Origin of the sequence: Streptomyces sp. NPDC002054, from assembly GCF_040296685.1 — a bacterium.
In the GTDB taxonomy this organism is placed as follows: Bacteria; Actinomycetota; Actinomycetes; order Streptomycetales; family Streptomycetaceae; genus Streptomyces.
Genome location: NZ_JBEOXT010000001.1, coordinates 56,604 through 169,182 on the forward strand (window position 1 = coordinate 56,604; position 112,579 = coordinate 169,182).

The following is a 112,579-nucleotide window of genomic DNA, read 5'->3' on the forward strand; positions in this document are numbered from 1 at the left end:
GACCACCACACCGAGTCCCGGCGCTTCCTCACCCACCTGGAGCGGGAGGAGCGCAGGGGTCGTGAGGTGGGGGCCGACTGGTCCTGGATCGTGCCGCCGATCTCCGGCTCCGCGACCCCCGTCTTCCACCGGACCTACGAGGACCGGCAGCAGAGCCCGGCCTATGTCCATCACGAGGGCGCGGAGGACCGGGCCCGGGGGCGGGATTTGGTCTAGACCTTCTGTTACCGTCGGCTCCTGACATCCACCGGTGGAGAGGGGCGCAGGGTGACTGGACGGGAAGGTCGGGCCCGGGTGGGCCAGGTGCAGGAAGGCCGGGTCTACATCGGCTCGTTCACATCGGCGGGCGGTCGCGGGATCACCACCGCGGCCGTCGACGGCCGGACCGGGGCGCTCACCGTCCTCGGCAGCACCGATGCCCTGCCCGACCCCTCGTACCTGGCCCGCGGGCCGCACCGCCTCTACGCGGTGAGCGAAGCAGAGCACGGCCTTGTACAGGCCTTCGCCCTCGACGCGGCCGGGCTTCCGCACCCGGCCGGCCCGCCGGTCCCGGTGGCGGGCGCCGGCCCCACCCACCTCGGCCTGGCCGGGTCCTGGCTGCTGACCGCGAACTACACCTCCGGCAGCGTCAGCGCGCTCCCGGTCCGGCCGGACGGCACCCTCGGCGGACCCGCCGCGGTGCTCACCCACCGCGGCTCCGGGCCCGATCCGGAACGCCAGCAGAGCCCGCACGCCCACCAGGTGCTGGCCGACCCGTCCGGCCGCTGGGTGCTGAGCGTGGACCTCGGCACCGACTCGGTACGGATCTGCGCCCCGGTCGCCCCGGACCCGGGGGCCGGTGCGCCGAGCGTGCACGCGGAGGTGCGGCTGCCGCCGGGGAACGGCCCCCGGCACCTCGCCTTCCACGCCTCCGGCGCCCTGGTCTACGTCCTCAATGAGCTGAGGCCGCTGCTGACCGTCTGCCGCTGGGACGCGACTGCCGGGTTCCTGGAACCGGTCGGAGAGGTTCCGGTGGCTCCAGAGGGCGCTCCAGGGTCTGCACGGGCCTATCCCTCGGCGATCGTCGCCTCGCCGGACGGCCGGTTCCTCTGGGCGGCCGTCCGCGGCACCGACACGATCGCCGTGCTCGCCACGGCCGGGAACCCGGCGGAGCCGCAGCTCACGGCCACCGTGCCGGTCGGCGGCCGGTGGCCCCGCGACCTGGCCCTGGACCCGTCCGGGCAGCGGCTCTACGCGGCCAACGAACGCTCCGGAGACGTCACCTGGTTCGCGGTGGACCCGCAGACCGGGCTGCCGCACCGGGCCGGATCGGTGCCGGTGCCCGCCGCGAGCTGCGTGCTCTTCGGCTGAGCCGGCCCGCCGGCCCCACCGGCACCCCGTACGTACGAGGGCCCGCCTCCGGAATCCGGCGGCGGGCCCTCGCAGGTCTGCGGGCGGCGGGGTCAGTGCGCCCCGGAGCCCTGGGTGATGCCGAGCGCGGCGGAGTACTGGGCCACCGCCAGCTTGCCGAGCGCCGGGTAGGCGCCGAGCACCTCGGCGGTCGCGCAGTCGGCCTCCTTGCAGGCCGTGTCCAGCAGGCCCTCGGCGGCCTCGGGGCCGATCAGGTACGGGGCCAGCGCGAGCTGGGTCGAACCGGAACCGCGCAGCTGCTCGGCGACCGCGGCCACCGAGCCCTCCTGGTCCAGGGCAGCCGCGATGACCGGCACCGCGAGGCGGGCGGCCAGCAGCATGCCGGTGATCCCGGCGGCCTGCACGGCCTCCTCGCCGCCGGTGGTGGCCAGGATGATGCCGTCGGCGGCGGTCGCGACGGTGAACAGCCGGGCCCGGTCGGCGCGGGCCAGGTCGGCCTCGGACAGCCGGACGTGCAGGGCTTCGGCCAGCAGCGGGTGCGGGCCGAGGACGTCGGTCAGCTCGGCGGCGGCCGTGGAGTCCATCAGCGCCCGGCGGATCCGGCGCAGCAGGTCGCCGTCGGGGCCGGCCAGCAGCGGCACGACCACGGCGTCCGGGCCGGTGGGCGCGGGCACCTCCTGGCCGGTGGCGCGGGCGAACTCGGCGCGGGCGTTCCGCTCGTCCGCGACCGCGGTCAGCACGGCCGAGAGGGCCGGGAACTCCGGGGTGCCGTTCTCGTCGGGCAGGTCACCGTCGAGGTAGCCGATGCGGGCGTCCAGCCCGGGCAGCTCGGAGCGGCCGATGCTGAGGATCTCCTCGGCGAGGCTCCGCGAGGCGGCCGACGGGACACCGGGCACGGCGAGCACCAGCGCGGGCGCGTTCTCGGGCGCCACCGCGGGCTCGGGACGGCGGTGCCGTCCGCTCGGGCGGGGTCGCGGCATTCGTACGGGCAGGCCGTTCGCGGGGCCAGTGGGGGTGCTCATGGCGCCGCATGCTACTGGCTTTCCCGGATTGACTGTTCGGGCAGGGTTCATATGAGCGGCATCTGTCCGTATTTATCCGGTGAATATCACATACGGTCAAGAGTTCAACGGTCAACCGACGGGCGGCAGGCCCCAGTCCACCGGCTGGGCACCCTGACGGACCAGCAGGTCATTGGTCCGGCTGAACGGCCTCGACCCGAAGAAGCCGTAGTCGGCGGACTTGGGGGAGGGGTGCGAGGACTCGACCACCGGCAGCTCGCCGAGCAGTGGCCGCAGATTGCGGGCCGCCCGCCCCCAGAGGATGGAGACCAGCGGCTTCCCGCGGGCGGCCAGCGCCCGGATCGCCTGGTCCGTGACGGCCTCCCAGCCCTTGCCCTGATGGGCGTTGGACCGGCGCGGAGCGGTGGTCAGCGAACGGTTCAGCAGCAGCACGCCCTGCCGGGTCCACGGGGTCAGGTCGCCGTTGGCGGGCCGTCCGGTGCCGAGGTCCCGGTGCAGTTCCAGGAAGATGTTGTCCAGGCTCGGCGGCACCGGGCTGACCTCGGGGGCCACCGAGAAGGACAGTCCGACGGCATGGCCGGGGGTGGGATAGGGGTCCTGGCCGACGATGAGCACCTTCACCTCGTCGAAGGGCTGCTGGAAGGCGCGCAGGACGTTCGCGCCGGAGGGGACGTAGGTCCGGCCGGCCGCGATCTCGGCGCGCAGGAAGTCGCCCATCGCGGCGATCTGTCCGGCCACCGGTTCCAGGGCGCGTGCCCAGCCCGCTTCGACGATTTCGTTCAGAGGTCGTGGTGCCACGGACGATCACTCTAGTGGCCGATCACCGCTGCCCGCACACACAGGACGTCGGGCAGGTGCGAAGCGAGCAGCTGCCAGCTGTCCCCGTCGTCCGCGCTCGCGTACAGCTCGCCGTTGCGGTTGCCGAAGTAGATGCCCGCCGGGTCGGCGTCGTCGGTGCAGAGCGCGTCGCGCAGCACCGTGCCGTAGTGGTCCCCGGCCGGCAGCCCGGCGGTCAGCGGCTCCCAGGTGGCGCCCGCGTCCCGGGTGCGGAAGACCCGGCAGCGGTGCCCGGCCGGGACCCGGTCGGAGTCGGCGTTCAGCGGGAAGACGTACGCCGTGTCCGGGCGGTGCGGGTGGGCGGCGACCGCGAACCCGAAGTCAGAGGGGAGCCCCGCCCCGATGTCGGTCCACTTCAGGCCGCCGTCGTCGCTGCGGTAGACGCCCCAGTGGTTCTGCAGGTAGAGGCGCCGGGTGTCCCCGGCATCCTGGGCGATCTTGTGCACGCACTGCCCGTACTCGGGGTTCGGGTCGGGCAGGAACACCGCGGACACCCCGCGGTTGGACGGGGTCCAGCCGGCCCCGCCGTCGGTGGTCCGGAAGACCCCGGCGGCAGACACCGCGACGGTGACCGCGTCCGGGTCGGCGGGGTCGGTGATCACCGTGTGCAGGCCCTCACCGCCGCCGCCGGGCACCCAGTCCTTGCGGCTGGGGTGCTCCCACAGGGGCCGCACCAGCTCGAAGGACGCGCCCCGGTCGGTCGAACGGAACAGCGCAGCCGGCTCCGTCCCGGCGTACACCACGTCCGGGGCCTCCGGCCCGGCCGGGTGCAGCTGCCAGACCCGCTCCAGGGAGGCGCCGGTGTCCTGGGGGAACTTCACCGCCGGGGTCGACGGCTCCTGCCAGGTCGCGCCGAGGTCGTCGGAGGTGAACACGGAGGGGCCCCAGTGCGCACTGTCCCCGCTGGCCAGCAGCCGTGGCACCGGACCGCGCCGGTCCACGGCTACCGCGTAGACGGCCTGGGCGTTGAAGTGGGGGCCGTCGAACTCCCAGGGCCCGCCGTCCCTGCGGCGCCCGATGAAGAGTCCTTTGCGGGTCCCCGCGAGCAGCAGTACCTCGGTCATGGCCGGTACACCTCCGGACGTCCTCGCCCCCCCGGAACCCGGCCCAGCCTAGCCAGCCGACGCCGGGTCCGCCGCGTGGAGCAGGGTCGGCCAGTCGGGGATCTTGACCGAGCGGCGGCCCAGGGAGCTGCCCAGATCCGCCTCCGCCCGTTCGATCGCCAGCCAGCCCGGCCACTCCACCGGGTGCAGCCCGGCCGCGCGCAGGGCGGGCAGCGGGTCGGCCGGGAGCTCCCGGGCGGCCAGCGCCGGGGCGTCCTGGAGCAGCGAGGAGGCCGTCTCCTTCGCGCACGGGCGGTTGGTGCCGATCACCCCGGTCGGGCCGCGCTTGATCCAGCCCGCCACGTACTCGCCGACCGAGGCCCGGCCGTCCCGCAGCACCCGCCCCGCCGCGTGCGGCACCGTGCCGCGGCCCGCGTCGAACGGCAGGCCCGGCAGGGCCACGCCCTGGTACCCCACCGACCGCAGCACCAGCTGGGCCTCGATCTCCTCGTATGTGCCGGTGCCGGTCACCCCGCCGCGTCCGTCGGCGGCCGGCACGGTCCGCTCGAACCGCACGGCGCGGACCTGGCCGGATCCGTCGCCCAGCAGTTCCACCGGGCGGAGGAAGAACCGCAGCTCGATCCGCCGGTCCGCGTCACCGGGCGGGTCCTCCGCCCAGCCCCGCAGCACCTCCACATTGCGCCGGTTCACCGCGGGCAGCGCGGCGGCCGGGTCCGCGTACGCCGGATCGAGGGCCAGCTCGGCCGGGTCCACCCCGACCGCGACCCCCGGCAGGGTGCCCAGCTCGCGGAGCTCCTTGGTGGTGAACTTGCCCTGGGAGGGCCCGCGCCGGGCGACCATCCGGACCGCGCGCACCCCGCTGCCGGCCAGCGCCCCCAGGGCCGGCTGGGGCATGTCCGTGGGCAGCAGCTCCGCCTCGCCCCGGGCCAGGATGCGGGTCACGTCCACCGCGACGTTGCCCGCCCCGATCACCACCGCCGACCGCACCCCGGGCAGCCGGAAGTCCTCCCGCTCGGCATCGGGGTGCGCGCTGTACCAGTTGACGAACGCGGTGGCCGAATGCACCCCCGCCAGGTCCTCGCCGGGAATGCCGAGCAGTCGGTCCCGGGCCGCGCCCACGCAGTACACCACCGCGTGGTACAGCTCCAGCAGCCGCTCGGTGGGCAGCTGCTCCCCGCCGACCTCGACATTGCCGAGGAACCGGATCCGCTCGTCCTCCAGGACCCCGCGGAGATTGCCCTGAAGCGACTTGATCTTCTCGTGATCGGGGGCCACCCCGTACCTGACCAGGCCGTACGGGGCCGGCAGGCGGTCGAGTACGTCGACCCGCACGCCCGGCACCTCGCGCTGCTGGACCAGCGTCTGCGCGGCATAGACCCCGCTCGGGCCGGAACCGACGACGGCGACACGAAGCACGGCGGAGCTCCTTTTCGCAGGTGTCTCCCAGCATGACACCGCGGCCCCGGCGCGTCAGCCCGCCGGACCGGACCGGAGGCGACGGGTTCGGTCCGGTCAGGTCAGCCCATGCCCCGCATCCGGTGGATCTCCGCGCTCTGCTGGGCCACCACGTCGTTGGCCATCTCCTCCACGGCCACGTTGTTGCCGCCGGACAGCGCCTCGCCCGCCATCTTCAGCGCCCCCTCGTGGTGCGCGATCATCAGGCGCAGGAACAGCCGGTCGAAGGCCTCGCCCTTGGCCGCCCGGAGCTCCGCCAGCTGCGCCTCGGTCGCCATGCCTGGCATGCCCGCATGGTTGTGACCGCCAGCGCCGCCGCCGGGGGCCGGATGCTTCTGCAACCACCCTTCCATGGCCCCGATTTCGGGCTTCTGGGCCGCCGCGATCCGTTCCGCGAGCCGCTTGACCGGGTCCGCCGAGGCCCGCTCGGGCGCCAGCGCGCTCATGGTCAGCGCCTGCCGGTGGTGCTCGATCATGCCCTGCACATAGCCGAAGTCGGCGGCATTGGGGCTGTCGTCGGGGCGTTCCCGGGCGGCCTGTTCGGGGGAGAGGGTGCGGGACTTCTCACCGGGCTTGCCCGGGGCGATGACCGCAGGCCCGGAGGCGTCCTTGCGGTCCTCGTCCTGGCATGCAGTGAGCCCGAGCACGAACAACGCGGCAGCGACCGCACCTGTGAAACCCCGGAGAAACCCCTTTGCCATGTCCATGAAGGGGAAGATACTGCCGGGGTCCACGTTCCGTTCCCATGAAGAACGGATTGAAGGGACTCTTAGGGAGGGCACAGTGACCTCGACGCACCACACCCGTGTGCGACGCAGGAGGCTGGGGGTGGCCGCCTCGGCGGCCGGTCTGCTGGCCACGCTCCTGGCGGCCGGACCGGCGTCCGCGACTCCGGACCCCGGCGATGCACAGCGGTCCCCGGGTGCGCGGATCGCCGCCGGCGAGACGCCCGGCGTACCCGGCCAGGACGAGATCGTCCACAGCCGCAACATCAAGCACCTCGCGAACATCCCGAGCACCAACCCCGACGGCATCGAGACCGACATCGCCTTCCAGGGCGCGTACGCCTACGCGGGCAGCTACGACGGTTTCACCATCTACGACATCCGCAATCCGAAGACCCCCAAGACGGTCACCCAGGTGCTCTGCCCGGGCGGCCAGAACGACATCTCGGTCGCCGGGGACCTGCTCTTCCTCTCCACCGACTCCTCGCGCAGCGACGACTCCTGCAACAGCGTCTCGCAGCCCGCCACCGAGAAGTCCTCGTGGGAGGGCATCAAGATCTTCGACATCAGCGACAAGAAGAACCCCAAGTACATCAAGTCCGTCGAAACGGCCTGCGGTTCGCACACCCACACCCTGGTGCCGGACGGCCGCGACATCTACGTCTACGTCGCCTCGTACTCGCCCAACGACGCCTTCCCGGACTGCAAGCCCCCGCACGACGGCATCTCCGTGGTCAAGGTCCCGAAGAAGGCCCCGACCAAGGCCGCGGTCGTCGGCTTCCCCGTCCTCTTCCCGGACGGCGGCAACCCGGGCGCGCCCACCAACCCGGGCGTGTCGAAGACCACCGGCTGCCACGACATCACCGTGCTGCCCTCGAAGAACCTCGCGGCCGGCGCCTGCATGGGCGACGGCATCCTCTTCGACATCAGCAGGCCGGAACAGCCCCGGGTCATCGACCGGGTGCAGGACAACACGAACTTCGCCTTCTGGCACTCGGCCACCTTCAACGAGCGTGCCAACAAGGTGGTGTTCACCGATGAGCTCGGCGGCGGTGTCGGCGCCACCTGCAACGAGGCCACCGGCCCGAACCGGGGTGCGGACGGCATCTACGACATCACCGGCCGCGGGGACGCGCGCAAGCTCGTCTTCCGCAGCTACTTCAAGATCCCGCGGCACCAGGCCGACACCGAGAACTGCGTGGCCCACAACGGCTCGCTGATCCCGGTCGGCGGCGGTCGCGACATCATGGTCCAGGCCTGGTACCAGGGCGGCCTGTCGGTGTGGGACTTCACCGACTCGGCCCGGCCGAAGGAGATCGCCTTCTTCGAGCGCGGACCCGTCGACCCGAGCGCGCTCACCCTGGGCGGCTCCTGGTCGGCGTACTACTACAACGGGCACATCTACTCGAACGACATCGCCAAGGGCCTCGATGTGCTGAGGCTCGACGACTGGCGCACCGACAGCGCCAAGCGGGTGCGGCTGGACCGGCTCAACGTCCAGACGCAGCCCGACTACCGCTGGTAGCGCGGCCGGCCGACCCGGCCCGTTCCACCGGGAGCACGATCACCGGCGGAACGGGTCCGGGGAGGCCGCCGCCCCACCCTGAGGCAACGTTCCGTCAGGCGGGCAGCACCCGTCCGGCGGAACCCCCATCCCCCAGTCCAGCCCGTAGCGCTGGAACAGCTCCGCCCGCAACCGGGCCGCCTCCATCGCCGCCCCCGGCAGCAGGACCGCGAACACCGCGCCCATCAGCAGGGCGCGGAGCATCGGATAGTCCCGATCCGCGTCCGCCGAGCCGTGCCGGGCCACCGTGTCCCGCAGCAGCTCCGCCAGCCGCTGCTGCTCCGGGCACTGCACGAACCCCTCGGCCTGCAGGATCCCCGCCATGTGGGTGCGCATCAGCAGCGGCTGCGCCAGGGCCAGCCCCAGGATCGAGTCGATCGCCCGGGCCAGCCGCTCCCGCCCGCACTCCGACCGGGGCTCCCGCTCCAGGGCCGCATAGAGGGTCTGGTGCATCAGCCGGTGCACCGCCGACTGCAGCAGCTGCCGCTTGCCGGGGAAGTAGTACGAGACCAGGCCCCGGGCGGAGCCCGCCCGGTCGGCGATGTCCCCCAGGGTCGTGGCCTCGTACCCCCGTTCGGCGACGAGCTCGACCGTGGCCTGGAGCAACCGCTCCCGTGAGCGTCTCCGCAATTCTTCATTGACCGGTGCGCTGCGCGGGACCATGCTTACTCCTGCGTTGACTGGCTCCCAGCCAATATACTCAGCGCACCGGCCCATCGGTGCTCGGCGACGCGGGGGATCGCCGAGCACCGGTGCGTGCCGTTCCGGCCTGCCCCGACAGCGCCAGTGCTGCGATCGCCGCTCCCAGCAGCCAGCCGCCCAGCACATCGGACGCCCAGTGCACGCCGAGGAAGATCCGGGTGAACCCGACCCCGAGGACCGACAGCACCGCCGCCGCCCCGGCCGCCCACACCACCCAGGCACCGCCCCCGTCCGCCCGGGCCCGCGGCACCAGCCACAGCAGCAGTCCGCACACCATGGTCGCGGTCAGCGCATGCCCCGAGGGGTAGGCCGCATAGTCGGCCGAGTCCACCGGGTCCGGCCACACCGGCCGCTCCCGTGCCACCAGCAGCTTCACCCCCTGCTGCACCACCGCCGCCACCACCATGGCCAGCAGGAACCGCACCGCCAGGGCCCGTTCCCCGCGCCACCACAGCCAGCAGCAGGCCGTCAGCAGCACCGCCCGCATGGTCCACGGGTCCCAGACCCAGTCGGTCAGCACCCGGCTGGCCGAGACCAGCCCCGGATGCGCGACCGCCTGCGCATGCCAGGCCACCGCGATCCGCCCGTCGTACCGGACCAACGGCCGCCACTCCAGCGCCACCAGCAGCGTCAGCACGGCCGCCGCCACCGCCGCACACCACCCGGCCGCGGCCACGGTGCCGGCCCCGGCCCACCGCAGACCTCCGCCCCGCGTCCCAGGGAATCCCATGGGGCGGATCCTCGCACCGGCCGGCGACCGCACCCCTACGTCAGCGCCGACAGCCCCGGCACGAAAGCCACCAGCAGCGGCACCGCGGGCACCAGGGCCGCCGTGGCCGTCAGACCCAGCCGGCGGCTCGCCGTCAGCCGCGGGGCCGCCGACAGCAGCCGGCGCACCCGCTGCGGGACATGCGCCTCGGGAGTCCCGGAGGGCCCGAACACCCCCCGGTCCTCGTTCAGCCCGACCAGGGCCAGCGCCACGGTCAGCCGCCCGAACCGGCGCGAGGCCACGTCGTCGGCCGCCAGCTCCACCAGGTGGTGCATCCCGTCCCGGAACGCCGCGAACACCGGCACCTGGGGGAACGCCCCGGACAGGGCCCGTGAGCAGTGCAGCAGCCAGTCGTGCCGGGCGGCGGCATGCCCCTGCTCGTGCGCCAGTACGGCATCCAGCTGACGGCCCTTCAGCCGACGCAGCGCAGCCGTGGTCACCACCAGCTGCGGCGCCGCACCCGGCAGCCACCAGGCATCCGGCCGGTCGCCCTCCAGCAGCACCAGCCGTACCCCGTCCGGGTCCTCCCCGGGCAACAGCGGGGCCCGCAGCAGCAGTTCGGAGTGGCGGGCCCGGCGCCGGGCCCGGGCCCGCAGCACCTCACCGGTCAGCATCGCCGCCGTCCATGCCGCCCCGCCGGCCAGCACCAGTGCGGTGACGGCCGCCCACGGCCCGCCCGGATCCAGCGCATAGGCCTCGACCACCCCGTGCGGGGCGGAGGCGAACAGCCGCCCCCGCACCGCCTGCCAGGCGGCGGCAGCACTCAGCACCATCGACAGCCCCAGGCACAGCAGCACCGCGGCCACCACGCACTGCCACACCCACAACGCCACCACGGGTTCCCGCTCGGGCCAATCGGCCCGGGCCAGCAGGCGCGGAGCCAGCACAGCGGTCAGCAAGCCGAGCAACAGGAGAACGGCGGGGACCATCATGGCCGCCAGCCTACGAGCGCACGACTACCTCCCGGTACGGCACGGACGCATTGGTGACGCAGGACACGTTTGCCCCACCGGGCCTCCGGGCCGCGCCCCGGGCCGCCCCGCCGGGCCCCGTCCTCACAGCGTGAGCAGCATCGCGAACATCCCGATCCCCATGGCGAGCCGGCAGGCCCCGGTCAGCCCGGCAGGCCCGCCCGCCAGCCGGGAGCCGCCCCACAGCACATAGCCGGAGTAGTAGACCAGCAGCCCCCCGGTCAGCGGCGGCACCTCCGGCCACAGCGTCATGTGCACCATCGCCAGCGAACCCACCAGATGGTGCGCATGGTGCCGGCCGTGGCGCAGCTGCCACACCGCCTGTACCGAGGCCGCGCAGAACACCGCCCCCAGGGCCAGGTGGACCGCCCGCCCCGCGCCGCCCAGCGGCAGGGCCATCGCCGCCATCCCGAAGCCCATCACGGCATCCGCCCGGCCCTCGGCGCTGCGCCCGCGCAGCAGGCAGTACCCGCCGCTGACCGCGCACAGCAGTGCCAGCAGCCAGGACAGCACGGGGGCGACGGAGCCGACGGAATGGTGCACGGCAGAACCTCCCGGTTCGACGGTGACACCGGAAGAGATGCCCGCACGGCGTCGGCCGCACGCCGGGCCGGGTTAGGCTTCGGCGAGCCGGACCGCACGAACGGAGCCACCGATGACCACTCCCGCCGCCCTCACCTTCCGCAGCGCCGTCGACGCGGACGTATCGGCCCTGGTCGGGCTGGTGGAATCGGCGTACCGGGGCGAGGCCAGCCGGGGCGGCTGGACCACCGAGGCGGACTACCTGGACGGCCGGCGCACCGACGAGGCGGGGGTGCGCGAGGTCATCGAGAAGCCGGACTCCCAGCTCCTCGTGGTCGAGCGGGACGGCACGCTGGTGGCCTGCTGCCAGCTCGAACACCGCGGCGACCACGTCTACTTCGGCATGTTCGCGGTCCGCCCCGGACTCCAGGGCGCCGGCCTCGGCAAGGAGATCCTGGCCGAGGCCGAGCGGCGCGCCGGGGAGGACTGGGGCGCCAAGGAGATGCGGATGACCGTCATCAACGTCCGGGAGGAGCTCATCGCCTACTACGTGCGGCGCGGGTACCGCCGCACCGGCGAGCTGAGCCCCTTCCCGTACGGGGACGAGCGGTTCGGCCTCCCGCGCCGCGAGGACCTCGCCTTCGAGCTGCTGGTCAAGTCGCTCTAGACGCAGACGCAGACGCAGGCGGAGAGGCAGGCGGAGCGGCTCAGGCGGTGAAGCGGCCGGTCAGCCGGATCTCCGGGAAGTCGGTGGCCGCACCGTCCAGTTCGAGGGCCCGCACCAGCCGCAGCTGCTCCTGGGTGTTCACGGTCCACCCGGTCACCCGCAGGCCCGCCGTGTGCGCGGACTCCACCGTCTCCAGGGTCAGCCGCCGGATGTTGAGAGCGACGGTTTCCGCACCGGCGGCCAGCGCCCGGTCCACGATGTCCTCGCCGTACCGGCTCGCGGTCAGGGTGGTCCGTACGCCCGGCACCAGGCGGGCGATCTCGGCGATCGAGGCGTCCTGGACGGAGGAGACCTCCACCCGGGTGGTCAGGTCCCGGCGCAGCATCAGCGTGGCGAGGGCCCGGGCCGCGGTCCGGTCCGCGATCCCCACCTGAAGCGGGGCCCGCACCGCGTCGAGGACCTCCTCGAGCAGCGGGACCCGCTCACCGAGCCCGGCGTCGAGCTCCCGGAGCTCGGCGAGGGTCAGATCGGCGACGGCGCCCGAACCGTCCGTGGTGCGGTCCACCTCGGGATCGTGCAGGACGACCAGCGCGCCGTCCTTGCTGAGCTGCACATCCAGGGCGATGACGTCCATGCCGGAACGTTCCGCGCGAACGAAGGACCGCAGGGTGTTCTCCGGTTCGACACCCATGACCCCGCGGTGACCGATGGTGAGGAAAGTCAAGGTTCTCTCGCTTCCGTCGACGGCGGCTCCCGGGAGCGGGCCGGTGTCCCGACCGGTCCGCCCCATGGAGGAGGCATGCTAGTGCGCCCGGCAAGCGATGAGACCGTGCGTGCAGCGGCCCGACAGGGCCGTCCGGCCGGTTCCCGCCAAGGGCTTCCCGCCCTCGGCACGGCCCCGGAGCCGCCCCGGCGGCCCGACCGTGTCACCCGGCCGTGGGCGCGTCCCCACCGCCTTGACCCGGACCCGCGGAAGCCTCCAGCCCTGTGATGTCGGAGAGCAGTGCCTCCGCCAGTTCCAGCTCGGCCAGATGCTGCCGCTCGCTCCAGCGCAGCGCGAGCACCGGGAACGCCCATTCCTGTACATCGGCCGCCTGCTCCAGGGCCTCGCGTACGGCTGCCAGCTCGGCCAGCGTGCGCTCCCGGTGCTCCGCCACCATGGCCCGCAGCCGCTCCGGCTCGGCCAGGTGCCCCAGCCAGACCCGCAGCAGCAGCCCGTGCTTGAGCACCGGCGGGCCGGCCTCGGCGGTGTCCGCCGCCCAGCCGGCCAGCGCCTCGCGGCCCGCGTCGGTGACGGCGTAGCGGCGCTTGGCCCGGGCCTCCTCGGGGCCGGAGCGCTCGGAAGCGGCGTAGCCCAGCTCCTCCAGCCGGCGCAGTTCGGCGTAGATCTGGCTGATGGCCGGCGACCAGTAGAAGAAGCGGAGGGAGGAGTCGGCCCACTTCTTCAACTCGTACCCGGTCCGCGCGCCCGGGAAGGAGAGCAGGCCGAGAACGGCCCAGGCGGTCGGTGGAAGGTCTTGCTTCTTCGACTTCTGACTACTAGTCATATGACGAATTGAAGTAAGGCGGGACGTGGGACGCAACCCTGGAGGCACCGTTGAAATTCTCCGTCATCTTTGAGGCTCAGCTGGCCGACCCGACCGTCGAACGCGAGCACCAGGTCATCCGCGACTGCGTGGAGCAGGCCGTCCTCGCCGAACGCATGGGCTTCGACCGCATCTGGGCGGTCGAGCACCACTCGCTGAAGTGGTACTCACACTTGAGCGCTCCGGAGATCTTTTTGACCTGGGTCGCGGCCAGGACGCACACCATACGCATCGGCCATGGCGTGGTGTGCATGCCCTTCAACTTCAACCATCCCGCCCGGGTGGCCGAGCGGGCCGCCATGCTCGACCTCCTCTCCGGCGGCCGGCTCGACCTCGGAGCCGGCCGGGGCGGCACCGAACAGGAGACCTCCCTGTGCGGGGTCGACCGGAACCGCACCGCCCAGGAGGTCGAGGAAGCCCTGCGGATCATCGGCAAGGCCTGGCAGGAGGAGGAGCTGGAGTACCACGGCGAGCTGATCGACATCGGACCGCACCCGATCCTGCCGCGCCCCGCCCAGACCCCGCACCCGCCGCTCTTCCTGGCCTGCAGCCGCGAGGAGACGCTGGTGCAGGCCGCCGAGTTCGGCATCGGCGCCCTGGTCATGGGATTCGCGGGACCGGAATCGATCGCCGGGATGCGGGCCGTGTACGACCGGGCGATTGCCGGGCGGGACGGCAGCCGACAGGTCTCCACCGTGGTCAACGACCACTTCTCGGTGCTCTGCCCGACCATCGTCCTCGACGATCCGGCGGAGGCCCGCCGGATCGGCATCCGCGGCCAGCGCTTCTTCGCGCAGTCCATCGGTCACTGGTACGGGGGTGCCGGGATCCCCGACGAGGCGGTGGTCCCCGGCACCGACGAGGCGGCCGTCCTGCGGCAGGCCGCGGAACAGGTGGTGGCCCGGCTGCACGAACAGAACATCCCGGTCCGCCCCACCGCCACGGCCACCTTCCACGCCGACCACGCCTATGGCAGCGCCGAGGAGGCGATCGCCTATGTGGAGCGGCTGCGGGAGGCGGGCGCCGACGAGATCATGTGCCTGATCCAGATGGGCACGGTGCCGCAGGAAGCCTGCCTGGAGACCCTGCGGCAGTGGGGCGAGAAGGTCATCCCACACTTCCGCGAACCGGTCGCGACCACCCCCGGGAGCCGGGCATGAGTGGGCTCGGGCGTCCCGGCGGGGCCGATCCGGAAGGGGGTGCCGGAGGCGGCCGGCTGGATCCGGGGGCTCGGCCCTTTGTCGCGGCGCTCAGCGCCGTCTTCCCGGACGTGGGGGGAAGCGTCACCGACGCCGGCGAGGCCCGCCGGATTCTCGCCGCCGCGCCCCGGCTGCCCGGGCGCCCGCCCCAGGTGGGTGCTGTGGAGGACCGGACTGTGCCCGGGCCGCCCGGTGCCCCGCCGGTGCCGGTCCGGGTCTACCTGCCCGACCCCGACGAGTGGCCCGGTCCCCGCCCGACCGTGGTCTTCGCCCATGGCGGCGGCTTTGTCCTCTGCGACCTCGACACCCACGACGGCACCGCCCGCACCCTCAGCCGGGCGGCCGGCGCGGCCGTGGTCTCGGTGGACTACCGGCGCGCCCCCGAGCACCCCTTCCCGGCCCCCGTCGAGGACGTCCACGCCGCCCTCTGCTGGGCCGGGGCGCACCTCGGGGAGCTCGGCGGCGACCCGGACGCCCTGGTGGTCGCCGGGGACAGCGCCGGCGGCAACCTCGTCGTGGCCGCGCTGCTGCTCGCCGCCGAGCGCGGCGGACCGCCGGTCGCGCTCCAGGTGCTGATCTACCCGGCACTGGCCGCCGCCATGGATTCCGCTTCGTACGTCCGTAACGCCGTGGGCTACTACCTCACCACCGCCCACCTGCGCTGGTTCTGGCGGCAGTACCTCGGCCCGGCGGGCGACGGCCGGGACCCGCTGGCCTCCCCGCTGAACGCCGGGCCCGAGGCCGTCGTACGACTCCCTCCGGCGCATGTGGTGGTGGCCGGATGTGATCCACTCCAGGACGACGGGCAGGCCTGGCACCGACTGCTGCTCGCCGCCGGCGTTCCGTCGGCCCTTGACGCCCACCCCGGGATGTTCCACGGTTTCCTCGCGCTGCCCCGCGCCCTCCCGGCAGCCCGGGCCGCATGGGAAAGGCTGGGCGGAGCCATCGCTTCCACCGTGAAACACGGGAAGACTTCCGGTGGATCTGGGGGGTCAGCAGGATAATTTTCGGCTTCCCCCCTTGAGAAGGAGAGCCTCGCATGCATACGCTGTCTTGACGTGAGGTTCTCCTGTGGAGGAAGTGACATGACGGAAACTCTTGTGCCGGGATTCGGCGGGGCCGCGATAACCGCCGGTGCGCGCGTGGTGGACCACCCCGCGTGGCCCGCGCTCAAGGCCGCCGTGGAAGAGATTCGGCCTTGGCAGTCCAAGGACGGTTCGATCGACTTCGAGGCGGAGGGCGCCCCCGCCCTGTCCGTCGCCCAGGACGCCGTGATCCGCGTGATGGCCGCTGTCGAGGAGCTCTCCCCGCTGCTGCCGCACGCCACCGCGTACCACCAGGCCCTCGTCGCCGACCTGCGCAAGTGGGCCGAGGGCGGGTTCCGGGTGCCGGACTTCCTGGACTCCCTGCTGGCCTTCCACCCGGCCGCCGAGCGTGCCGACGGCCTGCAGCACCTCGTCGTGTTCCCCATGTACACGCAGAACGGCAACCCGGACCGCAACATGGAGGCCGTCGTCCTCAAGATGGTGTGGCCCGAGTGGCTCGCCGAGCTGGAGCGCACCCGGTACGACAACCCGCTCTTCCTCGGCATCACCTTCGAGGACTTCACCGCGGGCTACGACACCAACTCCGCCGTGCTGTTCCCGGAGACCATCGCCGTCCGCGAGGCCCCCGAGCGCTTCACCTGGGGCGGCATCTTCTGCGACCGCGAGGCCGCCCGCTTCCGCAAGGTCACCGAGGCCGCCGTGGACACCCTGGGCATCGAGCTGCCGGCCGACATCGCCGCGATGATCACCGACCAGGAGCGCTGCGAGAAGGCCTTCGTCCTGTGGGACATGGTCCACGACCGCACCCACAGCCACGGCGACCTGCCCTTCGACCCCTTCATGATCAAGCAGCGCCAGCCGTTCTGGATGTACGGCCTGGAGGAGCTGCGCTGCGACCTCACCGCCTTCAAGGAGGCCGTGAAGCTGCAGGCCGAGGGGAATGAGCACGGCCGCGACGTGCAGTACGCGGTGCTCTTCGACCGGATGTTCCGCTTCCCGCTCTCCGGCGACCGGGTCCGCAACTACGACGGCCTCGGCGGCCAGCTGCTCTTCGCCTACCTGCACAAGCACGACGTGGTCCGCTGGACGGACAACAAGCTGCGGATCGACTGGGAGCGCGCCCCGCAGATCACCAACCAGCTGTGCGGCGAGATCGAGGACCTCTACCGGGCCGGCATCGACCGCCCGAAGCTGGTGCACTGGTTCAAGGCGTACGAGCTGGTCTCCACCTACCTCGCCCCGCACCCGGGCTCCAAGTGGGCCAAGGGTCCCGACGCCCTCGACCTGACGCAGCCGCCCCGGAAGCTTGTGGACGACGTGCTTCCGGACGAGTTTCCGCTCAGCATGTTCTTTGAGGCGCTCGCCAAGAAGCTCAAGGGAGTGATCGCCTCCACGAAGGGCATCACTGCGCGCACCGACGAGAAGGCCGAGGCCGCCGCGTGAGCCCTCGCCCTCAGGAGGCTGACAGCATGAACGGCTCCGGCAACGGGAACGGGAAGCTCAGCGGCGCAGTGGTGGCGGTGGCCGGGGCCGGCGGGCCCGCGGGCCGCGCCGCCCTGATCCGGCTCGCCGAGGCGGGCGCCGTGGTCGTCGCGTCCGACGCGGACCCGGCCCGCCTGGCCGAGGCCGTGGACGCGGCCCGCTACGCCCACGGTGGCGCCACCGTCACCGGGGACACCGTGGACCTCCTCGACCTCGAGGCGACCAAGGAATGGGCGGCCCGTACCGAGAAGGAATTCGGGCGGATCGACGGCCTGGTCCACCTGGTCGGCGGCTGGCGGGGCAGCAACTCCTTCACCGAGACCGACCTCGGGGACTGGGACTTCCTGGAGAAGCTGCTGATCCGCACCGTCCAGCACACCTCGATCGCCTTCCACGACGGCCTGCTCCGCAGCGACCGTGGCCGCTACGTCCTGGTCAGCCAGTCCGGCGCGCACAAGCCGGTGGCGAACAATGCGGCGTACAACGCGGGCAAGGCGGCGGCCGAGGCGTGGACCCTGGCCATGGCGGACTCCTTCCGCAAGGCCGGGGGCGAGGACGGCCCGCGCGCCGCTGCTGCGATCCTGGTCATCAAGGCACTCGTGCACGACGCCATGCGCGCCGAGCGTCCGAATGCGAAGTTCGCGGGTTTCACCGACGTCAAGGAACTGGCCGAGGCCATTGCCGGCGTCTGGGAGCGGCCCGCCCCGGAAGTGAACGGACAGCGTCTGTGGCTCACCCCGCAACCCTGAAAACCGATGCCCGCCGGCACCACGACCCGGCGGTGCGCGGTTTCGCGAGCGACAACTACGCGGGAGTCCACCCCGAGGTCCTGGCGGCCATCGCCCTCGCCAACGACGGCCACCAGGTCGCCTACGGCGAGGACGAGTACACCGAGCACCTGCAGAAGATCATCCGCAGCCACTTCGGCCCGTACGCGGAGGCCTTCCCGGTCTTCAACGGCACCGGCGCGAACGTCACCGCCCTGCAGGCGATGACCGACCGCTGGGGTGCGGTGATCTGTGCCAAGACCGCCCACATCAACGTGGACGAGGGCGGCGCGCCCGAGCGGATGGCCGGCATCAAGCTGCTGGCCGTCCCCACCCCGGACGGCAAGCTCACCCCCGAGCTGATCGACCAGGAGGCCTGGGGCTTCGAGGACGAGCACCGGGCCATGCCGCAGGTCGTGTCGATCACCCAGAACACCGAACTGGGCACGGTCTACACCCCGGAGGAGATCCGGGCGATCTGCGAGCACGCGCACGCGCTGGGCATGAAGGTGCACCTCGACGGTGCCCGGATAGCCAACGCCGCGGCCTCCCTGGACGTGCCGATGCGCGCGTTCACCAACGCCGTGGGCGTCGACGTGCTGTCGTACGGCGGCACCAAGAACGGCATGATGTTCGGCGAGGCCGTGGTCGTGCTCAACCCGGACGCGGTCCGGCAGATGAAGCACATCCGCAAGATGTCGATGCAGCTGGCGTCCAAGATGCGCTTCGTCTCGGTGCAGCTGGAGGCGCTGCTCGCCAAGGACCTGTGGCTGCGCAACGCCCGGCACGCCAACGAGATGGCGCAGCGGCTGGCGGCCGGGGTGCGCGCGGTGGACGGGGTGGAGATCCTCTACCCGGTCCAGGCGAACGCGGTGTTCGCCAAGCTGCCGCACGAGGTGTCCCGGCGGCTGCAGCAGCGCTACCGCTTCTACTTCTGGGACGAGGCGGCGGGGCACGTCCGCTGGATGTGCGGCTTCGACACCCAGATCGAGGACGTGGACGGCTTCCTCCAGGCGCTGAAGGAAGAAATGGCTCGCTGAGCCATCGAAAAAGTTGTGCATAGGTATGCTCCTGGATCGTGGAACTGATCCAGGAGCATTCCCATGTGTCCGCCTACCTGGCAGCGGACGTGTGGCCTTCGAGTTCGTCCGCGACACCGTCCCGCACTCCGCCGATTCCGGGGACCTGAGGGTCAGCTGGCGCGGCTCCGAGGTCCTGGCCACCCGCAACGGCATCTGCCACGCCAAGGCCCATGCGCTCGCCGCCCTGCTGCGGGCCAAGCCCGGCGTGGACGCCCGGTTCGCCCTCGACCGGGAACAACTCGCCTTCCCGGTACGCCCGGAGCTCGGCGAGATCGACTACCCGGAGCTGTACGCGGCCCCGCACCCGGCCGTGCTCAGGGCGCTCCGGGAATCCGCCGACCGGCCGCAGCTGTGGCGGAACCTTCCGACGGGGCTGTAGCGGCACCCGAGGCGCGGATCGCCCCGGGCCGCACCGACACGTGCAGGACCGCGGCGGCCAGCTGGAGCGCGGCGACAACGAGCAGCAGCACCTGGGGCGGCGCTCCGGCGGCGAGCCCCGCCAGGGCCGCGCCGGCCGAGGCCGCGGTCACCTTCAGTCCCGCGCCGAGGGTGAACACCTGGGTCCGCACCGCCTCGGGGGCGTACGCGGCCCGGATCCGCAGCGTGGCCGTCAGCAGCGGCCCGTCGCACACCCCGGCCACGGCGAATGCCGCAGCGGCCACCGGCAGCGAGGGCGCGAACGCCGCCCCGGCCAGCGCGACCCCGGTTCCCGCCAGGGCCCAGCGGGCCAGCAGCCCGGGGGAGAAGGGAGCCCGGGCCGCGCTCAGCCGCGCGACGCCGAGCGAGCCGGTGAGGGCGCCGAGGGCGAAGGCCGTCATCAGGACCCCGCCGGCGCCGGGGCTGCCCAGCGCCGTCGCGAACAGCACCGATGTGGTGGTCAGTGCCCCGATCCCGACGAAGGCGAGGGTGGTCGCACCGGTGATCGCCCGCAGCTCCGGGACCCGCCACAGGGCCACCAGCCCGGCCCCGAGCCCGGGACCGCGTGGAGCCCGTTCGGGCATCGCGTACCGCAGGGTGGTGGCGCATACGGCGGCCAGCGCGCCCGCGCCCGCCAGCAGGCCCATCGCCGGCCCCGCCGAACCGGTGGCCGCGACCAGGCTCACCACCGCCGGGGCGGTCACCGCGGCTGCGTTGTAGGTGGAGGCGTCCCAGGCGTAGGCGCGGTCCCGCCCGGGTCCGGCCGGGACCAGCCCGGCCACCAGGCTGGACAGGCCACCGGTCACCATCGGGCCGCAGCACCCGCCGGCCACCGCCACGGCCAGCACCACCGGGGTGGGGGCCCGGCCCAGCAGGACGGCCAGCGTCGCCACCGCGGTGGTGAACCCGGCCAGCGCGCCGACGTAGAACAGCCGTGGCCGCCGCACCCGGGCCGCCGCCGCGCCCGCCAGCGGGGCGGCCAGGACGTGCGGTGCCAGCCAGGCGGTCAGCACGAAGGCGCCGTGCGCCGCGTCGCCCGTGCGCTCCAGGGCAAGCAGCACCAAGGCGATGCCGACCCCCTCCGAGGCGAACCGCGCGGCCAGGGCGGCTGCCAGATAGCGTCCGAATCCGGCGTCGGCGTCCCCGCCGCGTATGGATAACGTCTTCATGACGAACGACGTTACGGATCCGCAGGCCCCCCGGGAGTGCCGCTGATAGGAAACTTTCTTGTCGGATAACGTTGTCAGCTTGGCATGAGCATGAGTATCTTCGGGCCGCCGGAACCCCTCCTACCGGAAGGCCCCCCATGCGTTTCGGACTCCCGGCCGGGCTCGCCGCCCTGGCCCTCGGATTAGCGGCGACCCTGGTCCCCGCACCCACCCTCGCGGCCCCCACCGCCGCAGCCCCCGCCGCCCCCGCGCAGTTCACCCACCCCGGCGTTCTCAGCAGCCGGGCCCAACTGGACTTCGTACGCGGCAAGGTGCAGGCCGGGGAGCAGCCCTGGAAGGGCGCGTTCGACCAGATGCTCGGCAGTGAGTACGCCTCGCTCTCCCGTACGCCCAAACCGCGGGCGGTCGTCGAGTGCGGCTCCAGTTCCAATCCCAACCACGGCTGTACCGACGAGCGCCAGGACGCCGTCGCCGCCTACACCCAGGCCCTCGCCTGGTACATCACCCGCGACGCCAAGTACGCCAAGAAGTCCATCCAGCTGATGGACGCCTGGTCGGCGGTCATCAAGGACCACACCAACAGCAACGCCCCGCTGCAGAGCGGCTGGTCCGGCTCCACCTGGCCGCGCGCCGCCGAGCTCATCAGGCACACCTACACCGGCGGCTGGCCAAACCAGGCCCGCTTCGCCACGATGCTGCGGAACGTCTACCTCCCCGAGGTGATCAACGGGGCGCCGGGCAAGAACGGCAACTGGGAACTGATCATGATGGACGCGGCCGTCGGCATCTCCGTCCACCTCGACGACAAGGTGAGCTACGACAAGGCCATGGGCATCTACCTCGGCCGGCTCCCCGCCTACCTGCACCTGAAGACCGACGGTGCCCAGCCGAAGTACCCGCCGCGCTCCTCGATCGACACCAGGAGCGAGCTGATCACGTACTGGCACGGCCAGGACACCTTCGTCGACGGTCTCGCCCAGGAGACCTGCCGGGACTTCGGCCACACCGGATGGGGCATCGCTGCCGCCCTGCACGTTGCCGAGACCTCACGCATCCAGGGCCGCGACCTCTACCCCGAGCTCAAGGACCGGTTCCGGCACGCCCTCGGCTTCCACGCCCGCTACGCGCTCGGCGAGGCCGTGCCGTCCTGGCTGTGCGGCGGCACGGTCACCCGGAGCCTCGGCCCGACCACCGAGGTCGGCTACAACGCCCTCGGCAACCGGCTCGGCATCCCCATGGAGAAGACCCGGCAGCTCACCGAGAGCCGCCGCCCGGCCGGCGCCGACAACTACTTCGTGGCCTGGGAGACCCTCACCCACGCCAAGAACCCGCACTAGGGGCGGAGTCAGGACGCGCCCGCCTCCTTGACCTGCTGGGGGGTGGGCGCGGTGCCGCCCAGGTGGGCCGGCAGCCACCAGGAGTCCTCGGGGCCCTTGGGGCGGGCCGGGTAGGCGCGCTGGGCCGCGTCCAGCAGCTCCTGCACCCGCTCGCGCAGCCGCCGGGTGATGGCCCCGGCGTACTGGTCGGCCGGCGCCTCGATGGGCTCGCCGACCCGCAGCGTCACCGGGATGTGGCTGCGCTTGAGGTCCTTGGGCCGGCCCTTGGTCCACAGCCGCTGGGTGCCCCAGAGCGCCACCGGAATCAGCGGAACGCCCGCCTCCTGCGCCATCCGCGCCGCACCCGACTTGAAGCTCTTCAGGGTGAAGGACTGCGAGATCGTCGCCTCCGGGAACACCCCGATGATCTCCCCGCTGCGCAGGGCGGTGAGCGCCTGCTGGTAAGCGGCCTCGCCCTGCGAGCGGTCCACCGGGATGTGCTTCATCGCGCGCATCAGCGGACCGGACACCTTGTGCCGGAACACCGATTCCTTCGCCATGAAGCGGACCAGCCGCTTCGACGGCCGCGCCGTCAGCCCCGCGAAGATGAAGTCGAGGTAGCCGATGTGGTTGGAGACCAGGACCGCCCCGCCCTTGCGCGGGATGTTCTCCGTGCCCTTCATGTCGATCCGGACGTCCAGCGCCCTGAAGAGGGTGTGCGCGGCGCCGACAATCGGCGGGTAGACGAGTTCAGCCATCGTGGGGACATCCCGCTTTCTGCCTGGGGAGGTGGGAGGTGCTCCCAACAAGTTACGCAGACGTAGGTTACGTGCATGGGGATCGTGCCCCATACACGTCCGCCTGGCCAGTCCAGGCGTCGGTACCAGGGGAGATTCTTGTCACGCCGGGAATGCGGCGCGTGTCGGGAGCGCTCGGATCACCGTACGAGCAGACCGGCGGCAAAGAAGGGTGGCGGACGTGCGGACGCAGCGGGACGAACGGCGGCTGGGGGCCGGCGAGCTCGGCGCGGACCCGGGGGAGCGGGCCACCCTGGTCCAGTTCTCCAGCGCCTTCTGCCGGCCCTGTGTGGCCACCCGGCGGATCCTCGCCGAGGTCGCGGCCATGGTCGACGGCGTCGCCCACATCGAGATCGACGCCGAGGAGCGGCTCGCCCTCACCCGCGACCTCGGGATCGAGCAGACCCCCACCGTGCTGGTGCTCGACGCGGCCGGCCGGATCGTCCGCCGGGCCGTGGGCATGCCCCGCAAGGCCGATGTGATCGCCGCGCTCGGCGCCGCCGTGTGAATTCCGATGCGCGACCGCCGGTGCACGCGCCCGCGCCCCTAGTGACACGCCTGACATCTGCCAAGAGCCGCTTGACGACGCGTGTCGGTGATCGCCAGGCTGGCGGGACGCGGTACGAACAGAAGGAATTTCAGATGACGGCGCCGTCCGTGCTCGCCACCACCCAGCAGGGCTCGCCCGAGCTGCTCCGCTCGGTCTTCCGGCAGCATGCCGCCGGCGTTGCGGTGATCACGGCCGTCGATGCGGCCGGCCGGCCCGTCGGCTTCACCGCGACCTCCCTCAACTCGGTCTCGGCCGACCCTCCGCTGTTGTCCTTCTCCGTCGGCACCGGCTCCTCCAGCTGGCCCGCCCTGTCCGGGTCCGAGCACCTCGGCGTCCACATACTGGGTGAGCACCAGCGCGACCTGGCGCAGCTGTTCGCCCGTAGCGGAGCGGACCGGTTCGGTCCGGAGACCGCATGGCGGGCCGGACCGCACGGAGTGCCGCTGCTGGACGGGGTGTTGGCCTGGCTGGTGTGCCGGGTGGTGGCCCGGGTTCCGGCGGCGGAGCACCGGGTGGTCATCGCAGAGGCGGTTGCGGGCGATCCGCTGGGGGAAGGCCGAGGTCAGGGACGTCCGCTGCTCTACCACCAGGGTCGCTTCAACGCTCTGCGCGACTGAATCGTCCCGTTGCCCAGGTCACAGTCGATCGAGCTTGCAACCTGGCGAAACGCACGATGTACTGACGAGTAACATTTCGGTCGGAGCGTGGACCGCCCCGACCGGGAGACGGCCGACAAGGCGCCTATGCTGCCCCCACAAGGCAGCAGCCAGAAAAGACGATGCAGTAGGAGAGCCGGCGTGAGCTTGAGGATCGTTGTCTGTGTGAAGTACGTGCCCGACGCCACCGGCGACCGGCACTTCGCCGATGACCTGACCGTGGAACGCGACGACGTCGACGGCCTGCTGTCGGAGCTCGACGAGTACGCCGTCGAGCAGGCGCTGCAGATCGCGGAAGAGGCCGACGACGCGGAGATCACCGTGCTGACGGTCGGTCCCGAGGACGCCAAGGACGCCCTGCGCAAGGCGCTGTCCATGGGCGCCGACAAGGCCATCCACGTCGAGGACGACGACCTGCACGGCACCGACGTCATGGGCACCTCGCTGGTGCTGGCCAAGGCCATCGAGAAGGCCGGCTACGACCTGGTCATCACCGGCATGGCCTCGACCGACGGCACCATGGGTGTCCTCCCGGCGATCCTGGCCGAGCGCCTGGGCGTCCCGCAGGTCACGCTGCTCTCCGAGGTCAAGGTCGAGGACGGCACCGTCACCGGCCGCCGTGACGGCGACTCCGCGAGCGAGCAGCTCGAGGCGTCCCTGCCGGCGCTGGTCTCCGTGACGGACCAGTCGGGCGAGGCCCGCTACCCGTCCTTCAAGGGCATCATGGCCGCGAAGAAGAAGCCGGTCGAGTCCTGGGACCTCGAGGAGCTGGAGATCGAGGCGGACGAGGTCGGCCTCGAGGGCGCCTGGACCGCGGTGGACTCCGCGGCGCAGCGTCCGGCCCGCACCGCCGGCACGATCGTCAAGGACGAGGGCGAGGGCGGCAAGCAGCTGGCCGAGTTCCTGGCCGGCCAGAAGTTCATCTAAGAGCTTCGGCCATCACCACCACCGCCCCCTCATACTTCGCAATCGCAGGAGAGCAGTCCAATGGCTGAAGTTCTCGTCTACGTCGACCACGTGGACGGCGCCGTCCGCAAGCCCACCCTCGAGCTGCTGACGCTCGCCCGCCGCATCGGCGAGCCCGTCGCCGTCGCCCTGGGCGCCGGTGCCGAGGCCACTGCGGCGACCCTCGCCGAGCACGGCGCGGTCAAGGTCCTCACCGCCGACGCGCCTGAGTTCGCCGAGTACCTCGTCGTCCCGAAGGTGGACGCGCTCCAGGCCGCGTACAACGCCGTTTCCCCGGCCGCCGTGCTCATCCCGTCCTCCGCCGAGGGCAAGGAGATCGCCGCCCGCCTGGCCGTCCGCATCGGCTCCGGCATCATCACCGACGCCATCGACCTGGAGGCGGGTGACGAGGGCCCGGTCGCGACCCAGTCCGCCTTCGCCGCGTCGTTCACCACCAAGTCCCGTGTCTCCAAGGGCACCCCGGTCATCACCGTCAAGCCGAACTCGGCTCCGGTGGAGGCCGCCCCGGCCGCCGGCGCCGTCGAGGCGCTCGCCGTCACCTTCGGCGCCCTGGCCACCGGCACCAAGGTCGTCGCCCGCACCCCGCGCGAGTCGACCGGCCGCCCCGAGCTGACCGAGGCCGCGATCGTGGTCTCCGGCGGCCGTGGCGTCAACGGTGCCGAGAACTTCCACATCATCGAGGAGCTCGCGGACTCCCTCGGTGCCGCCGTCGGCGCTTCCCGCGCCGCCGTCGACGCCGGCTGGTACCCGCACTCCAACCAGGTCGGCCAGACCGGCAAGTCGGTCTCCCCGCAGCTGTACATCGCCTCCGGCATCTCCGGCGCGATCCAGCACCGGGCCGGCATGCAGACCTCGAAGACCATCGTGGCCATCAACAAGGACGCCGAGGCCCCGATCTTCGACCTGGTCGACTACGGCGTGGTCGGCGACCTCTTCGCGGTCGTCCCGCAGCTGACCGAGGAGATCAAGGCGCGCAAGGGCTGAGCACCTGCTCAGCTGATCGTCTGACCTGCGCAGATCGTGAGCCCCGGGGCCGCGTGGTGACACTCACCACGCGGCCCCGGGTCGTTTCCTGCAAGCATTGACTGAGCGGAATGCCCTGACTAAATTCTGCTATGCGGATCAATGCTTCCGTGAAGCGGAAAAGAGGAGAGTGCACGATGGGTCAGCAGGAGAAGGTGGCGACGAGCCTCGCAGGAGCGGTCAGCGAGGGCATCAGCGCTTCCCTCGCCCCGGTGGACGCGGAACTCGCGCGCCGGTACCCGGGCGACCCCGGCACCCGTCAGCCGATCCACACGGTCTACGTCCCGGGTGACGTCTTCGCCGCGGACACCATCCGCAGCTGGGGCGACCAGGCCCTGGCCGCCCTGGACGAGCACGCCCCCGACGCCGGAACCTTCGGCAAGGTGCTCGGCATCGACGACGCGCTCGCCGCGACCGTCTACGAGCGCGTCCGCGCCAAGCTCGCCAACGAGCCCATCGAGGACCTGCGCATCGACTTCGAGGACGGCTTCGGCGTCCGCTCCGACGAGGAGGAGGACCAGGCCGCGGCCCGCGCCGCCCGCCTCGTCTCGGAGGCCTACTCCAACGGCACCAACGCGCCGTACATGGGCATCCGCATGAAGTGCATGGAGTCCAACGTCCGCGACCGCGGCCTGCGCACCACCGACGTCTTCCTCTCCGGCCTGCTCGCCCACGGCGGCCTCCCGGAGAACCTGGTCCTGACCCTCCCCAAGGTGACCTACGCCGAGCAGGTCTCCGCCTTCGTCAAGCTGCTGGAGGCCTTCGAGACCGCCCGCGGCCTGCGCCCGGGCCGGATCGGCTTCGAGATCCAGATCGAGACCAGCCAGTCCATCCTCGCCTCCGACGGCACCGCGACGGTGGCCCGGATGATCGACGCCGCCAAGGGCCGGGCCACCGGCCTGCACTACGGCACCTTCGACTACAGCGCCTGCGTCGGAGTCTCCGCCGCCTACCAGTCCAGCGACCACCCGGCCGCCGACCACGCCAAGGCGATCATGCAGGTCGCCGCCGCAGGCACCGGCGTACGGGTCTCCGACGGCTCGACCAACGTCCTGCCGATCGGCACCACCGAGCATGTCCACGAGGCCTGGAGGCTGCACTACGGCCTGACCCGCCGCGCCCTGGCCCGCGCCTACTACCAGGGCTGGGACATGCACCCGGGCCACCTGCCGACCCGCTACGCGGCCGTCTTCACCTTCTACCGCGAGGGCCTGGAGGCCGCCGCCGCGCGCCTGAAGGCGTATGTGGCCAAGATCGAGGGCGATGTCATGGACGAGCCGGCCACCGCGAAGGCGCTGGCCGGCTACCTGGTCCGCGGCCTGGACTGCGGCGCGGTCGGCTCCGACGAGGTCACGGCCCTGACCGGGCTGTCCCGCGCGGAACTGGACGCGTTCGCGATCCCGCGCCGCTCGGCGACCCTGACGGCGACCGCGTGAGGCGCGGCCGGCCCGGCGTTCGGGTCAGCGGGCGTTGACGTAGAGCATGGGCGACCAGGTGGTGCAGTTGGTGTTGTTGCACGCCCGGACCTGGAAGTTGTAGTCATTGCCGGGCGCGTTGAGGGTCCACTTCATCCGCTCGCCGGCCTTCAGTCGCTGCGACGTCCAGGCGTTCCTGTCCGAATTCCAGTTGAGCAGGTAGTGCGTGGTGTTCGTGGTGTATCCGCCGTAGTACACCGTGATGGTGTTGCCGCACGACTCGTAGCGCCCGCCGATGTAGGGGCTGTTGCTGTATTCGTACTTGGGCGGCGTGCCCCCGATGTTGTTCCCGCTCTTCTGCGGCGGGAAGCCGTTGCGGTTGTAGCACTGGGCGGCGGGGGCCGCTGCCTCCGCGGCGGCGGGCACCACGACGGCACCGGTCGTGAGGAGCACGGCGGACGAGACCGTCGCGGCCGCACGACGCAAGTTGAGCATGCTCATGGTTCACTCCGTCCTCGGATGAGGAACTTCTGCCGGTTCGCCGCCGGGTGTGACTCAGCTCCACCCATGTGCACGGCCGTGGCGGGCATGTGACGCCCCGCATGCCAGAGAGGTTCGGGCCGTGGGCCCGGCGGGACACCCGCTTCCCCTCTTCAGGCTAGTCCCGGCGGCTCGATCCGGCCTGCCGAAGCCGGTCAGCGAACCCGGTCAGTCGGCCGGGCGGATCTCGCCCGAGCCGCGGGGGATCAGCCGCGTGGGGAGCTCGATGCGCTCCGGGGGTAGCTGTACGCCCTCCAGGCGCGTGAAGAGGCGGTCCGTGGCCACCCGGCCCAGGGCCGCCGCGTCCTGGGCGACCACGGTGACTCCCGGGCGCAGCAGGTCGGCGAGTTCGAAGTCGTCGAAGCCGACCAGGGCGACCGGGCGGCCGGCGCCGGCCAGCACCCGTACCACCGTCACTGTCACCCGGTTGTTGCCCGCGAACACCGCGGTCACCGGGTCGGGCCCGGCCAGCATGGCCTCGGCCGCCGCCGCGACCCGTTCGGCGGCGGTGGAGCCGAGTGCGACCCAGGCCTCGTCCACCGGCAGGCCGGCCCCGGCCATGGCCGCGCGGTAGCCGCGCAGCCGCTCGGTGGCGGTGTGGATGCGGGGGTGGTCGCCGATGAAGCCGATCCGGCGGTGGCCGTGGGCGATCAGGTGGGCCACCCCGTCGCGGGCGCCGCCGAAGCTGTCCGAGAGCACCACGTCGGCGTCGATCCGGCCGGCCGGGCGGTCCACGAACACGGTGGCCACCCCGGCCCGGATCTCCGGCTCCAGATAGCGGTGGTCCTCGCCGGCCGGGATCACGATCAGGCCGTCCACCCGGCGCGCACACAGCGCCAGTGCCAACTCCCGTTCCCGGTCCGGGTCCTCGGCGCTCGAGCCGTTGATCAGGAGGGCGCCGTGGGCCCGGGCGACCTCCTCCACGGCCCGGTTCAGCGGGCCGTAGAAGGGGTCCGCGAGGTCCTCCAGGACCAGGCCGACGGTGGCGGTGCGCCCCTTGCGCAGCACGCGCGCGCTGTCGTTGCGGCGGAACCCCAGTGCGTCGATGGCCTCTTGGACGCGCCGCTCGGTGTCCGGGGTCACCCCCGGCTCGCCGTTCACCACCCGGGACACCGTCTTCAGGCCCACCCCGGCGCGGGCCGCCACGTCCTTCATCGTCGGCCGGTTGCCGTAGCGGGGCTCGGACGGGCGGCGGGAGTGCGGCACGGTACGTGAACCTCCGGGAAGGGCGGGGAGAGGGGCGGGGACGGGCGGGGCCGGCGAGGGCCCCTGACCTTGAGGATAAGCACTCCGCCGGTCATCGGGTTTCCGTGGCAGGGTGTTCCGGGCAAGCCACTGGGGGCATCGGAAGAGGGGTAATCGTGATTGTCTGGATCAACGGCGCCTTCGGCGCCGGGAAGACCAGCACGGCTCGCGAACTGACCGGGCTCGTCCCGGACAGCGTCCTGTACGACCCCGCGCTGATCGGCGACGCGCTGCGCGCGCTGCTGCCGCGCAAACGGCTCGACGAGGTGACGGACTATCAGGAGCTGCCCAGCTGGCGGCGGCTCGTGGTGGAGACGGCGGCGGCGGTGTTCGCGGAGGTCGGCGGGGTGCTGGTGGTTCCGATGACCCTGCTGCGGCAGGAGTACCGGGACGAGATCTTCGGTGCGCTGGCGGCTCGGCGGATACCGGTCCGGCATGTGCTGCTCGCCCCTGCGGAAACGATCCTGCGCGAGCGGATCGCCCGCCGCGAGGAGGCCGGGCAGAGCGACCGGCCCGGCGGCCACCTCGCGCCCTACCGGGAAGCCCTGGGCTGGCTCACGGCCGACGCGTACGTGGTCGACAACGGCGGCCTCACCCCTGGGCAGACAGCCCGGCGGATCGCCGAGGCGATCCGCACGGACACCGCCGCGGTCTGCGAGATCGTGCAGACCCCGGAGCCCACGCGCGAGACGGTGGCGGCCGGGGTGTTGTTCTTCGACGCGCAGGACCGGGTGCTGCTGGTCGATCCCACGTACAAGCCGGACTGGGAGTTCCCCGGCGGCATCGTCGAGGCGGGCGAGGCCCCCGCCCGGGCCGGGGTCCGCGAGGTCGCGGAGGAGCTGGGTCTCGTACTCGACCGGGCACCGGGACTGCTGGTGATCGACTGGGAGCCGCCCTGCCGTCCCGCGTACGGCGGTCTGCGCCTCCTCTTCGACGGCGGCCTGCTGCCGGCGGAGGCGGCGGCGCAGCTCCGGCTGCCGGGACCGGAGCTGCGCGAGTGGCGCTTCGTGACGGAACAGGAGGCGGCCGGGCTCCTGCCGCCGCAGCGCTTCGCCCGACTCCGCTGGGCCCTCCGGGCCCGCGAGCAGGGCACCGTCCTCAATCTGGAGGCCGGCACCCCGGTTCCCTGACCCGGGGAGCCCTGCCGGCCCGGGTCGGGGACCCGGGCCGGCGGCCCGCCCTCCGGCCGGCCGTCAGACCGTGGCCTCGGAGGCCGCCTTCAGCATGGCGGCGGTCTCCGAGGTCAGCGGGTCGCCATGGCCGAAGCAGGCCACCGAGGGGGCCAGCGCGGCCAGCCGGCGGAAGGTGTCCATGGCCCGGGCGCGGTCCACGTTGAAGACGCCCAGCATCACCTGGCCCACCCCCGCCACACAGTCGCCGGTGAAGAGCACCCCGTGGGCCGGCAGGTGGACGGCGATGCTGCCGTCCGTGTGGCCGGGCGCGTGGACCACGAACGCGCCGTCCCCGAAGGGGAGTTCCTCGCCGTCCTCCAGCTCGCGGTCCACTCGGGTCGGCGGGGCCTCCGGGACGGTCATGCCGTGCGCGTACAGCGGGATCTCCCAGTCCAGCAGGACCGGTTCGGGGACCGGGGCCTCGCCCCGGATGACGGGCGCTTCCAGCCGGTGCGCCAGCACCTCCGCGTTCCAGCGGGCCGCGAGTTCGCCCGCCGCGCCGATGTGGTCGCGGTGGCAGTGGGTCAGCACGATCCGCTCCAGCCGCTCGGGCCGCAGGCCGAGGGAACGTATCGCGTCCTCGATGGCGGCGGCCGACTCGACGTTGCCGGAGTCGATCAGGGTCAGCGCCTCCCCGTCCTGCCAGAGATAGGCCTGGCCGATCGGGAAACGGAGCATGTGGAGCCGGTCCGGGAGTACTTCAACAAGATCCATACCGGGCAACGTACGCACCGTCTCCCGCCCGCACCACACGACTTCGCCGGGAGCGGAGTACGCCCAGAGCGCAGTGCGCCCTGGGCGTACGAAAGCGGCCGGCGCGCGGCTACCGGCGCGCTGCTACCGACGCGTGGATTCCGCGTAGTTGACCAGGAACAGGGCCTCCGCCACCGACAGCCGCTCCAGCTCCTCCGGCGACACGCTCTCGTTCACCGCGTGGATCTGCGCCTCCGGCTCGCTCAGCCCGATCAGCAGCATCTCCGCCTGCGGGTAGAGCGAGGTCAGCGTGTTGCACAGCGGAATCGATCCGCCCATCCCGCTGATCTGCATCTCCTGTCCCGGGTACGCGGCTTCCAGTGCGGCCCGCATCGACGCGTACGCCGGGCTGTCGGTGTCCGCCTGGAACGGCTGCCCCTGGCCGACCACTTCCAGCTCCAGCCGCGCCTTCCACGGGGTGTACGCCACCAGGTGCGCCTCGAGCAGCTTGATGGCCGCCGCGGTGTCCACGCCCGGCGGCACCCGCAGGCTGATCAGCGCGCCCGCGCTCGCGTGCACCGACGGCGTGGCGCCGACCACCGGCGGGCAGTCGATGCCCAGGACGGTGACCGCGGGTCGGGCCCACAGCCGGTCCGCGATCGAGCCCGAGCCGATCAGCTCGACCCCGTCCAGCACCTTCGCGTCGGCCCGGAAGTCACCCTCCGGGTACTGCAGTCCCTCCCAGACCGCGTCCGCGGCGAGCCCGTCCACGGTGGTCGAACCGTCCGCCGCGCGCAGCGAGTCCAGCACCCGGATCAGCGCGGCCAGCGCGTCCGGGGCGGCCCCGCCGAACATGCCGGAGTGCAGGTTCCCGCCCAGGGTGTCGATCTTCACCCGCAGCATGCACATACCGCGCAGGGTCGCGGTGACCGTGGGCAGGCCGAGGCGGAAGTTGCCGGCGTCGCCGATGACGATGGTGTCGGCCGTCAGGAGCTCCGGGTGCGCCAGCGCGTAACTCTGGAGGCCGCCGGTGCCCTGCTCCTCCGAACCCTCGACGATCACCTTGACGTTCACCGGCACCCCGCCGTTGGCCTTCAGGGCACGGAGCGCCAGCAGGTGCATGATGAACCCGCCCTTGCAGTCCGCGGCGCCGCGGCCGTACCAGCGGCCGTCCCGCTCGGTCAGCTCGAAGGCCGGGGAGATCCAGGCGGCATCGTCCAGCGGCGGCTGCACGTCGTAGTGCGCGTACAGCAGCACAGTCGGCGCGCCGGCCGGTCCGGGCAGGAAGCCGTACACGGACTGGGTGTCGTCGGGGGTGTCCAGCAGGGCCACGTCCTGGAAGCCCTCGGCGCGCAGCGCGTCCGCCACCCAGTTCGCCGCGCCCTCGCTCTCGCTCTTCGGGAACTGCGCCCAGTCCGCCACCGACTGGAACGCCACCAGCTCCGTCAGCTCCGACTTGGCGCGGGGCATCAGCGAGGCGATGGTCTCGGCGATCGGGTTGGGCGACATGGGCACGCTCCTCTTGGGTGCGACGTTGTGATACGTAGGCCGGGTACGGCGAACGACGCTTCCGATCCTCGCACAGGGGGACGGAGCGGCGACTCGCCGTAGGATTTGCCCGGCATCGGAGCAACCGGGTGATCAGGAGCAACAGCACACGTGAGCAGCGACGACGTACGCGACGGGGCAGGGCAGGCGGAGGAAGGGGCGGCCTCCGGGCCGGCCGGGGGTGGCGCAGGGGGGACCGGCGAGGTCTGGGACGTCGTGGTGGTCGGAGCCGGCCCGGCCGGTGCCTCCGCGGCCCATGCGGCGGCGGTTGCCGGGCGGCGGGTCCTGCTGCTGGAGAAGGCCGAACTGCCGCGCTACAAGACCTGCGGCGGAGGCATCATCGGCCCCTCGCGGGACTCACTGCCGCCGGGGTTCGTGATTCCGCTCCAGGACCGGGTGCATGCCGTCACCTTCTCCATGAACGGGAAGCTGGCCCGCACCCGCCGCTCCAAGCACATGCTGTTCGGGCTGGTCAACCGGCCGGAGTTCGACGCCGGGCTGGTGGCAGCCGCCGAGAAGGCGGGCGCCCGGGTGCGGACGGGCACGGCCGTGGCCCGGGTCGAGCAGCACGGCCCGACCGTTCCCGACCGGCGTACGGTCGCGGTGGTCCTCGCGGACGGGGAGACCGTGCTGGCCCGGGCCGTGGTCGGTGCGGACGGCAGCGCGAGCCGGATCGGCGCCCATGTCGGGGTGGAGATGGGCCAGGTGGACCTGGGACTGGAGGCGGAAATCCCGGTTCCGCAGACGGTGGCCGCGGACTGGAAGGGCCGGGTCCTTATCGACTGGGGCCCGCTGCCCGGCAGTTACGGATGGGTCTTCCCCAAGGGCGACACCCTCACGGTCGGGGTCATCTCGGCGCGCGGGGACGGCGCGGCGACCAAGCGCTATCTGGAGGACTTCATCGCCCGGCTCGGGCTGGCCGGTTTCGAGCCCGCCATCTCCTCCGGGCATCTGACCCGCTGCCGTACGGACGCTTCGCCGCTCTCGCGCGGCCGGGTCCTGGTCGCGGGCGACGCGGCCGGGCTGCTGGAGCCGTGGACCCGGGAGGGCATCTCGTTCGCGCTGCGCTCCGGGCGGCTGGCGGGGGAGTGGGCCGTGCGGATCGCCGAGGCGCAGGATGCGGTGGATGCGCGGCGGCAGGCCCTGAACTACGCCTTCGCGATCAAGGCCGGGCTGGGGGTGGAGATGGCGGTCGGGCGGCGGATGCTGGCCGCCTTCGAGGCCCGGCCGGGGCTGCTGCACGCGGTGATCACCGGCCTGCGGCCGGCCTGGCGGGCTTTCGCCCGGATCACCCGGGGCTCCACCACCCTGGCCGAGCTGGTGCGGACGTACCCGCTGGCGCGCAAGGCACTGCAGGTGCTGGACGGGCGGCAGGCGCGGGCGGAACAGGGGCAGGCTGGACAGGCCGGTCAGGACGTTCCGCGGCAGGACGGGCCGGACCGGGAGCTGCGGGAGCAGGGGCCGGTCAGCCCGACACCGTGATCCGGAAGACCGGATGGTCGGGGGTGGCGGCGAGCAGCTCCGCGTCGGTGGAGTCCGCGGTCACCCCCCCTGGAAGAACCGGTTGACTTCCCAGCCCCACTTCTTCAGGTAGCTCGACGGCGGTGAAGGTGCGGGCCGTGCGGCCCACCCGCAGCTCACCGCCGCCGGCGCACTCGGCGCGGTTATGCGCCGTCGTTGTCCGGGCGGCGGGCGAAGCGCCACAGCAGGTGGGTGGCGCGCAGGGCGAATACCGCTGCCGCCAGGATCCCGCCTGCCATCGTCAGGGCACGCTCCACCCGGTGCGGCAGCTCGAACAGCAGGGCCGGCCCCGCCACCGCGCCGAACACCAGCGCCGCTGCAAGGGTTCCGCTGAACACGGCGTAGCCGATCTCGACGGTGATCGCGTCCCGGTCGGCCTGGCTGCGGCGCCCCATCAGATCTCCGAGGTCTCGTTCCAGAGCCGGGCCAAGGCGAGGTCGCCCGTCACCGCGGGCCCCTCCAGCGGGATCCGGTTCCACAGCGCCGCGTACAGCCAGGCCGCCTCGGCGGTCACCTCGCAGTCCGCCCGGCCCGCATCGTCCAGGACCGTGCGCGGCGGCTCGGCCGACAGGTGGACCGACCACACCGCGCCGGTGTCGGCCGCCCGGATCCGCAGCAGCCGCGGCTCGGGCGTCCGTACCCGGCTCCGGCCGCGCGCGTGGAAGCCGGTCAACAGCTCGTCCACGCCGTCCTCCGCGAACGCCGGTTCCAACGGACCGAATCCGTGCCCGAGCGCCGACTCCGCGTCCAGGCGGTGGATCGCCGTCTCGTGCGCCTGCCGACGCGCCCAGAAGCCCAGTGGGGTCGTGGCGGTGGGCAGGAAGGTCCAGCACTGCACGTCCGCCGGGGCTTCGGACAGCACGCGGACGAGATCCGCGTGTCCCTCCCGGAACCAGCTCAGCAGCTCCGCGCCGGTGAACTCCGGCCCGCCCGGGATCGGCATCGGCTCCGGATGCCCCTCGGCGACGTAGCTCGTCGCCCACCGGTGGACCGCCCCGGTGTGCTGCAGCAGATCGGCCATCCGCCACCCCGGGCAGGTCGGGACCGGGGCGTCCGTCCCCGCCCGCTCGGCCGCCCCGGCCAGCAGCTCGCCGTCCCGCTCGAGGGCCTTCAGGTACTCGTTGATCTCCATGCGCGGCAGTGTGTCACGCACCATGGAGGGGTGGACGAGGAATGGTTCGAGCTGTTCCCCCGGGCGCGCACGGAGATCGCGCCGGGGGCGGTGCACGTGCCCGACTGGCTGGGGCCGGACCGCCAGCGGGAGCTGGTCGAGGCCTGCCGGGCCTGGGCCCGCCCGCCGGGCGGCCTGCGTACGGTGCGGACCCCCGGTGGCGGCACGATGACCGCCCGCCAGGTGTGTCTCGGGCTGCACTGGTATCCGTACGGCTACGCCACCGCCGCCGTGGACGGGGACGGCGCCCCGGTGAAGCCGATGCCCCAGTGGCTGGCGGAGCTCGGCCGGGCCGCGGTCGGCGCGGCGTACGCGGGGCCGGACGCGGGGCCGTACGCAGAACCTACGGGCGCTTCGGACCTGGCCTACGACATCGCGCTGGTCAACTTCTACGACGCCGACGCCCGGATGGGCATGCACCGGGACGCCGAGGAGAAGTCCGGCGCCCCGGTCGTCTCGCTCAGCCTCGGCGACACCTGCGTCTTCCGCTTCGGCAACACCGCATCGCGCGGACGCCCCTACCGTGACGTGCAGCTGCGCAGCGGCGATCTGTTCGTGTTCGGCGGGCCGTCCCGGCTCGCCTACCACGGAGTGCCGAAGGTGTACGCGGGCACCGCGCCCCCCGCCCTCGGGCTGACCGGCCGGCTCAACCTCACGCTCCGGGTCGGCGGGCTCGGCGGCCTCGGAACCTGACCCTGCGCCGATCATGGGAGGATCGCCTCTATGAACGGCATCGGCAACGGCAATACGGCCTCCACGCGCAGCAAGCTGGAGAGGGGCCGCGGAGCTCTCGGGCCGGCGCTGGAGCTGGTGCACACCGGAAGGGCGCCGACCCGGGCCGTCCTCACCGCCGAGCTCGGAGTGACCCGGGCCACCGCCGGAGCCGTCGCCGCCGAACTCGAAGCCCTCGGCCTGATCCGCGTCGACTCCCGGCCCCGCGGTGCGGGCGGTACCCAGGGCCGCCCCTCGCACCGCCTGTCCGTCGACGAGAACGGGCCCGTGGTGCTGGCGGCCCAGATCCACCCGGACGGCTTCCGCGCCGCGCTGGTCGGACTCGGCGGCCGGATCGTGGCCACGGCGCCCGGCCGGACGGTCTCGGCCGACCCGGCGACCGTGCTCGCCGCCGTGGTGGACGCGGGCGCGGCCCTGCTGGCGGGGAGCGGACGCCGCTGTGTCGGTGCGGGGCTGGCCGTGCCCTCCGCGATCGCCGAACCCGAAGGTACGGCGCTCAACCCGCTGCATCTGTCCTGGCCGGCCGGCTCTCCGGTCCGGACCGTGTTCGAGCAGTGTGTGAAGGCGGCCGGGATCGACGGCCCGGCCCTCACCGGCAACGACGTCAACCTGGCCGCGCTGGCCGAGCACCGGCACGGCGCCGGGCGCAGCGCCCAGCACCTGCTGTGCGTGGCCACCGGCCACCGCGGGGTCGGCGGGGCGCTGGTCCTGGACGGGCGTCTGCACAGCGGAAGTTCCGGCCTGGCCCTGGAGGTCGGCCATCTGACGGTGAACCCGGAAGGCCGGCCCTGCCATTGCGGAAGCCGCGGCTGTCTGGATGTGGAGGCAGATCCGCTGGCCTTCCTGACCGCGGCCGGCCGCACCCCCGGACCGGAGGTGTCGCTGCTCCAGCAGGCCCGCGACCTGCTGCGCGCGGAGTACGCGGATCCGGTCGTCCGGGCCGCCGCCGAGGAGATCGTCGACCGGCTCGGGCTCGGCCTGGCCGGGCTGGTGAACATCCTCAACCCGGACCGGATCATCCTGGGCGGCCTGCACCGCGAGCTGCTGCACGCCGATCCGGAGCGGCTGCGGGCGGTCGTCGCCGACCGGAGCCTGTGGGGGCGGAGCGGGGGAGTGCCGATCCTGCCGTGCACGCTGGACCACAACAGCCTGGTGGGCGCGGCCGAACTGGCCTGGCAACCGGTCCTGGACGACCCCCTGGGGACCTTGGGCCCGGTCGCCTGAGGTTCCCGTGGCCCGGCGGGGCTCCGCGGTCAGCCCGGTGGGACCGGGGCCGGGGCCAGGGCGGGGGCCGTGCCGTCCGGGACCGGGGTCGTGGCCGTCGCCTGGAGGTGGACCGGGCGGAGGGGCGGGGCCGGCGGGTCCGCGGCGTACAGGGAGAACCAGACCATCTTCCCGGCGATGCCCTCCAGGTGCTGGGCGCCCCAGTTCTCGCTGACCGCCTCGACGAGGGCGAGCCCGCGTCCGCAGGTCTCCAGTGGATCGGCCGCCTTGAGGATCGGCAGGCGGGGATCGTTGTCGTGCACCGAGACGGTGAGCCGGCCCAGGCGCAGCTCCATCTCGACGGTACAGCTCTTGTCCGGCTGCGCATGGCGGTGGACGTTGCTCAGGAGCTCCGTCACGCCGAGCGAGGCCCGGTCTATGAGCGGGTCGAGCTGCCAGTGGCGCAGTTGCGCGGAGACGATTCTGCGGACCTGGCCGATCCGCGACGGCACGGCCTGCAACTCGACGGTGCAGTGCCTGCGAGAAGGACTGATCACGGCTGCGACTCCCCGACATGAGTGTTACGGGTGCTGCACCCTCTGTGACGCGGTACCAGGGTCACCCGCCATCGCCGCTGGCGCAACCGAAAGGGCCGACCGAAAGCGCAACCGAAAGCCCTGCGCACAGATACCCAAAGTGACTGTTTGTGCAGGTGGCAGAGGTACATTGCGAAGACATCGGGCGCACCGGACAGCTAAGGAGCAGGGCAGATGAGCACCACCGGCACCACCCTCGACGTGGACCACAGCGACCCGGACTACCGGGCCTGGCTGAAGGAAGCCGTCCGGAAGGTCCAGGCGGACGCCAACCGCTCCGCGGACACCCACCTGCTGCGCTTCCCGCTGCCCGAAGCCTGGGGCATCGACCTCTACCTGAAGGACGAGTCCACCCATCCCACGGGCTCCCTCAAGCACCGCCTCGCCCGGTCGCTGTTCCTCTACGCCCTGTGCAACGGGTGGGTCCGGCCGGGCCGCCCGGTCATCGAGGCGTCCTCCGGGTCGACGGCGGTCTCCGAGGCGTACTTCGCCAAGCTGATCGGGGTTCCGTTCGTGGCCGTGATGCCGCGGACCACCAGCCCGGAGAAGTGCCGGCTGATCGAATTCCACGGCGGCGCATGCCACTTCGTGGACGATCCGATGCGGGTGTACGAGGAGTCGGCCGCGCTCGCGCAGCGCACCGGCGGCCACTACATGGACCAGTTCACCTATGCCGAGCGGGCCACGGACTGGCGCGGCAACAACAACATTGCAGAATCGATGTACCAGCAGCTCCAGCTGGAGCGGTACCCCGAGCCGGCCTGGATCGTGGCCACCGCCGGCACCGGCGGCACCTCCGCGACCATCGCCCGGTACGTGCACTACATGCAGCACGACACCCGGGTCTGTGTGCCGGACCCGGAGAACTCCGTGTTCTTCGACGGCTGGACGAACAACAACCCGGATGCCACCACGGACTGCGGCTCCCGGATCGAGGGCATCGGCCGCCCGCGCATGGAACCGAGCTTCGTGCCGGGGGCGATCGACCGCATGATGAAGGTCCCGGACGCGGCGAGCGTGGCCGCCTGCCGCGCGCTGGAATCGGCCATAGGCCGCAAGGCGGGCGGCTCCACCGGCACCGGCCTGTGGAGCGCGCTCAAGATCGTCTCCGAGATGGTGGCGGAGGGCCGCAAGGGCAGCGTGGTCACCCTGCTGTGCGACCCGGGCGAGCGCTACCTGGACAAGTACTACGCGGACGACTGGCTGGCGGCGCAGGGCCTGGACATCGCCCCGTACGCAAAGACCATCGACACCCTGCTGACGACCGGCGTCTGGCGCGAACCGGGAGCCTGAGCGCGCAAAGCCGGGGCGGGCGGCGAAGGGCTGACCCCGACGGGTCGGCGGTCCGGGGTCCGCGGTCCGGCTACGGCCGGCCCGCGGACGGGGCGGCCAGCAAGCCGTCCAGGGTCCGGACGGCCGTCCGGAAGGAGTGGCCCAGGCCCGGGCGGGCGGCCGTGAGGGCCAGTCGGAACGGGGCCGGGCCGGCCGCTGCGAAGGTCCAGCGCACCCGGGTTCCGGTGCCGTCCGGAGTGAGCCGCCACTCCTCCAGCAGGGCCTGCACCCCGGGGGCGTTCGTCTCGTCCACCCGGTAGGCGTACCGCTGTTCCGGATCCGCGGCCATGATCGTCTCCTGGAGGCGGACCCCGCCCTTCAGCCGTACCTCGCGGCCGGCGCCGCCATGCGTCGGCCGGGCCAGGGTCACCGCCCCGAACCACCGCGGCCAGCCCGTCACATCCTCCGCCAGGGCCTGGTACACCGCCTCCGGCGCGGCCGTCGTCCGGGTCGTGAAGACCAGCCGGACCGGGGCGGATTCGACGAAATCGAGCCCGACGGGGCGGAGTGCGCGAGCCATGGCGAGTGCTCCTCGTGCGGTGGGGCGGAGCGTGTCCGCCGTGGGTGCGGACACCTTAACTGGCGGGACGTCAGATGTCTTCGGCGGGCCGGGAACGGGCATAGAAACGACGGCCCGTTCCGGAGGGAGCCGCCGCCGTGACCACCGCACCCGAACACGCTGCCGGTCCACACGTCCCAAACACCCCACACGCCCCACACGCCTCGAACACCCCGCTCGCCCTCGAACTCCTGGTGCACGGGGTGGCCGGCGCCGCTCCCGAGGAACTCCTCGGCGACCCCCGCACGGTCCGCATCACCGGGGACTCCACCGCCGCCGTGTTCCGCCGGACCGAGGACGCCGACGCCGAGGAACACCCCGAGCGGTACGCCGACCGGCCCGTTCCCGAGGCCTACTGCTGGTCCCGGCTCACCTCCGGCAACGGGACCCGGGCACTGTGGCTGCTGCTCCTGCCCTTCATGGTGGTCAACCTCGCGCACTGGGCCCGGCCCCCGGCGCCGGCCGGAGCCCCCGCCGACCGTGCCGGCCGTGCGGTCCGCGGGTACGGCGTCCTGGTCCGGCTCGTCGCCCTCAGCCTGACCGTGCTGCTGATCGCCGCCGCCTGCGAGGTCGCGCTCGACCTGGTGGCCTGGCAGTGCGCCGGTTCCGCGCACTGCACGGCCTCCCGCTCCTGGCTGGGCTTCCTCGCGGACACCGAGCCGGGCCGCCGGCTCGCGCTGGCCGCCCTGGTCCCGGCCGGGCTGACCGGACTGCTCTGGTACCTGTCCAACCGCACCTGGAGCGCGTACGAGTCCCAGCCTCCGCCCCCCTCCGGCAGCGCCGACCCAGACCTGGACGACGGCACTCCGGCGCTGGGCCGGCCCGGGTTCTGGTACGGGCGCCGGCTGGTGGCCCGGCTCCGGGCCGCGCACACCGCCGCCGGACTGCTCACCGTCGCCGCGGCGATCACCGTACCCACCGCCGCGTACGACCGGCGGACCGGCGGCGCGGCCGGGCTGGTCGGCGGGTGCGCGCTGGCGGGGGTGGCCGCCGGTGCCGCCACCGTGCTGTGGGTGGTCTGCCGGCGCGGCCGGACCGAGTCGCGGCTGGACCTGCGGCTCGACCGGGCCGTGGTCACCCTGCTGCCCGGCTGCGCCCTCGCCCTGCTGGTGCTGTGCGCGGGCTACGCCTGCTGGTCCCGGCCCGGCTGGACCGCCACCGGCCGGCTCCCCGGCGACCTCGGCTTCGGTGTGCTGATGCTCGTCCAGGGCGGCTGCGCGCTGGCCCTCGCGGTGGTGGCGGTGCGACTGCGCAGCCGTACCGCCGACGGGGGCGGGCCGGTGGCGCCGGCCGCCCTCGGCGGGCTCGGCGGACCCGCGGTCGCCCTGCTCGGATGTGCGCTGGGCGGGGTGATGTCCGGCGGAGTGGCCCAGCGGGTCGCCGACTGGCTCGACGGCGGAGCCACCCCCGGGATGTTCTCCGCGGGCTCCGTCGCCGCCGCACTGCCCGGCCCGCCGGTCCTGCTGTCCTGGCAGGCCGCCGTGCTGCCCGCGCTGCTGCTCGCCCTGCTCCTGCTGGCCGTCCGGTTCGGGTGGCGCAGCGCCCGCGCCCGGCGCCGGATCGCCGCCACCGTCGCGGCCGAATACCCGGGCGAGGGCTACGACAAGGCCCGCAGCCGGCAGATCGGCGGCGCCCGCGCCACCGCCGCGCTCACCGACTCCACGCCCTGGTTCGTGGCCGCCGTCTCCGGGCTGACCCTGCTGCTCAGTGCGGTCGCCCTGGCCGGAGCCCGGCTCACGGGGGAGGTCCCGGGTGAGGCCGCCCGGGACGCCCACCCGCTGGTGGCCGCCGCCGCGCGGGCCGCCCAGGACAGCGGCTCCTGGCTGATCGGCCTCGGCTTCCTGCTCTTCGTCGGCTGGGGACGGCGGGCCTACCGGGATGCCTCCGCCCGCCGCACCATAGGGATCCTCTGGGACGTCGGCACCTTCTGGCCGCGGGCCGCCCACCCCTTCGCCCCGCCCTGTTACGCCGAGCGGGCCGTGCCCGACCTGACCTGGCGGATGACCGGCTGGACCGGCCGGACCGGCGGCCGGCTCGTCCTCTCCGGCCACTCCCAGGGCAGCGTGCTGGCCGCCGCCGCCGTCTGGCAGCTGCCGCCGGCCGTCCGGCGCCGGGTGGCCCTGCTCACCTACGGCTCCCCGCTGGCCCGCCTCTACGGCCACTGGTTCCCGGCGTACTTCGGCCCGGCCGACCTGTCCGCCCTGCACCGGGAAGTGGACTGCTGGCGCAACCTGTGGCGGGCCACCGACCCGATCGGCGGCCCCGTGCTCCCCGGTACGGCGGATGGCGGGGACATGGACGGCGGCGTTGTGGACGGCGTGGTGCTGGCCGACCCGCTCGCGTATGGGCGTACGGAACTGCACCCGCTGCCCGCGCCGATCCTCGGCCACTCCGACTACCAGGCGGATCCGGCCTTCGCCGCCGAACGCGATGCCCTGCTGGCCCGGCTGGCCCGGCGAGCGGAACAGGAGACCGCAGCCCTGCCCGCAGTCCTGCCCGCCCCGCGCGTCCCGCCCGCTGCAACGCCGGGCGAGCTCAGCACGGAGCCGCCAGACCGGACAGACCCGTCCGGTCCGGCAGGTCCTCCGGGAACAGCAGGGTGAGTTCGTCGGTCCCGGCCTCCGCCAGCTGGGCCACCCGCCCGGCGTGCCGTTCGACCATCGACTCGAAGGTCTGCCGGGCGGTCCGGCCGTTGCCGAAGGCCGGCCCCTTGGGCAGCTCTGTGAAGTACGCCAGCAGGGCCTCACGGGTGCCCCCGCCGAGCCGGTACTCGTGCTCCTCCGCCTGCTGTTCGACGATCCGCAGCAGTTCCTCCGGGCCGTAGTCGCCGAAGGTGATGGTCCGGGAGAACCGCGAGGCCACGCCCGGGTTGACGGTCAGGAACCGCTCCATCTCGGCCGTGTACCCGGCGACGATGACGACCACCGCGTCCCGGTGGTCCTCCATCAGCTTCACCAGGGTGTCGATCGCCTCCCGCCCGAAGTCCCGGCCCGAGTCCTCCGGCGCCAGGGCGTACGCCTCGTCGATGAACAGCACCCCGCCGCGGGCCCGTTCGAAGGCCTCCTGGGTGCGGATCGCCGTGGAACCGATGTGCTCGCCGACCAGGTCCACCCGGGACACCTCGACCAGGTGGCCGCGCTCCAGCACACCGAGGGAGGCGAGGATCTCCCCGTACAGCCGGGCGACTGTGGTCTTGCCGGTGCCGGGGGAGCCGGTGAAGACCAGGTGCCGGCGGACCGAAGCCGCTTTCAGGCCGGCCTGCTGCCGACGGCGCCCGACCTCGATCATGTCCGTCAGTGCCCGCACCTCGCGTTTCACGCTGTCCAGGCCCACCAGTGAGTCGAGCTGCCCGAGGACTTCCGAGGACCCGCGCCCGGCTGCCGGTGCCCGCCCGGCCGCTCCGGCGGGATCCGTCGCCCCGGGCGGATGCGCCGGGCCGGGCGGCCCCGTTGCCCCGGCCGCCCGCGCCCCGGCAGCCGCCGGCACCGCCTCCCGGGCCGGTGCGGGCAGCGGTGCCCGGTCGTCCGGGCCGGCCCGCCCCTCACCGGGTCCGCCTCCCGGCAGGCCCAGGATCCCCGGGCGCTTCGGCAGTTCGTCGCCGGTGCACTCCAGGACGATCGGGCCGTCCTCCGAGAACTCGTACCCCCCGCGCGCACACCGCTCGGTGCGGCAGCCGGTCAGTGCGGTACGGCAGCCGTCGATGACGTGGAAGCCGAAGCCGCTGCTCCCGGTCACCCGGCAGTCGGTGAAACTGCCCCGCCCACCGGCGGACACATAGAACCCGGCCTCCACCGCCGAGCCGACCGCGCACCGTTCCACCACCGGGTCGGCGCCCTTGGTGACGATCACCCCGGTCTGCACCGCGTCGACGGTGCAGTCGGTGAGGCCCCCGCCACTGCCGTGGTCGCGGAACCAGGCCCCGGTCGCCGCCTCCCGGATCCGGCAGTCGGACAGGGTGGCGGTGGCCCCGTCGCTGACCGAGACGGCGGTCCGGGCGACCTGGGTGAGGTCGCTGTCGACCACCTCGGCGCTCGAACCCCGGTCCAGGACGAACAGGGCGTCCGGTACGTCGTGCACCCGGCAGGAGTCCAGGGCGGCGGAGGCGCCGTCGCTGATCCAGACCGCCGGGTAGTCGCCGGTGCTGTCGTGGATCTCGCAGGACTCGGCGTTCACCCGGGTTCCCGGGTCCCACACGGACAGGCCGTTGCGGCCGAACCGGCGGATCGTGGTGCGGCTGAGCGTGAGCACGGAACGGGAGCGCAGGTCCACCGCGTTCTCGGGAAGGTCGTGGATGTCGCAGCCGTCCAGGGTCAGCACGGCGTCGGTGTCCAGGGTGACCCCGTCGGACGTGGTGCGGTGCACCGAGCAGTCGGTGAACCGGGCCGCCGCGCGGGCCGCGATCTGCACCCCGGTGCCCTTGATCTCGTACACCTCGCAGCCCAGCGCCTCCAGCCCGGAACCCTCTCCGGTGACGGCGATGCCCGCTCCCGTGCTGTGGTGGATCCGGCAGCGCTCCAGGCGCGGATGCCCGCCGCCGCGCACCGAGACCCCGGTCTGCCCGGACGCGACCACCTCGCACTCCTCGAAGACCCCGCCGCCGCCGTCGAGCACCGCGATGCCCACCCCGGACGGGTTCTCCACCGTGCACCGGCGCACCACCGGCCGGGCCCCGCCGCGGACTTCGATGCCGGCCGCCGACCGGGTGCTGACCCGCAGGTCGGTCAGTTCGGGGGCGCCGTCCTCGACGAGGAGCGCGGGCGCCGCCCGGTCCTGCCCCTCCAGGTGCAGGTCCTGGACCACGGCCGAGGCGTACACGGTCAGGGCCACCCCGTCGGCCGGGGCGATCCGCACCGATCCGATGGAGCCCTCCGGCCCGCGGAGGGTCACGGCATGACGCAGCACCAGGTTCTCCCGGTAGGTGCCGGGCGCGATGGACAGGACGTCGCCGTCCCCCGCTGCGGCGAGGGCGGCGGCCAGCGTCAGATACTCCCCGGAGCGGCGCCGCCACCGCGAGGTCCCGCCGTGCGTCACCTGGACCGTGCCCTGAGCCATGGTGCTGTCGTGCCCCCACCTTCGTACTCGCGCGGCCGAAGCGGCCGTTCCGGCTGCGTTGCCGTCCGCCGGTCCACCGTAGCGCGCGCGGGCCCGGGGGGTTGCCAGGTCAGCTGCCCGCGCCCGCCCGGCCCCAGTCCGGCCCGGCCGCGGCCCAGGCCCGGTCCAGACGTATGTACCGCTGATGCATGAGCCGGCGTACGACCATCCGCCGGACGGTCTCGACCAGCGCGGCGGTGCCCAGCATGGCCGCCAGCCCGGCCAGTCCCGCATGCAGCACGGCCGTCGACGGCTCCAGCGGCCGGCCCACCAGCCGTCCGTGCGCGTCCGTCCATATCCGGAACCGGTCGCCGGGCCGGGGCGGTTCCTCCGCCGCCGGTACCGCCCCCTGGTGGCTGCTGCCGTCGGGCGCCGTCCAGGAGGCCACGATCCGGGTCCGCTGCGGGGTCTGCGGCGGTGCCGCCGGGTCGACGGCCGCACCCCCCGGGGCCGGAGCCTGAAGCGGCCGGACCACGACCGCCGGGACCAGATGCCGTTCCTGACGCTGCTCCCGCGCGGCGCGCTGGAGCGTGGCGTCCACCTGCAGCGCGGCGAGCCAGCCGATTGCAGGAGCCACCACCAGCAGGCACACGATCCCGGCTAACGCCAGCCACGCCTCGATCAGATCAGTGGGCCTGCGCAGCGCGTTGCGACGCCAACGCCAGACCCCCGCAGCCGTTCGCACGGTCGGGCACCCCCTTTGCCTCCGTCTTTGCGTCACCTGTCGGCCGGACCCTGGTCGGGGGTCCTCGCTCGGCCGTCGGCGGGCACGTCTCCACATCTCCATCGGATCAACGCACGGTCGGGGCGGGCTGGTTCCGCGCCCGCTCAAGGACACCTCGAAGGTGTCGTTCCGTGCGGGCCATGCGGGCTGTGCAGCCCGTGCGGGCCGTGCGGGAACCCCCCGCTACTCGAGCACCTCCACCTCGTCCCCCACCCGCACCGTACCCAGCCGGACCGGCACCAGCAGCCGCCCGAAGACGAGCGACCGGCCGATCCGGCGGTGCAGTGCCAGCGTCCGCAAAGGCTCCCTGCCCCGCTGCGCGGTCTCCTGGTCGGTGGTGGTGACGATGCAGCGACCGCAGGCCTTGGCCCCGCGGAAGACGGCATCGCCGATCGCGATCAGCCGCCAGTGGTCCTCTTCCCAGGCGGAGGCGCCGGACACCACCACATTGGGCCGGAACCGGTTCATCGGCAGCGGACCCTCCTCGGGGTGGTCGCCCCGGGCGATCAGCTCGTTGAGCGCGTCCAGCGACGCCAGGGTGGCGATCAGCAGCGGATACCCGTCGGCCAGGGTCACCGACTCGCCGGGCAGGGCGTACTCGGGATCGACGGACCGCCGGGCGGCCGGGTCGTCCATGTGGACCAGCCGGGCCGGTTCCCCGAGGTAGGTGCTGAACCAGTCGTGTGCCGCGGAGTCCGCGAGCACGATCTCGCACTTCTTCCCGAACAGCAGGACCGGTTCGAGCATGCCGGGTTCGGGCACGGCCACGGTCAGCTCGGCCATGCCCGGTGCCGACAGCACGATCCCGCCGCCCCCCAGCGGACGGGCCTGAGCCAACGCCAGTCTCGGCTGCTGGCGTTGGGTGATGACATTGCCGTCGACGTCGACCACGGCCCACCGGCGGTCCCCGGACAGGCCCCAGGGCTCCACGGCCACCTCGTCGGGAGCTGTCCCCGCTACCGACTTGACGGGATGGACGTGAAGCGCCTGGACCAACATCTTCGACATGGGTGCATCCTGCCAGCCGCCCCCGGCCGGCTCCTCGCTCCGGATCAGTAGCCGCGCCCCTGGTACGGCCGGCCGTACTGGTCCTCGTACGCCGGCGCCTGCGCCGGGATCTGGACCGGGACGGGCACCTGCACCGGGCGCGGCTGGCCCGGACGCATCGCCTCGTACCCGCCGGCCGTCATCGCGGGCCGCTGCGGCTGCGGCTGGGGCGCGTAGCCCCGGGTCCCGACCGGCTGCTGCGGGACGTAGGGCGCCGCCGCCTGCTGGAGCGGCATCGGCTGCTGAGCCTGCTGCTGGTACGGGTATCCGTACGCGGGCGCGCTCTGCTGGGCCGGCACCGGAGCCGGAGGCAGGGCGGGCAGAGCCGCCGGCAGCGCGGGCAGATAGCTGCCCGAGCCGCCCGTGCTGCCGGCACCGGCGGGGTAGCCGCTGCCGACGGAGTCGTAGGCCGCGGGCACGCGGATCGGGGCGATCTGCGGGGTCCCGCGTTCGGCGACGAGCGAGTCGTAGATGGGGGTGTCCGGGAAGGAGGGCGCGGAGTAGTAACCGCCGCCATAAGTGGAGCGGGGGGAGGTCATGGGACATAAGTTAAGCCCACGAATTCACCGGGTCCATAGCAAGGTTCCGTCAACAGCGCGCTGACCTGCATATTCGCAGGTCAGCGCCTCAGCTTTCACTTGACGTTCACGTGCACGATTCGTCACTTCCACCCCTGATTGCCACTTCTGACCCCCCTGGGCAGGTCCGCTGCCTGACGGGCTGTCAAACCGGCATGATGCCTGCTCAGGCGTCACTCGGCCGCGCGTAGGTGCGTCCTTTCCAGGCCGCGCCGCGTCCCCGGTAGTGCTGCACCGCGGAGTCCACGGTCATCAGGAGGTACAGCAGCGCGGTGAACGGAAGCAGGGGCGCGAGCGCCGGGGACTGCCGGTAGTAGCGCAGCATCGGCAGATAGCTCCCCGCCATCAGCAGCCACGCCAGACCGCCGGCCGCCGCGGTGGCCGGCTGCCCGGCGAGCAGCCCGGCGGCCAGCGCGAACGGCGGCACCAGATAGACGAACACCAGCCCGGCCACCGTCCCGGCCAGCAGCAACGGCCGGTGCCGGAGCTGTGCGTACGCGCTGCGCGAAACCATCCGCCAGAGGTCCGCGAGCCGCGGGTACGGACGCACGCTGTCCACCCGCTCCGCCAGCCCCAGCCAGATCCGCCCCCCGGATTGCTGCACCGCGCGGGCCAGTGACACGTCGTCGATGACGGCCTGCCGGATCGCCTCCGGTACGCCGGCCCGCTCGGCGGCGTCGGTCCGCAGCAGCACGCACCCGCCGGCCGCGGCGGCGGTCCGGGCGGACGGGCGGTTGACCCACCGGAAGGGGTACAGCTGAGCGAAGAAGTACACGAAGGCCGGTACGACGATCCGCTCCCAGAAGCAGGCCACGCGCAGCCGGGCCATCTGGGAGACCAGGTCGAGCCCGCCGGACTCGGCGGCGGCGACCAGCCGGCGCAGGCTGTCCGGCTCGTGCGCGATGTCGGCGTCGGTGAGCAGCAGGTACGCGGGCGGCTGCCGGCCGTGGCGGGCCAGCGCGATGCCGTGTCGCAGCGCCCACAGCTTCCCGGTCCAGCCGGGCGGGGGCTCGCCGGGCGAGGTCACGGTGAGCGGCAACCCGGGCTGCTGCTCGGCGAGACGGCGGGCGAGGGCGGCGGTGCCGTCGGTGCTGCCGTCGTCGACGAGGAGGATCTCGGCTTCGCCGGGATAGTCCTGGGCGAGGAGGGAGGGGAGGGTGAGGGGGAGCACCTCGGCCTCGTCGCGGGCGGGCACGAGGATGGCGACGGAGGGCCAGCGGGGGCGGTCGGCTTCGGCTCGGCCTGTGGCGCCTGCGGTGCCTGTGGCGGGCGGCAGCCGGATGTCGGTCCGCCAGAACATGCCTTGGCCGAGGAGGAGCCAGAGCCAGACGGCGAGGGACGCGGTGGCGAGGGTGAGGAGGCCCATCGCTGCAGTGTGCCGTAGGCGGGCGTGCGCGGCCGTGCGCTGCGCGCTGCGTGCGTGTCCCGGTACGGGCGCGCTGCGCGCGGGGCGGCCACCCACCCGTACGAGCCGGTCCAGCACCGGGACCACCAGCGGACGGCCCCCACCCCCGGTGCCCCCCGCTGCGCGGGACCGTAGGCGGGCGTGTGCCGCCGTCGCCTTGCCGCGTGTCCGGGTGCGGCCCGGCGGTCGGTTCCCCCGCGCTGCGCGCGGGGCGGCCACCCACCCGCTCCACCCGTGCGAGTCGGTCCGGCAGCGGGACCACCAGTGGGCGGTTACCCACCGCTGGCGCCCGCCCCACCCGGCCCCCCCGCTGCGCGGGACCGGACCGGCAGGCGGAAGCGAGCTGCGGGGCACACCCCCGCTCCCCGCGCCCGCGCTCCGCCCTGGCCCCGGGCCCGCCTACCGTGCTCCGCGCCTCGAGCCCGCGCCCCGTGCACCGCGTCTCGTGCCCCGCCCGGATGCGGTATGGCCGCCCCGCTCCAGCCCGGGCCGTGCCCCGTGCTGCGCCTCGTGCCCGCACCCCGCCGCCTCGGGCCCGCGCCGTGGGCCCGTGCTTGTGTCACGGGCCCCGCCCGGGTGAGGGATGGCCGGCTCGCTCCGGCCCGAGCCCCCGCCCGGGCCCCGGGCCCGGGGCCCGGGCCCCGGGCCCGCCCACCGTGCTCCGTGCCTCGAGCCCCGCTCCGGGCCCGGGCTCCATGCTCCGCGCGAGCCCGCACCCCGCGGCCCCGCACCCGGGTATGGCATGGCCGGCCGTCCCAGCCCAAACCCGGGCCCCGGGCCCCGTGCTGCGCCTCGCGCTCGGGCCCGCGCACCGCGTCTCGTGCCCCGCCCGGATGCGGTATGGCCGCCCCGCTCCAGCGCGGGCACCGCGCCCCAGGCTCCGCACCTCGCAGTGCGTCCCCCGCCCCGCTCGGGTGCGGCGCGGCCCGGCGCTCCGGGGCGGAGCGGGCTTCGCCCGGGGGCGCGTCGATTAAAGTGACCGGGTGAAGATCGCGCTCATGGACTCCGGAATCGGCCTCCTCGCAGCCGCCGCCGTGATGCGGCGGCTGCGGCCCGACGCCGACCTCGTACTCTCCTCGGATCCCGACGGGATGCCCTGGGGCCCCCGCACCTCCCAGGGCATCGCCGAGCGGGCCCTGTACGTGGCCGGGGCTGCCGCTTCGCACGACCCCGACGCGCTGATCGTCGCCTGCAACACCGCCACCGTGCATGCCCTGGACGCGCTCCGCGCGCAGCTGGAGCCCGGTATCCCGGTCATCGGGACCGTGCCCGCCATCAAGCCCGCCGCCGCGGCCGGGGGCAGGGTCGCCATCTGGGCCACCCCCGCCACCACCGGCAGCCCCTACCAGCGCGGCCTGATCCGCGATTTCGCCGCCGGTGCCCAGGTCACCGAGGTGCCGTGCCCGGGGCTCGCCGACGCCGTGCAGTGGGCCGATGAAGAGGCCATCGCCCGGACCGTTGCCGCCGCCGCCGCGCTGACCCCGCCCGACGTCACGGACGTGGTGCTCGGCTGCACGCACTACGAGCTGGTCGAGGGTGCCGTCCGGGCCGCCCTGGCCGACCGTACCGGCGGGGCCGAGCTCACGTTCCACGGCTCCGCCCTGCCCGTCGCCACCCAGGCCCTGCGCCGCCTCGGCGTCCGCCCGGAACCGGAGCTCCCGGCCACCGGCCGGCTCACCGTCCTGCTCAGCGGTCGCCTCTCCGAGCTGCCGCCCGCCGCCCTGAGCTACGCCGAAGGGCGCCTCCTGGCAGCCGGGGACAATGCTCCCGCCATCGGCTGAACGAGCTAAACGAGACGGAGCGTCTTGCGGTGGGCTGTGCTCCTCGTTTACGGTGATGACGAGACGGATCGATTCGTCTCGCAACTCGCGCTGCCGACATCGAAGGGGACCGCCCTTGCGTACTCCACTCGCCGCCACCCAGATCGTCCTGTCCGAGGTCACCAAGGCGTACGACGGCCACACCGTCCTGGACCGCGTCGACTGCACGGTCCGGCCCGGCGAGCGGGTCGGAGTCGTCGGGGACAACGGATCCGGGAAGTCCACCCTGCTCCGGCTGCTGGCCGGCCTGGAGCGCCCCGACCGCGGCCGGGTGCACGTCACCGCCCCCGGCGGGCTCGGCCACCTCGCCCAGACCCTCGACCTGCCCGCCACCGCCCGCGTCGGCGATGCCGTCGACCTCGCGCTCGCCGAGCTCCGCGATCTGGAGCGCCGGATCCGTGCTGCCGAGGCCCAACTGCACCAGGCCGGCCCCGACGAACTCGGCGCGTACGCCGACCTGCTCGCCGCGTACGAGGTGCGCGGCGGCCGGGACGCCGGACGCCGGGTCGCCACCACCCTCCGCCGACTCGGCGAGCGCACCGCGCTCGACCCGGACCGCCGGCTCGGAACCCTCTCCGGCGGCCAGCGCTCCCGGCTCGCCCTCGCCGCCGCGCTGGCGGCCGAGCCGGAACTGCTGCTGCTCGACGAACCCACCAACGACCTCGACGACGAGGCCGTGCACTGGCTGGAGGAACACCTCCGCGCCCACCGCGGCACCGTCGTCGCCGTCACCCACGACCGGCTCTTCCTGGACCGGGTCACGACCACCATCCTGGAGGTGGACAACGAACGGCACACCCTGCACCGCTACGGCAACGGCTACGCCGGCCATCTGACCGCCCGCGCAGCCGCCCGGGCCCGCTGGGAACGGGAGTACGAGGAGTGGCGGACGGAGATCGGCCGGGCCGAGCGGCTCGCCGAGGCCAACATCGGGCGGATCGGCGAGATCCCGCGCAAGCTGCCGCGCGGGTTCAGCGGGGCCGGGGCGTTCCGGGCCCGGTCCCGGGCGCACGGCGCAATGGGCCGGATCCGGGCCGCGCGGGAACGGCTGGAGCGGCTGACCGGGAATCCGGTCCCGGTGCCGCCGGAACCGCTCCGGTTCACCGGGCGGATCGCGGCCGGGTCAGCCGGTGAGGCCGGCCCGGCCGCGACGGGCGCCGTCGAGGTGGCGGGCCTGGCCGTGCCCGGACGGCTGGAGCCGGTGTCCTTCCGCCTCGCGGCGGGGGAGCGGCTCCTGGTCACCGGCCCCAACGGGGTGGGTAAATCCACCCTGCTGCGGCTCCTGGCCGGGGAACTCCGGGCAGTGCAGGGCGCCGTGGACGTGCCCGCGCGGATCGGATTCCTCCGGCAGGGCGACCCGTGGGCGCGGGAAGTCCGGTCCGTCGCGGAGGTGTTCGGGGCGGAGTACGCGGACCGGGTCGCCGGTCTCGGCCTGCTCGCCCCTGCGGACCTCGGCAAGCCGGTGCGCATCCTGTCGGCGGGCCAGCGGCGCAGGCTGGAACTGGCCCGGCTGGTCACGGACGCCCCGTACGATCTGCTGCTGCTCGACGAACCGACCAACCATCTGGCCCCGTCCGTGGCGGAGGACCTGGAGGCGGCCCTGTCCCACTACACCGGCACGCTGGTCCTGGTCAGCCACGACCGCCGGCTGCGCGCCGCGTTCGGCGGACGCCGGCTCGACCTGGCCCACCGGGACCGCCGCCCGGCCCCGGCCCACTGACCAACGCGCTCAGCCCCCGGCGGCCAGCGCGGAAGCCGACGCGGAGGCGGCCACCAGCCCCAGCGCCAGGTCCCGCAGCCCGGCGCCGTGCTCTCTCCGGTACGGATTCACCGGGTCAGCGTAATCACACGCTGCGGGACCTCGAGTTTGGTCGAGGGCAGTACGGGCAGGCGCTTGTCCCGGCCCACTGCAGGCCGGCCGGCCGAGAGGCGGTGGCGCGCGTGCGGAACGTGAGTACGCTGCGATACATGACGGGTCACCCCCCGGGGCCGCTCTGGACCGGCCGTGCCTCCAACCGCGCGCAATGGCTGCTCGCCGGTGCCGGTGTCGCGTGCATTGTGCTCGGCATCGTGCTCGCCCTCGACTCCGCATGGAGCTCGGGGATGGTTCCGCTGGTCATGGCCGTGGTCGGCTGCGTGGCGGCGGGACTGCTGATCCTCTACGGCACCCTCGCCTTCGTCCATGTCCACGTCACCGTCGACGCCGAGGCCGTGGAAGTGCGCTGCGGGCACATAGGCCTGCCGCGCCGGCGTTTCGTCTTCACCGATATCGCCTCGGTGGTGTTCCTGCCCCGGATCAGCCCGCACGAATGGGGCGGCTGGGGCCTGCGCTGGCGCCCCGAGAAGGGCACCGCGGTGGTGGTCCGGCGCGGCATGGGCCTGGAGCTGAAGCTCGACGACGGAAAGATCTTCATCGTCACCGTCGACGACGCCGAGAACGCCGTCCGGGTCATCCGCGCCCACCTCCGCAGCCTCGCCAGGTAGGGGGTGGGGGGTCAGAGACCCCTTGGCGCCCGCCCGGCCGCACAGCGTGGCGACGTACACTCCGCCAATGAGCAGCAGCACCGCCCGCGTGGCCGAGAACGAGCCCCCGCAGCCTCCCGGCCCGGCCGGTACCTCCGCCGTGACCGCCGACTCCGGCGCGTCCGGCGCGTCCGGCGCGTCCGGGCAGGCGTCCCCGGACGCCGGCCGCCCCCGGAAGGGCGCCTGGCTGCCGCGGACCGCCGGCGCCGCCCTGGCCGGGGCCCTGCTCTACCTCAGCTTCCCGCCCCGCCCGCTCTGGTGGCTGGCCCCCCTCGCCCTCGCCCTGCTGGCCGGCTGCCTGTACGGGCGGCGCGCGCGGGCCGGCTTCGGCCTCGGCCTGGTCGCCGGGCTCGGCTACCTGCTGCCGCTGCTGATCTGGACGGGCGAGGAGGTCGGCCCGGTGCCCTGGCTGGCGCTGGTCGCCCTCGAATCCCTGTTCATCGGCCTCACCGGGCTGGCCATCGCACTTGTCAGCCGCCGCCCCGGCTGGCCGCTGTGGGCCGCCGCTGTCTGGGTCGCCGGCGAAGCACTGCGCGCCCGGTTCCCGTTCGGCGGATTCCCCTGGGGCAAACTCGCCTTCGGCCAGGCCGACGGCATCTTCCTGCCCCTCGCCGCCCTCGGCGGCACCCCGCTGCTCTCCTTCGCCGTCGCCCTCTGCGGATTCGGGCTCTACGCCACCCTCCGTATCGCCCGCAGCGCCCCCCGCCGGACCACCGCCGTCCTCGCCGCCCTCACCGTCGCCGCCCCGCTCGGTGCCGCCCTCGCCGCCCGGCCGCTGGTCTCCGACAGCCCGCAGGCCGGCACCGCCACTGCCGCCCTCATCCAGGGCAACGTGCCGCGGCTCGGCCTCGACTTCAACTCCCAGCGCCGCCAGGTCCTCGACAACCACGCCAACCGCACCATCCAGCTCGCCGAGGACGTGAAGGCCGGCCGGGTCGCCAAGCCCGACTTCGTGGTCTGGCCGGAGAATTCCTCCGACCTCGACCCGTTCGCGGAACCCGACGCGTACGGGGTCATCGACGGGGCGGTCAAGAAGATCGGCGTGCCCGTCGCGGTCGGCTCCGTGCTCGCCCCGCAGACCGGCCCGCTGCGCAACACCATGATCCTCTGGGACCCGGTCGAAGGCCCCACCACCACCTACGACAAGCGGAAGATCCAGCCCTTCGGCGAACGCATCCCGATGCGCTCGGTGGTCCGGCTTTTCAGCTCCGACGTGGACCGGGTCCGCCGCGACTTCGGGCCCGGCAAGAAGCCGGGCGTCTTCGACATGGCCGGCAGCCGCATCGGCATGGTCACCTGCTTCGAAGCCGCCTTCGACGACGCCGTACGCTCCACCGTCCGGGCCGGGGCCCAGGTCATCGCGGTACCCAGCAACAACGCCACCTTCGGGCGGAGCCAGATGACGTACCAGCAGCTGGCCATGGACCGGGTCCGGGCCGTCGAGCACAGCCGCACCGTCCTGGTCCCGGTCACCAGCGGGGTCAGCGCCGTCATCCGGCCCGACGGCAAGGTCGTCCAGCAGACGAAGATGTTCACCCCCGACGCCCTGGTCGCCGAGATCCCGCTGCGTTCCACCCAGACCCCGGCCACCCGCGTCGGCCCGCTCCCCGAATACCTCCTGCTCGCCCTCGCCGCCGGCGCCCTCAGCTGGCCCCTGCTCCGCCGGATCCGACCCCGCCGCAGCGCGTAGGGTCGGGGAATGACCACACCGGAATTCATCCGCAAGATCCGCGCCACCGCCGGGCACCAGCTGCTGGTGCTCCCCGGGGTGACGGCCGTCGTCTTCGACGACCGGGGCCGGGTGCTGCTCGGCCGGCGGGCGGACACCGGCCGGTGGTCCGTCGTCGGGGGGATCCCCGAGCCCGGTGAGCAGCCCGCGGTGACCGCCGTACGGGAGGTGTACGAGGAGACGGCCGTGCAGTGTGTCGTCGAGCGGGTGGTGCTGGTCGAGATGCTGGAGCCGGTGACCTACCCCAACGGGGACGTCTGCCAGTTCTCCGACGTCACCTTCCGCTGCCGGGCCACCGGCGGCCGGGCGCGGGTGAACGACGCGGAATCCCTGGAGGTGGCCTGGTTCGAGACGGACCGGCTGCCCCGGCTCGAACCGTTCGCCCTGCACCGGATCCGGCAGGCGCTCACGGACGAGCCCACCTGGTTCGCCCCCGCCGAGCATCCCGCCGAGCCGTAGGTCCCGTCCGGTGCCATGGCCTGTGCGATCGTGGTCGGGTGACGACCCTGGAAGACCTCGTCCGGCTGCGCCGGGCCCGTGACCTGATGGACCGCGCATACGCGGAGCCGCTCGACGTTGCGGCGCTCGCGCGCACCGCCCTCATGTCGCCGGGCCACTTCTCGCGCAGCTTCCGCGCCGCCTACGGGGAGACCCCGTACAGCTACCTGATGACCCGCCGGATCGAGCGGGCCAAGGCGCTGCTGCGGCGCGGCGACCTCACGGTGACCGAGGTCTGCTTCGCCGTCGGCTGTACCTCGCTGGGGTCGTTCAGCTCGCGGTTCACCGAGCTGGTCGGCGAGACCCCGAGCGCCTACCGGGCCCGCAGCCATGACGAGGGCGCGGCCATCCCGGCCTGTGTCGCCAAGGTCCACACGCGACCGGTCAGGAACGGAGAAGCGAAAGCGACCCCCCGCGCCTAGCGTGGAGCGCATGGAAATCAAGCTTTCACAGTGCTTTATCGCCGTCGACGACCATGACAAGGCGCTCACCTTCTACCGGGACGCCCTCGGCCTGGAGGTGCGCAACGACGTCGGATTCGAGGGGATGCGCTGGGTGACCCTCGGCGCGCCCTCGCAGCCGGATGTGGAGATCGTCCTCGAACCCCCGCTCGCGGACCCGAACGCCTCGCCCGCCGACCGGAAGACCATGGCGGAACTGCTGGCCAAGGGCCTGCTGCGCGGTGTCATCTTCAGCACCGACGACGTCGACGCCGCCTTCGAACGCATCCGCGCCGCCGGCGGCGAGGTGCTGCAGGAGCCGGTCGACCAGCCGTACGGCGTCCGCGACTGCGCCTTCCGCGACCCCGCCGGCAACATGCTGCGCTTCAGTCAGCCCCGCAAGCGGTGACCTCCCCTCCCGCGTACTGGTAGAGGTTCCGGGCGGCGGGGCCCATGACCGCGCTGTACGAGACGTCCGGGTCCGTGCCGCCGCCCTCGTGCCCGCCGAGGACCCCGGCCAGCGCACCGTCCACCAGCCAGGGGCTGCCGCTGGTGCCGCCGCCGAGGGCCGGGCAGGCGATGCGGCGCTGCGTGTTTGACCACAGTTCGGTGGTGTGGGTGCAGGTCAGCGGGGTGTCCCGGTCGCTCGGGTAGCCGAGGACGGTGACTTCGGCATCGGCCGGCTGGTCGGCGGCCACCGGGAAACCGCCCACCACGTCCTGGACGGCCCGCCCGTCGAGCGGGGCGACCGTGGCGAACGCGAGGTCCGCGTCCGGGTCCTGCGCGCGCTGCCAGCCCGGGTCCACGGACATGCCGGTGAGCCGCCAGACCCCGTACGGCGCGGTGCCGTTGTGGTAACCGGGGACGAACACGGTCCCGGACACATCGCCGAGGCAGTGCGCGGCGGTGGCGATCACATCACGGCCCGTGCTCCGCACCACCGATGCGGTGCAGAAGTGGCCGCCGTCCAGGCCGCTGGCGAACAGGGCCCCCACCCGGTCCGTCGTCCCGCCCGGCGGGGCCTCGACCGTGCGGCCCGCCCCGGCTGCCGCCGTGGCGGCCGGCAGGTCCACCGAGAGCAGTGCGGCCATCGCGGCCATCGCCACGGCGACGCGGACCGTGCGACGGGGGAGTGTGCGACGCGGGAGTGTGCGGTCGATCATGCTCCGAGCCTGCAACCCGCAGCTGTGAGCGGAGCCCCGGTTTCCCTGTGGAGGTGCTGTGAATCGGCGGGCCGGGCAGTCCGCCGACCGGCCCGCCGGGCCGGATCAGGAGCGGCGTTCGTACACCGTCACCCGCCGGCCGCGGACCTGCTCGTCCGCCACCGCCGTGAACCGCTCCCGCAGTACCGCCAGTTTCACCCGGTCCCGCTCCGCCGATGCCGGCCTGGCCACCCGCGCCGCGTCCGTCACCAGGAGGATCCGCCGCTGCCCGAGGACGGCCGCCCGGATCCGGGCCGGATCCGCCTCCTCACCCTTGAGGGTGCCGGAGGCCTGCGGGGACTCGGCCAGCGCGATGTCCGACAGCCCGCTGAAGGCATCGGGGGAGACCAGCGCGGTGTCCCGGCGGGCGGCCGGTATGAACAGCACCGCGTCCCCGCTCTCCTTCAGCCTGGCCACCTCCGCCGACACCGCCAGCACATCGTCCACCCGGCTCGCCGGAGCCCGCTTGCCCAGCTCCACCGGCAGCAGCGCGACCACGGCCACCCCCACCACCGCCGGCACGAGCAGGCCCGCCGCCCTCGGCGTGCGGCGCGCGGCCACCCGTACGCCCGCCCCCAGACCCGTGCCGATCAGCAGCGCCAGACCCAGCAGGCTGAACAGCACGTACCGGTCCAGGAACAGCGGCTGGACCAGGGACAGCCCGATCAGACCCAGCTGCGGGACGGCGAGCAGCGGAAGCCCCACCGCGGCGGCCGACAACCCCCGCCCGGACCGGGACCGGTCCAGCCAGGCACCGAGCCCGCCGATCGCCAGCAGAATCGCCGGACCGATCAGCATGTGCCAGGTCAGCGGCGGTATCCAGGACACCTGCCCGGACTGGCCGCGGCTGAACAGGATCAACGGCAGCGCCCCGCAGCCGGCGCCGGCCGCCGCCAGCGCCCAGCGCCCGTACACCCGCCGCCCGGCCCGCACCCACAGCAGGGTGGCCGCGTGCGCGGGCAGGATCAGCAGGGACAGCCAGTTCAGCAGCGCGCACACCAGCACGACCAGCGCGTACGCCGTCCAGCGCGGCCACTCCCTGCGCCCCTCGCGCCCCTCGTGCCCCTCTCGCCCCTCGAGCAGCGTCACCAGCACCAGGGTGGACACCCCGGCCCCCGCCGCGACCAGCGCGTACGGCCGGCCCTCCTGGAGGTAGAACTGCACGGCCGGCAGCAGCCCCAGCGCCAGCCCGCCGCCCAGCCCGGCCCAGAACCCGGCCAGCCGCTGCCCGAGCAGCGCCACACAGGCCGCGGCCACGGCCATGGCCAGCACCGACGGCAGCCGCAGGGTGGCGGTGCCCGCCCCGAAGAGCTCGAAGAGACCGTGCATCAGCAGGTAGTAGAGGCCGTGCACGGCGTCCACCTGGCCGAGCATGTGCCAGATCTCGGCCACCGACCGCCCCGCCACCTGCCAGGTCGCCGCCTCGTCCCGCCACACGCTGTCCTGCCGGGACAGCCCCCACAGGCCCAGTGCGAGGGTCCACAGGACCGGCACCAGCCACACCAGGTGCCGCAGATGCCGCCGCCGGGGATCGGATATGTGCGAAGTCATGAAGTGTTCGGGTCCTCGGCGCTGGCTTGTGGGCGGAAGCCACCAGTCTATGGACGCCACGGACGGTTTCCGTCCCGGCTGTTGTGCACGGCGGAGCGTGATCGCGTCGGGCCGCCGCACCTAGCCTCGCCGCAAGGCGCACGCGCTGTACGAATCGAGGGGCGGTACCCGGTGAACTGGCTCATCCACGACTACCGCGAGAGCGATCTCGCATCCGTCGTCCACCTGATCGACACCACGGCCGAACTCGGCCAGGAATCCGTTTTCTCCCTCGCCGAGTGCATCACGGCACTCACCGACCGGCAGCCCGCCGTGGTCGCCGTCCACCAGGGCGTCCCGATCGGCGCGGCCCTCGCCACCGTCTCGGGGGAGCGCGCCTGGGTGATGCGGATCGCGATCGCCTCGGGCTGGCGCGGGCGCGGGCTGGCCAGTGCCCTGCTGGTCGAGCTGGAGCGACGGCTGATCGCCGCCCGGGTCGGCCGGATCTCGTACGTGCTGCCGGAGGAGGACCTGCTCGGCGAGGGCCTGCTGAACGCCGGCTACACCCGTCAGCCTGCCGTCGCCTACTTCGAGAAGACCGAACCGCTGCACGGGCCCGCGGCCGGGCTGCTCGACGACCTCGGCGGCCGGTTCCTGGCCAAGGATCTGTGGGACAAGGTCGCCGGCATGGAGACCGAGAAGGACCTCATCGAGCGGCGCGTGGTGCTGCCGCTCGCCGAGCCCGAGCGGGCGGCACAGCACGGGGTCCGGCCGCCGCGCGCCATCACCCTCTTCGGGCCGCCCGGCACCGGCAAGACCACCTTCGCCCGCGCCATTGCCTCCCGGCTGGGCTGGCCGTTCGTGGAACTGCTGCCGTCCCGGCTCGCCGACGAGGGCAACCTGGCGGCGGCGCTGCGCTCCGCCTTCTCGCGGATCGCGGAGCTGGAGCGGGTCCTGGTCTTCATCGACGAGGTGGAGGAGATCGCCCCGGTGCGGACCGAGCCGGCCCAGCCGGGCGGGATCCACGGGGTGACGAACGAGCTGCTCAAGCTGATACCCGGGTTCCGGGAGGGCGACGAGCGGCTGCTGGTGTGCGCCACCAACTCGATCCGCTCGCTGGACCCGGCGTTCCTGCGGCCCGGCCGGTTCGACTACCTGATCCCGATCGGTACGCCGGATGCGGGGGCGCGGGCGGCGATCTGGTCCCGGTACACGGCGGGGCGTACGGATGTGGACGTTGCGGCGCTGGTCGCGGCGAGCGAGCTGTTCACGCCGGCGGACATCGAGCATGCGGCGCGGATCGCGGCGCAGGTGTCGTTCGAGCGGGACTTGGCGGCGGTGGGGGCGAGGGCGGCGGTTCCGCTGGGCGCGAGCACGGCGGACTACTTGGCGGCGGTGGCCCAGTGCCGGCCGACTGTCACCCCGGCGATGACGGGGGAGTTCGAGGCGGACATCACGGCCCACGCCAGGGCCTGAGCCGGCGCCGCGCCGTGCCCCCGCTGCGCGGTGCCGGGCTGCCGCTGCGCGGAGCCTTCCCCCACCCCGCCCCTTCCCGAAACCGGGGCTCCGCCCCGGACCCCGTCGGGAGGCCCGGGCTCCGCCCGGGCACCCCGTTCGGGGGCTCCGCCCCCAGCCCCCCCGCGGGGTGCCAGGGCTTCGCCCGCACCCGCTTTCGGGGCTGCGCCCCGGACCCCGTAGGGGGTGCCCGGGCTCCGCCCGGACCCCGTTTGGGGGCTCCGCCCCCAGCCCCCCCGCGGGGTGCCAGGGCTTCGCCCGCACCCGCTCTCGGGGCTGCGCCCCGGACCCCGCCGGGAGGTCCGGGCTCCGCCCGGCACCCCGTTCGGGGGGCTCCGCTCCCAGCCCCCCCCCGCGGGGTGCCCGGGCTTCGCCCGCACCCGCTTTCGGGGCTGCGCCCCGGGTCCCGCGGGGTGCCCGGGCTTGGCCCGGACCCGCTCCGGGGGCTCCGCCCCCAGTGCCCCCGCGGGACGTCCGGGCTTGGCCCGGACCCGCTTTCGGGGCTGCGCCCCGGCCCCGGCGGGGTGTCGGGGCTTGGCCCGCACCTGCTTTCGGGGCTCCGCCCCCAGCCCCCCGCGGGGTGCGGGCTTTGCCCGCACCCGCTTTCGGGGCTGCCGACGGGGTCAGGCCGCGGGTGCCCGCTCCTGCCGGTCGGTGATCAGTGCGTGCAGCCGGTCCGCGGCGGCGCGCCCGAAGGACGGATCGTTGATGTGGGTGTCGTAGTCGAACAGTTCGGCGGAGCCGCCCCGCAGTCCCTCCCGGAGGGCCGTGAACAGGGCCGAGTCCGCGGCCGGGTCGTGGTACGGGCCGTCCGGCGCGCCCAGGGTGGACAGCCCGCGCAGCGGTACGCACACGGCGGTCGGCCCGGTGGCCGCCCGCAGCTTGGCCGCCACCAGGCGGCCCAGTTCGGTGCACTCCGCCTCGGTGGTGCGGATCACCGTGATGGACGGATTGTGGACCCGGACCCGCCGGTAGCGGACCCGCTCCGGAAGTTTCTCCAGCGGCCCGAACTTCACCATGTCCAGCGCCCCCAGGCTCACCACCTGCGGGACGCCGGCCTGCCCGGCCGCGCTGAGCCGGTCGGGGCCGGCGGTCAGGATGCCGCCGCACAGTTCGTCCGCGAGCTCGCTGAGGGTCAGGTCCAGGATCCCCGCGAACACCCCCTGGCCCGCCAGGGACTCCAGGGTGCGGCCTCCGGTGCCGCTGACGTGGAACACCAGGACCTCGTAGCCGAGTTCGGTGAGCCGTTCGCGGGCCGCGTCCACCCCGGGCGTGGTGACCCCCGCCATGCTGGCCGCTATCAACGGCCGCTCGCCGGAACCGAGCCGGCCGGGGCGGACGGCCCGGGAGCCCTGGGCGAAGCCCTTCGCCATCCCGGCCGCCGCGTCCGCCGCGTTCGCCAGCACCGGCGCCGAGACGGTGTTGATGCCCGCGATGTCCACCACGCTGTACATCATGGTGATGTCCGAGGAGCCGACGTACACGGACACGTCCCCGGAGGCCATCGAGGACACCATCAGCTTCGGCACGCCCAGCGGCAGGGCTCTCATGGCGCGGGTCGCGATGGAGGTGCCGCCGCTGCCTCCGATGGCGAGTATCGCGTCGAGCCGCCCCTCGGCGTGCAGGCGTATGACGACGGCTTCCGCGCCGCGGGCCATCGTGGTGACGGCGGCGCCCCGGTCGGCCGCCGCCCGTAGTTCCGACAGTTCCGTTCCGGCTGCCCGGGCCACCGCTTCGCGGGGCACATCGGCGGGCACCCGGGGCTCGCCCATCACTCCTGTGTCGACCAGGGTCACATCGACGCCGGCGCGCAGCAGCCGCTCGCGCAACCAGCCGTACTCGACACCCTTGGTGTCCAGGGTTCCCACCAGCACGACGTTCGTCATGTGTGCAATGTCCACGGGGACGGCGCAGCTGGCAACCCCGCCGGGGATCAATCGGCCAGCAGCCCCAACAGCCGCTCCAGAAACGGGACTTGGGGCACGACCAGCCGTCCGCGGGCCGTTGCGGGGGTGAACCAGGCCACCCGGTCCAGTTCCGGGAACTCCTCCGTCCGGCCCGAACCCTGCGGCCACTCCATGGTGAACGTCCCCGGCTGCATCAGGGCCGGATCGAGGTCCGCCTCCACCGCCCAGACCGTCACCAGTTTCCCGCTGGTCTGCTTCACCTCGCCGAGCGGCAGGTACGGGCCGTCCGGCGGCGGCAGCCCGATCTCCTCGGTGAACTCCCGGCGGGCCGCGTCCCGCGGGGCCTCGTCCGGTTCGTACTCGCCCTTCGGGATGGACCAGGCCCCGGCGTCCCGGTGCTCCCAGAACGGCCCGCCCATATGGCCCAGCAGGACCTCCACCGCCCGCTCCGGTCCGGTGCGGCGGAACAGGAGCAGCCCGGCACTGCGCTTCTGCGTCATGGGCCATCCCTTCCCCGCGGGACGGCGGTTCAGTGGCGGCGGTGCGGGGTGGCGGTTCAGTGGTGGTGCGGGCCCTCGCGGTGCACCGGGCCGTGCGGGGCGGAGCAGTGCGCGTCCTCCGGTTCCTCACCCGCCCGGCCCACCCGGAGCAGGGTCTCCTGCGCATGGTCCACCTGCAGGGTGGTGTGGGTGATGCCGTAGTCGGCGCCCAGCAGCTTCTCCAGGTCGCGCCGGACGGCGTGGCAGTCGCTCTCGGGTTCCACCAGTACGTGTGCGGACAGGGCCGCTTCCCCCGAGGTGATCGTCCAGATGTGCAGGTCGTGGACTTCGGTGACCGGCCCGTGGGCGACCAGCCGGTCGCCGACCGTGTCCGGGTCCACATGGGCGGGGGCCGCCTCCAAGAGGATCCGTCCGGATTCGCGGACCAGCCCGTAGCCCGCCTTCACCATCAGCGCCACCACGACCAGGGTGGCGATGGCGTCGGCCTGGACGAATCCCGTGGTCAGGACGATCAGGCCGGCCACCGCGGTGCCGATGAACGCGAACAGGTCGTTGAGGATGTGCTGGTAGGCGCCCTCGACATTGAGGGAGGTGCGGTTCGCCTTCGAGATGCACCAGGCCGCAAGGACATTTACCACGATGCCGGCCAGTGCCGTTACCAGCACCAGCCCGCCCTCCACCGCGGGAGGATCGAGCAGCCGCCGGACCGCCTCGTACGCGAGCCAGACCGCCAGCAGCAGCAGGGTCAGCCCGTTGGCCTGGGCGGAGAGTATTTCCGCGCGCTTCAGCCCGTACGTGAACCCGCCGCGGGCCGGCCGGGCCGCCAGCCGCATCGCGATCAGCGCCAGCACGATGGAGACGGCGTCGGTCAGCATGTGCGCGGCGTCCGAGATCAGGGCCAGGGACTGCGCCACGATGCCGATGACCACCTCGATGGCCATGAAGGCACAGATCAGCGACAGAGCGATGGCCAGCCAGCGACGGTCGGCGTTCGCCGCCACCCCGTGTCCGTGGTCGTGCCCGTGGCCGTGTGCGTGGCCGTGTGCGTGGTCCTGTGCACCCATGGCGTCCCCCGTGTGTTTCGGTTACCGACGCGTGAAGTGAAGCGCACCTTTCCGAGATCGGCAAAGGCTGCAACGGGGACCGTTGTCATTACCCATAAGAAGGCCCTGACCTGCGGTTATGCCGGGTCGGACGGATCGTGGGAAAATCTGTTCATGGTCCAGCGCCCTGGAGTGCCGACCGCGCCCGAGCTCGTCCTGGAGACGGATACGGGCTCCACCGTGATGAGTCCGGGACGGACCTACCACGTCGGCCGGGACCCGCTGAGCGAGATCTTCCTCGACGATGCCCGGGTCTCCTGGCACCACGCGACGCTCCACATCGACGGGGACCACTGGACCGTCGAGGACGCGGACAGCACCAACGGAACCTGGGCCGACGGCCGCCGGATCCAGGCAGGGGAGATCGGCCCCGGCAGCGAACTCCGCTTCGGCAGCGCCCTGGACGGGCCGCGCGCCGTCCTGGCCGGGCCGCCGCCGGCCGACACCAGGGTCGTCGGGGTCGCCGGGGCCGCCGGGCCCTCAGGCGTCGGCAACCCCTCCCTCACCGCCACCTTCCGCCGGCCCACCGCCGTCCTGCCGCTGGCCGCGCGGACCACCGTACGCATCGGCCGCGCCCCCGAGAACGACCTGGTCATCGAGGACCTGGTGGTCTCCCGCCGGCACGCCGAACTCCGCACCCTCGCCGACGGCAGCCACGAGATCGCCGACCTCGACAGCCACAACGGCACCTACCTCAACGGCGCGCCCCTCGGCACCGCCCCCGCCCCCGTCGCCGACGGCGACATCATCGGCATCGGCCACTCCGCCTTCTGCCTGGTCGGCGACGAACTCCAGGAGTTCACCGACACCGGCGAGGTCTCCCTCGACGTCCAGGACCTCACCGTCGCCGTCGACCACGGCCGCAAGACCCTCCTAGACCAGGTCTCCTTCCCGGTCGGCGCCAAATGCCTGCTCGCCGTCGTCGGGCCCAGCGGGGCCGGCAAGTCCACCCTGCTCGGCGCCCTCACCGGGCTGCGCCCCGCCGACCGGGGCGCCGTCCTCTACGACGGCCGCGACCTCTACCGCGACTACGCCGAACTCCGCAGCCGGATCGGCCTGGTCCCGCAGGACGACATCCTGCACTCCCAGCTCACCGTCCGCCGCGCCCTCTCGTACGCCGCCGAACTCCGCTTCCCGCAGGACACCGCGGCGGCCGAACGCGAGGCACGGGTCGACGAGGTGATCCGCGAGCTCGGCCTGGAAGAGCGCTCCGGCCAGCCGATCCACAGCCTCTCCGGCGGCCAGCGTAAACGCGTCTCGGTCGCCCTGGAGCTGCTGACGAAGCCCTCCCTGCTGTTCCTGGACGAGCCCACCTCCGGCCTCGACCCGGGCATGGACCGTTCGGTGATGCACATGCTGCGCGGTCTGGCCGACGACGGCCGCACGGTCATCGTGGTCACCCACAGCGTGCTCAGCCTCGACGTCTGCGACCGGCTCCTGGTCCTGGCGCCGGGCGGGCGGATCGCCTACTACGGTCCCCCGGCCGAGACCCTCCGCTTCTTCGGCTTCGAGCAGTGGCCGGAGGCCTTCGAGGCCTTCGAGAACCGCCGGGACCGGGACTGGGCGGGAGAGTACCGGGCCTCCACCTTCCACCAGCGGTACGTCGAGGGCACCGCACGCCAGCCCCAGCAGGCCGGGCAGGCCGGGCAGCCGGGCGCCGGCCCGCCCGTGGCCCCGCCGCCCAAGGCGCAGAGCTGGGGCGCACAGCTCTCCACCCTGATCCGCCGCTATGCCGCCGCGCTGAGCGCCGACCGCACCTTCCTCGTCATCATGATCGCCCTGCCGTTCGTGATGGGCGCCATGGCCCGGGCCCTCGCCGGTTCCGCCCTCACCGTTGAGACCGCGATGAACGCCCTGCTCATCCTGTGCGTCGGCGGAGTGCTCATCGGCGCCGCCAACGCGGTCCGCGAACTCGTCAAGGAACGGGTCATCTACCGGCGGGAGCGGGCCGTCGGGCTGTCCCGATCCGCCTATCTGATGTCCAAGGTCGTGGTCCTCGGTGCCGTCACCATCGCCCAGGCGGTGGTCCTCACCCTGGTCGGTCTCGCCGGGGTCGATCTCAACGCCCCGGGTGGCCGGGGCGTGCTGTTCCCACCGCTGATCGAGATCACCCTCGCCGTGGCCCTGCTGGCCTTCACCGCGATGATGCTCGGCCTGCTGGTCTCCGCACTGGTCCGCAAGGAGGAGGTCACCATGCCGCTGCTGGTCCTCCTCGCCATCGTCCAGGTCGTCTTCTGCGGCGCCCTGCTCAAACTCGACGGAGTACCGGTGATCGAACAACTGGCCTGGCTGGTGCCGTCCCGGTGGGCGCTCGGCGCCATGGCGGGCACCATCGACCTCGGTGCGATCGTGCCCGGCAAGCTCACCCAGGACCCGTTGTTCGCGCATGACGCCGGGGTCTGGCTGCTCAACATGGGCATGCTGATCGCGCTGTCCGTCCTGTTCGGCATTCTGGTGCTCCGGCTGCTGCGCCGGCACGAGCCCGCGATCATGCGGAAGTAGCGCCGGACATGACCCACTCCCAGGAAACCGCCGCTGCCGCTGCCGCCCCTGCCCCCGGCTTCCACCCCACGCATGTGGTCCCGCCGGACGGGCTGCCCGCCTGGGAGGGCCCCGACCCCTCGCGGCCCACCTCCGCCCTCGACCCCTTCCTGCCCGTCGAGCTGCTCGCCCGGCGCGGCGAATGGGGCGAGATCCGCTGCGCCAACGGCTGGTCCGCCTGGGTCGACGGGCGGCTCCTGGTGGCCGTCCCGCAGCCGCCGCCCACGGCCGGCCGGCCGCTCAGCCGGGCCGAGGACCCCCGGCCGCTGCTGGACCGGGCAGCCGAGGCCCTCGACCGGTACCGCGGGGCCGCCCGGGACCACGCCGACGGCCGCTCCGACACCGGGGCCTTCCGGCAGGCCACCCGCGGCCTGCGCGCCGGGCTGGTCCTGGACGGGGAACGGGTCTGGCTGTACGACGACACCGCGGGCCGCTGGATGTACGGGGACGGGGCCCGGCTGGCCACCTACGCCGTCGCAGCCGGACCGGGCAGCCGCCCGGACGAACCCGCCCCGCCGCACCCGGACCCGGACGACCAGGACCCGGACCACCCGCACCCGGACCGCCCGGACTCGGCCGCGCCCGCACCGCCCGTACCCCCACCGCCCACATCCGCCGCGCCCGCGCCCGACCCGGCCGCCCATCCGCCCACCCGCATCGTCGGGCCGGGTGCCCCCTGATGGCCGGCGGACTCCCCGCGGGCCGCCCCTCCGACCTCCACGGGAGGCGGATCGCCGACTACCGGGTGGAGGACGAGATCGGCCGCGGCGGCATGGCCGTCGTCTACCGGGCCACCGACCTGCGCCTGGACCGCACCGTCGCCCTCAAACTGCTCGCCCCCGAACTGGCCCGCAACGACACCTTCCGCCGGCGGTTCGCCCACGAGTCGAAGGTGGCCGCGGCCATCGACCACCCGCACATCGTGCCCGTGTTCGAGGCCGGGGAGACGGAGGGCATCCTCTACATCGCCATGCGGTACGTCGCCGGACTCGACCTGCGGGCCCTGCTCGACCGCAACGGACCGCTGACCGTCGAAACCGCCGCCCGGATCGCCGTACAGATCGCCTCCGCCCTGGACGCCGCCCACGACCACGACCTGGTCCACCGGGACGTGAAACCCGGCAACATCCTGATCGCCCCGGGCACCGACAGCGACCACCCGGAGCACGCCTACCTCACCGACTTCGGGCTGACCAAGAAATCGCTCTCGCTGACCGGCTTCACCAGCGTCGGCCAGTTCGTCGGCACCCTCGACTATGTGGCCCCCGAACAGATCTCCGGCAAACCCGTCGACGGCCGCTGCGACGTCTACAGCCTCGGCTGCGTGGTGTACGAAACCCTCGCGGGCGGCCCGCCCTTCCAACGGGAGGACGACATGGCCCTGCTCTGGGCGCACCAGTACGATCCGCCGCCCCCGGTCACCGAGCGGCGGCCCGAGCTGCCGTCGGCCGTGGACGAGGTCCTGGCGCGCGCCCTCGCGAAGTCCCCGGAGGACCGCTGGCCCACCTGCCTGGAGTTCGCCGTGGCCTTCCGCCGGGCCGGAGCCGCCCCCGGCGGGCGTCAGCCGTCCCGGCTCCCGGCCTCCGATCCGGCGGACACCGTGCTCGTCGACGCCGCCCCGGGGGACACCCCGCCGCCCCCGCCGCCGGACTGGGCCCTGCCGGTGTTCGGTGACCTCCGGTCACCGCATTAGAGAGCGCCCCGCCGCTGCACCGGCTTGGCCAGCAGGGCGCCGAGGAACCCGGCCAGCGCGCCCCACAGCAGGGCCAGGCCGACCGTGCGCCACAGCACCGCATGCAGTTGCACCGAGCCGCCGAGGCCCCCGACCTCGCCGATGCCCAGCACCGACAGCCCGACCTGGGCCTGGATCCGGCCCAGCAGGCACACCGTCAGTGTGGCCAGCGCCAGGGCCACCGCCAGGTGCAGCGCATGCTGCCAGGGCCGCACCCGCGAGGGGGAGCGTACGGCGGCCAGGAAGCCCGTACCGAGCAGCAGCACGGCGGCCACGGCCACCAGCCACCAGGCCCGCGGATCCCGCTCGGCGAGGGTGCCCACGTCCAGGGTGGACAGATCGGGGGTGCGGAGCACCTCGTCCAGCAGTTGGGGCATGGGCAGCCCGAAGGGGCCCTCCACCCGGCCCTGCCAGGCGCCGCCGAGGCCCAGGGTCAGCGCGAGCCAGACCAGGTTCGGCAGCCCCAGCAGCAGCACGGCGAGGGTCTCCGGTGCCCGGCCCCGGGTCAGGGCCACCACCAGCCCGATCAGCGCGCCCAGGACCACGTACGCGAGGAGCAGCACGACCACCGCATGGGCGGCCGGGCGGACCGCCGCGTGGAAGCGGACCAGCCCGGTGGGCAGCGGAGCGCTCCGAGACACCAGCAGGGTGATCACCAAGAGGCCGAGGATCCAGAGCAGTCCGAACAGCAGGGTGGCGGGCAGGTCCGCCCGGAAGCTCACCGTGGGCGCGGCGTCGAGGAACTCGCCGATCTCACCGATGGGGGAGTCGCCGGTGGAGATCCCGAAGGTGTGGCGGGCGAAGAGTGCGAAGCCGGTGAGGGCCAGCAGCCACAGCAGCACCAGCGGGGCGGCCCGGGAGAGGAGTTCGCGGCCACCGGCCACGGCCCGGCCGCGCAGCGGACGCAGAAAACCGGATCCGGCGGCCAGCGCGCCGGCCAGACTCACGGACAGCGGCAGCACTGCCAGCTCGGCCTGGGCGTCCGCCAGGAAGCCCGCCCCGCCGGACAGCTCCACCGAGCCGCCGGCGGCCAGCACCACGACCGCGGCCACCACCTGCGGATATGCGCCTCCGGGCAGGTCGCCGGCGCCCGCGAAGGCCAGACCGGCCGCGGCGACCACGGTCATCGCCACGAACCCCGCCAGTACCGCCAGCACGGCGTCACGCCAGGAACGGCTCACACGGCCACCGTAGGCAGCCTCCGCTACGCGCCACCACCTGAACGGCGCACCACGGGTGCGGTGGAGTGACGGATGTCCGGAGACTTCAGGGGACGCATCTTCTCCGAACGGGAGAGCACCGTGACGACGCAACCCTCGGGCACGCCGCCGCCGGAGCGCCCCACCGGTCCGCCGTCCGGCCCGTTGTCGGGCGGTGGTGCGGCCGGTGGCTCCGGCGGGCCGGGCGGCCCGGGAGGCCCCAGTGGCCCCGGCGGCTCGGGCGGCGGTCCGGGCAGTTCAGGCACTTCAGGCGGTTTGGGCGGTTCGGGTGGTGCTGGTGGTGCCGGTGGTCCTGGCGGGCCGCCGGCACCGGGGCCGCCGGAGCCGCCGGAACCCGGTGGAAAGCCCTGGTGGCGGTCCGTTCCCCGGCTGGCGACCGCGATCGTGGCCCTGGCCCTCGCCGTGGTGCTGGCGGTGCTGCTGACCCGGCCGAGCGGGAAGACCCCGGTCACCGGCGGAGAGCTCTTCCTCGAGCCCGCGGGTTCGGCCGGCCCGGCTCCGTTCACCGAGTCCACGGCCACCACCAGTGGCGATCCGGACCCCCGGCCGCCCGCCACGGGCTCCCCGCCGCCCGCCACGGCCGCCGTCCCTAACCGCCCCGTTACCGGCGATCAGCCCGGTGTGTACGGCGGTACCAAGGACACGGCCAGCTGCGACGTCGAGAAGCAGATCCGGGTGCTGGGCGAGCAGCCCGCGACGAACAAGGCCTTCGCCGAGGCGCTCGGCAAGGCGCCCGAGGAGGTGCCCGGCTATCTGCGGTCCCTCACCCCGGTCCAGCTGCGGTGGGACACCCGGGTCACTAACCACGGCTTCCAGGACGGCCGGGCCACCCCCTACCAGGCCGTACTCCAGGCGGGAACGGCGGTGCTGGTCGACGACCGGGCGGTGCCGCGGGTGCGGTGCGCCTGCGGGAACCCGCTGGGGGAGCCGGTGGCACTGAAACCGAACTCGACTCGGCAGGGGAAGCCGTGGACGGCGTACCAGCCGCAGAACACGGTGGTGATCGCCCCCGCCCCGAAGGCCGTCAAGAAGATCGTGATCTACGACCAGCGGGACCGGGGCTGGTACGAACGCGGGGGCGGCCACGACCCGAAGCCGGACAAGCCCGTCCCCCGCCCGGAGGCCCCGGTGCACCCGGTCTCCCCGCCCCCGGCGTCCGAGCCCGCGACCGACACCCCGTCGGCCACCGGCTCCCCGACCACCAGCCCGCCGTCGGCCCCGGCCACGGACACCGCCACCACGTCTCGGCCGCCCAGGCCGACCTACGAGACCAGGACCGGCCCGCCGCCGGGTCTCACCACCACCAGCCCCCCGCCCCCGCCACCGTCCCCGCCACCGTCCCCGCCCCCGCCGCCCCCGGCCGAGATCAGCCCGGGACTGACCTCACCTCCCCCGGTCGAGCCCTACTAGCGGACCCGTCCGTACAGGTTCGGGTTGTAGGAGGCGAAGGTCGAGATCCGGACGTTCTTGCCCGGGCGCGGGGCCTCCAGGTAGCGGTTGTCGCCGAGGTAGATCGCCACGTGGTCGACGCCGGAGGCACGGCCGTTGTTCGACCAGAACACCAGATCGCCGCGGCGGAGCTCGGAGCGGGAGATGGGAGTGGTGGCCCGGTACTGGTCGTCGGCGACCCGGGGGAGGGAGATCCCCGCGCTTCGGTACGCCGCCTGGACCAGGCCTGAGCAGTCCCAGCCGTGCGGGCCGTTGCCGCCCCAGACGTACGGGTCGCCGAGGTGGTTCATGGCGTACGCGATGGCCGCCTCGGTGCCGTGCCGCACCGGGGTACCGGATCCGGAGCCGCCGCCCGGCTTCGGGGCGCTGGAACCGCTGCCCGGCTTCGAGGCGCTGGAACCGCCGGCCGGCTTCGAGGCGCCCGAGCCGCCGCCGGCTGCGGACGAGCCCGTGTAGCGCTCGTACTTGTCCTGGTGGCTCGTCCACCACCACTGGCCGTTCCGCTTGTACCAGTACACCCGGTCGATGGAGTCCCAGCCCTGCTTGCCCCGGAACACCGGTTCGGAGGTCCGCGCCCCCGACGCGCCGCCGGCCTGCTGTTTGGAGCTGCCCTGGCCGGTCTTGGCCAGGTACTTGCTCTGGTGGGAGGTCCAACGCCACCAGCCGGTCTCGTCCTTGTACCAGTACCGGGAGCCGTCCCAGCCGGCCCGGCTGGGCGCCGGCTCGGCCGAGGCGGTGCCCGCCCCGGTGCCCACCAGTACGGCCGCGCCGACCGCGGCGACCACCGCCCCGCGGAGCGTGCAGCGGGTACGGACGCCGGTGGCTCCGCGGCCGGCAGCCGTGCTCGCGCAGCCGGCGCAATCGCAGCGGTCGGGTATCTCCTCGGTGAACTCGGGAGCGCGCATGCGTACTTCCTCTCTTCGGGAGCGGGTTTCAGCGGGCTTCGGCGGCGGTGCCGCGCGCCGTGTAGAAAGCCACGGTCAAGTCCTTGACCAGGGCCTTGCGTTCGTAGTCGTCGAGACTGACGAGACCGCGGTCGGACATCCGGTGCACGGTGTCGTCGACCGCGTCGATGACCGAGGTGAGCACGGAATCACGGTGCCGGGCGTCGATGGCCGCGATCCGGCGGCGCTGCATGGCCTCGGCCACCTCCGGGGCGTACTCGACGCGCACCGGGCGGGCCGAGAACACCTCGATGCCCACGGCCCGGCACTCCGCGGCCAGCAACCGGGTCAGCGCGTCGCCGACGGCCTCGGTGTCGCGCAGGGTCTCCGGGCCGGCCTCGGCCCCGAAGGAGTCGGCCGGCATCCCGGACAGCACACGGGCGGTGGTGGACTCCACCTGCTCACGGAGGTAGGAGGCGTGGTCGTCGACCGAGAGCAGGGCCCGGGCGGTGTCCTTCACCCGCCACACGACCAGCACCACGGCATGCAGCGCCGTGCCCTCGGCATCCACCACGGCCAGCGGCTCGCTGCGCCAGTGCCGCAGCCGTACGTCGACCCGGGTGCGGCGGGGGATCGGGGCGGCCCACACCAGCCCGGTGCGCCGGACCGTGCCCCGGTAGCGCCCGAACAGGGTCAGCACCATGGCGTGGCCGGTGTGGCCGCGCCGCAGTCCGGCGAGGGCGAGGGCGGCGACCAGCGCGCAGCCGGCCAGGGCCGCGGCGGGCCAGGCGTCCTTGGTGAGGGCGGGTCGCGGAATCCCGTACCGGGTCAGCAGCCAGGCCGCCCCGGCCCCGGCGGAGCCGGCCGCGAGCAGGGCCCACCAGCCGGAGCCGGCCCGCGCGGGCCGCTCGGAGAACTCCCGGTCGAGTACGGGCGGCAGGGTCCGGCGCGCCGCAGGGGGCGCAGGCGGCGCGGGTGCGGGCGCGGGTGTGGATGCCGGGGGAGCGGCGGCCATCGCCGCGGGTACCACCGGGACCGTGATGGTCTCCCTGTGTTCGCCGCCCTCGTCACGGAACAGCGGGCCCAGGACCACCGGGTCCCGGTAGGGCCGGACCGGTATTCCGGGGAAAGCCATCGCTCCGGTTCCGTTTCCGGTTCCGTTTCCGGTCCCGTTCGGCTTCTCCGACAAGGCCACCCCACCGCTCGCGAATGATGATCAAGATGGGATTGATCTTCGCGGAGCCGGACAAGTCGACCATCCGGCAAAGGTCCTGACCGGGTGGGCCGTTGGTCCTGAATCGAGAGAGGGATCGAGAGAGGGATCAAAGAAAGGGATCAAAAGGGATCAGGCGGTGCGGTGCTCCACCGACGCCGCCACATCCGCCAGGTCCTTGGCGATGGCCTTCGCCACCGCCCTGGTCCCCAGCCCGCCCAGCAGCCGCGCCAGCAAGGGCAGCTTCCCGCCCGCCTGCGGCTGTGCCGAGAAAGTCATGCGCACCGCCGTCCGCCCCGGCCCCCGCTCCGTCAGCCGGAACTCGGCCACGTAGCGCATCCCCGCGTTGTCCGCCTCGGTGACATAGCGTTCCGGGGCCTCGCACACCGTCACCCACATCTCCTCGGTCGCCGACTTCCCGAACATCCGCCGGGTCTCCCGCCACCGCGTCCCCACCCGGAACGGCCCCGGTGTCAGCACCTCCACCGCATCCACCCCGCTCAGCACGAGCGGCATCGACTCCAGATCCGTCAGCGCCTGCCAGACGACGTCCGCCGGCGCGGCGATCTCCCGTTCGACCGACACCTCACTGGTTCCCATGGTTCGGATTGTCGCCCGCGGCCGTCGCCCGCGCGCGTCACCGATCGGTGAGACAGTGGCTGCATGGCCGAGAAGGTCGACTGGCCCGCCCGGCCGGACCTGAGTCTTGCGCTCAACCGGATGGGCACCTTCGACTGGGACCTCGACAGCGGGCAGATGCACCTGGACCCGACCGCCCTCGAGGTCATGGAGCTGCGCCCCGAGGAGTACAACGGCACCCTCGTCGGCCTGCGCCCGCGCATCCCGCCCGACCAGGAGGCCCGGCTCGACGCCCGGGTCGCCCAGGCCCTCAAGGGGGGCCGCGACCACTACGGCGCCTACTTCCGGATCCGCCGCCGCGACGGCTCGCCCCGCTGGACCCACATCCAGGGCCACATCCTGCGTCACTCGAACGGCCGCCCGTACCGGATCATCGGGGTCGTCCGGGACGCCTCCCTCGACCCGCGCGAACCCGGCCTGCCCGGCCGGCAGGACGAGGGCCGCCGGCGGATGACCGGGGTGGTGGAACGCACCACCGCGATCCTCGCCCACGCCCGGACCGTCAACGACGTCACCGACGTCCTCAAGGACCCGGAGGCGCTCGGCCATCTGGGCGCGGTCAGCGTGATGCTCGGCATCGTCGACGGGGGCCGGATCCACCTCGTCGCGGAAGGTCAGCTCGGCTCGTACGTCCCCGAGATCGAGTACACCCGGATCGACGCCGGCTTCCCGATGAGCAGGGCCGTCCGCACCCTGCAGCCGGTCTTTCTGAGCTCCCGGGAGGAGTTCGAGGAGCGCTACCCGCTGCTGTGGCCGTACATCGAACCCCTCTCCGTCCGCAGCGGGGTCTACCTGCCGCTGATCGCCCAGGGCCGGGCGATCGGTGCGCTCGGGCTGCTGTACACCCGGGACGGCGACTTCACCGCCGAGGAGCGCAATGTGCTGGTCGCCCTGGGCAGCGGGATCGCGCAGAGCCTCCAGCGGGCCATGCTCTTCGAGCAGGAGCACGACCTGGCGGAAGGGCTGCAGCGGGCCATGCTGCCGCGCCGGATCCCGGCGGTGCCGGGCGCCAGGATCGCCGTACGCTACCGGGCCGCGCGCATGGGGCGGGACATCGGCGGCGACTGGTACGACGTCATCCCCATCGGCGAGGGCCGGGTCGGCGTGATGATCGGCGACGTGGAGGGCCATGACACGGACGCGGCAGCGGTGATGGGCCAGCTGCGGATTGTGCTGCGCGCCTACGTCAGCGAAGGGCACACCCCGGGTACCGCCATGGCCCGGGCCTCCGCCTTCCTCCGCGAACTGGAGACCGAACGCTTCGCCACCTGCACCTATGCGGAAACCGATCTGAACACGGGCCGGGTGCAGCTGGTTCGGGCGGGGCACCTCGACCCGGTGGTCCGGCGCGGCGACGGCAGCTGCCACCGGGTGGCCGTGGCCGGCGGTCTGCCGCTCGGCCTGCCGGCGCATGAGCATTCCCCTTCCGGCTCCGGTTACCCGGTGACCAGTCTGGAACTCCACCCGGGCGACACCCTGCTGCTGTGCACGGACGGGCTGATCGACCGGCCGGGCGCCGACTCCGACGCCGGCATGCGGGAGTTCATGGAGGCGGTCCGGGACGGCCCGACGGACGTCGAGGAACTCGCCGACGTGCTGTGCGACCTGGTGGGGGACGCGGGCGGCGGGGACGACATGGCCCTGCTCCTGCTGCGCCGCCGGGGCAGCCCGGCCCCGCGCGGCAGCGGCCCGCTGCGCCAGCACCTCGCCCCCGGCGACCCGGAGGGCCCGGCGACGGCCCGCCACCTGGTCCGCGCGGCGGCGGCTGCGTGGGGTGCCGGGGATCGGGCGGACGAGATCGAGCTGGCCGCGGACGAGCTGATCACCAATGTGCTGGTGCACACCGACGGGGGCGGCGAGATCAGCCTGCGGCTCACCCCCGAGGGCCGGGTCCGGATCGAGATCGAGGACACCTCCAGTGCGTTGCCGCGGCGGCGGGAGGCGGGCGACTGGGCGGTGTCCGGGCGCGGCCTGCTCCTGGTGGACCGGCTGGCCGACACCTGGGGCGTCGAGCCACGAGGCACCGGCAAATCCGTCTGGTGCGAATTCCACGCCCCGGGCCCGGCTCCGGCCCCTGACGCCGCCCAACTTCGGCCAGGCTCCGGCCTCTGACCTGGACCCGGCTCGGCCGCCGGCCCGGGGCCAGGACTCTGTCGAGGCCCCGGCCGCTGCCCCGGCCCGGCTCGGGTCCCCGTCCCGGCCCGCCTCTGCCCCGCCCCGGCTCGGGCCCTCGTCCCGGCCCGCCTCTGCCCCGCCCCGGCTCGGGCCCTCGTCCCGGCCCCGGCCTCTGGCCCTGCCTGGCCTCGGCCCCGGCGCGTGCCTCGGCCCCGGCCCGGCCTCTGCCCCCGGCGCGCCCCCGCGCAACCTGCGCAGCCCGCGCCAGCAGATGGGGGCGAATGGGTGAAAAGTCAGCCTGTCTTACATTCCGGCTTGTGTCCTTAACTATCATCTGACCGGATTGTTCGATCCTGCCTGCGTGGTGACTCTCCGTCCATTCCTCGGCCCCGTCGTCGGCCCTCTGATCGGCACGGTCCTGCCGGTGCTGCTGATCACCCTGCCCGCCGCTCCCGCCCGGGCCGCCGACATCAACGACGGCATCGAGACCGACCGCATCGCCCGGCAGATCGCCCCCGGAATCCGTCTGGAGTCCTACGACCGGCTGCACGCCGACCGCTGGCTGCGCATCGACGAGCTCCTCGTCGACCTCGCCGCACCCGGCCTGCGTGCCGAATACCTCGGCGGGCCCGGCACCCTCGCCCAAGCCGTTGCCCGCCATCCCGCCGGCCGCGGCCGTCGCGTGGTCGCCGCCGTCAACGGGGACTTCTTCGACATCCGCCGCACCGGCGCCCCCCTCGGCCCGGGCGTCGCCGACGGCCGCCTGCTGCACTCCCCGTCACCCGGCGCAGGCACCGCCGTCGGCTTCGGTCCCGGACCGGTCGGCCGGGTGCTGAGTCTCGCCCTCGCCGGTACGGTCACCCTGCCCGGCTCCGCCCCGCTGCCCCTCGCCGGGTTCAACTCCGCCCGCCCGCCCGCCGAAGGCATCACCGCCTACACCGCGGACTGGGCCGGCTCCGGCGCCGCCCTGCCGCCGGGCGCGGGCGCCGAGGCCGACGTACAGGACGGCGTGGTGACCGCCGTACGGCAGCCCGGACGCGGAACCGAGCCGTCGGCCGGGACCACCCTGCTCGCCGGGCGCGGCGCCGCCGCCGCGCAGCTGGCGGCGCTGAGCCCCGGCGACCGGGTCGGCATCACGGCCGGCCCCGCCGCCGGCTCCGGGCCGCTGCCCACCGCGGCCATCGGCGGACGGGAACGGTTGGTCGTCCACGGGGTCCCGCAGAACCACGACCGCTCCCGCAACAACATCGCCGCCCCGCGCACCGCCGTCGGCTTCTCCCGGGACGGCCGGTACCTGCGCATCCTGACCGTCGACGGCCGGCAGCGCGACAGCGGAGGCATGACGCTGACCGCGCTCGGCCGGCTGCTCCACGAGCGGGGCGCGCACAACGCCCTGAACCTGGACGGCGGCGGTTCCAGCACCCTGCTCGCGGGCCGCAGCGGAGACACCCTGCTCAGCCTGGAGAACTCCCCTTCGGACGGCCGCCCCCGTACGATCCCCAACGGCCTGGTCCTCACCGTCGCGGCCGGCTCCGGCCGGACCGCCGGCCACCGGGTCGAGGCGCCGGCCGGCTCCACCCGGGTCTTCCCCGGCCTCACCCGCACCCTCACCGCCGTCGGGTACGACGATATGTACGCCCCGGACACGGCCGGCGGGCCCGACTGGTGGACCACCCCGGGCAGCGCGGGTTGGGTCGGACCGGACGGCGTCTTCCACGCGGTCCGTCCGGGCGGCGCCTCGGTACACGCCGGGCGCGCCCCCGCCGACGGCACCATCCGCCTGGACGTGCTGGGCGCGCTGACCCGGATCAGGCCGGTGCCCGCCCGGATCGGCCTCGCCGACCGGGCCGAACAGGGCACTTTCCGGTTGGCCGGATTCGATGCCCAGGGCGCGGCGGCACCGGTGGAAGGGCGGGACGTGCGTTGGCAGTACGACCGCTCGCGGTGGCAGGTGGCGGACGACGGCCGGGGCGGCTTCACCCTGACGGCCCGCGTCCCCCGGGCCACCGGAGTGCTGAAGGCCACCGTTCCGGCTACCGGAGCCACCGCCGAACTCGCCGTGGGCGTCGGCTCGGTGGAGCGGCAGGTGACCGGATTCGACGAGGCCGACCGGTGGACCGGCTCCGGGGCCGGCCCGGCGGACGGCCACCGGGGAACCGGCCTCCGGCTGTCCGCGGGCGGGGCCGGGGACTCCGCCCGGCCGCCTAAGCCCCTGCCGCTGCCCGATCCGGTGCGCAGCCTCAGGCTGTGGGTGCGCGGGGACGGTTCCGGCATCCGGCCGGTGCTGCGGCTGATCGATGCGGACTGGGCCGAACTCGCGCTGCGCGGGCCCGCCGTGGACTGGTCCGGCTGGCGCCGGATCACCCTGCCGGTGCCGGCCGCCGCCGAACGGCCGCTCACGCTCACCGGCCTGACCGCGAGCGGCGGCACCCGGACCGGGAAGCTGGTGCTGGACACACTGACGGCCACCGGCCCGGATCTTGGCCCCGCGCCCGCCGTCCCGTCGGCGGAGCCGGACCCCCGGCCGGCCACGGCCGCCGAAGTCCGGGCGCGGAGCTGGCGGTTCGGCGTACTGCCGGCCGGGCTGCCGGAGGCGGACCGGCGGCGTGCGCTGGCAGCACTCCGCGCGGGCACACCGGACTTCATCCTGACGCAGGGCACAGCCACCGGCACCGGCCCGGGCGCCGGTGCGGACGGCCTCCGGCCGGTGCCGGGCACCGCGTCCTTCCGCCACCGCGGGGTCCGGTTCCTCCCGCTCGACACCGGCCGGCGGACCCTCCAGGGCGGCGGACTCGCCCGGCTCCGCGCGCTGCGTGCCGGGCTCACCGAGGCCGCCCGGGACCGGGACACCGGCGCGCTGGTCCTCGTACAGCCGTACGGGGGAGCGGACCGGGTGGACCGGAAGGAGGCGGTGCTGTGGACCCGGTGGCTCGCGGAGTTCCGGCGTACCACCGGCAAGGGCACGGCGGTGATCACCCTGAACTCCCCGCAGCCGGGATCCACCCGCTCCGAGGGTGTGCTCTCCCACGCCGTGGGCTCCTCCGGCTGGGCCCTGGTCGGCGCGGACGCCTTCGACCGCCCCACCCCGGCAGCCCCGGGCGGCTCGACGCCCGCCCCCGCCGCCCGCCCCTGGCTCGCCGTCCACGCCCCGCCCACCGCCGCGGCCGAGTAGCCGCCGCGGTCAGCGGTCAGAGCTCCACGAGGGTGACCTCGGTGGCCTTGACGCTCGTCCAGACCGGCGCCCCGTCGGACAGCCGGAGTTCGGCCGCTGCCGCCGGGGTGATCTCGGCCACCAGCTCGGGGGCCTCCGAGGAGGTGATCAGGACCCGCAGCCGGCTGCCCGCCGAGGTGATCTCGCGGATGGTTCCCGGCCAGGTGTTGCGGGGACTGCCGGTCGGGCGCTCGCGGTGTACGGACACGGCCTCGGGCGCGATGATCGCAAGCGTCCGGGTGCCCTCCGGCAGCGGGTCGGCCGCCACCAGCCGGCCCCCCGCATCCAGCGCGACGTCCTCGGTTCCGGCCGTGCCGGGCCAGGCATTGCGGCCCAGCATCCGGGCCACCCACGGAGACCGCGGATGCCGGGTCACCTCGGCGGGCGGGGCGTCCTGCAGGGCGCGTCCGTCCGCGAGCACCAGCACCCGGTCCGCGAGGGACACCGCCTCGACGGGGTCGTGCGTGACGATCAGGCAGACCCCGCCGAAACCCGCCAGATGGCTGCGCAGGGTGTGCCGGACGCGCACCCGGGTGGTCTGGTCGAGCGCGGCCAGCGGCTCGTCCAGGAGCAGCAGCCGGGGCCGGGCGGCCAGGGCCCGAGCGAGCGCCACCCGCTGCGCCTGCCCGCCGGACAGCTCGGCCGGCTTGCGGTGGGCGAGGTGGCCGACGCCGAGCCGGTCCAGCCACTCCCGGGCGGCGGCGCGGGCCTCGGCGCGCGGCACCCCGCGGGCGCGCAGCCCGTACGCGGTGTTCGCCAGCGCGTTCAGGTGCGGGAACAGGGCACCGTCCTGCGGGACCCAGGCGACCTGGCGCCGGTGCGGCGGCAGGTCAGTCACCTCGGTGTCGCCGAGCCGGAGCGTGGCGTGGGCCCGCGGGGTCAGTCCGAGCAGGGCCCGCAGCAGGGTGGTCTTGCCGGCCCCGTTCTCGCCGACGACGGCGATGGTGGTGCCCGGTTCGGCGTCCAGGGTGAGCCGGTTGAAGCCGGTGACCTCGGCGTGCAGCGGCCAGCGGGCGGAATCCGCCGGCTCCGCGCGATCCGCCGGCACCACCTGCGGGACGGGCTCCGGGGCGCCGGCACCTGCATCTGCGTCGGCACCGGACGGGACGCGGGCGGGGGTGGTCCGGCGGGCCACCGGCGACCCGGTCCAGCGGCCCCGCAGCGCGATCAGCACTGCCATGGCGATGGCCAGCAGCAGCAGCGACAGCGAGGTGGCGGCCTCCGGCTCATCCTGCAGCAGCAGGTAGACCTGGAGCGGCAGGGTCTGGGTGGTGCCGGGCAGGTTTCCGGCGAAGGTGATGGTCGCGCCGAACTCGCCCAGCGCCCGCGCCCAGGTGAGCGCGGCGCCAGCGATCAGCCCGGGGGCCACCATCGGCATGGTCACGGTGAAGAACACCCGGACCGGCGAGGCCCCGAGGGAGGCGGCGGTCTCCTCGTAACTCAGCCGCAGGCCGCCCAGCGCCCCCTCCAGGCTGATCACCAGGAACGGCATCGCGACGAAGGTGGCCGCCACCACGGCACCGGAGGTGTGGAACGGCAGGGTGATGCCGAAGGTGTCCTCCAGCCACGGCCCGAGCAGTCCGCGCCGCCCGAAGCCGAGCAGCAGGGCCACCCCGCCGACGGTCGGCGGCAACACCATCGGCAGCAGCACCAGCGAGCGGACCACGGCCTTGCCGGGGAAATCCACCCGGGCCAGCAGCCAGGCCAGCGGCACCCCCAGCAGCAGCGACAGCAGCAGCGCCCAGAAGGACACCAGCAGCGAGAGCTTGAGCGCCTGGACCACCCCGGGGGTGGTCAGATGGGTGCCCAGGTCGCCCCAGGAGGTGCGGACGAGGATGCCGATCAGCGGCAGCAGCAGGAACGCGACGGCCAGCACCGCGGGCAGCGCGAGGGCCAGGGGCGTACGGGTACGGAGTCTGCTCATGAGGCGGCGTTCCTGACGGCGACGGATGCGAGCGGAGGACAGCGGGAGGGGGACCGCCTGTCCCCCCGGACCAGGCAGTCCCCCTCCCGATGGTGCGCAGTTGATTACGGCTGCTGGAAGCCTGCCTCCTGGAAGATCTTCTGCGCCTCCGGGGTGCTCAGCCAGGCCACGAACGCAGCGGCGGCCTCGGAGTTCTTCGACGCCTTCAGCGAGGCGGCCGGGTAGGAGGCCACCGCGTTCTGGTCGTCGGGGATCTCCACGGCCTCGACCTTGTCCTTGGCCTTGGAGGCGTCGGTCTTGTAGACGAGACCGGCATCGGCCTCGCCCAGCTCCACCTTGCTCAGCACGGCGCGGACGTTCGGCTCCTGGGAGACCGGCTTCACCGTCACCTTCTGCGCGTCGAGGATCTGCTTGCTGTAGCGGCCGACCGGGACCTCGGGCGCGGCCAGTACGACCTTCAGCTTGGTGTCGGCCAGGTCCTTGAGGGCGCCGACCTTGTGCGGGTTGCCCTTGACAGTGGCGATGACCAGGCGGTTCTTCGCGACGATCGCCGGGGTGCCGGTCTCGGCCTTCAGGCCGTCCATGGTCTTGGTGTCGGCGGTGACCAGCGCGTCGGCCGGGGCGCCCTGCTTGACCTGCGCGGCGAGCTCCTGCGAGCCGGCGAAGGAGAAGGTGATCTTCGTGCCGGGGTACGACTTCTCGTACGCGGCACCGGCCGTCTTGAAGACGTCGGTGAGCGAGGAGGCGGCGAGCACCGTGAGGTTGGCGGCCTTGGGGGCACCGGAGGCCGGAGCGGAGGAATTGCTCTCGGAGCCGGCCTTCGGGGTGTCGCTGTCACCGCCACAGGCGGTGAGCGGCACCAGCAGCGCGGCCGAGAGGACCGCGGCGGCGGCACGACGACGGTTCAGGAAGGTGTACGAGGACATGGGCGTGACACTCCGATGGGGAAAGCGAGCGGCGGGGACGGTCAAGTGCGGTCAGGTGCGGTCGATGTGGACACTGGTGGACTTCACACGGGCGGTGGCCCGCATTCCGACCTCCAGGCCGAGCTCCTCGACGGCTTCGCGGGTGAGGAGGGACACCAGCCGGTGCGGACCGGCCTGGATCTCCACCTGAGCGGACACGTCGCCGAGCTTCACGGCGGTGACGATCCCGGGGAAGGCGTTGCGGGCGGAGGTGTACGGCTCCTCGTCCTCGACATGGGCACCCTGGCCCACCTCGATGGAGAAGGCGGCCAGGTCCCGGCCGTTGATGAGCCGCCGGCCGCTTTCGTCGCGATGGGTCACGACCCGGCCTGCGTCGGCCCAGCGGCGGGCGGTGTCCGGGCTGACGCCGAGCAGACGTGCCGCCTGACCGATGGTGTAGGACTGCATGTGCGACAAGGTATGGGCATGCACGGCGCATGTGCAATTCTCTTGGGATGATGTACATGGCAGCTGCGAGGCCTCTTGTCGCATCCGCCAAAAGTCATTCCGATTCCGGGCAGGCCACTCGATAAAGTCGGGGCATGGCAGCCACGGGAAGCGAAGAATCATCGGCACGTGTCGACGCCTGGATCTGGGCGGTCCGTCTCACCAAGACCCGTTCGATCGCGGCGGCGGCCTGCCGGGCCGGCCACGTACGGGTCAACGGCGACCGGGCCAAGCCCGCCCAGTCGGTGAAGCCCGGCGACGAGGTCCGGCTCTTCCACGACGGGCGGGAACGGATCGTGGTGGTCCGCCAGGCCCTGACCAAGCGGGTCGGCGCCCCGGTCGCGGCCGAGGCGTACATCGACAACAGCCCGCCGCCGCCCACGAAGGTGGAGGCGGCGGCCACCGGCCTCCGCGACCGCGGCACGGGCCGCCCCACCAAGCGGGACCGCCGCGAACTGGACGAGCTGCGCGGACGCTGACGGAACGGCCGGAGCCGCGCGGGCCCGGGGCTCCGGGCTCCGGCTCCGGCTCCGGTCAGGCCTTGCGGTAGCTGTACGCCTCGGCCGCCGACGCGGCCACCGCGTCCAGCGGAGCCCCGGCCGAGGCGGTGACCAGCGCCGAGACCGCGCCCTCGACGAACGGCGCATCCACCAAGCGGGCGCCCGCGGGCAGTTCCTCCTCGGCCAGCAGGGTCTTCACGGTGAGGACGGAGCTGCCCAGGTCCGCCAGCAGCGCCACCCCCGCCCCCTGGTCCACGGACAGCGCCGCGGCCACGATCAGGTCGGCGCTGGTGCCCAGCCCGCCCTCGGCCGTGCCGCCGGCCGCCGCGATCGGGGCCACCGGCCCACCGGCCGCCAGCCCGCGGGCCAGCTCCGCAACCGACTCGGCGACCTGCGCACTGTGCGACACCAGCACGATCCCGACCAGCGGCCCGCTCACGCGTCCTCCTCCGTGGTGCCGTCCGCGGTGCCGTCCGCGGTTTCGTCCGCGGCATCTGCCAGGGCGGCCAGCAGCAGCGCCGAAGAGGTCGCCCCCGGATCCTGGTGTCCGATGCTCCGCTCGCCCAGATAACTGGCCCGGCCCTTGCGCGCCTGCATCGGTACGGTCGCCAGCGCGCCGTCCTCCGCCGCCTCCGCCGCCGCCCGGTACGAGGTGCCCAGCGCCGCCACCCCCGGCACCAGCGCGTCCAGCATCGTCTTGTCGCCCGGCGCCGCCCCGCCCAGCTGCGCCACCGCCCCGACCCCCGCGTACAACGCCTTCCGCAGGTCGTCGTCGGACACCTCGGCGGCCGTGCCGAGCTCCTTGCCGGTGCGCCGCAACAGGGTCCCGTACAGCGGCCCGGACGCCCCGCCCACCGTGGAGATCAGCGTCCGCCCGGCCAGCTGCAGCACGGCCCCCGGCACCTCCGGGCGCTCCGCCGCCAGCTCCCGGACCACCGAGGTGAAGCCGCGCAGCATATTGCTGCCGTGGTCCGCATCGCCGATGGGGGAGTCCAGCTCCGTCAGCCGGTCCGCCTCCCGCTCCACGGCGGACGCGGCGGCCACCAGCCAGCGCCGGAAGAACTCTGCGTCACGCACCGGGTCTCCTCGCCTCGATCGTGGGCTCTGCCGCCACCCTAGGGGGTGTCCTCAGCGGCCCCACCGCAGCGCGGGCGTCTGTACGGGCGCGTCCCACAGCCGCAGCAGTTCCTCGTCGGCCCGGCACAGCGTCACCGAACACCCCGCCATGTCCAGCGAGGTGACGTAGTTCCCGACCAGCGTCCGGGCCACCGGCACCCCGCGGTCCGCCAGTACCCGCTGCACCTCCGCGTTGAACCCGTACAGCTCCAGCAGCGGAGTCGCACCCATCCCGTTGACGAGGACGAGCACGGGCTCGCCGGCCGGGCGCAGCACCTCCAGCTCCTCCAGTACGGCCCCCACCGCGATCTCCGCGATCTCCCGCGAGCTCATCATCGGGCGCCGCTCCCGGCCTGGTTCGCCGTGGATGCCGATACCCAATTCCAGCTCGCCCTCGGGGAGTTCGAAGGTCGGGCTGCCCTTCGCCGGGGTGGTGCAGGCGCTCAGCGCCACCCCGAAGCTCCGCGCCGACTCGTTCACCCGCCGGGCCACCGCCGCCACCTGCTCCAGGGGCGCGCCCGCCTCGGCCGCCGCCCCCGCGATCTTCTCCACGAACAGGGTGGCGCCCGTACCGCGCCGGCCCGCCGTGTACAGGCTGTCCACCACCGCCACGTCGTCGTTGACGAGGACCCGCTCCACCTGCAGCCCGTCCTCCTCGGCGAGCTCCGCGGCCATCTCGAAGTTCAGCACGTCCCCGGTGTAGTTCTTCACCACGAACAACACCCCCTGCCCGGAGTCCACCGCCGCCGCGGCCCGCACCATCTGGTCCGGCACCGGCGAGGTGAACACCTCCCCGGGACACGCGGCCGACAGCATCCCATACCCCACGAACCCGGCGTGCAGCGGCTCGTGCCCGGACCCGCCGCCGGACACCAGCCCGACCCGTCCGGCCACCGGCGCGTCCCGGCGCACCACCAGCCGCTGCGCCACGTCCACGGCCAGTTCGGGATGGGCGGCGGCCATCCCGCGCAGTGCGTCCTCGACCACGGTCCCCGGGCTGTTGATGAGCATCCTCATGGGCTCATCCTGACCGACCGGAACCGTTCCGGAGGGCCATTGCGCGCTATTCGGCGGGCCCCGGCGCCCCCACTACCGTCTGCCGGCCCACGGACCGCTCGGCGGCCGTCAGGGGAGGTCCGGCCGGCGGCGGGCCGGCCGGCCCCGCGAGGACCGCCCGTACCGTCCGGGGCCGGAACAGCCGGGTCGGGGGCTCGGCCAGCGACATCACGTCGAACAGAGCCCGCAGCGCTTCCTCGCTGGAGATCGCGGTCCGGCTGAGCCGGTCCACATACCCGTGGGTCAGCCGGGCGGCGAGCGGTGCGGGCCGGCCCGTGGCGCCGGGGAACCGGATGTCCTGGCCGGTGGTGATGGACCAGGGCACCTCCACCACCCGGCCGACGCCCCGCTGCACGGTACGGGCCAGCCGCGGCGCGCAGAGCCCGTGCGCGCGCAGCGCCCTGCGCAGCACGGCAGCGCTCTGCGCAGCCACCGTCATCCCCTGCCCGTACACGGGGTTGAACGCGGCGGCTGCGTCACCGAGCACCACGAACCCGGCCGGCCACGGCCGCAGCCTCTCGAAGTAGCGCCGCCGGTTGCTGCAACTGCGGCTCAGCCGGACCTCCGACAGCGGTTCGGCGTCCGCGATCAGGTCGGCCACCAGCGGATGCCGGGCCGTGCGGGCGAAGGCCTCGAACTCCGCGGCCTCCCGGGTGGGCTCGGCGCCGCGGGTGCCGGCGAGGGTCACCAGCCAGCGGCCACCCTCCACCGGCAGCAGCGTGGCCATCCGGCCCGGCACCGGCCGGCCCGGGTCCGCCTGGATGCCGACCGCCGGGAACCCGGCCGCGCCGTCCGGCGCCCGGTACAGCCGGCTGGCGTAGACCAGCCCGGGGTCGACGGACTCCTCCCGGACCCGGGGCAGTCCGATCCGGTCCAGCCACTCCGGGGCCCGCGAGCCCCGGCCGGTGGCGTCCACCACCAGAGCGGCCGGAACCTCCTCGGCCGCCCCGGTGGCGAGCTCCCGGACCCGTACGCCCCGGACCGCGGTCCGGGCTCCGGTTCCGGTCCTGAGGATCCCCTCGGCGTGGACGCCCGTACGGACGCGGACGCGCGGACCGGTCAGCAGGACGGCGCGGGCCGTCGCGTCCAGCAGGTCCCGGGAGCAGGCGAGCTGGAACTGGCAGGCGGGGCCGCGGCGGACCCAGCCGTGCGGGGTCAGCAGCACCAGGTCGGCGGGCATGTCCACCTGCCGGGCGCCCGCGTCCAGCCAGGCCCGGGTCAGCCCCGGCGCGATCGCCTCGATCACCCGGACGCCCCCCGACCACAGCAGGTGGACGTGGTGTGCCTGGGGCAGCCCGGTGCGGGGGGCCGGGCCGGGCGGCAGTTCGTCGCGGTCGAGGACGAGGACCTCGTCGGCGTGCTCCGCCAAGACCGCGGCGGCCAGCATGCCGGCCATGCTCGCGCCGAGCACCACGGCCCGCCGGACCGGGGGGACCGGGCGGTACGCGCTGTCGGGAGAGGCGTCCATCGGCGGGCTACTCCAGTCCGGTCGATCGAGGGGGCGGGTGTTACGGGTATCACGGGCGGGTGGGCCCGGTGGGCAGCGGGGAGGCCGGTGCGCTGCGGGGCGCCTGCCACGCGCGGCGCCGCGTGCGGAACAGGCACGAGACCCGGACCAGCGCCTCCCGGTCCAGCAGCGGCAGTTCGGTGCTCCCGTCCCCCCGCTCGGCCGCGGCCTCCGCCGCCTCCGCCTCCGCGTCCCCGCCGGCGGCCTTCGCCGCCATGGCCGCGGCCAGCACCGCCGCCTCGACGGCGGCGTCGGCCACCGCCCCGGACAGGCCCGCGGCCCGGGCCCGTACCAGAGCCGCCTCGGCGACGGCGGCGTCCCGGTACGGGCGCAGCGACAGCCGGCCGTCCTGCACCTCCGCCACCCGGCGGGTCAACCGGAGGTCGATCTCCCACCACGGCACCGGCAGCGCGGCCACGGCCCCCGGGGTGGCCGCGCGCAGCGCACGCCACAGCGGTCCCAGCCGCCGGAAGGTCCGGACGGCGGACACGGTGCCCGACACCCGCCCGCCGACCACCGGCAGGATGAATCCGAGGCCGGTGAACAACGTGCAGGTGAAGGCGAAGAGCGGAGCGACCAGGGTGTTCAGGGTGTCCCAGTCGTGGCCCGCCCAGCGGGCGCCGATCGCCGCGAACTTGGAGAAGTCCAGACCGAAGTTGAGGGCGAAGCCGAGGATCAGCACCCGCAGCCCGCGGCGCAGCCAGGGCGGCCCGGTGACCCCGGCAAACCAGCGGATGCAGAGCACCGTCGCCGTGACCGCGGCCCCGGTGTGCGCCGTGAGGTAGAGCAGGATCATCTCGCGGATGTACGGGGTCTGCGCGTAGTACGTGTCGAAGTCCGTGCGCTGCTCCACCGGGGCCTCGCCGATCACGAACAGGACGACCAGCGCGACGATCACCAGCCCGTACACGGCCTGCACGCGCCGGGCCGCGCACCGCGCCTTCTCCTCCGGCCCCTCCCGCCAGTACACCAGCAGCGTCAGGATGAGGGCGCTCTCGGCGGTGAGCAGGCTGTAGACCAGCGGCGCGGAGAAGTTCGGCACCCCCGTGACCCCGTTCACGAATCCGATGACGTCCGGATTCGCACAGCAGTAGGCGACACCGCCGAGCAGCAGCACACCGCACACCGTCACGGACAGCGGACTGTTCCGCCGGTGCCGCAGATGCCGCAGACCGGGAGCCTTGATCAGGCAGGCGACCCACAGGGCGCTCGCCAGGATCCAGTACCCGGAGTTGTCGTTCACCAGGTCATTCCGGTCCCGGGGTGGCCGAGGGTCGCGTGCAGGCGGCGCCCGAACTGGCTGGCGGACTCCGGGACGGCTTCGGCGTCGGCCTGCAGCCAGCGCACACAGCGGCTGGCGATCAGCGAGCCGAAGATCTCGCAGTCCGCCTCGGCCTCCGCGCCTGCCTCCGTCTCCGCCGCTGCCTTGGGCCGCACCGCCTGTCCACAGCCGGTTCGGGCGGCCTCCTGTTCCATGTGCCAGAACTCGTGTCCCAGAATGCCCAGTTGGTGTTCGGTGGAGGTGTTCTCCTCGATCAGGATCAGCGCCCGGGCGTCGGTCCGCACCAGCAGGCCGCTGACGGTGCACACCGGGAACCGCACCAGGCGGTACTCGACGGGCGCGCGGTGACGCCGTGCCATGGAGGCGCACAGCGCTGCGAACACGGTGGGTGGGTCCACGGGCACGGGCAGCTCGAGGCCGCTGAGTAACGCGTCCCGGGTGCGGCGCATCTTCCTGATGTCCGCACCACGCCGCCGTCCCCCGGTCAGCCGTGGAGTGAAGGTCACGGCCTGATCGTAAAGTCCGGCTCCGCACGGCCGGAAGGCGGATCCACGACCGATCTCCGGACGATCGGGGGCCCTTGGGTGACCGATAACCGACGGTCGGCCCCGGCCCCCCGAACGCCGTATCGAATGAGCCGACTGCATCCCTCGTCCGGGGGACGGTTCCGCAGCCGGACCGTCGTCGGCCGACCGGCGCGGCAGCATACGCACATGCGGCACAACGACGACACCGACCCCCTGCAGTACGACGTGATCGGCGCACGCTTCGAGGAGTCGAAGAGCACCGCGGCCTTCTCCGCCGCCGATACGTACACCCTCCTCACCGTGCTCGACCAGCTCGGCGGGGTGAAGGGACTGGACGTTCTCGATCTTGCCTGCGGTTACGGGTTCAACACCCGGCTGCTGGCCCGCGCGGGCGCCCGGCGCACCGTCGGCGTGGACATCTCCGCGGAGATGATCAGACTGGCCCGGGCACACGACCCGGAGGACACCGACGGGGTCGAATACCTGGTCGCAGACGTGGCCGACCTGCCGCCCCTCGGCCCGTTCGACCTGGCGACCGCGGTCTATCTGTTCAACTACGCCGCCGACCGGACCGCCCTGCACGCCATGTTCCGTGCCATCCGGGCCGCCCTGCGCCCCGGCGGGCGGCTGCTGGCCGTCGTCCCCAACCCGGGCGCCTTCCCGCACGTGGACTGGTCGCCGTACGGAATCCGGATCCACGACCGGATTCCGGAAGGCGACGCTCCGATCCTGGCGGCTTCGTTCCTCACCGACCCGCCGGTGCCGTTCCGGTTCCGGGAGTGGCCGCACGCCGAGTACGCGGAAGCCGCCGTCGAGGCGGGCTTTGCCTCCGTCAACTGGCAGCCGAGCCGGACCCCGCCCCCGGACGGCTCCCGTGACGAGGCGTTCTGGACGGCGTACCGGGGGAGCCCGGTCAGCTCCCTGATGATCTGCACGGCATGACCCGCCCGTGGGGCTCAGTGGTCCGCGGCGGTCCGGATCAGGTCCACGATCCGGTCCCGGGCCTCCCGGCCCTCGGGGACCGGCAGCAGCGGGTAGCCGTGCGGCAGCCCCGGCGCCTCGTGGAAGTCCACATCGGTGCCGTCCGCCACCGCCCGGCGCAGCAGCTCCCGGCTGTCCGTGGTCAGCACATCGCGGGTGCCGGTGAAGACGGTCAGCGGCGCCAGCCCGGCAAAGGACCCGTGCAGCGGGCTCACCAGCGGATCGTCGGCGGCGAGCGTGCCCGCGTACAGCCGGCCCGCCTCCACCAGACCCGGCCGCGCCAGCATCGGATCGGCGGGCTCGATCGCCGCCTGGTCGGGGTGGCTCACGGTGAGATCCAGCCACGGCGAAATCAGCACGATCCGGGAGGGCTGCGCGCCGGTCCGGTCGCGCAGCCGCTGCGCGGCGGCCAGCGCCAGCCCGGCGCCCGCCGAATCCCCGAGCAGCACCGTGCCGCCCGCCCCGCCGCTCGCGATCAGCCCGCTCAGCAGGTCCGTCGCCACCGGAACGGTCCGGTCCGCGGTGCCGCGCGGCGCCAGTATGTAGGCCGGCACCACACAGCGGGCCTGCGCCCGGGTCACCAGCGTGCGGATCAGCGACCAGTGCGGGCGCACCAGCTCGTTGATGTAACCGCCACCGTGTATGTACAGCACCTGCGCGGCCGGCTCGGTCCCGCGCGGCGAGACGTCGTACACCGGCCAGGCGCCCACGAACGTGCGCGAGACCTCCGCGACTTTCCCCAGCGAACGCGGCGGCAGGTGCGAGGCCGGCCGCCGCGCCGAGCGCGCCACCCGTGCCTGCACGGCCTCGGCGGACCCGAACCGCTTGCGCCGCCCCGCCGCCATCAGCGCGGCCGACAGCGCCCGACTCCGCATACTCGGCACGCCCGCCACCTCCATGATTCCTGCCCCACGCCCTTCCCCGGTCACGGGAGGAGCATAGGGGGAGGAGCCGACACGTGAAGCTCCGCTGTCGGCCTGCTTAAGAAATCCTCGATGGACTGATCACCACCGGTCTCGGCAGATTGGTGCTTGTCCCACACGCCGCACCGCCCCCGGTGGTCGCAGCAGTCCCTTCCGCACGCCTGGAGCCACCCATGAAGGCACTCGTCAAGCACACGGCCGAGCCCGGGCTGTGGCTCATGGACGTGCCCGAGCCCGATTACGGTCCCGGCGATGTCCTGATCAAGGTGCTCCGCACCGGTATCTGCGGAACCGACCTCCACATCCGCTCGTGGGACGGCTGGGCGCAGGGCGCGGTCCGCACCCCGCTGGTCCTCGGCCACGAGTTCGTCGGCGAGGTTGCCGCGATCGGCGCGGACGTCGCGGACATCGAGGTCGGCGCGCTGGTCAGCGGCGAGGGCCACCTGGTGTGCGGCAAGTGCCGCAACTGCCTGGCCGGCCGCCGCCACCTGTGCCGCTCGACGATCGGCCTCGGGGTCGGCCGGGACGGCGCGTTCGCCGAGTACGTGGTGCTGCCCGCGCAGAACGTGTGGGTGCACCGGACCGCGGTCGACCTGGACGTGGCGGCGATCTTCGACCCGTTCGGCAACGCGGTGCACACCGCCCTGTCCTTCCCGCTGGTCGGCGAGGACGTGCTGATCACCGGCGCGGGCCCGATCGGCATCATGGCGGCGGCGGTGGCCCGGCACGCGGGCGCCCGCAGCGTGGTCATCACCGACGTCAGCCCGGAGCGCCTGGAGCTGGCCCGCAAGGCGGGCGCGACGCTGGCGGTGAACGTCGCCGAGTCCTCCATCGGCGAGGCGCAGCGGCAGCTGGGGCTGCGCGAGGGCTTCGACATCGGCCTGGAGATGTCCGGCCGCCCCGAAGCCATGCGCGACATGATCGACAACATGACGCACGGCGGCCGGATCGCGATGCTGGGCCTGCCGGCCCAGGAGTTCCCGGTGGACTGGTCGAAGATCGTCACCTCGATGATCACGATCAAGGGCATCTACGGGCGCGAGATGTTCGAGACCTGGTACGCCATGACGGTGCTGCTGGAAGGCGGCCTGGACCTCAGCCCGGTGATCACCGGCCGGTACGCGTACACCGACTTCGAGGCGGCCTTCGACGAGGCGGCCACGGCGCGCAGCGGCAAGATCATCCTGGACTGGACGGCGTAGTCGCGTCCGCGGGGCGGGCCGCCCCGGCGGGGCCGGGCAGGCTGAGCCGGGCTCTGCCCCGGGGCGGCCAGGTCCGGCCCCGGTCGGGCCGGTCCGGTCCAGCCGGGCAGTCTCACCCTTTGAACCTTTTCCTTGTGGCCGGACCCCGCACCCCCCTCCGCGGGGTCCGGCCCTCCCGTCTCGTTCCGTTCAGGAGTCCGCACATGTTCGAGTCCGTACGCGAAGACCTCCGCACCACCCTCGACGAGATCCGCTCCGCCGGCCTGCACAAGCCGGAGCGCGTCATCGGCACCCCGCAGAGCGCCGCCGTGGCCGTGACGGCCGGTGGCACTCCGGGCGAGGTCCTCAACTTCTGCGCCAACAACTACCTGGGCCTCGCCGACCACCCCGAGGTGATCGCCGCCGCCAAGGACGCGCTGGACCGCTGGGGCTACGGAATGGCCTCGGTCCGCTTCATCTGTGGCACCCAGGAGGTCCACAAGGAGCTGGAGGCCCGCCTCTCCGCCTTCCTCGGCCAGGAGGACACGATCCTCTACTCCTCCTGCTTCGACGCCAACGGCGGCGTGTTCGAGACCCTCCTCGGCCCCGAGGACGCGGTGATCTCCGACGCCCTCAACCACGCCTCCATCATCGACGGCATCCGCCTGTCGAAGGCCCGCCGCTTCCGCTACGCGAACCGCGACCTCGCCGAGCTGGAGACCCGCCTCAAGGAGGCCACCGAGGGCGGCGCCCGCCGCAAGCTCATCGTCACCGACGGCGTCTTCTCCATGGACGGCTACGTGGCCCCGCTGCAGGGGATCTGCGACCTGGCCGACCAGTACGACGCGATGGTCATGGTCGACGACTCGCACGCGGTCGGTTTCGTCGGCCCCGGCGGCCGTGGCACGCCCGAGCTCCACGGGGTCATGGACCGCGTCGACATCATCACCGGCACCCTCGGCAAGGCCCTCGGCGGCGCCTCCGGCGGCTATGTCGCCGCCCGCGCCGAGATCGTGGCGCTGCTGCGCCAGCGCTCGCGCCCGTACCTCTTCTCCAACTCCCTCGCCCCGGTCATCGCGGCGGCCTCGCTCAAGGTGCTCGACCTGCTGGAGCAGGCCGGTGATCTGCGCGAGCGCCTCGCGGCGAACACCGCGCTGTTCCGTACGAAGATGACCGAGGCCGGATTCGAGATCCTGCCCGGCGACCACGCCATCGCCCCCGTGATGATCGGTGACGCGGCGGAAGCGGCCCGGATGGCGGAGCTGCTGCTGGAGCGCGGGGTCTACGTGATCGGCTTCTCGTACCCGGTGGTGCCGATGGGCGCGGCCCGTATCCGCGTGCAGCTCTCGGCGGCCCACTCGACGGCGGACGTGGAGCGCGCGGTGGCCGCCTTCGTCGACGCCCGGGCTGCTCTTGCCGCTGGTCTTGCCGCTGCTCAGGGCTGATATCAGCTGACATCATAGGGGGGTGATCGACCCCCGACGGCTGCGCATCCTGCGGGCCGTGGCGGACCACCGTACGGTGACCGCCGCGGCCGCAGCCCTGTACCTCACCCCCTCCGCCGTCTCCCAGCAGCTCGCTGCGCTGGAGCAGGAGACTGGGCACGCGCTGCTGACGCGCAGCGGCCGTGGCGTCCGCCTGACGGCGGCCGGCGAGATCCTGCTGAGCCACGCGAACGAGGTCCTTGCGCAGCTGGAGCGCGCGGAGGCGGAGCTCGCGGCGTACGCGGGCGGCGCTGCGGGCGAGGTCACGGTTGCTGCTTTTGCGACGGGCATCGCAGAAGTCCTCGCCCCGGCGATAGCCCGGCTGGCACTGGACCACCCGGGCATCCGGCTGCGGGTCCGCGATGCGGAGGGCGACCAGAGCCTGCCGATGCTGCTGGATGGTGAGGCGGATGTTGTGCTCGCCGTTGAGTACCGGGGCTGGCCGGGTGCGGACGACCCCAGGCTTTCCGTCCTCCCGCTGTACGCCGAGCCCTTCGACGCGGTCCTGCCGCCCGCCCACCCGCTGGCCGGCCTTCCGGGGGTGGCCTTGGCGGACCTCGCGGACTCGGACTGGGTGGGCCAGTACCCGGCCAACCCCTGCTACGACGTGACCCTGCTCGCCTGCGAATCGGCGGGCTTCCAGCCGCGGTTCGTGCACTCGTCGGACGACTTCCGGGCGGTGGTCGCGCTGGTTGGGGCGGGGGCGGGGGTGGCGCTGATTCCACGCTCGGCACTGCGGGGTATGGACCTCAAGGAGGTCCAGATCCGGCCGGTGATTGGTCCTGGGCCGTCGGCCATGCGGCGTGTTTTTGCGGCTACGCGGAGAGGGGCGGAGTCGCATCCGCTGATTGCGCCGGTGCTGTCGTCTTTGGCTCGGGAGGCGGGGCGGTTGCCTACGCATTGAGGGTGGGTGGGGGGTGGGGTTTCCTGCTGGGCGGGGTCGGGTGGTGTCCGGGGGCTGCCCGTCAGTCCCAGTGTCTTTCCGTGTCGGCCGTCGGCCTCAAGGGCGCTCCTTCGTCGCGTCGCTTCGCGATTCCGCTTCGCTTCACCCTTGACCCCGCCGTCCGCCCCGGAAAGACAAGGACTGTCGGGAAGCCCCCTGGGGGAGGGCCGGCATGGGGGACGTGTCCCAGATACGGCCACGCGAGGGTGGCGGGGCGGCGGCTCGCGCCCGACCGGCCGCCCTTGCGGGCGGAAAGCTCCGTTTAGGCGAAGCCTGGGCCCGTTTGGCGGGGCGGAGCCCCCGGTCGCAGCAGATCGCTACGTGCTCCGGCGGGTTTGGCGGCCTTCGGCCGTCTGTGGACCTGTGAGCGTCACTGTCCTGACTTGGCGGGGTTTGGTCCTTCTGCTATATCCTGGTAGGGAATTTCTGCGCGCGCCCGCCGGTCCCACATTCCTTGCCGTTTGATACTGCGAGCGGGGTTACCGTCGTGGATCTCAACACCATCACCGAAGTTGTTCGGCGGCCATCCGATCGGCCAGGCGTTGACTGGCGCGAAGGCGATGCATGGCTCGCAGGGGGGACGTGGTTGTTTTCGGCGGAGCAGCCCCATCTGCGCCGCCTGATTGACCTGACGGCCTTGCACTGGGATGCGCTCGTGCCGAGCGAGGCGGGGCTGGAAATCGGTGCGACGTGCACCGTTCGGGAGTTGTATGCGTTTGTGCCGCGCGATGATTGGATCGCGGGGAGTCTTTTCGCGAAGAGTTGCGAGGCGTTTCTGTCCTCGTTCAAGGTCTGGAACTCGGCGACTGTTGGCGGCAATGTTTGTATGTCTCTGCCTGCTGGGCCGATGATCACGATGACGGTTGCTTTGGAAGCCGAATACGAGCTGTGGCCTTCTGAGGGGGCCGCGCGTACTGTCGATGCGCTCGATTTCGTGACGGGGAACAACCAGAACGTGCTGGCGCCCGGGGAGTTCTTGCGGCGTATTCATATTTCTGCGAGTGCTCTGCGCAAACGCACGGCGCACCGTCGTTTCACACTGACGCATCTTGGTCGCTCGACCGTGTTTCTGATCGGTACTCAGACGCCGGGGACGAATGACTTGCTGCTGACCGTTACGGCTGGCACCACACGGCCGGTGCGCCTTGCGTTCGACAGCATGCCCGATGCCAGAACCCTTCAGGAGAGCATCGACGCCATTCCGGCGGATGTCTGGTTCGCCGATCCCAACGGCACCCGCGAGCACCGGCACCACCTGACCAAATACTTCGCCGAAGAGATTCGCAGCGAACTCACAGCCGGGGTCTGACATGACGTACACGGTGAATGGCAAGGACTTTGAGGAGGAACCGGACCCTGGTCAGTGCCTGCGGACCTTCCTGCGCTCGCTCGGCCACTTCGGCGTCAAGAAGGGCTGCGACGCGGGCGACTGCGGTGCGTGCACGGTGTGGGTGGACGGTGAACCGGTCCACAGCTGTATCACCCCGGCCTTCCGGGCGGAGGGGCATGAGGTGACGACGATCGAAGGCATCGGATCACCCGGCAACCTGCACCCGATGCAGCGTCAGTTCCGTGACGCCCCGGGCTTCCAGTGCGGCTTCTGCACCGCCGGGATGATCATGACGTCGGCGACGTTCACCGAGGCCCAGAAGGACGACCTGCCGCGGGCGTTGAAGGGCAACCTCTGCCGGTGCACCGGCTATCGGGGGATCGAGGACGCCGTGAAGGGTGTTGTCGGCGTGGAGACGGCCGCCCCGGGTAAGGCGGTTGGGGTGAGTGTGGGTGCGCCGGCCGCCAATGAGGTGGTCACCGGACGCGCCGAGTTCACCATGGATGTGCGTATGGAGGGAATGCTGCACCTCAAGGTGCTGCACTCGCCGCATGCGCACGCTCGGATTGTCTCGATCGACAAGACCGCCGCTCTGGCGGTGCCTGGCGTGCATCGGGTCTACAGCTGGGAAGACGTGCCGCGCAAGCGGTTCACCACGGCGATTCATACCGATCATCTGGTTGATCCGGACGACACTTTTATTCTGGACGATACGGTCCGCTTCGTTGGGCAGCGTGTGGTTGCGGTGGTGGCCGATACGGTGGGGGCGGCGGAGGAAGGGTGCCGGAAGGTCGCCGTGGAGTACGAGGTGCTGCCGGCCGTCTTCGACCCCGCGGAGGCCATGGCCGACGGAGCGCCGCAACTGCACGGATCGGACGACCCGTTCGTGCGTGACCCTGTTCACAACATCCTGCTGGAGTTGCATTCCCATATCGGCGATGTCGAGGCCGGGTTTGCCGCCGCCGACGTGGTCCACGAAGGGACGTACGTCTCGCCGCGCGTCCAGCATGCGCACCTGGAGACCCACGGCTCGATCGCCTGGATGGAGAACGGCCGGCTCAACGTCCGCACCAGCTCGCAGTCGCCGTCGATCGCCAAGGTGAAGTTGGAGTACCTCTTCGCCTTGCGTCCCGACCAGGTACGGGTGTTCTGCAAGCGGATGGGCGGCGGTTTCGGCGGTAAGCAGGAGGTGATCTCGGAGGATCTGGTCGCGCTGGCCACTCTGGACACCGGGCGGCCCGTCTGCTTCGAGTACACCCGCGAGGAGGAGTTCACCACGGCTTCCCCCCGGCATCCGATGTCGCTGACGGTCAAGCTCGGCGCCAAGGCGAACGGCACGCTCACGGCACTCCAGATCCGCAACGTCTCGAACACCGGCGCCTACGGAAACCACGGTGGGGAGACGCTGTACGCGGGCGGCGCGGCGGTCATGATCTACCGATGCCCCAACAAGAAGTACGACGCATTCTCCGTGTATACGAACACCGTTCCGAGCGGGGCGTTGCGGGGCTATGGCATGACGCAACCTGCGTTTGCCGTCGAATCGGCGATGGACGAACTGGCCCGCGCCCTGCACATCGATCCGCTCGAACTGCGGCGGCGCAACATCGTGCGGCCGGGTGATCCGCTCGTCGCCATGCACGACGGCCCCGACGACGTGATGTTCACCGAGGACGGGCTCGGCAAGTGCATCAATCTGGTAGCCGGCGCCATGGCCCGTACGGCCGATCAGGCGTCCCCCGGTCCCGAGTGGCTTGTGGGGGCCGGTGTGGCGAGCTCACTACACGAGACCGCGCCCCCGACCGAGCACATCTCCGAGGCATGGGTCACCCTCGGCAACGACCTCATCTACGAGCTGGCCGTCGGCACGGCCGAGTTCGGCGAGGGCACGTCGACCGCGCACGTCCAGATCGCCGCCAACCAGCTGGGCACCACACCGTCCCGCATCCGCCTGGTGCAGTCCGACACCGACCGTACGGGCTTTGACACCGGCGCCTTCGCCAGCGCGGGCCTCTTCGTGTCGGGCAACGCGGTGCTGCGGGCGGCCAACGCGGTGCGCGACCGCATCCTCGAATTCGCCGCCGCCCACACGGGCGTCCATGTCGTGATGTGCTCGATGGACGACGAAGGCGTCGTCTGCGGCGACCAGCGCATGTCGCTGGCCGAGATCGTCGCACTGGCCCGGGCCCGCGGCATCCGTTTCACGGCCGCCCGTAAGGCCTACGGTTCGCCCCGGAGCGTCACCTCGAACGCGCAGGGGTTCCGCATCGCCGTCCACCGGGTGACCGGTGAGATCCGCATCCTCTACAGCGTCCAGGCGACCGACGCGGGCGCGGTCATCAACCCCGCACAGGTCCGCGGACAGGTCGAAGGCGGTGTCGCCCAGGGGATCGGCTTCGCGCTGACCGAGAACTACCAGGTCGACGCCAACGGCGCCATGGTCAACCCGAACCTCCGCAACTACCGCATCCCCACCTACGCGGACGTGCCGCGCACCGACCTCCTCCTGGTGGACTCCTCGGACTCCGTCGGCCCGATGCGCTCCAAGGGGATGGCGGAATGCTGCATCAACCCGGTGGCCCCCGCACTGGCGAACGCGCTCCACGACGCCACGGGCGTCCGCTTCCGCACCCTGCCCCTCACCCCGGAGCGGATCTTCAGTCGGCTCAACGAAGAGCAGTCGGTACAGAGGGCCTGAGCTCATGGACACCGAGAAGCAAGAGACCGGCGCGGCGACGGTCATCATCGGCCACCGGATATTCCCCGGCCTGGAGCAGGAGTACGAGGCATGGCAGAAGGGCGTCAACGCCGCTGCCGCGGGCTACCCCGGACACCTCGGCGCCGAGATCTCCCCGCCGACACCCCTGCAGCCCGAATGGGTCGTCGTCTACCGCTTCGACTCGGTGGCCCATCTGCAGGCCTGGCTCAACAGCTCGACCAGACAACGCCTCCTCGAGCTCGGCAAGGACTACTTCGAGGGCCCCGCGACCCAGCAGTACATCAGCGGCGGTACCCAGCCGGCCGATCCGCTCGTGACCGTCGTGGTCACCCACCGCGTCCACCCGAGCAGTGTCGACGACTTCCTCGAATGGCAGCGCCATATGAGCGAGGAGGAGAGCAAGTTCGAAGGATTCCGTGGGACGGAGGTCTTCCGCCCGATCGAGGGCCTCCAGGACGAATGGACGACCCTGTACCGGTTCGACAGCGCCGACCACCTCGATGCATGGCTGACCTCGGACCGTCGGCAGGAGGTTCTCGCCGAGGGCAAGAAGTTCAGCGACTACAAACTGCGCACGATCGACAACTCGTTCGGCAGCTGGTTCGCCTTCGAGGAGAACGGCAAGGAAGCACCACCGCCTTCGGAGACCAAGACCTCCATCGCGGTCTGGGTCGGCCTGTACCCGACCGTCGTGTTCCTGACGCTCGCCCTCTCACCCCTGAAGATGCCGCTCTGGCTCGGACTGCTCGTGGGCAACCTGCTGTCGAGCTTCGCCATGAGCTTCCTCACGATGCCCTACTACGTGAACCGGTTGCTCAAGCGCTGGCTACGGCCGTCCCCGGACGAACCGCCGACAAGAACCAACCTGGTCGGCCTCGCCATCGTCGCTGTGGCCATGGTGTTCTGGACCATCCTCTTCTACCTGGTCACAACCCAGTTCTGGACACTCCCGTGACGTGCGACCGGCCACAGACGGCCGAAGGCCGCCAAACCAGCCGGAGCACGTAGCGATCTACTGCGCCAGGGGGTTCCGCCCGGCCAAACGGGCCCAGGCTTCGAGGAAACGGAGCTCTCCGCCCGACAGGGCGGCCGGTCGGGCGGCAGCCGCCACCCTCGCGGGCCCGTATCTGGGACACGTTCCCCATGCCGGCCCTCCCTCCGGGGGCTTCCCGACAGTCTTTGTCTTTCCGGGGCGGACGGCGGGGTCAAGGGTGGAGCGCAGCGGAATCGCGAAGCGACGCGACGAAGGAGCGCCCTTGACGCCGACGGCCGCACCGGAACGACACTGGGACTGACGGGCAGCCCCCGCCCACCACCTGACCCCGCCCAACAGGTACCCCCCTACACCCGCCGCACTTCCACCCCCGCCCGCTCGAAGCCAACAGCAGCCCCCGCCGACAGCCCCGCGTCCGTCACCAGGACGTCCACCGCCTCCGTCGGGCAGATGCGGGCGAAGGCGCGGACGCCCAGCTTGGTGGAGTCCGTGGCGACCACCACGCGGCGTGCGCGTTCGCACAGCAGTCGGTTGATCGACGCTTCCTCCTCCTGGCGGGTGGAGATGCCATCCGCCGGGTCGAAGCCGTCCACGCCCAGGATCGCCGTGTCCAGGGTGATCTGCCCCAGGACGGCATCCGCCAGCGGCCCGGTCAGTTCGTAGGACTGAGGACGGGCCACCCCGCCCGTCACCACGATCTTGAACTGAGGCCGGATCGCCAGCTCGGACGCAATGTTCAGCGCATTGGTCACCACCGTAAGCACAGGGGAGCCACCCACACCCCCCGAAAGGTCCGCCCGCCCCGCCAACGCGCGGGCGATTTCCGTAGTCGTCGTCCCACCCGTCAGCCCCACCACCTCACCCGGCGCGATCAGCTCCGCCACCGCCTCGGCGATCCGCCGCTTCTCGGCGGCCCGGCGCGTGGTCCGGTAGCGGAGCGGAAGTTCGTACGACACTCCGTGCTGTACGGCGCCGCCGCGGGTACGGACCAGCAGCTGCTGCTCCGCCAGCTGGTCGAAGTCGCGACGGATCGTCGCCGCCGACACGCCCAGTGCCTCGGCCGCCCCCTCGACCTCCAGCCGTCCCCGCTCCACCAGCAACTCCAGCAACGCCTGCCAGCGCGTCTCCCGGGACATGAACGAGTACCCCTCTCAAATGCTTGAAGTTGATTGAAACAGAGCTATACCTTGCAGGAAAGCGCAAAGCGCAAGTACGGACTCCAGGGAGCCGGCATGAGTCATGTCGCGTACGAGCTGAGCACACAACCGAACTGCTGGGAACGGGCCGCCGAACTCGCCCCCGCCCACCGGGCAGTGCTCCCGCGGCCGGGGGAGCGGGCCGCGTTCGTCGGCTGCGGGACCTCGTACTACATGGCGCAGGCCGCCGCCGCCCTCCGCGAGGGCGCCGGACAGGGCGAGACGGACGCGTTCGCCGCCTCGGAGTTCCCCCTCCACCGCCCCTACGACCGGGTCGTCGCCCTCACCCGCTCCGGCACCACCACCGAAGTGCTGGACCTGCTGGCCGCCCTCCGCGATGCCGGAATCCGCACCACCGCCGTCATCGGCGATCCGGCGACCCCCGTGATGAGCCTCGCCGACGAGCTCGTCGTCCTCGACTTCGCCGACGAACAGTCCGTCGTACAGACCCGGTTCGCCACCACCGCACTCACCCTCCTCAGGGCCCACGTCGGCCGCCACACCCCCGCCGCAGTCGCCGACGGGCGCGCGGCCCTCGCCGAACCGCTCCCCGAACACCTCACCACCTCCAGCCAGTTCACCTTCCTCGGGCGCGGCTGGAGCGTCGGCCTCGCCCACGAGGCGGCCCTCAAGATGCGCGAGGCCTCCCTCTCCTGGGCCGAGTCGTACCCGGCCATGGAGTACCGGCACGGGCCCATCAGCGTCTCCGGCCCCGGCACCCTCACCTGGTCGCTGGACGAGGCCCCCAACGGCCTGGCCGAACAGGTGACCGCCACCGGCGCCCAGTGGGTGGCCGGCCGGCTCGACCCGCTCGCCGAGCTGGTCCGGGTGCACCGGCTCGCGCTGGCCGTCGCCGACCGGCAGGAACTGGATCCGGACCGGCCGCGCCACCTCACCCGGTCCGTCGTCCTCACCGCCGAAGAGGAGGCGGTCCGATGACCCTGGCCGCCACCGGAGAGCTGGTCCTGGCGGCAGCCGCCGCCGGCCGGGCCGTCGCCGCCTTCAACATCATCACCCTGGAGCACGCCGAGGCCGTGATCGCCGGAGCCGAACAGACCGGCAAACCAGTGGTCCTCCAACTCAGCGAGAACGCGGTCCGGTTCCGCGACGGCCGGCTGCTGCCCATCGCCCTCGCCGCGGGCGCCTGCGCCGAAGCCGCCGCCGTCCCCGTCGGCCTGCACCTGGACCACGTCAAGAGCCCCGAACTGCTGCGCCAGGCCGCCGACGCAGGCTTCGGCTCGGTGATGTACGACGCGGCCCACCTGCCGTACGCCGAAAACCTGGAGACCACCCGGTCCGCCGCGGACTGGGCGCACGCCAACGGGCTGTGGATCGAAGCCGAGCTGGGTGAGGTCGGCGGCAAGAACGGTGCCGCGCCCCTGGACCCGCACGCGCCCGGCGCCCGTACCGACCCGGACGAAGCGCGCCGCTTCGTCGCGGACTCGGGGGTGGACGCGCTGGCCGTGGCCATCGGCAGCACCCATGCGATGACGAGCCGTACGGCCGCCCTCGACCACATCCTGCTGGCCCGGCTGACCAAGGCGGTGGACGTCCCACTCGTCCTGCACGGCTCCTCCGGGCTGCCGGACTCCGAGCTCGCCGCCGCAGTGGCCGGCGGCATCCGCAAGGTCAACATCGGCACCGCCCTCAACGTGGCCATGACCGAGGCCATCCGCACCCACCTGACCCCGGCGGACCCCCGCCCCTACCTGACGGCCGCCCGTACGGCGATGACGGCGACCGCCGCGGCTATGATCTCGGCGCTGAACTGACGCGAACCGGGAAGGGGGCGGCGAGGATGGCCGACCTGTCAGGCCGCACCTCCACCAACCGACGGAGCTTCCTCGCCCTGCTGGGCGGCTCCGCGCTGCTGATGCTGCCGGGAGCGGCCGGCTGCTCCTCCCCGGTGATCGAGGACCACCTGAAGGTCGAGACCGGTGTCGAGCCGCTGCGCAAGCGGTTCGCAGCCGTGGGGGAGATGTCCGATCCGCACTGGCTCGGCTACGACATCGACGAATCCGGAAAGCGGCAGACGATCCCCGGCCAGGACTCGCGCATCCGGATGGTCGGTGTGGCACGGCTGCCGAAGGGGGCGGTGGCGGACATCCTGCGGAGCGCCCCGCCCGGCGACCGCTTCGAACCGGCCGCCCTGCCCGCCGACATACCCGCGCCACTCGCACCGCACCTGCCCGCCCGGGAGGGCTGGCGCGCGAGCGCCGCCTACGACGCACGAATCCTGGCCACCCCCGACGACAGCTCGGGCACCAACGACCAGGCCGACGGCCGGTTCTTCCTGCACGAGGAGCGCGACCTCGTCTGGTTCGACGTCCTGTACCTGCTGACCTGACCTGACCGGCCGGCGGCCGAAGGCCCGAGTCGCGCCGTGCCCCGGGAAGGCGTTCCATGCAAGTAGGGGACCGCGGCAAGGAGGCGCGACCCGCATGCGCATCGACGTACACGCCCACCTGTGGACGAAGGACTACCTCGACCGGCTGGAGCGTCTGGGCAAGACCGACACGGCCACCCAGCGCGACCTGTGGGCGGACGCCACGGAAGCCGACCTCGGCCACCGCTTCGCCGTGCTGGACCGGGCCGGGATCGACCTCCAGGTGCTCTCCGTGCCGCCGCAGTCGCCGCACTTCACCGACGAAGCCCAGGCCGTCGCCCTGGCCCGGGACGCGAACGACGCGTACGCCCGCCTCGTCGCCGACAGGCCGGACCGGTTCCGGGCCTTTGCCGCCCTGCCGCTGCCGCACACCGACGCGGCCCTGCGGGAGCTCGGCCGGGCCATGGACGAGCTCGGCATGCCCGGCGCCGCCGTCACCACGACCGTATGCGGCCGGACCCTGGCCGATCCCGTATTCCACCCGCTGTACGAGGAGCTCGACCGGCGCGGCGGTGTCCTGTACATCCACCCCCAGGGCGAGGGCGCGGCCTCGCCGCTGATCACCGGGCACCGGATGACCTGGATGGTCGGGGCGCCGGTGGAGGACACCGTCGCCGTCATGCACCTGGTGCTGGCCGGCCTCCCGAGCCGGTACCCCCGTATGCGGATCCTCGCCTCCCACCTCGGCGGGGCCCTCCCGATGCTGGTGCGCCGCCTCGACGACCACCTTGCCTTCGAGTCCCCCGACACCCCCGAACCGCCCTCGCTGGCGGTCCGCAGGCTCTGGTACGACACCGTCGGACACGCCCATCCCCCCTGACGCACCGCCCCGACCCTTCCGCATTCTTGGAACAGGTTCTACTCTGTGCGCCGCCACCGCAGCACCGCAGCCAGCCTTACGGAGGGGCCGTGCACCTCGAATACACGCCTGAGCAGCAGCAGTTGCGCGCCGAGCTGCGTGCCTATTTCGCCGAGCTCGTGCCCGACGACGTCTACGAGCGGTACGAGGACCCGGCAGCGCAGAAGCGGTTCTACCGGGAGACCATCCGGCAGCTCGGCGCCGACGGGTGGCTCGGCGTCGGGTGGCCGAAGGAGTACGGCGGGCGCGGGATGTCCCCGATGGACCAGTTCATCTTCTTCGACGAGGCCGCGCAGGCCGTCGTACCGCTGCCGCTGATGGCGCTCAACACCGTGGGCCCCACGATCATGCAGTTCGGCACCGAGGAGCAGAAGGCCTACTTCCTGCCCCGCATCCTCGCCGGCGAGATCGACTTCGCCATCGGCTACAGCGAGCCCGACGCCGGCACCGACCTCGCCGCCCTCAAGTGCAAGGCAGTCCGCGAGGGCGACGAGGAGACCGGCACCTACGTCGTCAACGGCCAGAAGATCTGGACCACCAACGGCGACACCGCCGACTGGGTCTGGCTGGCTGTCCGCACCGACCCCGATGCACTCGCCCACAAGGGCATCACCATGCTCCTGGTCCCCACCTCCGACCCGGGCTACTCCTGCACCCTCATCAACACCCTCGCCTCACACGACACCACCGCCAGCTACTACGAGAACATCCGCGTCCCGGCGAGCCGCCGCGTCGGCCCGGAGAACAAGGGCTGGCGGCTCATCACCAACCAGCTCAACCACGAGCGGGTCACCCTGGCCGCCCACGGCACCATGGCGATCCGCGCCCTGCACGACGTCCAGCGCTGGGCCGCCGAAACCAAGCTCGCCGACGGCCGCCGCGTCATCGACCTCGGCTGGGTCCGTGGCCGCCTCGCGCGCACCCACACCCGGCTCGACGCCATGAAGCTGCTCAACTGGCAGATGGTGAACGCCGTCCAGGACGGCACCCTCACCCCGCAGGACGCCTCTGCCGTCAAGGTCTACGGCTCCGAGGCCCGCCGTGATGCGTACGCCTGGCTGATGGAAATCGTCGGCGCGGCCGGCCCCCTGAAGGACGGCTCGGCCGGCGCCGTCCTCCACGGCGAACTCGAACGCGGCTACCGGAGCGCGGTCATCTTCACCTTCGGCGGCGGCAACAACGAGATCCAGCGCGAAATCATCTCCTGGATCGGCCTGGGCATGCCCCGCGTCCGCCGCTGACCGGGCTGACCGAACTGCTCTACGACGGCTTACCTGTGGCGCGTTGCCAGTCCCGGTAGGCGGCAACGGCGGTGGGGAGCGTGGGGAAGATGCGCTCCGGGCCGATCTTCGCTGTCAGCCCATAGGCGTCGAGGGGGCGGCGCAGATCCTGCTTGACTCGGGCGAGCGCGAACACGATGTCCAGTTCGGCGAGTTCGGCGCGCAGAGCCTCGACGGCGTCGAGGGCCGTGATGTCGACCTCGACGTTGGCTTCGGTGTTCAGGACGAACCAGTGCACCGGTTCGTCCTGAACCGCCACCGAGGCCAGCGCCCGGCGGCGGAAGTCCTCGGCGTTGGCGAAGAACAACGGTGAGTCGTAGCGGTAGATGAGGAGACCGGGAATGGTGCGCGCGCTCGGATAGTCGTCGACGTCGTGCATGCCGGCCAGACCGGGCACCATGCCCTCGACCGCATCGTGCGGCCGGGCAACCCTGGCGAGGAGTTCGGCGACGGACAGCGCCACGGCGAGGAGCACGCCGTACAGGATCCCGAGGGCGAGGACGCCGAGTCCGCAGCCGAGGGCGAGCAGGAACTCGCGGCGGCGGAAGGCTGCCAGCCTGCGGAACTCGCCCACCTCGATCAGGCGGACGGCGGCGTAGACGACGATCGCGCCGAGGGCGGCGGACGGGGTGTGGGCCAGCAGCGGGCCCAGGAAGAGCAGGACGGCGGCCACGCAGACGGCGCCGACGAGGGAGTACCCCTGGGTGCGGGCGCCGGCGGAGTCGGCGAGGGCGGTGCGGCTGGCGCTGCTGCTGACGGGAAAGCCGTGCAGGACGCCGGCGCCGATGTTGGACGCGCCGAGCGCCAGCAGCTCGCGGTTGGCTGCCAAGGGGTGCGGATCGTCGTGGCGGGCGAAGGCACGCGCGGTCAGGATCACGTCCGAATACCCGACGAGGAGCACTCCGACGGCCGGCAGGACCAGGTCGGCGTAGTCCGACGGATCGGGCAGGGCGAAGCCCGGAAGGCCGGTCGGGACTGCTCCGATGACGTCGATGCCGTGGTTCTCATCGAGGGCGAAGCCCGCCACCACGGCGGTGGCGAGCGCCAGGACGACGAGGGGCCCGGGCAGCGGGCGCCACACCAGGGGAAGAAGGAACAGAAGGGCGAGGCATCCGGCGGCAAGCACGGCCGTGGGCCAGTGCACGTCACCGAGGTGGCGGAGGAAGGAGAACAGCTGGGGGAAGAAGCCCGATCCGCTGCCACTGGTCCCGGTCAGGCGGGGGAGTTGGTCCACGATCATGATCAGGGCGACCCCGGCCATGTAGCCGACGAGAACCGGCCGGGAGAGGAGATCTGCGAGGAAGCCCAGCCTGACGGCCCACGCGACGAGGCAGAGCAGGCCGACCACGACGGCCAGGGCCGCCGAGAGCACCGCGTACCGCGCGGGGTCGCCGGCCGCCAGCGGTCCGACGGCCACGGCGGTCATGAGGGCGGTGGTCGACTCCGGTCCGACGGACAGCAGGCGGGAGGTGCCGCTCAGGGCGTAGAGGATCATGGCCGGGAGGGCGGCCCAGAGACCGACGACCGGCGGCAGGCCGGCAACGCCGGCATACGCCATGACCTGCGGTACGAGATAGGCGGCGACCGTGATGCCGGCCAGCACGTCACCCCGGAGCCAGGCACCACGGTAGCCGTGGAAAGCAGACGGGACCGCCACGGTCCATCCGCGCTTCGGCATGGCACCTCCGGAACTCCTGCGGGCGTGTGCCGCACCATCGTGACCTGCGGAGGGCCGCGTGGAGGTGAAGCGCGCGAACGGGCGCCGCTACGGGCCGCCCTCGCGCAAGCGGAAGCCGGTGACCAGGTCGGGTCGGATCCGGATCGCTCCCGATGCGCTGCCCGCGGCCCAGGGCTGCAGAAGGCGCACGTACCGCTCGATCTCGTCGGGGTCGGTGACAGCGGTGGCGTAGCCGGTGGCGACCACGCTCCAACCCAGGTGTTCACCCGGATCGATGTCGTCGGCCTCGTAGGCGACGACCACGCCTGAGCCTTGCTGGGGCGCGAGCAGGGCAGTCAGCGTCGATCCGTCCTGGACACGGACGATGATGTCGCCGCGATCGAGAACGTGGTTGACCGGGCGTACGGCGGGCAGTGCGTGGTGGGTGAAGACGATCCGGCCCAGTTCGGCGGTGGCGAGCAGGTGCAGCGCCTCGTCGGCGCTGAGCTCTTCCATCTGCCGTCCCGGCACGCTGACGGGAGGCGAACTGCTGGTCGCACCGGCCGGGTGGCTTTTCATCGGGGGCGTCCTTCGTCGAGCGAGCAGGCCGCGATGCGGACGAACGGCGTGGTGAGGGAGGCGGACACCCCGGTTCCCACGCCGTGCCCGTGCCCGTGCCCGTTCCCGTACGTCGTGCGCCTGCCAGTCGGACAGGGGCGAAGGCCGTGAATGGGCCGTCTGCTGCCAGGATCTCCGCGTGCGCCGATCTCGGACATGGGCCGATCGGCCCCTGGACGGGACCACAGGGCCCATGCTCGGGACCGTCGGGAAGGCCAAGACTGAAGACGGACTCGAACAGGAGGCCGTCCATGAGCACCCCGTCACCCACCCGTATCTCCGAGGCACTGCCCGCCGACTGCCGCTCCCGTCTGATGGAACTGGCACAAGAGGTCAACTTCGAGGAAGGGACGCGTCTCTTCCGCGAGGGCGGCCACGCCGACCGGTTCTGGATCGTCCGGTCAGGCACCGTGACCTTGGACGTCCATGTGCCCGGGCGGCGCGCCGCCGTGATCGAGAGCCTCGGCGCCGGCCAGCTGGTCGGCTGCTCGTGGCTCTTCAAGCCGTACTCCTGGCGTCTGGGTGCCGAGGCGATGACGCCCGTTCGCGCGTACGAGTTCGACGCGGAGCGCGTGCGGGCGCTGATGGACGCCGACGCCGCCTTCGGCTCCGCCCTGGGCCACTGGGTCGGGCAGGTCCTCGCCAACCGGCTGCAGGCCGCCCGCGTGCGCCTTCTCGACCTGTACGCGCCCTACGGGAGCGGCAGCTTCCTCTGATCGTCCGTACGCCGGAGGAGCCGTCATGCCCGCATCCCGCTACACGGCCATGGGGTGCGCTGCAGGCCTCCCTGAGACAATTCGGATGTAAATGCGTCATAGGGACCGAACCAGGGGCGATCATGTCCGATGATCCGAACGCCTCCGCCGGGGCACCGATCAAGGTGTTCCTCCTGGATGACCACGAAGTGGTCCGGCGCGGGCTCCGAGACCTCCTGGACGCCGAGCCGGACATCACCGTCGTGGGCGAGGCGGGCACAGCTGAGCAGGCGCTGGCCCGCGGGCCGGCGCTGCGCCCGGACGTGGCCGTGCTCGACGTACGGCTGCCCGACAGTGACGGCATCACCGTCTGCCGCGAGCTGCGCTCGCGCATGCCCGGTCTGGCCTGTCTGATGCTGACGTCCTTCGATGACGAGGACGCACTGCTGGACGCGATCATGGCGGGTGCCGCCGGGTACGTGCTGAAGCAGATCAAGGGCTCCGACCTGGTCTCCGCCGTACGGACGGTGGCGACCGGGCAGTCCATGCTGGACCCGGCCACCACCGCCCGTCTGATGCACTCCCTGCGGGAGCCTGAGGCCGCCAAGGAACCGGAGGACGCCCGGCTGGCTGCTCTGTCCGAACGCGAGCGGGCCGTCCTGGAACTCATTGGCGACGGCCTCACCAACCGGCAGATCGCGAAGCAGCTCTACCTGTCCGAGAAGACGGTCAAGAACCACATCTCGCGGCTGCTGGGGAAGCTCGGCGTGGAGCGGCGGGTCCAGGCGGCCGTGATCGCCGCGCAGGTGCACGAGCACGACACCGGGACGGCGAAGCAGTAGCGACGACGGTGACGGTCACCGCGATGGTGGAGCCAGGGGTACCTGCCACTCCAGGCGAGTGCCTCCCCTTCCGTCGCCCCGCGCTGCGACCTCCATCCGGCCGCCCAGCCTTTCGGCACGTTCTGCCAGATTGAGCAGTCCGCTGCGCTGACCGCTCTCGGGCAGGCCAACGCCGTTGTCGGTCACGGTAATGGTCAGGTTTCCGGCGGCTGCGGCGATCGAGACCTCCGCCCGCGTGGCCTTGGCATGGCGGGCGACGTTGGTGAGGGCTTCCCCCACGACGGCGAGGGCCTCATCCGCGACGGCCGGCGGTACATCGGTGTCGATCAGTCCCTCCATCCGCAGAGCCGGGGCGAAACCGAGGGCTGCCGCGGCCTCGTCCATGGCCTGGACCAGGCGGGAGCGCAGCTTGGATGCCTGACCGGGGGTCTCGTGCTCGCGGAGTCCGAAGATGGTGGATCGGATGATCTTGATGGTGGCGTCCAGGTCGTCCACCGCGCGGGTGAGCCGTTCGGACGCCTCGGGGTGGTCCACGAAGCGCTGGGCGCTCTGGAGGGTCATGCCGGTGGCGAAGAGCCGCTGGATGGCCAGGTCGTGCAGGTCGCGGGCGATGCGGTCGTGGTCCTCCAGCAGGCTCATCTGCTCGGCGTCGCGGCGCCGGTCGGCCAGCTCCAGTGCGAGGGCGGCCTGGCCGGCGAACCCCGGCAGCGCGGCGATCTCCGCGGTGGCGAACCCGGGGCGGCCGTGCCGCCGGGCGAGCAGCAGGACGCCGCTGAGCTTTTCCTTGGTCCCGACGGTGACGGCCACGGCCGGGCCGAAGCCGGTCCACCTCTCGGGTTGGACGGTGATGCGTTCGTCGGTGGCCACGTCGGGGACCGTGATGAGGCCGTCGCGAGCCAGCGCGGCCTCGGCGAGAGTGCCCCGGGTGCTGGGCAGGACGATCCCGCGGTGCGCCTCTGCCCCTTCCCCGAGGGCGAGGGAGCCCCGCAGTTCACCGGCGGGGCCCAGCAGGTAGCAGACGCCCATGTCGGCGGCGGTGATGTCCTTGGCGCGCTCCAGCATGCCCTCGAGGACCTCGTCCTCGGGCGCTCCGGAGAGCAGGGCGCTGGTGATGTCAGAGCTGGCCTCCAGCCAGCGCTGGCGCAGCCGGAGACCCTCGAAGAGCCTGGCGTTCTCGATGGCGATGCCGGCCGCCACCGCGAGGGTCGACAGGACCGCCTCGTCCTCGGCGTCGAACTCGATTCCGCCGCGCTTCTCGGTCAGATAGAGGTTGCCGAAGACCGTCTCGCGGATCCGGATGGGGACACCGAGGAAGGAGTGCATCGGCGGGTGGTGGGCCGGGAACCCGTACGAGGCAGGGTGCTCGGACAGCTCCGACAGCCGCAGCGGCTCGGGGTGGCGGATCAGCTCGCCGAGGATGCCGTGGCCGGAGGGCAGGTCCCCGATCTGCCGGCGCAGTTCGTCACTGATGCCGACGGGAAGGAACTCGGCCAGCTTCTTGTCCGTCCCGATGACCCCGAGGGCCCCGTACTCGGCGTCCACGAGCACCACGGCGGCCTCGACGATGCCGTGCAGCACCTGCGGCAGGTCGAGTTCCCGGCCCACGGACATGACGGCTTCGAGCAGACCGTTCAGCCGGTCCCGAGTGCCCCTGACCTCGTCGATCCGTACCTGCAGCTCGTCCAGCAGTTCGTCGAGCCGCAGCCGGGGAACACCGCTCCGGGTAGGCCGCTCGCCTGCGCTCATCCCCACCTCCGGCCGGAAGTGATGGCGAGATGGCCATCGTTTCCACGGTATCTCCGGCCGGAGGGCCCGGCCTTTCCGCTCAGCGGGCCATTGCCCCGTACGGCGTCTGCTCGTGTCGCGGCGTACCGGTTTCCGGCGGACTCATCCGGTGGGGACGGTGATCACGGGGCAGTGCGCACGGTGCAGCAGGCCATGGACCACGGATCCGATCCGCATGCCGGTGTATCCGCCGAGGCCGCGGCGGCCCACGACGACGGACAGCGCGTGCTCGGCGGCCCGGGCCAGTTCCTCGACGGGGTGGCCGGTGAGGACCTCGTGCGTCACATGCACGTCCGGGTACTTCTCGGACAGGCCGGCGGTGGCCTCGGAGAGCAGAGTGCGCTGCGCCCGCAGCGCCACATCCTCGTCGTCGAGCATGATGAGCGGGCGCTGCCATACGCAGACGACCCGCAGCACGGCCCCCCGAAGGTCGGCCTCGTCGAAGGCGAAGGCCAGCGCGGCAGTGGCGGGGCCGCTGCCGTCGATCCCCGCGACGACGTAGGGCGGCTGCTGGCTGATGTGCTCGGCGTCGCCCACGACGACGACCGGGCAACGGGCCTGGGCGGTGACGGGGACCACGAGTGAGCCGGCGCTGAAGAACTCGGCGGTGCGGCTCAGGTGCCGGGAGCCGAGGACGATCATGCGGGCTTCTCGCGCCGCGCCGCCCAGGACGGGGGCGGGGAAGCCGCCGAGGAGATCACCGGTGACGCTCACCTCGGAGTGGCGGTCACGCACCCAGGCGCATGCCTGTTCGAGCCTGTCGGATCCGGCTTGCCGCAGGGCTGACTGGCCGGGGGTGTCGTCGACGTGATGGGTGTCGTGCTGCGGCGGTACCGCGAGCACCAGGCGCAGCGGGAGCCGGCGCCGTTGTGCCTCGTCGGCGGCCCAGGCCAGGGCAAGGTGCCAGTCCCTGTCCGGGTCGATGCCCACGACGATGTCATGGCTCCCTGTCTGGTGGCTGGTCATGACTGGCTCCCGAAGTCGCTGCCGGTCCGAGGGATGAGGAGGACGGGGCAGTGGGCGTGGTGCAGCAGGCTGTGCGTGGCCTTGCCCAGGTTGGGTGTGAGTCCGAGGGGCTCTGGGACCCGGTGGCCGCCCATGACGAGCAGGTCTGCGTGTTGGGACGCCTCGACCAGGACGCCGGCCACGGAGATGCTCTTCTCCGCATCGGCCTGCACGTCCAGGTCGGGGAACTCGCCGCGGATCACGTCCGTGACGGCCCGCAGGGTCTCTTCGTGCCCGGTGGCGATCTCGTCGACGCCGTCGAGCATGCTGACCACCTCACCGACGGACTGGAGCACGTTCCACACGTGCAGCAACCGCAACGAAGCCTTGTGCAGCTCGGCCTCCTGGGCGGCGTACCGGGCGATCAGGAGGTCGTGCTCGTCGCGGACCGCTGCGAGGACGGTGCCGGTCTCCTCGGTCCCGTCGATGCCTCGGACGACGATGACGGGGGTCATGGCGATGGCCGCAGTGCCCAGCCCGACCGAGCCGAGCATGAGGGAGTTGAACCCGCCCAGGCCGCGGTTGCCGACCACCACCGTGCCGTGGAGCCCGCAGGCCCGGTGCAGGGTGTTGACGGCGTTCGCGCGGCTGAATTCGGTGGTCACGTTCAGGCCGGGGTACTCGGCCGACACGGCCTTCGCCGTGTCGTCCAGGAGCGCCCGACCGTTGACACGGACCCGTTCGATGGTCTCCGCCGACAGATACAGGGCCCTGCCGTCGGTGTCGGCGCCGTAGACGATGTGCAGGGGGCGGTCACGGCGTACGGCCTCCTTGGCCGCCCACAGGGCAGCGACGCGCGCTGGCTGCGAGCCGTCCACGCCGACGACGACCGAGCTGGTGTCCGGCGTACGGAATGTGCCTTCCACGATCCCTCCCAACCGAGAAGCCGATGGAGGACACCTCTCACGCTGGCACCGTCGACGCTTCGGGAAGAGGGCCGCCCGGGACCGCAGACGGGACCGTTCGGCCCTCGATCGCGGGCAGGCGCTGACGGATGGTTGGTGCACACCCGACAACGGACATCAGCCTCGCGTGACACGGCGGAGCAGGAGGGCCTCATGAAGCACATCAAGGTGGCGGACCTGATGACCGACGAGGTCGTCTCCGTAGCCCCGAGCACCGCGTTCAAGGACGTCGCGAAGCTGCTCGTGCAGTACGACATCTCCGGAGTTCCTGTCCTGGACGACGAGGACCGCGTGGTGGGAGTCGTGTCGCAGACGGACCTGCTGGCCCGCGCGGGCCAAGGCCCCGATACCCCCTGGCAGAACGGCACAGAGGTGTGGGCCCCCACCGCGGTCGACGTCATGTCCGCGCCCGCGGTCACCGTCCGCGCCGAAGAGACAGTGGCCGACGCCGCCCGGCTGATGACCCGCCGTGGCATCGAACGCCTCCCCGTCGTGGACGTGGAGGACCGGCTCGTCGGCATCGTCACCCGCCGTGACCTGCTCCGCATGTTCCTGCGCCCGGACTCCGAGATACGCCGACGTGTCACCGGCGAGGTACTCACCGAGGTGCTCGGTGTGCCGACCGGTGACGTCGACGTCCACGTGGTGGACGGCATCGTCGCCCTGGACGGCCATGTCGAGCTCCGGAGCCAGCTCCCTGCACTCCTCAGCCTCGTCGAGCAACTCGACGGGGTCGTCGCGGTGGCATCGCGTGTCACCGCCCGCACCGACGACACGTCAACCACTCATGCGGACCAGGCCCGGCATGCCATGCCGTGGTGATGAGCACCGGACCGCACGAAGGGAATCGCAGCCATGAAGAGCCACGTGACTGTCGGAGTCGATGGCTCCCCGGAGAGCCGGGCAGCGGCGCGCTGGGCGGCGCAGGAGGCTGTCCTGCGCCAGGTGCCGCTGCGGCTCGTGCACGCCGTCGACTGGCCCCTGGACCCGGTGTTCCCCGGCCTGGGCCGCCAGGACGTGGACCGCTGGGCGGACCAGGCCCTGACCGAAGCCGCGCAGGAGCTGCACGGGCGCCACCCGAACCTGGAGATCACGACCCGCTGCCTGACGGCCCGGCCGGCAGCCGCCCTCGCGGCCGAGGCCGCCGACGCCGGGCTGCTGGTCCTGGGATCGCGTGGCCTGGGCGGCCTGGTCGGTTTCATCGTCGGCTCGGTGGCGACGGCCACCGTGGTCGCGACCGACACCCCGGTCGTCCTCGTGCGCGTCGCCGACGACCCGGACAACGAACGGGACATCGGCAGGAGCGTCACACGCATGGTGGACGACATGCTGCTGCCCTGGCACCACAAGTTCCCCGACGTGAACGTCAGCCACAACGTGTTCATGGGATCGGCGGGCGAGCATCTCGTCCGGGCCTCGCAGGGC

At 72.9% G+C, this 112,579-nt stretch carries 103 protein-coding genes and 2 pseudogenes (2 of these 105 only partly in view); 53 read left to right on the top strand and 52 right to left on the bottom strand.

Going from position 1 to position 112,579, the window contains the following annotated elements; translation table 11 throughout:
• Positions 1 to 216: the 3' end of a nitric oxide synthase oxygenase gene (locus tag ABT123_RS00255; protein ID WP_351307364.1), read on the top strand. 921 nt of this gene lie to the left of the window's left edge; only the last 216 of its 1,137 coding nucleotides appear in the window; the start codon falls outside the window, past its left edge; its stop codon occupies positions 214 to 216.
• Positions 217 to 267: 51 nt separating this feature from the next.
• Positions 268 to 1,350: a lactonase family protein gene (locus ABT123_RS00260; protein ID WP_351307367.1), complete on the top strand. Its 1,083-nt coding sequence runs from the start codon at positions 268 to 270 to the stop codon at positions 1,348 to 1,350.
• A gap of 92 nt (positions 1,351 to 1,442) precedes the next feature.
• Here ABT123_RS00260 and ABT123_RS00265 read toward each other — a convergent pair whose 3' ends face one another.
• The 5 genes from ABT123_RS00265 to ABT123_RS00285 all read right to left on the bottom strand — a co-directional run bounded on the left by ABT123_RS00265 (position 1,443) and on the right by ABT123_RS00285 (position 6,435).
• On the bottom strand, positions 1,443 to 2,372 hold the full coding sequence (locus ABT123_RS00265; RefSeq protein WP_351307370.1) for a sirohydrochlorin chelatase: 930 nt from the start codon (positions 2,370 to 2,372) through the stop codon (positions 1,443 to 1,445).
• 111 nt (positions 2,373 to 2,483) lie between these two features.
• Positions 2,484 to 3,170, bottom strand: coding sequence for a uracil-DNA glycosylase (locus ABT123_RS00270; RefSeq protein ID WP_351307373.1), 687 nt, complete (start codon positions 3,168 to 3,170; stop codon positions 2,484 to 2,486).
• 11 nt (positions 3,171 to 3,181) lie between these two features.
• A complete protein-coding gene (locus ABT123_RS00275) occupies positions 3,182 to 4,273 on the bottom strand; it encodes a WD40/YVTN/BNR-like repeat-containing protein (protein WP_351307376.1) in 1,092 nt (363 codons plus the stop codon).
• Positions 4,274 to 4,321: 48 nt separating this feature from the next.
• Positions 4,322 to 5,689 (bottom strand): FAD-dependent oxidoreductase, encoded by a 1,368-nt coding sequence (locus ABT123_RS00280; protein WP_351307379.1) that lies wholly within the window; start codon positions 5,687 to 5,689, stop codon positions 4,322 to 4,324.
• Between the two features lie 101 nt (positions 5,690 to 5,790).
• A complete protein-coding gene (locus tag ABT123_RS00285) occupies positions 5,791 to 6,435 on the bottom strand; it encodes a DUF305 domain-containing protein (RefSeq protein WP_351307382.1) in 645 nt (214 codons plus the stop codon).
• Between the two features lie 76 nt (positions 6,436 to 6,511).
• Between ABT123_RS00285 and ABT123_RS00290 the strand changes: the two genes are divergently transcribed.
• The gene (locus tag ABT123_RS00290) at positions 6,512 to 7,978 is read left to right on the top strand and encodes an LVIVD repeat-containing protein (RefSeq protein WP_351307385.1); all 1,467 of its coding nucleotides are present in this window, start codon (positions 6,512 to 6,514) and stop codon (positions 7,976 to 7,978) included.
• A gap of 39 nt (positions 7,979 to 8,017) precedes the next feature.
• Here the strand turns inward: ABT123_RS00290 and ABT123_RS00295 are convergent, their stop codons facing one another.
• The 4 genes from ABT123_RS00295 to ABT123_RS00310 all read right to left on the bottom strand — a co-directional run bounded on the left by ABT123_RS00295 (position 8,018) and on the right by ABT123_RS00310 (position 11,002).
• The gene (locus tag ABT123_RS00295; RefSeq protein WP_351307388.1) at positions 8,018 to 8,680 is read right to left on the bottom strand and encodes a TetR/AcrR family transcriptional regulator; all 663 of its coding nucleotides are present in this window, start codon (positions 8,678 to 8,680) and stop codon (positions 8,018 to 8,020) included.
• A 37-nt stretch (positions 8,681 to 8,717) separates the two neighbouring features.
• Complete coding sequence (locus ABT123_RS00300) at positions 8,718 to 9,449, bottom strand: phosphatase PAP2 family protein (RefSeq protein ID WP_351307391.1); 732 nt, start codon at positions 9,447 to 9,449, stop codon at positions 8,718 to 8,720.
• A gap of 35 nt (positions 9,450 to 9,484) precedes the next feature.
• Entirely contained in the window at positions 9,485 to 10,420 is a 936-nt protein-coding gene (locus tag ABT123_RS00305) for a M56 family metallopeptidase (RefSeq protein WP_351307394.1), read from the bottom strand.
• A 123-nt stretch (positions 10,421 to 10,543) separates the two neighbouring features.
• Positions 10,544 to 11,002: a DUF5134 domain-containing protein gene (locus ABT123_RS00310; RefSeq protein ID WP_351307397.1), complete on the bottom strand. Its 459-nt coding sequence runs from the start codon at positions 11,000 to 11,002 to the stop codon at positions 10,544 to 10,546.
• Between the two features lie 112 nt (positions 11,003 to 11,114).
• On the opposite strand from ABT123_RS00310, the gene ABT123_RS00315 reads away from it, so the two are divergent.
• The gene (locus tag ABT123_RS00315) at positions 11,115 to 11,648 is read left to right on the top strand and encodes a GNAT family N-acetyltransferase (protein ID WP_351307400.1); all 534 of its coding nucleotides are present in this window, start codon (positions 11,115 to 11,117) and stop codon (positions 11,646 to 11,648) included.
• Between the two features lie 40 nt (positions 11,649 to 11,688).
• On the opposite strand, the gene ABT123_RS00320 is transcribed toward ABT123_RS00315, so the two are convergent.
• Positions 11,689 to 12,372 carry a glycerophosphodiester phosphodiesterase gene (locus ABT123_RS00320; RefSeq protein WP_351307403.1) on the bottom strand — a complete coding sequence of 228 codons (684 nt, stop codon included), beginning with the start codon at positions 12,370 to 12,372 and terminating at the stop codon, positions 11,689 to 11,691.
• A gap of 202 nt (positions 12,373 to 12,574) precedes the next feature.
• Complete coding sequence (locus tag ABT123_RS00325) at positions 12,575 to 13,195, bottom strand: PadR family transcriptional regulator (protein WP_351307406.1); 621 nt, start codon at positions 13,193 to 13,195, stop codon at positions 12,575 to 12,577.
• A 50-nt stretch (positions 13,196 to 13,245) separates the two neighbouring features.
• On the opposite strand from ABT123_RS00325, the gene ABT123_RS00330 reads away from it, so the two are divergent.
• From ABT123_RS00330 to ABT123_RS00355, 6 genes and pseudogenes are all read left to right on the top strand, one after another.
• Entirely contained in the window at positions 13,246 to 14,394 is a 1,149-nt protein-coding gene (locus ABT123_RS00330) for an LLM class flavin-dependent oxidoreductase (protein ID WP_351307409.1), read from the top strand.
• Positions 14,391 to 15,437 (top strand): alpha/beta hydrolase, encoded by a 1,047-nt coding sequence (locus tag ABT123_RS00335; protein WP_351307412.1) that lies wholly within the window; start codon positions 14,391 to 14,393, stop codon positions 15,435 to 15,437. Before ABT123_RS00330 ends, ABT123_RS00335 begins: the two co-directional genes overlap by 4 nt.
• Before the next feature lie 81 nt (positions 15,438 to 15,518).
• A complete protein-coding gene (locus ABT123_RS00340; RefSeq protein ID WP_351307415.1) occupies positions 15,519 to 16,922 on the top strand; it encodes a DUF6421 family protein in 1,404 nt (467 codons plus the stop codon).
• A 26-nt stretch (positions 16,923 to 16,948) separates the two neighbouring features.
• The gene (locus tag ABT123_RS00345) at positions 16,949 to 17,710 is read left to right on the top strand and encodes an SDR family NAD(P)-dependent oxidoreductase (protein ID WP_351307418.1); all 762 of its coding nucleotides are present in this window, start codon (positions 16,949 to 16,951) and stop codon (positions 17,708 to 17,710) included.
• Positions 17,707 to 18,768 (top strand): threonine aldolase family protein, encoded by a 1,062-nt coding sequence (locus ABT123_RS00350; protein WP_351308175.1) that lies wholly within the window; start codon positions 17,707 to 17,709, stop codon positions 18,766 to 18,768. The genes ABT123_RS00345 and ABT123_RS00350 overlap by 4 nt, the downstream gene beginning before the upstream one ends.
• A gap of 88 nt (positions 18,769 to 18,856) precedes the next feature.
• Positions 18,857 to 19,189, top strand: a pseudogene (locus ABT123_RS00355) (transglutaminase domain-containing protein); the annotation flags it as partial.
• On the opposite strand, the gene ABT123_RS00360 reads toward ABT123_RS00355, so the two are convergent.
• A complete protein-coding gene (locus ABT123_RS00360) occupies positions 19,125 to 20,396 on the bottom strand; it encodes an MFS transporter (protein WP_351307424.1) in 1,272 nt (423 codons plus the stop codon). The pseudogene ABT123_RS00355 and the gene ABT123_RS00360 sit on opposite strands and share 65 nt — an antisense overlap.
• Before the next feature lie 137 nt (positions 20,397 to 20,533).
• Between ABT123_RS00360 and ABT123_RS00365 the strand changes: the two genes are divergently transcribed.
• Positions 20,534 to 21,733 carry an alginate lyase family protein gene (locus tag ABT123_RS00365; protein WP_351307427.1) on the top strand — a complete coding sequence of 400 codons (1,200 nt, stop codon included), beginning with the start codon at positions 20,534 to 20,536 and terminating at the stop codon, positions 21,731 to 21,733.
• A gap of 8 nt (positions 21,734 to 21,741) precedes the next feature.
• Here the strand turns inward: ABT123_RS00365 and ABT123_RS00370 are convergent, their stop codons facing one another.
• Positions 21,742 to 22,470 carry a lysophospholipid acyltransferase family protein gene (locus ABT123_RS00370; RefSeq protein ID WP_351307430.1) on the bottom strand — a complete coding sequence of 243 codons (729 nt, stop codon included), beginning with the start codon at positions 22,468 to 22,470 and terminating at the stop codon, positions 21,742 to 21,744.
• A gap of 220 nt (positions 22,471 to 22,690) precedes the next feature.
• Here ABT123_RS00370 and ABT123_RS00375 point away from each other — a divergent pair, with 220 nt between their 5' ends.
• The 5 genes from ABT123_RS00375 (at position 22,691) to ABT123_RS00395 (ending at position 27,140) form a co-directional block, all read left to right on the top strand.
• Entirely contained in the window at positions 22,691 to 23,017 is a 327-nt protein-coding gene (locus ABT123_RS00375; protein WP_351307433.1) for a TlpA family protein disulfide reductase, read from the top strand.
• 134 nt (positions 23,018 to 23,151) lie between these two features.
• The gene (locus ABT123_RS00380; RefSeq protein ID WP_351307435.1) at positions 23,152 to 23,676 is read left to right on the top strand and encodes a flavin reductase family protein; all 525 of its coding nucleotides are present in this window, start codon (positions 23,152 to 23,154) and stop codon (positions 23,674 to 23,676) included.
• 180 nt (positions 23,677 to 23,856) lie between these two features.
• Complete coding sequence (locus tag ABT123_RS00385) at positions 23,857 to 24,642, top strand: electron transfer flavoprotein subunit beta/FixA family protein (protein ID WP_351307438.1); 786 nt, start codon at positions 23,857 to 23,859, stop codon at positions 24,640 to 24,642.
• 60 nt (positions 24,643 to 24,702) lie between these two features.
• The gene (locus tag ABT123_RS00390) at positions 24,703 to 25,665 is read left to right on the top strand and encodes an electron transfer flavoprotein subunit alpha/FixB family protein (RefSeq protein ID WP_351307441.1); all 963 of its coding nucleotides are present in this window, start codon (positions 24,703 to 24,705) and stop codon (positions 25,663 to 25,665) included.
• A 176-nt stretch (positions 25,666 to 25,841) separates the two neighbouring features.
• On the top strand, positions 25,842 to 27,140 hold the full coding sequence (locus tag ABT123_RS00395; RefSeq protein ID WP_351307444.1) for a DUF6986 family protein: 1,299 nt from the start codon (positions 25,842 to 25,844) through the stop codon (positions 27,138 to 27,140).
• 24 nt (positions 27,141 to 27,164) lie between these two features.
• On the opposite strand, the gene ABT123_RS00400 is transcribed toward ABT123_RS00395, so the two are convergent.
• Complete coding sequence (locus tag ABT123_RS00400; RefSeq protein WP_351307447.1) at positions 27,165 to 27,620, bottom strand: hypothetical protein; 456 nt, start codon at positions 27,618 to 27,620, stop codon at positions 27,165 to 27,167.
• Between the two features lie 207 nt (positions 27,621 to 27,827).
• A complete protein-coding gene (locus ABT123_RS00405; RefSeq protein ID WP_351308178.1) occupies positions 27,828 to 28,814 on the bottom strand; it encodes a LacI family DNA-binding transcriptional regulator in 987 nt (328 codons plus the stop codon).
• A 206-nt stretch (positions 28,815 to 29,020) separates the two neighbouring features.
• Between ABT123_RS00405 and ABT123_RS00410 the strand changes: the two genes are divergently transcribed.
• Entirely contained in the window at positions 29,021 to 30,034 is a 1,014-nt protein-coding gene (locus ABT123_RS00410) for an NUDIX hydrolase (protein WP_351307450.1), read from the top strand.
• A 63-nt stretch (positions 30,035 to 30,097) separates the two neighbouring features.
• Here the strand turns inward: ABT123_RS00410 and ABT123_RS00415 are convergent, their stop codons facing one another.
• Both ABT123_RS00415 and ABT123_RS00420 read right to left on the bottom strand, forming a co-directional pair.
• Positions 30,098 to 30,790 carry an MBL fold metallo-hydrolase gene (locus ABT123_RS00415; protein WP_351307453.1) on the bottom strand — a complete coding sequence of 231 codons (693 nt, stop codon included), beginning with the start codon at positions 30,788 to 30,790 and terminating at the stop codon, positions 30,098 to 30,100.
• A gap of 123 nt (positions 30,791 to 30,913) precedes the next feature.
• Positions 30,914 to 32,278 (bottom strand): dipeptidase, encoded by a 1,365-nt coding sequence (locus ABT123_RS00420; RefSeq protein ID WP_351307456.1) that lies wholly within the window; start codon positions 32,276 to 32,278, stop codon positions 30,914 to 30,916.
• Between the two features lie 255 nt (positions 32,279 to 32,533).
• Between ABT123_RS00420 and ABT123_RS00425 the strand changes: the two genes are divergently transcribed.
• Positions 32,534 to 33,799 carry a geranylgeranyl reductase family protein gene (locus ABT123_RS00425; RefSeq protein WP_351308180.1) on the top strand — a complete coding sequence of 422 codons (1,266 nt, stop codon included), beginning with the start codon at positions 32,534 to 32,536 and terminating at the stop codon, positions 33,797 to 33,799.
• Here ABT123_RS00425 and ABT123_RS00430 read toward each other — a convergent pair.
• The 3 genes and pseudogenes from ABT123_RS00430 to ABT123_RS00440 form a co-directional block, all read right to left on the bottom strand.
• Positions 33,783 to 33,968: pseudogene (locus tag ABT123_RS00430) on the bottom strand (deazaflavin-dependent nitroreductase); the annotation flags it as partial. The gene ABT123_RS00425 and the pseudogene ABT123_RS00430 sit on opposite strands and share 17 nt — an antisense overlap.
• Positions 33,969 to 33,981: 13 nt before the next feature.
• Positions 33,982 to 34,233: a DUF6332 family protein gene (locus tag ABT123_RS00435; protein WP_351307458.1), complete on the bottom strand. Its 252-nt coding sequence runs from the start codon at positions 34,231 to 34,233 to the stop codon at positions 33,982 to 33,984.
• Positions 34,233 to 34,970, bottom strand: a complete 738-nt coding sequence (locus tag ABT123_RS00440; RefSeq protein WP_351307461.1) for a maleylpyruvate isomerase family mycothiol-dependent enzyme — start codon at positions 34,968 to 34,970, stop codon at positions 34,233 to 34,235. Before ABT123_RS00440 ends, ABT123_RS00435 begins: the two co-directional genes overlap by 1 nt.
• Before the next feature lie 30 nt (positions 34,971 to 35,000).
• On the opposite strand from ABT123_RS00440, the gene ABT123_RS00445 reads away from it, so the two are divergent.
• Positions 35,001 to 35,702, top strand: a complete 702-nt coding sequence (locus ABT123_RS00445) for an alpha-ketoglutarate-dependent dioxygenase AlkB family protein (protein ID WP_351307464.1) — start codon at positions 35,001 to 35,003, stop codon at positions 35,700 to 35,702.
• Between the two features lie 30 nt (positions 35,703 to 35,732).
• Positions 35,733 to 36,965 (top strand): ROK family protein, encoded by a 1,233-nt coding sequence (locus ABT123_RS00450; protein WP_351307467.1) that lies wholly within the window; start codon positions 35,733 to 35,735, stop codon positions 36,963 to 36,965.
• 29 nt (positions 36,966 to 36,994) lie between these two features.
• Here ABT123_RS00450 and ABT123_RS00455 read toward each other — a convergent pair whose 3' ends face one another.
• Positions 36,995 to 37,501, bottom strand: coding sequence for an ATP-binding protein (locus tag ABT123_RS00455; RefSeq protein WP_351307471.1), 507 nt, complete (start codon positions 37,499 to 37,501; stop codon positions 36,995 to 36,997).
• A gap of 213 nt (positions 37,502 to 37,714) precedes the next feature.
• Here ABT123_RS00455 and cds1 point away from each other — a divergent pair, with 213 nt between their 5' ends.
• Positions 37,715 to 38,833 carry an L-cysteine desulfhydrase Cds1 gene (gene cds1 / locus ABT123_RS00460; RefSeq protein WP_351307474.1) on the top strand — a complete coding sequence of 373 codons (1,119 nt, stop codon included), beginning with the start codon at positions 37,715 to 37,717 and terminating at the stop codon, positions 38,831 to 38,833.
• A 70-nt stretch (positions 38,834 to 38,903) separates the two neighbouring features.
• On the opposite strand, the gene ABT123_RS00465 is transcribed toward cds1, so the two are convergent.
• Entirely contained in the window at positions 38,904 to 39,392 is a 489-nt protein-coding gene (locus ABT123_RS00465) for an SRPBCC family protein (protein ID WP_351307477.1), read from the bottom strand.
• Positions 39,393 to 39,529: 137 nt separating this feature from the next.
• On the opposite strand from ABT123_RS00465, the gene ABT123_RS00470 reads away from it, so the two are divergent.
• On the top strand, positions 39,530 to 42,034 hold the full coding sequence (locus tag ABT123_RS00470) for a hypothetical protein (RefSeq protein WP_502970807.1): 2,505 nt from the start codon (positions 39,530 to 39,532) through the stop codon (positions 42,032 to 42,034).
• On the opposite strand, the gene ABT123_RS00475 is transcribed toward ABT123_RS00470, so the two are convergent.
• The 5 genes from ABT123_RS00475 to ABT123_RS00495 form a co-directional block, all read right to left on the bottom strand.
• A complete protein-coding gene (locus ABT123_RS00475; RefSeq protein ID WP_351307480.1) occupies positions 41,967 to 44,483 on the bottom strand; it encodes a right-handed parallel beta-helix repeat-containing protein in 2,517 nt (838 codons plus the stop codon). The two genes, ABT123_RS00470 and ABT123_RS00475, sit on opposite strands and share 68 nt — an antisense overlap.
• Before the next feature lie 109 nt (positions 44,484 to 44,592).
• The gene (locus ABT123_RS00480; protein WP_351307483.1) at positions 44,593 to 45,207 is read right to left on the bottom strand and encodes an Rv1733c family protein; all 615 of its coding nucleotides are present in this window, start codon (positions 45,205 to 45,207) and stop codon (positions 44,593 to 44,595) included.
• Positions 45,208 to 45,429: 222 nt separating this feature from the next.
• On the bottom strand, positions 45,430 to 46,254 hold the full coding sequence (locus ABT123_RS00485; RefSeq protein ID WP_351307486.1) for an MOSC domain-containing protein: 825 nt from the start codon (positions 46,252 to 46,254) through the stop codon (positions 45,430 to 45,432).
• Positions 46,255 to 46,298: 44 nt separating this feature from the next.
• Positions 46,299 to 46,832 (bottom strand): DUF6643 family protein, encoded by a 534-nt coding sequence (locus ABT123_RS00490; RefSeq protein ID WP_351307489.1) that lies wholly within the window; start codon positions 46,830 to 46,832, stop codon positions 46,299 to 46,301.
• Positions 46,833 to 47,037: 205 nt separating this feature from the next.
• Complete coding sequence (locus ABT123_RS00495; RefSeq protein WP_351307492.1) at positions 47,038 to 48,237, bottom strand: glycosyltransferase; 1,200 nt, start codon at positions 48,235 to 48,237, stop codon at positions 47,038 to 47,040.
• A gap of 1,022 nt (positions 48,238 to 49,259) precedes the next feature.
• Between ABT123_RS00495 and ABT123_RS00500 the strand changes: the two genes are divergently transcribed.
• The 7 genes from ABT123_RS00500 to ABT123_RS00530 all read left to right on the top strand — a co-directional run bounded on the left by ABT123_RS00500 (position 49,260) and on the right by ABT123_RS00530 (position 55,695).
• Entirely contained in the window at positions 49,260 to 50,057 is a 798-nt protein-coding gene (locus tag ABT123_RS00500) for a glutamate racemase (RefSeq protein WP_351307495.1), read from the top strand.
• Positions 50,058 to 50,112: 55 nt separating this feature from the next.
• Positions 50,113 to 51,816, top strand: coding sequence for an ABC-F family ATP-binding cassette domain-containing protein (locus ABT123_RS00505; protein WP_502970808.1), 1,704 nt, complete (start codon positions 50,113 to 50,115; stop codon positions 51,814 to 51,816).
• Positions 51,817 to 52,064: 248 nt separating this feature from the next.
• On the top strand, positions 52,065 to 52,580 hold the full coding sequence (locus ABT123_RS00510) for a hypothetical protein (RefSeq protein WP_351307501.1): 516 nt from the start codon (positions 52,065 to 52,067) through the stop codon (positions 52,578 to 52,580).
• Positions 52,581 to 52,647: 67 nt separating this feature from the next.
• The gene (gene lnt, locus ABT123_RS00515; RefSeq protein WP_351307504.1) at positions 52,648 to 54,309 is read left to right on the top strand and encodes an apolipoprotein N-acyltransferase; all 1,662 of its coding nucleotides are present in this window, start codon (positions 52,648 to 52,650) and stop codon (positions 54,307 to 54,309) included.
• A gap of 9 nt (positions 54,310 to 54,318) precedes the next feature.
• Positions 54,319 to 54,807, top strand: coding sequence for an NUDIX hydrolase (locus ABT123_RS00520; protein WP_351307507.1), 489 nt, complete (start codon positions 54,319 to 54,321; stop codon positions 54,805 to 54,807).
• A gap of 38 nt (positions 54,808 to 54,845) precedes the next feature.
• Complete coding sequence (locus ABT123_RS00525; protein WP_351307510.1) at positions 54,846 to 55,268, top strand: helix-turn-helix transcriptional regulator; 423 nt, start codon at positions 54,846 to 54,848, stop codon at positions 55,266 to 55,268.
• 10 nt (positions 55,269 to 55,278) lie between these two features.
• A complete protein-coding gene (locus ABT123_RS00530; RefSeq protein WP_351307513.1) occupies positions 55,279 to 55,695 on the top strand; it encodes a VOC family protein in 417 nt (138 codons plus the stop codon).
• On the opposite strand, the gene ABT123_RS00535 is transcribed toward ABT123_RS00530, so the two are convergent.
• Together ABT123_RS00535 and ABT123_RS00540 are read right to left on the bottom strand one after the other, a co-directional pair.
• A complete protein-coding gene (locus ABT123_RS00535; RefSeq protein ID WP_351307516.1) occupies positions 55,673 to 56,449 on the bottom strand; it encodes a trypsin-like serine peptidase in 777 nt (258 codons plus the stop codon). The two genes, ABT123_RS00530 and ABT123_RS00535, sit on opposite strands and share 23 nt — an antisense overlap.
• Positions 56,450 to 56,554: 105 nt before the next feature.
• Positions 56,555 to 58,039, bottom strand: coding sequence for a glycosyltransferase family protein (locus ABT123_RS00540; RefSeq protein WP_351307519.1), 1,485 nt, complete (start codon positions 58,037 to 58,039; stop codon positions 56,555 to 56,557).
• 171 nt (positions 58,040 to 58,210) lie between these two features.
• On the opposite strand from ABT123_RS00540, the gene ABT123_RS00545 reads away from it, so the two are divergent.
• On the top strand, positions 58,211 to 59,494 hold the full coding sequence (locus ABT123_RS00545; protein ID WP_351307522.1) for an ATP-binding protein: 1,284 nt from the start codon (positions 58,211 to 58,213) through the stop codon (positions 59,492 to 59,494).
• A gap of 662 nt (positions 59,495 to 60,156) precedes the next feature.
• Here ABT123_RS00545 and ABT123_RS00550 read toward each other — a convergent pair.
• Genes ABT123_RS00550 through ABT123_RS00560 form a run of 3 tightly spaced genes read right to left on the bottom strand, consistent with a single transcriptional unit; the run spans position 60,157 to position 63,004 of the window.
• On the bottom strand, positions 60,157 to 61,419 hold the full coding sequence (locus tag ABT123_RS00550; RefSeq protein WP_351307525.1) for a Tm-1-like ATP-binding domain-containing protein: 1,263 nt from the start codon (positions 61,417 to 61,419) through the stop codon (positions 60,157 to 60,159).
• A 47-nt stretch (positions 61,420 to 61,466) separates the two neighbouring features.
• Positions 61,467 to 61,940: an NUDIX hydrolase gene (locus ABT123_RS00555; protein ID WP_351307528.1), complete on the bottom strand. Its 474-nt coding sequence runs from the start codon at positions 61,938 to 61,940 to the stop codon at positions 61,467 to 61,469.
• A 56-nt stretch (positions 61,941 to 61,996) separates the two neighbouring features.
• Entirely contained in the window at positions 61,997 to 63,004 is a 1,008-nt protein-coding gene (locus ABT123_RS00560; protein WP_351307531.1) for a cation diffusion facilitator family transporter, read from the bottom strand.
• 153 nt (positions 63,005 to 63,157) lie between these two features.
• Here ABT123_RS00560 and ABT123_RS00565 point away from each other — a divergent pair, with 153 nt between their 5' ends.
• From ABT123_RS00565 to ABT123_RS00575, 3 genes are read left to right on the top strand one after another with little or no spacing between them, the layout of a single operon-like run.
• Positions 63,158 to 65,545 (top strand): FHA domain-containing protein, encoded by a 2,388-nt coding sequence (locus tag ABT123_RS00565; RefSeq protein WP_351307534.1) that lies wholly within the window; start codon positions 63,158 to 63,160, stop codon positions 65,543 to 65,545.
• An 8-nt stretch (positions 65,546 to 65,553) separates the two neighbouring features.
• Entirely contained in the window at positions 65,554 to 66,264 is a 711-nt protein-coding gene (locus ABT123_RS00570; protein ID WP_351307537.1) for an SH3 domain-containing protein, read from the top strand.
• A complete protein-coding gene (locus ABT123_RS00575) occupies positions 66,264 to 67,277 on the top strand; it encodes a serine/threonine-protein kinase (protein ID WP_351307540.1) in 1,014 nt (337 codons plus the stop codon). The genes ABT123_RS00570 and ABT123_RS00575 overlap by 1 nt, the downstream gene beginning before the upstream one ends.
• Here the strand turns inward: ABT123_RS00575 and ABT123_RS00580 are convergent.
• Positions 67,274 to 68,497 (bottom strand): streptophobe family protein, encoded by a 1,224-nt coding sequence (locus tag ABT123_RS00580; RefSeq protein WP_351307543.1) that lies wholly within the window; start codon positions 68,495 to 68,497, stop codon positions 67,274 to 67,276. The two genes, ABT123_RS00575 and ABT123_RS00580, sit on opposite strands and share 4 nt — an antisense overlap.
• A 423-nt stretch (positions 68,498 to 68,920) precedes the next feature.
• On the opposite strand from ABT123_RS00580, the gene ABT123_RS00585 reads away from it, so the two are divergent.
• The gene (locus ABT123_RS00585) at positions 68,921 to 69,946 is read left to right on the top strand and encodes a DUF6777 domain-containing protein (RefSeq protein WP_351307547.1); all 1,026 of its coding nucleotides are present in this window, start codon (positions 68,921 to 68,923) and stop codon (positions 69,944 to 69,946) included.
• Here the strand turns inward: ABT123_RS00585 and ABT123_RS00590 are convergent.
• The 3 genes from ABT123_RS00590 to ABT123_RS00600 form a co-directional block, all read right to left on the bottom strand.
• Positions 69,943 to 70,890 carry a C40 family peptidase gene (locus tag ABT123_RS00590; RefSeq protein ID WP_351307550.1) on the bottom strand — a complete coding sequence of 316 codons (948 nt, stop codon included), beginning with the start codon at positions 70,888 to 70,890 and terminating at the stop codon, positions 69,943 to 69,945. The two genes, ABT123_RS00585 and ABT123_RS00590, sit on opposite strands and share 4 nt — an antisense overlap.
• 28 nt (positions 70,891 to 70,918) lie before the next feature.
• Entirely contained in the window at positions 70,919 to 72,004 is a 1,086-nt protein-coding gene (locus ABT123_RS00595) for an SPFH domain-containing protein (protein ID WP_351307552.1), read from the bottom strand.
• 210 nt (positions 72,005 to 72,214) lie between these two features.
• A complete protein-coding gene (locus ABT123_RS00600; RefSeq protein WP_351307555.1) occupies positions 72,215 to 72,682 on the bottom strand; it encodes an SRPBCC family protein in 468 nt (155 codons plus the stop codon).
• Positions 72,683 to 72,745: 63 nt separating this feature from the next.
• Here ABT123_RS00600 and ABT123_RS00605 point away from each other — a divergent pair, with 63 nt between their 5' ends.
• Both ABT123_RS00605 and ABT123_RS00610 read left to right on the top strand, forming a co-directional pair.
• Entirely contained in the window at positions 72,746 to 74,833 is a 2,088-nt protein-coding gene (locus tag ABT123_RS00605; RefSeq protein ID WP_351307558.1) for a SpoIIE family protein phosphatase, read from the top strand.
• A gap of 364 nt (positions 74,834 to 75,197) precedes the next feature.
• The gene (locus tag ABT123_RS00610; protein WP_351307561.1) at positions 75,198 to 78,008 is read left to right on the top strand and encodes a phosphodiester glycosidase family protein; all 2,811 of its coding nucleotides are present in this window, start codon (positions 75,198 to 75,200) and stop codon (positions 78,006 to 78,008) included.
• A 16-nt stretch (positions 78,009 to 78,024) separates the two neighbouring features.
• On the opposite strand, the gene ABT123_RS00615 is transcribed toward ABT123_RS00610, so the two are convergent.
• From ABT123_RS00615 to ABT123_RS00625, 3 genes are all read right to left on the bottom strand, one after another.
• Complete coding sequence (locus ABT123_RS00615; protein ID WP_351307564.1) at positions 78,025 to 79,971, bottom strand: ABC transporter permease; 1,947 nt, start codon at positions 79,969 to 79,971, stop codon at positions 78,025 to 78,027.
• Positions 79,972 to 80,075: 104 nt separating this feature from the next.
• Positions 80,076 to 80,897 carry a molybdate ABC transporter substrate-binding protein gene (gene modA / locus ABT123_RS00620; protein WP_351307566.1) on the bottom strand — a complete coding sequence of 274 codons (822 nt, stop codon included), beginning with the start codon at positions 80,895 to 80,897 and terminating at the stop codon, positions 80,076 to 80,078.
• Between the two features lie 51 nt (positions 80,898 to 80,948).
• Entirely contained in the window at positions 80,949 to 81,344 is a 396-nt protein-coding gene (locus ABT123_RS00625) for a TOBE domain-containing protein (protein ID WP_351307569.1), read from the bottom strand.
• Between the two features lie 134 nt (positions 81,345 to 81,478).
• Here ABT123_RS00625 and ABT123_RS00630 point away from each other — a divergent pair, with 134 nt between their 5' ends.
• Positions 81,479 to 81,862 (top strand): RNA-binding S4 domain-containing protein, encoded by a 384-nt coding sequence (locus ABT123_RS00630; RefSeq protein ID WP_351307571.1) that lies wholly within the window; start codon positions 81,479 to 81,481, stop codon positions 81,860 to 81,862.
• 55 nt (positions 81,863 to 81,917) lie between these two features.
• On the opposite strand, the gene ABT123_RS00635 is transcribed toward ABT123_RS00630, so the two are convergent.
• The 6 genes from ABT123_RS00635 to ABT123_RS00660 are packed head-to-tail and all read right to left on the bottom strand — an operon-like array spanning position 81,918 to position 87,350.
• The gene (locus ABT123_RS00635; protein ID WP_351307574.1) at positions 81,918 to 82,322 is read right to left on the bottom strand and encodes a PTS-dependent dihydroxyacetone kinase phosphotransferase subunit DhaM; all 405 of its coding nucleotides are present in this window, start codon (positions 82,320 to 82,322) and stop codon (positions 81,918 to 81,920) included.
• On the bottom strand, positions 82,319 to 82,960 hold the full coding sequence (gene dhaL, locus ABT123_RS00640; RefSeq protein WP_351307577.1) for a dihydroxyacetone kinase subunit DhaL: 642 nt from the start codon (positions 82,958 to 82,960) through the stop codon (positions 82,319 to 82,321). Before dhaL ends, ABT123_RS00635 begins: the two co-directional genes overlap by 4 nt.
• Positions 82,961 to 83,011: 51 nt before the next feature.
• The gene (dhaK, locus tag ABT123_RS00645; RefSeq protein WP_351307580.1) at positions 83,012 to 84,016 is read right to left on the bottom strand and encodes a dihydroxyacetone kinase subunit DhaK; all 1,005 of its coding nucleotides are present in this window, start codon (positions 84,014 to 84,016) and stop codon (positions 83,012 to 83,014) included.
• 46 nt (positions 84,017 to 84,062) lie between these two features.
• Positions 84,063 to 85,523: an NAD(P)/FAD-dependent oxidoreductase gene (locus tag ABT123_RS00650; protein WP_351307583.1), complete on the bottom strand. Its 1,461-nt coding sequence runs from the start codon at positions 85,521 to 85,523 to the stop codon at positions 84,063 to 84,065.
• A gap of 49 nt (positions 85,524 to 85,572) precedes the next feature.
• A complete protein-coding gene (locus ABT123_RS00655) occupies positions 85,573 to 86,805 on the bottom strand; it encodes an MAB_1171c family putative transporter (protein ID WP_351307585.1) in 1,233 nt (410 codons plus the stop codon).
• Complete coding sequence (locus tag ABT123_RS00660; RefSeq protein WP_351307588.1) at positions 86,802 to 87,350, bottom strand: hypothetical protein; 549 nt, start codon at positions 87,348 to 87,350, stop codon at positions 86,802 to 86,804. Before ABT123_RS00660 ends, ABT123_RS00655 begins: the two co-directional genes overlap by 4 nt.
• A gap of 207 nt (positions 87,351 to 87,557) precedes the next feature.
• Here ABT123_RS00660 and ABT123_RS00665 point away from each other — a divergent pair, with 207 nt between their 5' ends.
• Positions 87,558 to 88,313, top strand: coding sequence for a class I SAM-dependent methyltransferase (locus tag ABT123_RS00665; protein ID WP_351307590.1), 756 nt, complete (start codon positions 87,558 to 87,560; stop codon positions 88,311 to 88,313).
• Between the two features lie 14 nt (positions 88,314 to 88,327).
• Here the strand turns inward: ABT123_RS00665 and ABT123_RS00670 are convergent, their stop codons facing one another.
• Positions 88,328 to 89,227: an alpha/beta hydrolase fold domain-containing protein gene (locus tag ABT123_RS00670; protein WP_351308185.1), complete on the bottom strand. Its 900-nt coding sequence runs from the start codon at positions 89,225 to 89,227 to the stop codon at positions 88,328 to 88,330.
• A gap of 221 nt (positions 89,228 to 89,448) precedes the next feature.
• Here ABT123_RS00670 and tdh point away from each other — a divergent pair, with 221 nt between their 5' ends.
• The 6 genes from tdh to ABT123_RS00700 all read left to right on the top strand — a co-directional run bounded on the left by tdh (position 89,449) and on the right by ABT123_RS00700 (position 97,887).
• Entirely contained in the window at positions 89,449 to 90,477 is a 1,029-nt protein-coding gene (gene tdh / locus ABT123_RS00675; RefSeq protein WP_351307593.1) for an L-threonine 3-dehydrogenase, read from the top strand.
• 203 nt (positions 90,478 to 90,680) lie between these two features.
• Positions 90,681 to 91,901, top strand: coding sequence for a glycine C-acetyltransferase (locus ABT123_RS00680; RefSeq protein ID WP_351307596.1), 1,221 nt, complete (start codon positions 90,681 to 90,683; stop codon positions 91,899 to 91,901).
• A 22-nt stretch (positions 91,902 to 91,923) separates the two neighbouring features.
• Entirely contained in the window at positions 91,924 to 92,844 is a 921-nt protein-coding gene (locus ABT123_RS00685) for a LysR family transcriptional regulator (RefSeq protein WP_351307599.1), read from the top strand.
• A 526-nt stretch (positions 92,845 to 93,370) separates the two neighbouring features.
• On the top strand, positions 93,371 to 94,192 hold the full coding sequence (locus ABT123_RS00690) for an FAD binding domain-containing protein (RefSeq protein ID WP_351307602.1): 822 nt from the start codon (positions 93,371 to 93,373) through the stop codon (positions 94,190 to 94,192).
• Position 94,193: 1 nt separating this feature from the next.
• Complete coding sequence (locus tag ABT123_RS00695) at positions 94,194 to 96,911, top strand: molybdopterin-dependent oxidoreductase (protein WP_351307605.1); 2,718 nt, start codon at positions 94,194 to 94,196, stop codon at positions 96,909 to 96,911.
• Positions 96,912 to 96,915: 4 nt separating this feature from the next.
• On the top strand, positions 96,916 to 97,887 hold the full coding sequence (locus ABT123_RS00700) for an antibiotic biosynthesis monooxygenase (RefSeq protein ID WP_351307608.1): 972 nt from the start codon (positions 96,916 to 96,918) through the stop codon (positions 97,885 to 97,887).
• A gap of 386 nt (positions 97,888 to 98,273) precedes the next feature.
• Here the strand turns inward: ABT123_RS00700 and ABT123_RS00705 are convergent, their stop codons facing one another.
• A complete protein-coding gene (locus ABT123_RS00705) occupies positions 98,274 to 99,062 on the bottom strand; it encodes a DeoR/GlpR family DNA-binding transcription regulator (RefSeq protein WP_351307611.1) in 789 nt (262 codons plus the stop codon).
• A 96-nt stretch (positions 99,063 to 99,158) separates the two neighbouring features.
• On the opposite strand from ABT123_RS00705, the gene ABT123_RS00710 reads away from it, so the two are divergent.
• From ABT123_RS00710 to ABT123_RS00730, 5 genes are all read left to right on the top strand, one after another.
• Complete coding sequence (locus ABT123_RS00710) at positions 99,159 to 100,061, top strand: SIS domain-containing protein (RefSeq protein ID WP_351307614.1); 903 nt, start codon at positions 99,159 to 99,161, stop codon at positions 100,059 to 100,061.
• Positions 100,058 to 100,894: a class II fructose-bisphosphate aldolase gene (locus ABT123_RS00715; RefSeq protein WP_351307617.1), complete on the top strand. Its 837-nt coding sequence runs from the start codon at positions 100,058 to 100,060 to the stop codon at positions 100,892 to 100,894. Before ABT123_RS00710 ends, ABT123_RS00715 begins: the two co-directional genes overlap by 4 nt.
• Positions 100,895 to 100,920: 26 nt before the next feature.
• Positions 100,921 to 101,469 carry a hypothetical protein gene (locus tag ABT123_RS00720; RefSeq protein WP_351307620.1) on the top strand — a complete coding sequence of 183 codons (549 nt, stop codon included), beginning with the start codon at positions 100,921 to 100,923 and terminating at the stop codon, positions 101,467 to 101,469.
• A gap of 94 nt (positions 101,470 to 101,563) precedes the next feature.
• Positions 101,564 to 102,328: an amidohydrolase family protein gene (locus tag ABT123_RS00725; RefSeq protein WP_351307623.1), complete on the top strand. Its 765-nt coding sequence runs from the start codon at positions 101,564 to 101,566 to the stop codon at positions 102,326 to 102,328.
• A gap of 89 nt (positions 102,329 to 102,417) precedes the next feature.
• Positions 102,418 to 103,608 (top strand): acyl-CoA dehydrogenase family protein, encoded by a 1,191-nt coding sequence (locus ABT123_RS00730; protein WP_351307626.1) that lies wholly within the window; start codon positions 102,418 to 102,420, stop codon positions 103,606 to 103,608.
• Between the two features lie 19 nt (positions 103,609 to 103,627).
• On the opposite strand, the gene ABT123_RS00735 is transcribed toward ABT123_RS00730, so the two are convergent.
• Positions 103,628 to 105,325 (bottom strand): SulP family inorganic anion transporter, encoded by a 1,698-nt coding sequence (locus tag ABT123_RS00735; protein ID WP_351307629.1) that lies wholly within the window; start codon positions 105,323 to 105,325, stop codon positions 103,628 to 103,630.
• A gap of 87 nt (positions 105,326 to 105,412) precedes the next feature.
• Positions 105,413 to 105,883, bottom strand: a complete 471-nt coding sequence (locus ABT123_RS00740) for a pyridoxamine 5'-phosphate oxidase family protein (protein WP_351307632.1) — start codon at positions 105,881 to 105,883, stop codon at positions 105,413 to 105,415.
• A gap of 290 nt (positions 105,884 to 106,173) precedes the next feature.
• Between ABT123_RS00740 and ABT123_RS00745 the strand changes: the two genes are divergently transcribed.
• Together ABT123_RS00745 and ABT123_RS00750 are read left to right on the top strand one after the other, a co-directional pair.
• The gene (locus ABT123_RS00745; protein WP_351307635.1) at positions 106,174 to 106,638 is read left to right on the top strand and encodes a Crp/Fnr family transcriptional regulator; all 465 of its coding nucleotides are present in this window, start codon (positions 106,174 to 106,176) and stop codon (positions 106,636 to 106,638) included.
• A 122-nt stretch (positions 106,639 to 106,760) separates the two neighbouring features.
• Positions 106,761 to 107,459 (top strand): response regulator, encoded by a 699-nt coding sequence (locus tag ABT123_RS00750; protein WP_351307638.1) that lies wholly within the window; start codon positions 106,761 to 106,763, stop codon positions 107,457 to 107,459.
• Between the two features lie 15 nt (positions 107,460 to 107,474).
• Here ABT123_RS00750 and ABT123_RS00755 read toward each other — a convergent pair whose 3' ends face one another.
• From ABT123_RS00755 to ABT123_RS00765, 3 genes are all read right to left on the bottom strand, one after another.
• Positions 107,475 to 109,205: a sensor histidine kinase gene (locus ABT123_RS00755; RefSeq protein WP_351307641.1), complete on the bottom strand. Its 1,731-nt coding sequence runs from the start codon at positions 109,203 to 109,205 to the stop codon at positions 107,475 to 107,477.
• 141 nt (positions 109,206 to 109,346) lie between these two features.
• Positions 109,347 to 110,210 carry a universal stress protein gene (locus ABT123_RS00760; RefSeq protein ID WP_351307644.1) on the bottom strand — a complete coding sequence of 288 codons (864 nt, stop codon included), beginning with the start codon at positions 110,208 to 110,210 and terminating at the stop codon, positions 109,347 to 109,349.
• The gene (locus ABT123_RS00765) at positions 110,207 to 111,115 is read right to left on the bottom strand and encodes a universal stress protein (protein ID WP_351307647.1); all 909 of its coding nucleotides are present in this window, start codon (positions 111,113 to 111,115) and stop codon (positions 110,207 to 110,209) included. The genes ABT123_RS00760 and ABT123_RS00765 overlap by 4 nt, the downstream gene beginning before the upstream one ends.
• A 192-nt stretch (positions 111,116 to 111,307) precedes the next feature.
• Here ABT123_RS00765 and ABT123_RS00770 point away from each other — a divergent pair, with 192 nt between their 5' ends.
• Positions 111,308 to 111,976, top strand: coding sequence for a CBS domain-containing protein (locus ABT123_RS00770; RefSeq protein WP_351307649.1), 669 nt, complete (start codon positions 111,308 to 111,310; stop codon positions 111,974 to 111,976).
• Positions 111,977 to 112,009: 33 nt separating this feature from the next.
• Positions 112,010 to 112,579, top strand: partial view of a universal stress protein gene (locus ABT123_RS00775; RefSeq protein ID WP_351307652.1) — the 5' portion only. 123 nt of this gene lie beyond the right edge of the window; the window shows 570 of its 693 coding nt (coding positions 1–570); its start codon is at positions 112,010 to 112,012; the stop codon falls past the right edge of the window.

Excerpts from the sequence above, each read along its gene's own strand:
- ABT123_RS00265 (WP_351307370.1), bottom strand. The coding sequence starts at position 2,372 with ATGAGCACCCCCACTGGCCCCGCGAACGGCCTGCCCGTACGAATGCCG.
- ABT123_RS00275 (WP_351307376.1), bottom strand. The coding sequence starts at position 4,273 with ATGACCGAGGTACTGCTGCTCGCGGGGACCCGCAAAGGACTCTTCATC.
- ABT123_RS00285 (WP_351307382.1), bottom strand. The coding sequence starts at position 6,435 with ATGGACATGGCAAAGGGGTTTCTCCGGGGTTTCACAGGTGCGGTCGCT.
- ABT123_RS00295 (WP_351307388.1), bottom strand. The coding sequence starts at position 8,680 with ATGGTCCCGCGCAGCGCACCGGTCAATGAAGAATTGCGGAGACGCTCA.
- ABT123_RS00300 (WP_351307391.1), bottom strand. The coding sequence starts at position 9,449 with ATGGGATTCCCTGGGACGCGGGGCGGAGGTCTGCGGTGGGCCGGGGCC.
- ABT123_RS00305 (WP_351307394.1), bottom strand. The coding sequence starts at position 10,420 with ATGATGGTCCCCGCCGTTCTCCTGTTGCTCGGCTTGCTGACCGCTGTG.
- ABT123_RS00315 (WP_351307400.1), top strand. The coding sequence starts at position 11,115 with ATGACCACTCCCGCCGCCCTCACCTTCCGCAGCGCCGTCGACGCGGAC.
- ABT123_RS00325 (WP_351307406.1), bottom strand. The coding sequence starts at position 13,195 with ATGACTAGTAGTCAGAAGTCGAAGAAGCAAGACCTTCCACCGACCGCC.
- ABT123_RS00335 (WP_351307412.1), top strand. The coding sequence starts at position 14,391 with ATGAGTGGGCTCGGGCGTCCCGGCGGGGCCGATCCGGAAGGGGGTGCC.
- ABT123_RS00340 (WP_351307415.1), top strand. The coding sequence starts at position 15,519 with ATGACGGAAACTCTTGTGCCGGGATTCGGCGGGGCCGCGATAACCGCC.
- ABT123_RS00345 (WP_351307418.1), top strand. The coding sequence starts at position 16,949 with ATGAACGGCTCCGGCAACGGGAACGGGAAGCTCAGCGGCGCAGTGGTG.
- ABT123_RS00360 (WP_351307424.1), bottom strand. The coding sequence starts at position 20,396 with ATGAAGACGTTATCCATACGCGGCGGGGACGCCGACGCCGGATTCGGA.
- ABT123_RS00365 (WP_351307427.1), top strand. The coding sequence starts at position 20,534 with ATGCGTTTCGGACTCCCGGCCGGGCTCGCCGCCCTGGCCCTCGGATTA.
- ABT123_RS00370 (WP_351307430.1), bottom strand. The coding sequence starts at position 22,470 with ATGGCTGAACTCGTCTACCCGCCGATTGTCGGCGCCGCGCACACCCTC.
- ABT123_RS00380 (WP_351307435.1), top strand. The coding sequence starts at position 23,152 with ATGACGGCGCCGTCCGTGCTCGCCACCACCCAGCAGGGCTCGCCCGAG.
- ABT123_RS00390 (WP_351307441.1), top strand. The coding sequence starts at position 24,703 with ATGGCTGAAGTTCTCGTCTACGTCGACCACGTGGACGGCGCCGTCCGC.
- ABT123_RS00395 (WP_351307444.1), top strand. The coding sequence starts at position 25,842 with ATGGGTCAGCAGGAGAAGGTGGCGACGAGCCTCGCAGGAGCGGTCAGC.
- ABT123_RS00400 (WP_351307447.1), bottom strand. The coding sequence starts at position 27,620 with ATGAGCATGCTCAACTTGCGTCGTGCGGCCGCGACGGTCTCGTCCGCC.
- ABT123_RS00405 (WP_351308178.1), bottom strand. The coding sequence starts at position 28,814 with ATGAAGGACGTGGCGGCCCGCGCCGGGGTGGGCCTGAAGACGGTGTCC.
- ABT123_RS00415 (WP_351307453.1), bottom strand. The coding sequence starts at position 30,790 with ATGGATCTTGTTGAAGTACTCCCGGACCGGCTCCACATGCTCCGTTTC.
- ABT123_RS00420 (WP_351307456.1), bottom strand. The coding sequence starts at position 32,278 with ATGTCGCCCAACCCGATCGCCGAGACCATCGCCTCGCTGATGCCCCGC.
- ABT123_RS00435 (WP_351307458.1), bottom strand. The coding sequence starts at position 34,233 with ATGGGGCGCCGCAGCCAGGCCGACCGGGACGCGATCACCGTCGAGATC.
- ABT123_RS00440 (WP_351307461.1), bottom strand. The coding sequence starts at position 34,970 with ATGGAGATCAACGAGTACCTGAAGGCCCTCGAGCGGGACGGCGAGCTG.
- ABT123_RS00450 (WP_351307467.1), top strand. The coding sequence starts at position 35,733 with ATGAACGGCATCGGCAACGGCAATACGGCCTCCACGCGCAGCAAGCTG.
- cds1 (WP_351307474.1), top strand. The coding sequence starts at position 37,715 with ATGAGCACCACCGGCACCACCCTCGACGTGGACCACAGCGACCCGGAC.
- ABT123_RS00465 (WP_351307477.1), bottom strand. The coding sequence starts at position 39,392 with ATGGCTCGCGCACTCCGCCCCGTCGGGCTCGATTTCGTCGAATCCGCC.
- ABT123_RS00475 (WP_351307480.1), bottom strand. The coding sequence starts at position 44,483 with ATGGCTCAGGGCACGGTCCAGGTGACGCACGGCGGGACCTCGCGGTGG.
- ABT123_RS00485 (WP_351307486.1), bottom strand. The coding sequence starts at position 46,254 with ATGTCGAAGATGTTGGTCCAGGCGCTTCACGTCCATCCCGTCAAGTCG.
- ABT123_RS00490 (WP_351307489.1), bottom strand. The coding sequence starts at position 46,832 with ATGACCTCCCCCCGCTCCACTTATGGCGGCGGTTACTACTCCGCGCCC.
- ABT123_RS00495 (WP_351307492.1), bottom strand. The coding sequence starts at position 48,237 with ATGGGCCTCCTCACCCTCGCCACCGCGTCCCTCGCCGTCTGGCTCTGG.
- ABT123_RS00505 (WP_502970808.1), top strand. The coding sequence starts at position 50,113 with ATGACGAGACGGATCGATTCGTCTCGCAACTCGCGCTGCCGACATCGA.
- ABT123_RS00510 (WP_351307501.1), top strand. The coding sequence starts at position 52,065 with ATGACGGGTCACCCCCCGGGGCCGCTCTGGACCGGCCGTGCCTCCAAC.
- lnt (WP_351307504.1), top strand. The coding sequence starts at position 52,648 with ATGAGCAGCAGCACCGCCCGCGTGGCCGAGAACGAGCCCCCGCAGCCT.
- ABT123_RS00520 (WP_351307507.1), top strand. The coding sequence starts at position 54,319 with ATGACCACACCGGAATTCATCCGCAAGATCCGCGCCACCGCCGGGCAC.
- ABT123_RS00530 (WP_351307513.1), top strand. The coding sequence starts at position 55,279 with ATGGAAATCAAGCTTTCACAGTGCTTTATCGCCGTCGACGACCATGAC.
- ABT123_RS00535 (WP_351307516.1), bottom strand. The coding sequence starts at position 56,449 with ATGATCGACCGCACACTCCCGCGTCGCACACTCCCCCGTCGCACGGTC.
- ABT123_RS00540 (WP_351307519.1), bottom strand. The coding sequence starts at position 58,039 with ATGACTTCGCACATATCCGATCCCCGGCGGCGGCATCTGCGGCACCTG.
- ABT123_RS00550 (WP_351307525.1), bottom strand. The coding sequence starts at position 61,419 with ATGACGAACGTCGTGCTGGTGGGAACCCTGGACACCAAGGGTGTCGAG.
- ABT123_RS00555 (WP_351307528.1), bottom strand. The coding sequence starts at position 61,940 with ATGACGCAGAAGCGCAGTGCCGGGCTGCTCCTGTTCCGCCGCACCGGA.
- ABT123_RS00560 (WP_351307531.1), bottom strand. The coding sequence starts at position 63,004 with ATGGGTGCACAGGACCACGCACACGGCCACGCACACGGCCACGGGCAC.
- ABT123_RS00565 (WP_351307534.1), top strand. The coding sequence starts at position 63,158 with ATGGTCCAGCGCCCTGGAGTGCCGACCGCGCCCGAGCTCGTCCTGGAG.
- ABT123_RS00570 (WP_351307537.1), top strand. The coding sequence starts at position 65,554 with ATGACCCACTCCCAGGAAACCGCCGCTGCCGCTGCCGCCCCTGCCCCC.
- ABT123_RS00575 (WP_351307540.1), top strand. The coding sequence starts at position 66,264 with ATGGCCGGCGGACTCCCCGCGGGCCGCCCCTCCGACCTCCACGGGAGG.
- ABT123_RS00590 (WP_351307550.1), bottom strand. The coding sequence starts at position 70,890 with ATGCGCGCTCCCGAGTTCACCGAGGAGATACCCGACCGCTGCGATTGC.
- ABT123_RS00595 (WP_351307552.1), bottom strand. The coding sequence starts at position 72,004 with ATGGCTTTCCCCGGAATACCGGTCCGGCCCTACCGGGACCCGGTGGTC.
- ABT123_RS00600 (WP_351307555.1), bottom strand. The coding sequence starts at position 72,682 with ATGGGAACCAGTGAGGTGTCGGTCGAACGGGAGATCGCCGCGCCGGCG.
- ABT123_RS00605 (WP_351307558.1), top strand. The coding sequence starts at position 72,746 with ATGGCCGAGAAGGTCGACTGGCCCGCCCGGCCGGACCTGAGTCTTGCG.
- ABT123_RS00615 (WP_351307564.1), bottom strand. The coding sequence starts at position 79,971 with ATGAGCAGACTCCGTACCCGTACGCCCCTGGCCCTCGCGCTGCCCGCG.
- modA (WP_351307566.1), bottom strand. The coding sequence starts at position 80,897 with ATGTCCTCGTACACCTTCCTGAACCGTCGTCGTGCCGCCGCCGCGGTC.
- ABT123_RS00625 (WP_351307569.1), bottom strand. The coding sequence starts at position 81,344 with ATGCAGTCCTACACCATCGGTCAGGCGGCACGTCTGCTCGGCGTCAGC.
- ABT123_RS00630 (WP_351307571.1), top strand. The coding sequence starts at position 81,479 with ATGGCAGCCACGGGAAGCGAAGAATCATCGGCACGTGTCGACGCCTGG.
- dhaK (WP_351307580.1), bottom strand. The coding sequence starts at position 84,016 with ATGAGGATGCTCATCAACAGCCCGGGGACCGTGGTCGAGGACGCACTG.
- ABT123_RS00650 (WP_351307583.1), bottom strand. The coding sequence starts at position 85,523 with ATGGACGCCTCTCCCGACAGCGCGTACCGCCCGGTCCCCCCGGTCCGG.
- ABT123_RS00665 (WP_351307590.1), top strand. The coding sequence starts at position 87,558 with ATGCGGCACAACGACGACACCGACCCCCTGCAGTACGACGTGATCGGC.
- ABT123_RS00670 (WP_351308185.1), bottom strand. The coding sequence starts at position 89,227 with ATGCGGAGTCGGGCGCTGTCGGCCGCGCTGATGGCGGCGGGGCGGCGC.
- tdh (WP_351307593.1), top strand. The coding sequence starts at position 89,449 with ATGAAGGCACTCGTCAAGCACACGGCCGAGCCCGGGCTGTGGCTCATG.
- ABT123_RS00680 (WP_351307596.1), top strand. The coding sequence starts at position 90,681 with ATGTTCGAGTCCGTACGCGAAGACCTCCGCACCACCCTCGACGAGATC.
- ABT123_RS00695 (WP_351307605.1), top strand. The coding sequence starts at position 94,194 with ATGACGTACACGGTGAATGGCAAGGACTTTGAGGAGGAACCGGACCCT.
- ABT123_RS00700 (WP_351307608.1), top strand. The coding sequence starts at position 96,916 with ATGGACACCGAGAAGCAAGAGACCGGCGCGGCGACGGTCATCATCGGC.
- ABT123_RS00705 (WP_351307611.1), bottom strand. The coding sequence starts at position 99,062 with ATGTCCCGGGAGACGCGCTGGCAGGCGTTGCTGGAGTTGCTGGTGGAG.
- ABT123_RS00710 (WP_351307614.1), top strand. The coding sequence starts at position 99,159 with ATGAGTCATGTCGCGTACGAGCTGAGCACACAACCGAACTGCTGGGAA.
- ABT123_RS00715 (WP_351307617.1), top strand. The coding sequence starts at position 100,058 with ATGACCCTGGCCGCCACCGGAGAGCTGGTCCTGGCGGCAGCCGCCGCC.
- ABT123_RS00720 (WP_351307620.1), top strand. The coding sequence starts at position 100,921 with ATGGCCGACCTGTCAGGCCGCACCTCCACCAACCGACGGAGCTTCCTC.
- ABT123_RS00725 (WP_351307623.1), top strand. The coding sequence starts at position 101,564 with ATGCGCATCGACGTACACGCCCACCTGTGGACGAAGGACTACCTCGAC.
- ABT123_RS00735 (WP_351307629.1), bottom strand. The coding sequence starts at position 105,325 with ATGCCGAAGCGCGGATGGACCGTGGCGGTCCCGTCTGCTTTCCACGGC.
- ABT123_RS00740 (WP_351307632.1), bottom strand. The coding sequence starts at position 105,883 with ATGAAAAGCCACCCGGCCGGTGCGACCAGCAGTTCGCCTCCCGTCAGC.
- ABT123_RS00745 (WP_351307635.1), top strand. The coding sequence starts at position 106,174 with ATGAGCACCCCGTCACCCACCCGTATCTCCGAGGCACTGCCCGCCGAC.
- ABT123_RS00750 (WP_351307638.1), top strand. The coding sequence starts at position 106,761 with ATGTCCGATGATCCGAACGCCTCCGCCGGGGCACCGATCAAGGTGTTC.
- ABT123_RS00755 (WP_351307641.1), bottom strand. The coding sequence starts at position 109,205 with ATGAGCGCAGGCGAGCGGCCTACCCGGAGCGGTGTTCCCCGGCTGCGG.
- ABT123_RS00760 (WP_351307644.1), bottom strand. The coding sequence starts at position 110,210 with ATGACCAGCCACCAGACAGGGAGCCATGACATCGTCGTGGGCATCGAC.
- ABT123_RS00770 (WP_351307649.1), top strand. The coding sequence starts at position 111,308 with ATGAAGCACATCAAGGTGGCGGACCTGATGACCGACGAGGTCGTCTCC.